General features: G+C 24.6%; 105 protein-coding genes, 1 pseudogene and 1 other annotated feature (1 of these 107 only partly in view). Of the genes and pseudogenes, 35 read left to right on the forward strand and 71 right to left on the reverse strand.

Going from position 1 to position 109,656, the window contains the following annotated elements; translation table 11 throughout:
- Positions 1-450: the 5' end (the start) of a ribosome small subunit-dependent GTPase A gene (gene rsgA / locus HMPREF1092_RS14905; protein ID WP_002599507.1), read on the reverse strand. It extends 633 nt beyond the left edge of the window; 450 of the gene's 1,083 nt are visible here — the first part of the coding sequence; it begins with the start codon at positions 448-450; its stop codon lies beyond the left edge, outside the window.
- A gap of 329 nt (positions 451-779) precedes the next feature.
- Between rsgA and HMPREF1092_RS14910 the strand changes: the two genes are divergently transcribed.
- Together HMPREF1092_RS14910 and HMPREF1092_RS14915 are read left to right on the forward strand one after the other, a co-directional pair.
- Positions 780-1,082 carry a hypothetical protein gene (locus HMPREF1092_RS14910; RefSeq protein WP_002599508.1) on the forward strand — a complete coding sequence of 101 codons (303 nt, stop codon included), beginning with the start codon at positions 780-782 and terminating at the stop codon, positions 1,080-1,082.
- A 601-nt stretch (positions 1,083-1,683) separates the two neighbouring features.
- On the forward strand, positions 1,684-2,265 hold the full coding sequence (locus HMPREF1092_RS14915) for a hypothetical protein (RefSeq protein WP_002599509.1): 582 nt from the start codon (positions 1,684-1,686) through the stop codon (positions 2,263-2,265).
- Positions 2,266-2,343: 78 nt separating this feature from the next.
- On the opposite strand, the gene HMPREF1092_RS14920 is transcribed toward HMPREF1092_RS14915, so the two are convergent.
- From HMPREF1092_RS14920 to HMPREF1092_RS14960, 9 genes are all read right to left on the reverse strand, one after another.
- Entirely contained in the window at positions 2,344-2,574 is a 231-nt protein-coding gene (locus HMPREF1092_RS14920) for a hypothetical protein (RefSeq protein WP_002599510.1), read from the reverse strand.
- Between the two features lie 118 nt (positions 2,575-2,692).
- Positions 2,693-3,685, reverse strand: a complete 993-nt coding sequence (locus HMPREF1092_RS14925) for an aldo/keto reductase (RefSeq protein WP_002599511.1) — start codon at positions 3,683-3,685, stop codon at positions 2,693-2,695.
- Between the two features lie 12 nt (positions 3,686-3,697).
- Entirely contained in the window at positions 3,698-4,264 is a 567-nt protein-coding gene (locus tag HMPREF1092_RS14930; RefSeq protein WP_002599512.1) for a TetR/AcrR family transcriptional regulator, read from the reverse strand.
- Positions 4,265-4,526: 262 nt separating this feature from the next.
- The gene (locus tag HMPREF1092_RS14935; protein WP_002599513.1) at positions 4,527-5,372 is read right to left on the reverse strand and encodes an ATP-binding cassette domain-containing protein; all 846 of its coding nucleotides are present in this window, start codon (positions 5,370-5,372) and stop codon (positions 4,527-4,529) included.
- The gene (locus tag HMPREF1092_RS14940; protein ID WP_002599514.1) at positions 5,365-6,216 is read right to left on the reverse strand and encodes an alpha-D-ribose 1-methylphosphonate 5-phosphate C-P-lyase PhnJ; all 852 of its coding nucleotides are present in this window, start codon (positions 6,214-6,216) and stop codon (positions 5,365-5,367) included. The genes HMPREF1092_RS14935 and HMPREF1092_RS14940 overlap by 8 nt, the downstream gene beginning before the upstream one ends.
- A complete protein-coding gene (locus HMPREF1092_RS14945; protein WP_002599515.1) occupies positions 6,209-7,306 on the reverse strand; it encodes a carbon-phosphorus lyase complex subunit PhnI in 1,098 nt (365 codons plus the stop codon). The genes HMPREF1092_RS14940 and HMPREF1092_RS14945 overlap by 8 nt, the downstream gene beginning before the upstream one ends.
- Complete coding sequence (phnH, locus tag HMPREF1092_RS14950) at positions 7,306-7,899, reverse strand: phosphonate C-P lyase system protein PhnH (RefSeq protein ID WP_002599516.1); 594 nt, start codon at positions 7,897-7,899, stop codon at positions 7,306-7,308. The genes HMPREF1092_RS14945 and phnH overlap by 1 nt, the downstream gene beginning before the upstream one ends.
- Positions 7,900-7,901: 2 nt before the next feature.
- On the reverse strand, positions 7,902-8,324 hold the full coding sequence (phnG, locus tag HMPREF1092_RS14955) for a phosphonate C-P lyase system protein PhnG (RefSeq protein WP_040414489.1): 423 nt from the start codon (positions 8,322-8,324) through the stop codon (positions 7,902-7,904).
- A 196-nt stretch (positions 8,325-8,520) separates the two neighbouring features.
- Positions 8,521-8,844 (reverse strand): DUF3784 domain-containing protein, encoded by a 324-nt coding sequence (locus HMPREF1092_RS14960; RefSeq protein ID WP_002599518.1) that lies wholly within the window; start codon positions 8,842-8,844, stop codon positions 8,521-8,523.
- A 256-nt stretch (positions 8,845-9,100) separates the two neighbouring features.
- Between HMPREF1092_RS14960 and HMPREF1092_RS14965 the strand changes: the two genes are divergently transcribed.
- Complete coding sequence (locus HMPREF1092_RS14965) at positions 9,101-10,297, forward strand: M20 metallopeptidase family protein (protein ID WP_002599519.1); 1,197 nt, start codon at positions 9,101-9,103, stop codon at positions 10,295-10,297.
- A gap of 69 nt (positions 10,298-10,366) precedes the next feature.
- Here the strand turns inward: HMPREF1092_RS14965 and HMPREF1092_RS14970 are convergent, their stop codons facing one another.
- From HMPREF1092_RS14970 to HMPREF1092_RS14995, 6 genes are all read right to left on the reverse strand, one after another.
- Complete coding sequence (locus HMPREF1092_RS14970; protein WP_002599520.1) at positions 10,367-11,077, reverse strand: GntR family transcriptional regulator; 711 nt, start codon at positions 11,075-11,077, stop codon at positions 10,367-10,369.
- Between the two features lie 603 nt (positions 11,078-11,680).
- Entirely contained in the window at positions 11,681-12,001 is a 321-nt protein-coding gene (locus HMPREF1092_RS14975; RefSeq protein WP_002599522.1) for a hypothetical protein, read from the reverse strand.
- Positions 12,002-12,181: 180 nt separating this feature from the next.
- Positions 12,182-13,042 carry a DMT family transporter gene (locus HMPREF1092_RS14980; protein WP_002599523.1) on the reverse strand — a complete coding sequence of 287 codons (861 nt, stop codon included), beginning with the start codon at positions 13,040-13,042 and terminating at the stop codon, positions 12,182-12,184.
- A 44-nt stretch (positions 13,043-13,086) separates the two neighbouring features.
- A complete protein-coding gene (locus tag HMPREF1092_RS14985; protein WP_002599524.1) occupies positions 13,087-16,227 on the reverse strand; it encodes an AAA family ATPase in 3,141 nt (1,046 codons plus the stop codon).
- A 3-nt stretch (positions 16,228-16,230) separates the two neighbouring features.
- Positions 16,231-17,385: an exonuclease SbcCD subunit D gene (locus HMPREF1092_RS14990; protein ID WP_002599525.1), complete on the reverse strand. Its 1,155-nt coding sequence runs from the start codon at positions 17,383-17,385 to the stop codon at positions 16,231-16,233.
- 143 nt (positions 17,386-17,528) lie between these two features.
- Positions 17,529-18,305, reverse strand: coding sequence for an N-acetyltransferase (locus HMPREF1092_RS14995; protein WP_002599526.1), 777 nt, complete (start codon positions 18,303-18,305; stop codon positions 17,529-17,531).
- Positions 18,306-18,705: 400 nt separating this feature from the next.
- Here HMPREF1092_RS14995 and HMPREF1092_RS15000 point away from each other — a divergent pair, with 400 nt between their 5' ends.
- Positions 18,706-19,317 carry a hypothetical protein gene (locus HMPREF1092_RS15000; RefSeq protein WP_002599527.1) on the forward strand — a complete coding sequence of 204 codons (612 nt, stop codon included), beginning with the start codon at positions 18,706-18,708 and terminating at the stop codon, positions 19,315-19,317.
- 132 nt (positions 19,318-19,449) lie between these two features.
- Here the strand turns inward: HMPREF1092_RS15000 and HMPREF1092_RS15005 are convergent, their stop codons facing one another.
- Positions 19,450-20,796: a sigma-54 interaction domain-containing protein gene (locus HMPREF1092_RS15005; protein WP_002599528.1), complete on the reverse strand. Its 1,347-nt coding sequence runs from the start codon at positions 20,794-20,796 to the stop codon at positions 19,450-19,452.
- A 346-nt stretch (positions 20,797-21,142) separates the two neighbouring features.
- Between HMPREF1092_RS15005 and bsh the strand changes: the two genes are divergently transcribed.
- The 3 genes from bsh (at position 21,143) to HMPREF1092_RS15020 (ending at position 24,982) form a co-directional block, all read left to right on the forward strand.
- Positions 21,143-22,132, forward strand: a complete 990-nt coding sequence (bsh, locus tag HMPREF1092_RS15010) for a choloylglycine hydrolase (protein ID WP_002599529.1) — start codon at positions 21,143-21,145, stop codon at positions 22,130-22,132.
- 147 nt (positions 22,133-22,279) lie between these two features.
- Positions 22,280-23,575, forward strand: coding sequence for a conjugated bile salt MFS transporter (locus HMPREF1092_RS15015; protein WP_002599530.1), 1,296 nt, complete (start codon positions 22,280-22,282; stop codon positions 23,573-23,575).
- A gap of 114 nt (positions 23,576-23,689) precedes the next feature.
- Positions 23,690-24,982 carry a conjugated bile salt MFS transporter gene (locus HMPREF1092_RS15020; protein WP_002599531.1) on the forward strand — a complete coding sequence of 431 codons (1,293 nt, stop codon included), beginning with the start codon at positions 23,690-23,692 and terminating at the stop codon, positions 24,980-24,982.
- Between the two features lie 133 nt (positions 24,983-25,115).
- On the opposite strand, the gene HMPREF1092_RS15025 is transcribed toward HMPREF1092_RS15020, so the two are convergent.
- The 4 genes from HMPREF1092_RS15025 to HMPREF1092_RS15040 form a co-directional block, all read right to left on the reverse strand.
- Positions 25,116-25,961, reverse strand: coding sequence for a MurR/RpiR family transcriptional regulator (locus tag HMPREF1092_RS15025; protein WP_002599532.1), 846 nt, complete (start codon positions 25,959-25,961; stop codon positions 25,116-25,118).
- A gap of 336 nt (positions 25,962-26,297) precedes the next feature.
- The gene (locus HMPREF1092_RS15030) at positions 26,298-27,269 is read right to left on the reverse strand and encodes a hypothetical protein (RefSeq protein WP_002599533.1); all 972 of its coding nucleotides are present in this window, start codon (positions 27,267-27,269) and stop codon (positions 26,298-26,300) included.
- The gene (locus tag HMPREF1092_RS15035) at positions 27,269-28,138 is read right to left on the reverse strand and encodes an N-acetylneuraminate lyase (RefSeq protein WP_002599534.1); all 870 of its coding nucleotides are present in this window, start codon (positions 28,136-28,138) and stop codon (positions 27,269-27,271) included. The genes HMPREF1092_RS15030 and HMPREF1092_RS15035 overlap by 1 nt, the downstream gene beginning before the upstream one ends.
- A gap of 35 nt (positions 28,139-28,173) precedes the next feature.
- The gene (locus HMPREF1092_RS15040) at positions 28,174-28,836 is read right to left on the reverse strand and encodes an N-acetylmannosamine-6-phosphate 2-epimerase (protein WP_040414495.1); all 663 of its coding nucleotides are present in this window, start codon (positions 28,834-28,836) and stop codon (positions 28,174-28,176) included.
- Positions 28,837-29,075: 239 nt separating this feature from the next.
- Between HMPREF1092_RS15040 and HMPREF1092_RS15045 the strand changes: the two genes are divergently transcribed.
- On the forward strand, positions 29,076-30,593 hold the full coding sequence (locus HMPREF1092_RS15045; protein WP_002599536.1) for a sodium:solute symporter family protein: 1,518 nt from the start codon (positions 29,076-29,078) through the stop codon (positions 30,591-30,593).
- A 556-nt stretch (positions 30,594-31,149) separates the two neighbouring features.
- On the opposite strand, the gene HMPREF1092_RS15055 is transcribed toward HMPREF1092_RS15045, so the two are convergent.
- The 8 genes from HMPREF1092_RS15055 to HMPREF1092_RS15090 form a co-directional block, all read right to left on the reverse strand.
- Positions 31,150-32,142 carry a GH25 family lysozyme gene (locus HMPREF1092_RS15055; protein WP_002599538.1) on the reverse strand — a complete coding sequence of 331 codons (993 nt, stop codon included), beginning with the start codon at positions 32,140-32,142 and terminating at the stop codon, positions 31,150-31,152.
- Between the two features lie 133 nt (positions 32,143-32,275).
- Entirely contained in the window at positions 32,276-33,295 is a 1,020-nt protein-coding gene (gene trpS / locus HMPREF1092_RS15060; RefSeq protein ID WP_002599539.1) for a tryptophan--tRNA ligase, read from the reverse strand.
- Between the two features lie 53 nt (positions 33,296-33,348).
- Positions 33,349-33,597 (reverse strand) — a binding site (T-box leader).
- 169 nt (positions 33,598-33,766) lie between these two features.
- Positions 33,767-34,642: an ROK family protein gene (locus HMPREF1092_RS15065; protein WP_002599540.1), complete on the reverse strand. Its 876-nt coding sequence runs from the start codon at positions 34,640-34,642 to the stop codon at positions 33,767-33,769.
- Positions 34,643-34,777: 135 nt separating this feature from the next.
- Positions 34,778-35,230 carry a NanQ anomerase/TabA/YiaL family protein gene (locus HMPREF1092_RS15070; protein ID WP_002599541.1) on the reverse strand — a complete coding sequence of 151 codons (453 nt, stop codon included), beginning with the start codon at positions 35,228-35,230 and terminating at the stop codon, positions 34,778-34,780.
- A gap of 89 nt (positions 35,231-35,319) precedes the next feature.
- A complete protein-coding gene (locus HMPREF1092_RS15075; protein ID WP_002599542.1) occupies positions 35,320-36,831 on the reverse strand; it encodes a sodium:solute symporter family protein in 1,512 nt (503 codons plus the stop codon).
- An 11-nt stretch (positions 36,832-36,842) separates the two neighbouring features.
- Positions 36,843-37,715: an N-acetylneuraminate lyase gene (locus HMPREF1092_RS15080; protein WP_002599543.1), complete on the reverse strand. Its 873-nt coding sequence runs from the start codon at positions 37,713-37,715 to the stop codon at positions 36,843-36,845.
- A 577-nt stretch (positions 37,716-38,292) separates the two neighbouring features.
- A complete protein-coding gene (locus tag HMPREF1092_RS15085; RefSeq protein ID WP_002599544.1) occupies positions 38,293-38,727 on the reverse strand; it encodes a DUF2871 domain-containing protein in 435 nt (144 codons plus the stop codon).
- A gap of 293 nt (positions 38,728-39,020) precedes the next feature.
- On the reverse strand, positions 39,021-39,968 hold the full coding sequence (locus HMPREF1092_RS15090) for a LysR family transcriptional regulator (RefSeq protein WP_002599545.1): 948 nt from the start codon (positions 39,966-39,968) through the stop codon (positions 39,021-39,023).
- A 163-nt stretch (positions 39,969-40,131) separates the two neighbouring features.
- Here HMPREF1092_RS15090 and HMPREF1092_RS15095 point away from each other — a divergent pair, with 163 nt between their 5' ends.
- Positions 40,132-42,513, forward strand: coding sequence for a YhgE/Pip domain-containing protein (locus HMPREF1092_RS15095; RefSeq protein WP_002599546.1), 2,382 nt, complete (start codon positions 40,132-40,134; stop codon positions 42,511-42,513).
- 53 nt (positions 42,514-42,566) lie between these two features.
- On the opposite strand, the gene cooS is transcribed toward HMPREF1092_RS15095, so the two are convergent.
- The 5 genes from cooS to HMPREF1092_RS15120 all read right to left on the reverse strand — a co-directional run bounded on the left by cooS (position 42,567) and on the right by HMPREF1092_RS15120 (position 48,760).
- A complete protein-coding gene (gene cooS / locus HMPREF1092_RS15100; protein ID WP_002599547.1) occupies positions 42,567-44,582 on the reverse strand; it encodes an anaerobic carbon-monoxide dehydrogenase catalytic subunit in 2,016 nt (671 codons plus the stop codon).
- Positions 44,583-45,086: 504 nt separating this feature from the next.
- The gene (locus HMPREF1092_RS15105; RefSeq protein WP_002599548.1) at positions 45,087-45,812 is read right to left on the reverse strand and encodes an energy-coupling factor ABC transporter ATP-binding protein; all 726 of its coding nucleotides are present in this window, start codon (positions 45,810-45,812) and stop codon (positions 45,087-45,089) included.
- Positions 45,813-45,841: 29 nt separating this feature from the next.
- A complete protein-coding gene (locus tag HMPREF1092_RS15110; RefSeq protein ID WP_002599549.1) occupies positions 45,842-46,639 on the reverse strand; it encodes an energy-coupling factor transporter transmembrane component T in 798 nt (265 codons plus the stop codon).
- Between the two features lie 4 nt (positions 46,640-46,643).
- On the reverse strand, positions 46,644-47,642 hold the full coding sequence (gene cbiM / locus HMPREF1092_RS15115) for a cobalt transporter CbiM (protein ID WP_002599550.1): 999 nt from the start codon (positions 47,640-47,642) through the stop codon (positions 46,644-46,646).
- Positions 47,643-48,394: 752 nt separating this feature from the next.
- Positions 48,395-48,760 (reverse strand): MerR family transcriptional regulator, encoded by a 366-nt coding sequence (locus HMPREF1092_RS15120; RefSeq protein WP_002599551.1) that lies wholly within the window; start codon positions 48,758-48,760, stop codon positions 48,395-48,397.
- A gap of 229 nt (positions 48,761-48,989) precedes the next feature.
- Between HMPREF1092_RS15120 and HMPREF1092_RS15125 the strand changes: the two genes are divergently transcribed.
- Positions 48,990-49,490 (forward strand): hypothetical protein, encoded by a 501-nt coding sequence (locus HMPREF1092_RS15125; protein ID WP_002599552.1) that lies wholly within the window; start codon positions 48,990-48,992, stop codon positions 49,488-49,490.
- A 40-nt stretch (positions 49,491-49,530) separates the two neighbouring features.
- On the opposite strand, the gene HMPREF1092_RS15130 is transcribed toward HMPREF1092_RS15125, so the two are convergent.
- Positions 49,531-49,845, reverse strand: a complete 315-nt coding sequence (locus HMPREF1092_RS15130; protein WP_002599553.1) for a hypothetical protein — start codon at positions 49,843-49,845, stop codon at positions 49,531-49,533.
- Between the two features lie 126 nt (positions 49,846-49,971).
- Positions 49,972-51,393, reverse strand: a complete 1,422-nt coding sequence (locus HMPREF1092_RS15135) for an MDR family MFS transporter (protein WP_002599554.1) — start codon at positions 51,391-51,393, stop codon at positions 49,972-49,974.
- Between the two features lie 393 nt (positions 51,394-51,786).
- On the opposite strand from HMPREF1092_RS15135, the gene HMPREF1092_RS15140 reads away from it, so the two are divergent.
- Positions 51,787-52,680 carry a TetR/AcrR family transcriptional regulator gene (locus HMPREF1092_RS15140; protein WP_002599555.1) on the forward strand — a complete coding sequence of 298 codons (894 nt, stop codon included), beginning with the start codon at positions 51,787-51,789 and terminating at the stop codon, positions 52,678-52,680.
- Between the two features lie 159 nt (positions 52,681-52,839).
- Here the strand turns inward: HMPREF1092_RS15140 and HMPREF1092_RS15145 are convergent, their stop codons facing one another.
- The 7 genes from HMPREF1092_RS15145 to HMPREF1092_RS17450 all read right to left on the reverse strand — a co-directional run bounded on the left by HMPREF1092_RS15145 (position 52,840) and on the right by HMPREF1092_RS17450 (position 57,165).
- On the reverse strand, positions 52,840-53,109 hold the full coding sequence (locus HMPREF1092_RS15145) for a hypothetical protein (protein WP_040414434.1): 270 nt from the start codon (positions 53,107-53,109) through the stop codon (positions 52,840-52,842).
- A gap of 368 nt (positions 53,110-53,477) precedes the next feature.
- Entirely contained in the window at positions 53,478-54,419 is a 942-nt protein-coding gene (locus tag HMPREF1092_RS16835) for a GrpB family protein (protein WP_242830431.1), read from the reverse strand.
- A 198-nt stretch (positions 54,420-54,617) separates the two neighbouring features.
- The gene (locus tag HMPREF1092_RS15160) at positions 54,618-55,109 is read right to left on the reverse strand and encodes a GNAT family N-acetyltransferase (RefSeq protein WP_040414503.1); all 492 of its coding nucleotides are present in this window, start codon (positions 55,107-55,109) and stop codon (positions 54,618-54,620) included.
- Positions 55,110-55,317: 208 nt separating this feature from the next.
- A complete protein-coding gene (locus HMPREF1092_RS15165; RefSeq protein WP_002599559.1) occupies positions 55,318-55,767 on the reverse strand; it encodes a hypothetical protein in 450 nt (149 codons plus the stop codon).
- Between the two features lie 2 nt (positions 55,768-55,769).
- Positions 55,770-56,174 carry a nucleotidyltransferase domain-containing protein gene (locus HMPREF1092_RS15170; protein WP_002599560.1) on the reverse strand — a complete coding sequence of 135 codons (405 nt, stop codon included), beginning with the start codon at positions 56,172-56,174 and terminating at the stop codon, positions 55,770-55,772.
- A gap of 136 nt (positions 56,175-56,310) precedes the next feature.
- A complete protein-coding gene (locus HMPREF1092_RS15175) occupies positions 56,311-56,925 on the reverse strand; it encodes a GNAT family N-acetyltransferase (protein ID WP_002599561.1) in 615 nt (204 codons plus the stop codon).
- Positions 56,926-57,027: 102 nt separating this feature from the next.
- Entirely contained in the window at positions 57,028-57,165 is a 138-nt protein-coding gene (locus tag HMPREF1092_RS17450) for a hypothetical protein (RefSeq protein ID WP_207637643.1), read from the reverse strand.
- Between the two features lie 460 nt (positions 57,166-57,625).
- Between HMPREF1092_RS17450 and HMPREF1092_RS15180 the strand changes: the two genes are divergently transcribed.
- From HMPREF1092_RS15180 to HMPREF1092_RS15215, 8 genes are all read left to right on the forward strand, one after another.
- Complete coding sequence (locus HMPREF1092_RS15180) at positions 57,626-58,012, forward strand: (2Fe-2S)-binding protein (protein ID WP_002599562.1); 387 nt, start codon at positions 57,626-57,628, stop codon at positions 58,010-58,012.
- A 334-nt stretch (positions 58,013-58,346) separates the two neighbouring features.
- Positions 58,347-58,817, forward strand: a complete 471-nt coding sequence (locus tag HMPREF1092_RS15185) for a 6-pyruvoyl trahydropterin synthase family protein (protein WP_002599563.1) — start codon at positions 58,347-58,349, stop codon at positions 58,815-58,817.
- Positions 58,817-59,473 carry a putative 7-carboxy-7-deazaguanine synthase QueE gene (gene queE / locus HMPREF1092_RS15190; RefSeq protein WP_002599564.1) on the forward strand — a complete coding sequence of 219 codons (657 nt, stop codon included), beginning with the start codon at positions 58,817-58,819 and terminating at the stop codon, positions 59,471-59,473. Before HMPREF1092_RS15185 ends, queE begins: the two co-directional genes overlap by 1 nt.
- 1 nt (position 59,474) lies before the next feature.
- Positions 59,475-60,071 carry a GTP cyclohydrolase I gene (folE, locus tag HMPREF1092_RS15195; protein ID WP_002599565.1) on the forward strand — a complete coding sequence of 199 codons (597 nt, stop codon included), beginning with the start codon at positions 59,475-59,477 and terminating at the stop codon, positions 60,069-60,071.
- 16 nt (positions 60,072-60,087) lie between these two features.
- Positions 60,088-60,747: a 7-cyano-7-deazaguanine synthase QueC gene (gene queC, locus HMPREF1092_RS15200; RefSeq protein WP_002599566.1), complete on the forward strand. Its 660-nt coding sequence runs from the start codon at positions 60,088-60,090 to the stop codon at positions 60,745-60,747.
- Positions 60,748-60,764: 17 nt separating this feature from the next.
- Entirely contained in the window at positions 60,765-61,265 is a 501-nt protein-coding gene (queF, locus tag HMPREF1092_RS15205; RefSeq protein ID WP_002599567.1) for a preQ(1) synthase, read from the forward strand.
- Positions 61,266-61,374: 109 nt separating this feature from the next.
- Complete coding sequence (locus HMPREF1092_RS15210) at positions 61,375-62,175, forward strand: lysozyme inhibitor LprI family protein (RefSeq protein WP_002599568.1); 801 nt, start codon at positions 61,375-61,377, stop codon at positions 62,173-62,175.
- Between the two features lie 212 nt (positions 62,176-62,387).
- Positions 62,388-62,960 (forward strand): lysozyme inhibitor LprI family protein, encoded by a 573-nt coding sequence (locus HMPREF1092_RS15215; RefSeq protein WP_002599569.1) that lies wholly within the window; start codon positions 62,388-62,390, stop codon positions 62,958-62,960.
- A 91-nt stretch (positions 62,961-63,051) separates the two neighbouring features.
- On the opposite strand, the gene HMPREF1092_RS15220 is transcribed toward HMPREF1092_RS15215, so the two are convergent.
- Entirely contained in the window at positions 63,052-63,585 is a 534-nt protein-coding gene (locus tag HMPREF1092_RS15220; RefSeq protein WP_002599570.1) for a hypothetical protein, read from the reverse strand.
- Between the two features lie 249 nt (positions 63,586-63,834).
- Between HMPREF1092_RS15220 and HMPREF1092_RS16645 the strand changes: the two genes are divergently transcribed.
- The 4 genes from HMPREF1092_RS16645 (at position 63,835) to HMPREF1092_RS15240 (ending at position 66,742) form a co-directional block, all read left to right on the forward strand.
- Positions 63,835-64,788, forward strand: coding sequence for an amidase domain-containing protein (locus HMPREF1092_RS16645; protein ID WP_002599571.1), 954 nt, complete (start codon positions 63,835-63,837; stop codon positions 64,786-64,788).
- A 21-nt stretch (positions 64,789-64,809) separates the two neighbouring features.
- Positions 64,810-65,280 (forward strand): DUF4829 domain-containing protein, encoded by a 471-nt coding sequence (locus HMPREF1092_RS15230; RefSeq protein ID WP_002599572.1) that lies wholly within the window; start codon positions 64,810-64,812, stop codon positions 65,278-65,280.
- A gap of 366 nt (positions 65,281-65,646) precedes the next feature.
- Positions 65,647-66,174 (forward strand): ECF transporter S component, encoded by a 528-nt coding sequence (locus tag HMPREF1092_RS15235; RefSeq protein ID WP_002599573.1) that lies wholly within the window; start codon positions 65,647-65,649, stop codon positions 66,172-66,174.
- Positions 66,167-66,742: a class I SAM-dependent methyltransferase gene (locus tag HMPREF1092_RS15240; protein ID WP_002599574.1), complete on the forward strand. Its 576-nt coding sequence runs from the start codon at positions 66,167-66,169 to the stop codon at positions 66,740-66,742. Before HMPREF1092_RS15235 ends, HMPREF1092_RS15240 begins: the two co-directional genes overlap by 8 nt.
- 84 nt (positions 66,743-66,826) lie before the next feature.
- Here HMPREF1092_RS15240 and HMPREF1092_RS15245 read toward each other — a convergent pair whose 3' ends face one another.
- The 5 genes from HMPREF1092_RS15245 to HMPREF1092_RS15265 form a co-directional block, all read right to left on the reverse strand.
- Complete coding sequence (locus tag HMPREF1092_RS15245; RefSeq protein ID WP_002599575.1) at positions 66,827-68,785, reverse strand: FUSC family protein; 1,959 nt, start codon at positions 68,783-68,785, stop codon at positions 66,827-66,829.
- Between the two features lie 451 nt (positions 68,786-69,236).
- Complete coding sequence (gene eno / locus HMPREF1092_RS15250) at positions 69,237-70,529, reverse strand: phosphopyruvate hydratase (RefSeq protein WP_002599576.1); 1,293 nt, start codon at positions 70,527-70,529, stop codon at positions 69,237-69,239.
- A 143-nt stretch (positions 70,530-70,672) separates the two neighbouring features.
- Entirely contained in the window at positions 70,673-71,428 is a 756-nt protein-coding gene (locus HMPREF1092_RS15255) for an FAD-binding oxidoreductase (RefSeq protein ID WP_002599577.1), read from the reverse strand.
- Positions 71,429-71,775: 347 nt separating this feature from the next.
- Entirely contained in the window at positions 71,776-72,366 is a 591-nt protein-coding gene (rbr, locus tag HMPREF1092_RS15260) for a rubrerythrin (protein ID WP_002599578.1), read from the reverse strand.
- A 220-nt stretch (positions 72,367-72,586) separates the two neighbouring features.
- Positions 72,587-73,306 (reverse strand): Crp/Fnr family transcriptional regulator, encoded by a 720-nt coding sequence (locus tag HMPREF1092_RS15265; protein WP_002599579.1) that lies wholly within the window; start codon positions 73,304-73,306, stop codon positions 72,587-72,589.
- A 428-nt stretch (positions 73,307-73,734) separates the two neighbouring features.
- Between HMPREF1092_RS15265 and HMPREF1092_RS15270 the strand changes: the two genes are divergently transcribed.
- Together HMPREF1092_RS15270 and HMPREF1092_RS15275 are read left to right on the forward strand one after the other, a co-directional pair.
- Positions 73,735-74,304 carry a sigma-70 family RNA polymerase sigma factor gene (locus HMPREF1092_RS15270; protein WP_002599580.1) on the forward strand — a complete coding sequence of 190 codons (570 nt, stop codon included), beginning with the start codon at positions 73,735-73,737 and terminating at the stop codon, positions 74,302-74,304.
- The gene (locus tag HMPREF1092_RS15275; RefSeq protein ID WP_002599581.1) at positions 74,297-75,562 is read left to right on the forward strand and encodes a DUF4179 domain-containing protein; all 1,266 of its coding nucleotides are present in this window, start codon (positions 74,297-74,299) and stop codon (positions 75,560-75,562) included. The genes HMPREF1092_RS15270 and HMPREF1092_RS15275 overlap by 8 nt, the downstream gene beginning before the upstream one ends.
- A gap of 232 nt (positions 75,563-75,794) precedes the next feature.
- Here the strand turns inward: HMPREF1092_RS15275 and potE are convergent, their stop codons facing one another.
- The 7 genes from potE to HMPREF1092_RS15310 form a co-directional block, all read right to left on the reverse strand.
- Positions 75,795-77,126: a putrescine-ornithine antiporter gene (gene potE / locus HMPREF1092_RS15280; protein ID WP_002599582.1), complete on the reverse strand. Its 1,332-nt coding sequence runs from the start codon at positions 77,124-77,126 to the stop codon at positions 75,795-75,797.
- Between the two features lie 270 nt (positions 77,127-77,396).
- Positions 77,397-78,341 carry a carbamate kinase gene (gene arcC / locus HMPREF1092_RS15285; RefSeq protein ID WP_002599583.1) on the reverse strand — a complete coding sequence of 315 codons (945 nt, stop codon included), beginning with the start codon at positions 78,339-78,341 and terminating at the stop codon, positions 77,397-77,399.
- Between the two features lie 33 nt (positions 78,342-78,374).
- A complete protein-coding gene (gene argF, locus HMPREF1092_RS15290; protein WP_002599584.1) occupies positions 78,375-79,364 on the reverse strand; it encodes an ornithine carbamoyltransferase in 990 nt (329 codons plus the stop codon).
- A gap of 108 nt (positions 79,365-79,472) precedes the next feature.
- A complete protein-coding gene (arcA, locus tag HMPREF1092_RS15295; RefSeq protein ID WP_002599585.1) occupies positions 79,473-80,711 on the reverse strand; it encodes an arginine deiminase in 1,239 nt (412 codons plus the stop codon).
- Positions 80,712-81,361: 650 nt separating this feature from the next.
- Positions 81,362-82,060, reverse strand: coding sequence for an MgtC/SapB family protein (locus HMPREF1092_RS15300; RefSeq protein ID WP_002599586.1), 699 nt, complete (start codon positions 82,058-82,060; stop codon positions 81,362-81,364).
- A 174-nt stretch (positions 82,061-82,234) separates the two neighbouring features.
- On the reverse strand, positions 82,235-82,492 hold the full coding sequence (locus HMPREF1092_RS15305; RefSeq protein WP_002599587.1) for a GNAT family N-acetyltransferase: 258 nt from the start codon (positions 82,490-82,492) through the stop codon (positions 82,235-82,237).
- Positions 82,493-82,636: 144 nt separating this feature from the next.
- Entirely contained in the window at positions 82,637-82,981 is a 345-nt protein-coding gene (locus HMPREF1092_RS15310) for a YmaF family protein (protein WP_002599588.1), read from the reverse strand.
- Positions 82,982-83,244: 263 nt separating this feature from the next.
- On the opposite strand from HMPREF1092_RS15310, the gene HMPREF1092_RS15315 reads away from it, so the two are divergent.
- Positions 83,245-84,069 (forward strand): hypothetical protein, encoded by an 825-nt coding sequence (locus HMPREF1092_RS15315; protein WP_002599589.1) that lies wholly within the window; start codon positions 83,245-83,247, stop codon positions 84,067-84,069.
- 317 nt (positions 84,070-84,386) lie between these two features.
- Positions 84,387-84,563, forward strand: coding sequence for a hypothetical protein (locus HMPREF1092_RS17310; RefSeq protein WP_158082650.1), 177 nt, complete (start codon positions 84,387-84,389; stop codon positions 84,561-84,563).
- Positions 84,564-85,018: 455 nt separating this feature from the next.
- On the opposite strand, the gene HMPREF1092_RS15325 is transcribed toward HMPREF1092_RS17310, so the two are convergent.
- From HMPREF1092_RS15325 to HMPREF1092_RS15355, 8 genes are all read right to left on the reverse strand, one after another.
- Positions 85,019-85,468, reverse strand: coding sequence for a hypothetical protein (locus HMPREF1092_RS15325; protein WP_002599591.1), 450 nt, complete (start codon positions 85,466-85,468; stop codon positions 85,019-85,021).
- Between the two features lie 242 nt (positions 85,469-85,710).
- Positions 85,711-86,550, reverse strand: a complete 840-nt coding sequence (locus HMPREF1092_RS15330; RefSeq protein WP_002599592.1) for a coiled-coil domain-containing protein — start codon at positions 86,548-86,550, stop codon at positions 85,711-85,713.
- Positions 86,551-86,595: 45 nt separating this feature from the next.
- Positions 86,596-87,282, reverse strand: a complete 687-nt coding sequence (locus HMPREF1092_RS15335) for a hypothetical protein (protein WP_002599593.1) — start codon at positions 87,280-87,282, stop codon at positions 86,596-86,598.
- Positions 87,283-87,681: 399 nt separating this feature from the next.
- A complete protein-coding gene (locus HMPREF1092_RS15340) occupies positions 87,682-88,110 on the reverse strand; it encodes a PPC domain-containing DNA-binding protein (RefSeq protein WP_002599594.1) in 429 nt (142 codons plus the stop codon).
- Between the two features lie 298 nt (positions 88,111-88,408).
- Positions 88,409-89,869 carry a tyrosine-tyramine antiporter gene (tyrP, locus tag HMPREF1092_RS15345; protein ID WP_002599595.1) on the reverse strand — a complete coding sequence of 487 codons (1,461 nt, stop codon included), beginning with the start codon at positions 89,867-89,869 and terminating at the stop codon, positions 88,409-88,411.
- Between the two features lie 352 nt (positions 89,870-90,221).
- Positions 90,222-90,902: a type 1 glutamine amidotransferase domain-containing protein gene (locus HMPREF1092_RS15350; protein WP_002599596.1), complete on the reverse strand. Its 681-nt coding sequence runs from the start codon at positions 90,900-90,902 to the stop codon at positions 90,222-90,224.
- 223 nt (positions 90,903-91,125) lie between these two features.
- On the reverse strand, positions 91,126-91,284 hold the full coding sequence (locus tag HMPREF1092_RS16840; protein ID WP_002599597.1) for a DUF1540 domain-containing protein: 159 nt from the start codon (positions 91,282-91,284) through the stop codon (positions 91,126-91,128).
- 157 nt (positions 91,285-91,441) lie between these two features.
- Entirely contained in the window at positions 91,442-92,239 is a 798-nt protein-coding gene (locus HMPREF1092_RS15355) for a TIGR00266 family protein (RefSeq protein ID WP_002599598.1), read from the reverse strand.
- Positions 92,240-92,836: 597 nt separating this feature from the next.
- Between HMPREF1092_RS15355 and nrdD the strand changes: the two genes are divergently transcribed.
- Together nrdD and nrdG are read left to right on the forward strand one after the other, a co-directional pair.
- On the forward strand, positions 92,837-94,960 hold the full coding sequence (nrdD, locus tag HMPREF1092_RS15360) for an anaerobic ribonucleoside-triphosphate reductase (protein WP_002599599.1): 2,124 nt from the start codon (positions 92,837-92,839) through the stop codon (positions 94,958-94,960).
- Positions 94,961-95,060: 100 nt separating this feature from the next.
- Positions 95,061-95,558 (forward strand): anaerobic ribonucleoside-triphosphate reductase activating protein, encoded by a 498-nt coding sequence (nrdG, locus tag HMPREF1092_RS15365; RefSeq protein WP_002599600.1) that lies wholly within the window; start codon positions 95,061-95,063, stop codon positions 95,556-95,558.
- A 3,027-nt stretch (positions 95,559-98,585) separates the two neighbouring features.
- On the opposite strand, the gene HMPREF1092_RS15370 is transcribed toward nrdG, so the two are convergent.
- Positions 98,586-98,786, reverse strand: a complete 201-nt coding sequence (locus tag HMPREF1092_RS15370; protein WP_002599601.1) for a hypothetical protein — start codon at positions 98,784-98,786, stop codon at positions 98,586-98,588.
- A gap of 59 nt (positions 98,787-98,845) precedes the next feature.
- Entirely contained in the window at positions 98,846-99,019 is a 174-nt protein-coding gene (locus HMPREF1092_RS17315) for a hypothetical protein (protein ID WP_002599602.1), read from the reverse strand.
- A gap of 170 nt (positions 99,020-99,189) precedes the next feature.
- Between HMPREF1092_RS17315 and HMPREF1092_RS17455 the strand changes: the two genes are divergently transcribed.
- The 4 genes from HMPREF1092_RS17455 to HMPREF1092_RS15380 all read left to right on the forward strand — a co-directional run bounded on the left by HMPREF1092_RS17455 (position 99,190) and on the right by HMPREF1092_RS15380 (position 101,330).
- A complete protein-coding gene (locus HMPREF1092_RS17455) occupies positions 99,190-99,417 on the forward strand; it encodes a hypothetical protein (protein WP_207637644.1) in 228 nt (75 codons plus the stop codon).
- Positions 99,418-99,927: 510 nt separating this feature from the next.
- Positions 99,928-100,143, forward strand: a complete 216-nt coding sequence (locus HMPREF1092_RS17460; RefSeq protein ID WP_341349175.1) for a radical SAM protein — start codon at positions 99,928-99,930, stop codon at positions 100,141-100,143.
- Positions 100,144-100,337: 194 nt separating this feature from the next.
- Positions 100,338-100,580 carry an SPASM domain-containing protein gene (locus tag HMPREF1092_RS15375; RefSeq protein ID WP_040414439.1) on the forward strand — a complete coding sequence of 81 codons (243 nt, stop codon included), beginning with the start codon at positions 100,338-100,340 and terminating at the stop codon, positions 100,578-100,580.
- A 288-nt stretch (positions 100,581-100,868) separates the two neighbouring features.
- Entirely contained in the window at positions 100,869-101,330 is a 462-nt protein-coding gene (locus HMPREF1092_RS15380) for a hypothetical protein (RefSeq protein WP_002599603.1), read from the forward strand.
- 646 nt (positions 101,331-101,976) lie between these two features.
- On the opposite strand, the pseudogene HMPREF1092_RS15385 reads toward HMPREF1092_RS15380, so the two are convergent.
- A pseudogene (locus tag HMPREF1092_RS15385) lies at positions 101,977-102,341 on the reverse strand (Rpn family recombination-promoting nuclease/putative transposase); the annotation flags it as partial.
- 1,018 nt (positions 102,342-103,359) lie between these two features.
- Between HMPREF1092_RS15385 and HMPREF1092_RS17320 the strand changes: the two are divergent.
- Both HMPREF1092_RS17320 and HMPREF1092_RS15390 read left to right on the forward strand, forming a co-directional pair.
- Positions 103,360-103,530 carry a hypothetical protein gene (locus HMPREF1092_RS17320; RefSeq protein WP_002599605.1) on the forward strand — a complete coding sequence of 57 codons (171 nt, stop codon included), beginning with the start codon at positions 103,360-103,362 and terminating at the stop codon, positions 103,528-103,530.
- A gap of 20 nt (positions 103,531-103,550) precedes the next feature.
- Positions 103,551-104,090, forward strand: coding sequence for an ATPase (locus HMPREF1092_RS15390; RefSeq protein WP_040414441.1), 540 nt, complete (start codon positions 103,551-103,553; stop codon positions 104,088-104,090).
- A gap of 145 nt (positions 104,091-104,235) precedes the next feature.
- Here the strand turns inward: HMPREF1092_RS15390 and HMPREF1092_RS15395 are convergent, their stop codons facing one another.
- The 4 genes from HMPREF1092_RS15395 to HMPREF1092_RS17330 all read right to left on the reverse strand — a co-directional run.
- A complete protein-coding gene (locus tag HMPREF1092_RS15395) occupies positions 104,236-104,481 on the reverse strand; it encodes an NINE protein (RefSeq protein WP_081606349.1) in 246 nt (81 codons plus the stop codon).
- Between the two features lie 2,217 nt (positions 104,482-106,698).
- Complete coding sequence (locus HMPREF1092_RS17325) at positions 106,699-106,863, reverse strand: hypothetical protein (protein WP_186003725.1); 165 nt, start codon at positions 106,861-106,863, stop codon at positions 106,699-106,701.
- 1,303 nt (positions 106,864-108,166) lie between these two features.
- The gene (gene srtB, locus HMPREF1092_RS15405) at positions 108,167-108,964 is read right to left on the reverse strand and encodes a class B sortase (protein WP_002599607.1); all 798 of its coding nucleotides are present in this window, start codon (positions 108,962-108,964) and stop codon (positions 108,167-108,169) included.
- Positions 108,965-109,347: 383 nt separating this feature from the next.
- Positions 109,348-109,656: FIVAR domain-containing protein (locus tag HMPREF1092_RS17330; protein WP_002599608.1), on the reverse strand; the 309-nt coding region annotated here is incomplete at its 5' end.

Genomic DNA, 109,656 nt, shown 5'->3' on the forward strand with positions numbered 1-109,656 from the left:
AACAATTACTGGAGTTGCCATACTATCAAAAGCTACAGCTATATATCTTTCTAATCTTCTTAAATTAAAATCATTATTTAAAGACATACAAATAAATATAGTATCTATATTAGCTCCAACTACTTGACTATCTGTTCTATCTCCTGAAACTTTTCTTTTAAAAAAGCTTTTTCTCTTTAGTAAATGATGTATTATAGCATTTCCATTTATATCATTATCTCTATCAACTAAAACCCAATCTCCTACTGCTGGAAAGCCTTCTAAATCAGTAACTTCATATTTAAATTTACCTGATACTTCAGCCTTTATTTCTCCATTTTCAGTTATTATATTATACATATTCCTATGCTGAACACTTACTCTTCCTAAAAATAAACCTTCATCATAGTTTTTACTTTCTTCAATATAACTCTCATTTAATCCTAAATCTTTTAAATCTACTTTTTTCAATTTTTATTCCTCCCAAATTTAAATACAAAACCCTGTAGGAGGCATACTTTTAAGCTAAAGATACCTCCCTAACTACTACAATATCCTTTCTCATCATAAAACATCATTCCTTTCATAATCATTACTTCTACATTATATCAGCATTTACAATAAATTTCATATTTATTAAAAAAATAAAAAGTTCTACTTTGTCATAATTATAGTAATCTATATTTCTGTACTTTTATTTGTTTAATTTCTGGAATTATAATCCATAAATATATATAATAATAGTATAAAATATTATATTGATAATTCTAAATAAAACTATGTATATTAAGGGGATAAATATGACGCAAATAAATAACTCTAAAAAGTGGGGAATAGGAAGTTTTTCATTAATACTTTCTATATTCGCAAGTATGTTTTCATTTACTTTCTTTAATGGAAAATATTTAGGACAACATATTCTAAATTCAATTGGATTATCACTACCAATTGCAATAATTTCTTTATTACTACTATTTATATCATTATTTATAGGATATAAATATAAAAATGATTACTTGGCAAAGTCAGGTATTATAATATCTGTAATATTTATTTTTATAATTATTGCTTTAACAATAACAAGTAAGATTTTTTATGTCTAATTATCAAAACTTTTTAAAAACAGATCTATAATTAAAATACCTTTATGTAAAAAAATTCAGCATAAAGGTATTTTTAATTTATATGTTTAAATTCCATTTACAGTTATTTTTCAAATAAGTTGCAGCTCCATAAGAACCTGTTGGTGGAGCTAAAATTTGTACCTATCTCATATTGCTAGAAAACCTTCTAAATCATTAACTTCATATTTAAATTTATCTGATACTTCAGCCTTTATTTCTCCATTTTTCAGTTATTATATTATACATATTCCTATGCTGAACACTTACTCTTCCTAAAAATAAACCTTCATCATAGTTTTTACTTTCTTCAATATAACTCTCATTTAATCCTAAATCTTTTAAACCTACTTTTTAAATTTTTATTCCCCCTGAATTTAAATATAAAACCATATATGAGGCATTTGTTTAAGCTAAAGATACCTGCCTAACTACTACAATATCCTTTCTCATCATAAAACATCATTCTTTTCATAACCGTTAACTCTATATTATACTACTATTTACAATAAATTTCATAATTGCAAAAAAAGAAAAAATTTGATTTGTTATAATTAAAAGTAACTAATAGGAGGTAAATTATATGGAACTTTTACAATATGCAAAAGATGTTCAACAATATCTTTTAAAAATTTATGAAATAAAAGCTTGTAATTTATATGGAAGTCTTATTAAGGGAACTTATGATGATTACTCTGATATTGATATAGAAATTGATGTATCAGGAATTGATAATAGCTTATTTATTACTAAAATTAAAGATATTCTATCTTTAAATTACAATATAATCTTTTCTGATTATGCTCCTAGCCTTGCTCCTGAAACTTATATAATTTCTTTAGCTATTTCAAATGAAAATCCTTTTGCTATTATAGATATAAAATGTATAGCAACTCCGCATTTTAAAACTTTAACTAAAGAAGATTTAATTTTAAAACAAAATAACTATGATCATATATTAAAACTATTTGTAGCTAATTTAAAACATTATCTTAGGGGGTTAGATTGCCTAAAAGATATTCAAAAAATGTATAAAAAAGTTTATATAAATAGCCCTATATCTAAAGATAAACACTTCATGTTAGATAAAATTTTTCTATGGCTTAAAAAAAATTCAACAGATAAATATAATCTTTATCTAAAAAATTTAGAAAAATATTTGTAATTAAAAATGAGGCTGTATTTTAATACAACCTCACCTATAATTTATACTCATTCATAAATAACACTCTATTTTTATTAATTATAAATTTTGTTTCTTAGTCTTTAAAAATTTATATAAATTAAAGATAATTAATACACAAAGCCCAATTAAAACTACATATATATATGGTAATGAATTCATATGATAATCTGTATTTATGTTTATTGGTAATCTAGATTCATTATCTATTTTTATAATCATAAAAAAGCTTATAAGTGTAACTAATGATATGACTATATTTATTAAATATTCTTTTTTAAATTTTCCCATAATTCTCTCCCTTTTCTTAAACACCTTTATAATTTACTATTAAATCCAACTCAATTATATGCAAAATTATCCAAACAAACTATATTATTTTATATGAAATTTTTCTTTAAAAATTTTTTTATTTTAACCCAACTACTTTTCCATTTTTAAATTTCATATTTGGAAAACTTGTACCTGCTATTTCATTTTGTGGTATTGCTTCTTCTATTCTTTTAACATCATTTTCACTTAAAACTATATCTAAAGATTTTATTGAGTTTTGAAGATTTTTTACTTTTCTTGAACCAATTAAAGGTATAATATCTTCTCCTTTAGCTAATAACCAAGCAATTGATAATTGTGGTAATGTAATATTTTTTTCCATAGCAATCTTATTTAAATTGTTTACTAAAGAAAGATTTTTATCTATGTTTTCTTCTGCAAATAATGAAATCATAGAATTATATCCAGATTTTTTATCTTTTGTCCAATTTCCACTAAGCATTCCATGAGTTAATGCTCCAAATGTTACAACATCTATTCCTAATTCTCTTGCTGTAGGTAAAATTTCTTTTTCTATACTACGGTTAAAAAGAGAATATTCATATTCAACTAAACTTATCTTATGAACATCATTTGCTTTTCTTAAAGTTTCAGCATCAACTTGAGTAAGTCCAATATGTTTTACATATCCTTCTTTAACAAGCTCTGACATTACTCCTATAACCTCTTCAACAGGAATTCCTAAATCAATTCTTGAAGGTTGATAAAGATCTACATAATCTAAATTTAATCTTTTAAGTGAATATGTTAAATAATTTTTTATGTTTAAAGGATTAACATCTAATCCATACATTCTACCATCTGGTGACATTAAAGAACCAAATTTTAAAGATACAAATGCTTTATCTCTATTTCTTCCTTTAATAGCTTCTCCAAGAATCATTTCGCTTTGTCCTGAGCCATAAAAATCTGCTGTATTAAATAAAGTAATACCTGAATCCATAGCTGAATGAATAACCTCTATACTTTTATTTTTTTCAGTAATATCCATAGCATTTGTCATGCTGCCACAACCAAGTCCAAGTTTAGATAGCTCAAGTCCATTTTTATTATTTTTCCTGTATTCCATAATAAATCTCTCCTATCTTTTTATTGAATCCCATATAGCATTTATTCCTGAATTAATAATATCTTCATCAACTTCAATATTTCCTTTTAAATAAAGCCTAACTATAGAAAATATTGCTCCATCAATAAGTGCAATAAGCATTTCTATTGGAAGATCTTTAATAACTTTTTCTTCATATGCTTCTTTAAATAAATTATTAGCCTTTTTAAACACATCAACTACTTCTTCTTTTATATGAGAAGGAATCATAGAAGAATTTACGCATTGTTCCACAAAACTAAATTCTTTTGGATGCTTTATAAAATAATTAATTATATTTTTAAATAAAATAAAAAATCTTTCTTCTATAGACTTATCTTCTGAATAATTTTTAAAAACATAATCAGCTAAATCAGTTTTAATATTAAAATAAAGTGAATTTATTAAATCTTCTTTATTGGGAAAATAAAGGTATATTGTTCCTACTGCAATGTTTGCATGTTTAGCAATTTGTGACATTGAAGTAGAATAAATTCCTTGTTCTGAAACTAATTCAAGTGTTGATTCTAATACTATATTTTTTTTATCTTTTTTTATCATAATAACCTCTAATATAAATTTTATAAAACTGAATGAACATTCATTCAGTTTAAATTAAAATTATCACTTAAAAATTTTATTGTCAATTAATCTAAACAAAATATAATAATTATTTTTTATTTAGATATTTTATTTTTAATTATTTAATATATTTTTTTAGTTTTAAATATAAAAAATAAAATTTTATTATATAAAAAAAACTGCTTAATTTAGGCAGCCTTTTTTTGTTTATATATAAAATTTTAAAGGGTTAATTTATGACTTATAATAATGAATATACAAGTTGTTGTGTATATTCATGTTGAGGGTCTTCTAATATTTGGTCTGTTAATCCTTCCTCTACTACTTCTCCATTTAACATAACAAGAGTTCTATCTGCAAGCATTCTTATAACACCTAAATCATGAGATACTACAACCATACTTATTTTAAATTCTCTTTGTAATTTTTTTATTAGGTCTAAAACATTAGCTTGTACAGAAAGATCTAATCCTGTTGTTACTTCATCTAAAAGTAATACTGGAGGATTATTTGAAAGAGCTTTTGCTATTTGAACTCTTTGTTTCATTCCTCCTGAAAAATTCTTTGGTTCTTCTTCCATTCTAAAGGTTGGAATATTTACACATTCTAATAATTCTTTTGCTCTCTCTTCCATTTTAGAAACATTTCTTTCCCCTGCTCCTATAAGCTTTTCTGCAATATTTCCTATACATGAAAAGTCCATCTTTAATCCTAGCATTGGATTTTGATATACTTTTCCAAATATATTATTTTTTATATATCTTTTTCTTTGAGTAGATTCTAAAAATATATTTTTTTCTCCATTTTCATAAGCCTTCATAAATGCTTTTCCACTTGAAACTTCCTTATCAAAATAAAGGCATTGCATCATTGTTGATTTTCCACTTCCACTCTCCCCAACAATACCTAATATTTCTCCTTCATATAAATCAAATGAAATATCTCTACATGCATAAACAGTACCACAATGAGGGCAGTAATTTTTTGAAAGCTTTGCTTCACTTAGATTTCTACATTTACTACATCCATCACCAAACTGCTTTCTTAAATTTTTCACACTTAATACTGGATTTTCAAAATTACTCATCACCATTTCCCCCTAAAGTATTTACTCTCTCTAAACAATAAGAGCTATCATTACATTGATAATACTTTTCTCCCGTTTTATTATCTATAACTTCATCAAGATAAACATTTTCTGCACCACATAATTTACATTTCTTTTCTTTAAAGCTTTCTACTTCAAATTTATAATCTTCAAAATCTAAAGATTTTACTTTTGTATATGGTGGAATTGCATAAATCTTTTTTTCTCTACCAGCACCTAATAAAATTAAAGCTTCACTATTATTAAGCTTTGGATTATCGAATTTAGGAATTGGACTTGGAGCAGTTACGTATCTATTATTTACAAGCACAGGATGGTCAGCTCCTGTAGTCATTTTTCTATATTTTATTATTTGTTCAAAAAGCATTAACCATGCACCACTATATTCTTTATCAGCATGAAGTCTTTTTGTTTTAAATTCACTTTTTTCTACCATTCTAAGTGGTTCTGGAGTAGGTACTTGAAGTACTAATATTTGTCCCTCTTTTAATTTTTTTTCAGGTATTCTATGTCTTGATTGAATAAGAGTTGATTCTTCTGTCTTTGTTGTAACTCTAACTCCTGTTGTTTTTTTAATTAATTTTTTTATATTAACTGCATTTACTGATTCATCTGAACCTTGGTCTATTACTTTTAAAATGTCTTTGAGACCTATTAATGAAAGAGTTAATTGAAGTCCTCCTGTTCCCCATCCTCTCCCAATTGGCATTTCTCTTGATGCAAAAGGAACTTGATATCCTGGAATACAAACAGCTTTTAAACTTGCTCTTCTTATTTCTCTTTTTGAGCCTTCATCAAAAAATGCAAAATTATAATTATTCATTTTTATTTTCCTCCCTAGTCTTTCTTACGCTATCTAATTCTGATTGGAAGGTTACATAGTGTGGAAGCTTCAAGTGAGACATAAATCCTGATGATTCAATTACATCTATACTATAAAGAACAAATTCTTCATCTCCTGTTGGAAAATCTTTATTTTTTTCTTCTAAACATCTATCAAGAATACTCATAGAAATTGCTTTTGTTTCATTTTGTCCAAAGCAAACTCCATATCCTACTTCAAATCCCCTTGTTTTTTTCCCATCTTCTTCTAAAGATACTGGAATAAGAGTTTCAACTTCTGTTATATTGACTTCTCCTATATAATAATTATCAAGTGGATTTCCATTAGATAAACTTGTTTTTATTGTAATTGGTACTTCTCCAACTCTCAGCTCTCCAACTGTTGGATGTTCTATTCCACAACTTCTAAAAGCAGAATAAGCAAGTGCATTAACTGCTCCTGTTGAACCTCTAGTTAAGCTTTGTAATCTTTCACTTCTCTTAGTTGGAAATTCTAAAGATTTTTTTGTTATGTCTTCTGGTTCAGAATCGTTAAACTCTATTTCTTTTATTAATCCTTCTTTTCGTAATCCATCTATTACTTTAGGAATATTTCTAAGAGAACCTTCTCTTTCTTCTATTCCCATATTAAAATCTTCTAAAAACTTCTTAATATCCTCATTTTTTTCATCAAGTAAAGAAAAATCTAAAAGTCTATGAGTATAGTCATGAGAAGCTCCTAAAATTTGTCCACCTTCTATATCCTTAAAACTAGCTGATATTCTTCTTTTAACAAACATATCTTCTGTATCTACTATTTCTGTGTAATATTTTCTTTCAAGAGTAGACCTATATGCTCTAAGTAAAAAAACTGCTTCTTCTATATTTCCCTCTGCTTGTTTTATTGCTATAGAAGCTAATCTTTTTGAATATATGCTTCCTTCTGACATAACTGTATCTATAAGCCCTCTCATTCCACTTTCTATTTCATTAACATCTAAAATTCTTCCACCTTTAATTCTTTCATAAAAAAGTCTTTTTATAGATCCTTCAATGGCAATACTACCACCTTTAACTGCAACATATCCCATTAAATACATACCTCCAAAATTTTAGTTGTTCTTGGAATAGATAAAATGTTTCCTTCTTTATCTATAAAAACTAAATCAATTCCAGTAGGATATTCTGAAACTTTTTCATTTCTCATATGAATTAATGAGCTTTCAAGTGGTAAAAATATATTTTTTTCTCCTAATATGCCTGGACCTTTTAATTTAACTTTTATTCCTTTATTAATATCTTTAACCTCAATAAATATTGTTGCACCTTTTTCTGGATTAATTAAATCTCCAATATTAGCATTTTTAATAGCCTCTTTTATATTCTCTCTCTTATCTAAAGATACAAAAATAAAATCACTTTCGTTTGTATCTTTTATTTTTGCTCCAGTTAATCCATTTATAATATTTTCATTTTTATTTTCTTCTAGTGAAAAAATATTAAAACTTGTTTCTGTATCAAGAAGCATTTTCATTATGCTATATGTTCCAAATAAAAAATCAATCCAATTACATTCCTTTGAAAAATTATCTTCTAACTTTTCAATAACTCCTGGTCTAGCCATTGTATTTAAAAGCTTTCTATAACTTTCTTGAATAAAATGTATAGTTTCTAAACTATTCATATTTAAACCTCCATAGTTGTAAAATCAACTTTAGTTTTTAAAATTTGATTTTTTTTATTATTTTCTAAATTTTTTATTCTTTCCTCTTCTCTTAGAAGAATTTCATAAAAAAGCTTACATTCTTCTGAATTTAAATTATATGCTCCATCTACAATAGCTAAATCCAGTGCTTTATCACTATCTTCTCCAAATAAAATTCCAATTCCCATAGCTCCATCAACATAAACCTTAGCTTCAGTTATTAAAGCTTCTCCTATGTAAAAAAGCTCTCCTTTTCCTCTTTCTCTCATCTTTATCATAGAAAGTCCTAAACTTGGCTCATTTATAACCTCTACTTTGTGTATTGACCTAATATGACTTACAATATGACTTAAAACTTTTCTTCTCCCCTTTATAAGAATCTCTGTCCTTCTTCTTCTCTCCATTTTCTCTTCACCTTCCTTTGCCATCATTATATCTTGGCGCTATGTTAGGTGTACTTTAAGTTTTGTTAAATCTTTATGTTATATTTTTAATCATAAAAAAAAGAGATATCTTACTTAAATATCTCTTTTTCAAATATTTATTTTAAAATTTTTATAAAATTCTAATTACAATTTTTCATTATAAAATATATCATAGTTATCTTTTAAATTTTTTTGCTGTATTCATATAAATAACCCCACCAATTGTCACAAAAATAAATAATATATTTACACAAACTAATAAAAATTTAAAATCTCCTAAACTTAATAATCTACAAATTAGTAAAATAAATTGAATACCTCCTAATATTAATAATAAGTTTCCAGTAGATTTAGCAAGTTCTTTTTCATTTATTTTTTCTTTTTCTTCTTTTGAAGCTGTATTATATCCTGCAATTAAAAAGTTTGCTTTTCCTGTCCTAATAACAATACCTAAAATAATCAAAAATATAGGTGTAATTGATAATATAATAATCTCCATAACTTCCTCCAAAATATTATTTATTAATATATCGTATTTTAATTTGATTACTTTATTACCTATTTATATCTTCTAAATTAATATACTTATTTTATTTAAACTTCATCTTCTACTAACTTAAAATTTGAATAAAATTACCAATTTAAAAATATAATATAATTTTTTAATTAATTATGTTTTAAATAAAATAATTTATATTGTCTAAAATTTTTAAAGTGATAAAATTTATATAATATTATTACAGAAGGTGATTAAAATGGAATTTAAAGAAAATATTTTAAATGACTCTAAAGAATTAAAGTCTAGTTTAATAGAAATTAGACGTGAATTACATAAACATCCTGAAGTAGGTGTTTATTTACCTAATACTATGAAATTTATATCATCTAAATTGAAAGAATTCGGATATACTCCTGAAATTATTGATGAAGTAGGAGTTCTTGCTACTATAAAAGGTCCTAAAGATGGCAAAACATTTCTTTTAAGAGCTGATATGGATGCACTACCAATAGAAGAAGAATCTGATTTTGATTTCAAATCTACAAATGGAAATATGCACGCATGTGGACATGATATGCACTCTACTATGCTTTTAGGAGCTGCGAAACTTCTAAAAAAATATCAATCTGAAATAAATGGAACTATAAAACTGTTATTTCAACCTGATGAGGAAGGATTTACCGGTGGAAAACGTATGATAAAAGCTGGAGTTTTAGAAAATCCAAAAGTAAATGCTGCAATGGCACTTCACGTATTTTCTAATGCTCCTAGTAACACAATTGTATACTCTGTGGGAACTTGTATATCAAGCTGTATAAAATTTAAAATCACTATAACTGGCATTGGATGTCATGGAGCTATGCCTGAAACTGGAATAGATCCTTTAAATATTGCTTCACATGTATATCTAGCATTACAAGAAATACCTTCTAGAGAAATATCTGCTACAGATCCTGTAGTTTTAACTATTGGAAAATTTGTTGGAGGAACAGCTTCTAATATTATTCCAGAAAAAGTTGTTATGGAAGGAACTATAAGAACATTATCTGAGGATGTTGGAAGATTCACTTTTGATAGAGTTAAAGATATTTCTATGAATGTATCTAAAGCTTTTAGAGGTTCTGCATTAGTTGAAGAAGTTGTTTCAGTTCCACCATTAATAAATGATTCTAATTTATCAGAAAAACTTTTTAGCTACACTAAAGATTTATTTGGTACTAGTAAAAATGTTATTAAAGAAAATAATAGTGGAATGGCTTCAGAAGATTTTGCTGCTATAGCAAAATTAGTTCCAAGTACCTATTTTATTATAGGTGCCGGTACGAAAGAAGAAAATCCTTCTTTTGGATATCCAATGCATCATAGCTGTGTAGGATTTAATGAAGATATTTTAACTAGTGGCTCTGCAATGCTTGCATATAATTCAATTATGTGGTTAAAAGAAAATTTATAATTATAAAAATTTATAACATATAAAATAAAAGTAGTGATTTTTTTCACTACTTTTACTTTTTTTATAAATTCATATAGAAAATTTAAATATATCTCCTCTATAAAATATATTTGTAAACTCTATAACATCGCCACTCCTATTATCAATAACATTATGCTCTGATTTTAATATAGGGATAAGCTCCTTACAATTTAGAGTTTTTCTTATATCTCTACTTGCATATTCAACTGTAAGTTCTATATTTTTATTTTCTACATCTTCTATTTCATTTTTCTTATAATAACTATTTATTTCTTTAATCTTTTTCCAATCAAAGTTAATATTCTTAAATACAGATTCTTTTAAATATGATATATGGTAAGCTACTGGTAAATCATTTATTAATCTCAATCTTAAAAGCTTATAAATTTTATCTTCTTTTTTTGCCTGTAATTTTGAATATATATATTCTTCATAATTTATTAAGTCACAACTTAAATTCTTAGTTTCTACTTGATAGCAATCTTTTTTTAATTTTTCATTAAATCCTCTTTTATCTAAAAACTCTAATTTAATTCTCCTAAAGTTCTTCATTACAAACCTACCTCTTCCTTGTAATGAATAAACATATCCCATTCCCTCTAAAACTTCAAATGCTTTTCTTACATCCAATCTAGAAATATTAAATGTTTCACTAAATTCTCTATCAGAAGGTAACTTATCATCTTTTTTATAAATTCCATTTTCAATATCTCTTATTATTTGGTCTATTACCATTCTCCTTCTTTCATAATTATCCAAACCTCTCACCTCATAGAATTACTATTCTATTTTTATATTCATTAACCTTCAAAATCAATGTTATGTTTAAGTTAAAATTTGGTATATTTTTTTTAATATTCAATTTCCGTTCATTTATATAACCTATAATATAATTGTCTGTTTCAATAATTTATAAAATTCATTTCTAAAAGGTGTAGCCGAAAATTTTTTGACTACACCTTTTTCTTAAAATTTATTTAAATATAAAAGTAGTGAATTTTTAATTCACTACTTCTTGCTACCTCTTATAGCATCACAAATTAATGATACAAATGCTGCACAAGGGATAAATACCATTAATACTACTGGTAACCATAATAACATTTCAACTATGTTCATTTAAATCACCTCAATATTAATATACCTCATAATAGTAGCATTTCTTCCTAATTTTTGTATATTTAATTATTAATTTACACAATTAACCATATATTTTCAAAAGAAACATTCTAATCCTCTAATTTAAATTTAGTTTTATTATTTTTATTTTAAAAATCTAAAAAGTTAATTTAAGACATAATTATAAGGTAGCCAAACTTATTAGACTACCTTAACAATTATAATTTTTAGATATTTTATAAATTATTTTTTCTTAATTAATGTTCCTACCATCATTCCACCTAACATTCCAAAGCATACACCATAAATTAGAATTTTTGTTCCAAATGCTTTCATAAATAATAAACTTATTCCCACCCCAATACACATTCCTATACTCATACCAATTGACATATAATCGTCTTCTTCGGTACTTTCTTTTTTCTTTAAAGTGTTTACATATTCTATATTTTCTCTATTTTCAATATTTCTAATTTTATTTTTCTTTTGAAAGTCAACTAATACTACTACATTAACTACTCCAAAAATTATCCAGGGCAAAGCTGCTATAATAAAATCAGCCATAACCTCATCTCCTAAAAATTCCTGTATATATATTTATAATACTCATTACCCTTAAATTAATGAATTCTCATTAGAATATATTATAAATATATTTTTCATTCTATTTAAGGAACATTTCTATATGAGGTTTATTTTCTAAAAAATTTTCAATTTTTATATCATGTATGTACTCTAATTTAATTATTCTTTTGCTACTAATACAACTGAAATTACAACTGCTATTATTCCAATTATAGTAAATAAATCAATGTGTTCACCTAAAATTATGGCACTAGCAATTATCCCTACAATTGGTTCAAAGGTTCCAAGTATAGATGATTTTGAAGGCCCAATTTTTCTTATTGCTACTTGTAGTAAAACTAATGCAAGAACTGTTGAAATTAAAGCTATTCCTAAATAAGAAAATATTATTCCACCATCTACTTTAAATACTAATTTATTTGTAACTAACCCAATTATTATAGTTATTAATCCTGCAAAGGCTGAACAATAGAATGTTACTACTAAACTATTTAAATTTTTAACTTCTTCTTTTCCCATAGCAAATACTGTAGCTCCATAAACAACTCCTGAAGCTAAAGCTAGTCCTATCCCTCTTATATCTAAACCACTTTTTTCAGAAGCAGATAATAAAAATACTCCTATTATTGATATTATCAATGCTATTGTCTTTTTCTTTGTAAATTTTTCTCCTGCAAATATAAAAGCAAATATACATACACATAATGGATATATGAAGTGAATTCCTGTTGCTAGTCCAACTCCAATATATTTATATGATAAGAAAAGCATTTGTGTAGTTAATGTATATCCTACACTTCCTATTAGAAAAAGGTAAATTAATTGCTTCTTAGTAACTCTTAAACTTTTCTTTCCTATAATTATAATTATTAATATTAAAATTGTAGCTATAGTAAATCTAGCTCCTAGTACAGTTGTTGGATTTGAACCATTTTCATAACCAAACTCAGCAAAAATTCCTAAAAAACCAAAACAAACTGAAGCTAAAATTGCAAATATTATTCCCGCTGTATTTTTCATCTTATAATCTCCTCTTTAGTGCTATTTAGGAAGAACAAAATTCCTTAAAGGAATTTTGCTGTACTTCCATCTTTATCTCCATTTACTATTATCTTTTTTTGAATTCTTTCTTTTAGTTCATTAACATGTGATATAACTCCCACAATTCTTCCCCCACCTTGAAGTTCTGAAAGAACATCAATTGCAGATTCTAATGATTCATCATCAAGAGTTCCAAATCCTTCATCAATAAACATTGTATCTAATTGAATTCCTCCAGCTGTCTCTTGAACTACATCTGAAAGTCCAAGTGCCATTGAAAGAGATGCTTTAAATCCTTCTCCCCCAGAAAGTGATGTAATATCTCTTTCTTTGTTACTATATCCATCAAATACTTGAAGGTCTAGTCCTTGACCTACTCTCTTATCTCCAAGTTCTGTTTTTCTTAAAAGCCTATACCTATCATTAGTCATCTTTAAGAATCTTTTATTTGCAGCATGAAGAATATCATCAAGATATGCTGCTAAGATATATCTCTCTAAAGTTATTTTCTTTTCATTTTCACCATTTACAAGTTTTGATACAGTTCCAACAACTCTATATTGTTTATCATCTTTTTCCATCTTTTTATTTATATCTTTTATATACTCTATAACTCTAGAATTATTTTCTATATTAGATTGCATTTTTCTAAGTTCTTCTTCCTTTTCATCAATCTCTTTACGTATTGATTTTCCTTTTTCTAAAATGCTTTCTAAATCCACTCTTTCTTTATTTTTTAATTTTTTCTTATACTCTTCTAAAACTTTTTTATTTCCTTTTAATTCTTCATTAAAACTAATTATCTCCTTATCTAAAGCTTCCAATATGTTTTTATCTTTTTTAGATTTTTTATAATCTTCTATATCTTTAAAATTAAAGCTCTCTATAGCATCGTTAAACTCTTTAAATGATTTTTCTTCTTCTTTTTTAAGCTCTAGTATTCTTTCTTTTTCACCTTCTAAATTTCCTTTTAAACTATTAACTTTAGAATTTATAATATCTAAATCATTTTTAGCAATATTAAAAGCTTTTTCTATATTTTCTTTTTCTTTTAATAATTCTATTTCTCTTAAATTTAGTTCTTCTAGAGATTTTATTTCTCCATTAAATCTATTTTTTATTTCTTCTACTTCACTTGTAGTCTTTGCTATTTTAACTTTAAAGCTATTTATACCATTTGTTAAAGATTCTAGTTTTTTCTCCTTTTCTTCCTTTTCTTTTAAGAGACTCTTTTCTTTACCTATACAAGCTTTTTCTTTCTTTAATATTTCATCAATTCCCCTTATATCTAAGGTAACTTTTCTTAGATTCTCACCTTCTTTTATAAGCTCTTCTTCTCCTAAAGATTTAACTTTTTCAATTTCTAAATCTTCTAATTTTAAAATTTCCTTAGCTAAAGCTAAAACTTCACTTATATTTTCATCAAAAGTTTCTTTTAAACTTTGAATTTGACTTTTTAATTCCAAGAAAATTTTATTCTCATCATCAAAGGATTTCTTTAGCTCATCAACTATTTCTTTTGTAATATCTATACTTTCTAAAACAGCCTTTTTAGGGTGATTTGTAGAACCACATACAGGACATTCCATTCCTTCTTCTAAATTTTTTGCAAGTATTCCTGCTTGGCTTCTAAAAAGTTTATCCTCTGCTTCTTTATACTCTTTTTCTTTCTCATTTACAATACCTAATTGTATATTGTATTTATTTCCTTTTTCTAAATGTCTACTTTTAAGATCTAAAGTTGAATTTACCTTAGATATAAGTTCTCTTAAAACTCTATCTTTATTTATAATTTCATTTTTTTCTCTCTCTAAAAGAATCTTTTTATCACTTTCTAGTCTACACTTATCTAAATAATCTTTTAATTTTTCAAGTAATATTTTATTTTTTTCTTTTTCTTCTTCAACTATTTTTTGCTCATAAGTAGCTTTCTTTAATTCTTCTTCTAGTTCTTTTAAAAGTTTTTCTTTGCTTTCATATCCTAAAGTCTTTTCTTTTAAGCCTTTTAAATTTTCCAATTCAAAGTCTATACTTTTTACTCTTTCGAAAGCTTTTTCTTCTTCTTTAAAAACTATTTCCTTACTTTCTTTTTCTTTTAAGCTTGCCTCTAAATCTTTATTTATATTTTCTAGCTTTTTTTCTCTATTTTTAAGGTCTAAGTCTATCTTTCTCCACTCATTTTCTTTTATTGAAACTTCATAAGCTTTTTCTCCTAAAAGCTTTTCCTCTTCTTTTTTCTTTATATTCTCTAAATTTTCTATGAGTGATTCTATTTTTTCCTCTACACTTTTTAAGCTATCAAAATCTTCGTTTATCTTTTTACCTTCATTATATTCTTTTAGAAGCTGTTGTCTTTTTTCATCTAAATTAGCTTTTAATTTTTCTTTTTCACTAAATATTGTTTTATCTATTTCTACGTCTTCAGAAAATTTTTCTAATATAAGTTGTACATTTAAATTTTCAGACTGAACTAATTCTTTTAATTCTGAATTATCTTTTAAAATAAAATCATTTATTCTGTTTTTTCTATCTCTAATAAGACATTCACTATTTTTAACTATTTTATTTGCTTTTTCTCTAAGATTTTCTTGAAAAGATTTTATAATATCTGTTTTAAATATTTTTCTAAAAATCTCTTCTTTATCTTGGCTTTTTGCTTCTAAAAGCTTTTTAAACTCCCCTTGTGGAATCATAACAAGCTGTTTAAATTGAATACTATTTATACCTAATATCCTTTCTACTTCGCGAGTTACATTTCCATATCCAGTTATAGTTTTTCCATTTTCAAATCCTCTACCACCATTTATATCAAGACTTGCGCTTGGTTTTGCAGTTGCAAAGCCTTCTCCAACTTTCTTTTTTCTTCTATACTCTGGATTTCTTTTAATCTTATATTCATTTCCTTTAAGAGTAAATATAAGTTCTACAAATGTTTCATCTTCTGCACTAGAAAAATTACTTCTAAAGCTTTTAGTATCACGACTAGCTCCACTTGCTTCTCCATAAAGTGCAAAATTTATTGCATCAAAAATAGTTGTTTTTCCTGCTCCAGTATTTCCTGTTACTACAAACATACTATCTTTATCTAAATTTTTAGCAAAATCTAACTCTTGTTTTTTTCCATATGGTCCAAAAGCACTTATTATAAGCTTTCTTATTTTCATAACTTACTTATCCTCCCTTTCCACTTCTTCTAAAACAGATTTAACTAAAGCTAACTCTTCATCTGTTATTTCTTCTTCTCTTATAGATGAAAAGAAATCACAAGTAAGCTCTAAAATTGATTTTTCTTTAAGCTGTGCTATGCTTTCCTCTTCCATATTAAGCTCTTTTAATCTACTTTCATTTCTAAGCTCCATTATATTAGGATATACTTCTCTAAGCTTTTGCATAGGCTCTATAACTTCACCTTTATCAGTTAAAGTAACCTTTATATAATCATCTATTTTTTGAGTTTGGATAAATTCTTTTGAAATAAGCTCACTAAGCTCTCCTCTAATTTCTCTGTAATCTCTCATAAGCTTAAAAGGGGTACGAGTAACTGTTACATCTCCATCTCCATTAAGTTCTATTTTAGTTATACCAACTTTATTATTCATTTCTGAAAAAGAATACTTCATAAGAGAACCAGAATATCTAATATTTTCTCCATCTACTCTTTGTGGACTATGTATATGCCCAAGAGCTGTATAATTAAAATCCTTAAAATGAGATGACTTTATAACTTCTGTTCCTCCAATAGAAAGCCTTTTCTCTGAATCACTTTCTATTATTTTTTCACTATCTTTAGCTACATAACCGTGGAATATGGCTACATTTCTCTCATTTTTATTTAAATCTATATTTTCTAATATCTTTTTCAAAGCATCATCATGAGTTTTTATAGATTCCTCATTATATAATTTTCTTACATAATAAGGGTCTGCGTAAGGAATAAGATAAAAATTAACTATTCCATCTTTATCTTTTAAATTTATTTTTTTAACTTCACTTTTAAGCTCTCCACTAACATAAAAATTACAAGCTTCATAAAATGAACTTCCAAATTCAATTCTTTCGTTACTATCATGATTACCTGCTATAAGAATAACAGGTGTTTTTAAATCTATAATAATTTTCTTTAAAGTATCATTTAAAAGTTCTATAGCTTCAACAGGTGGAATAGATCTATCATAAACATCACCAGCTATAAGAAGTACATCTGGGTTTTCTTTTTCTATTTCATTACACAATTGAGAAAGAATATATCTTTGGTCTTCAGTCATATAAAACCCATTCACAAGTTTACCTATATGCCAATCTCCCGTATGGAATATCTTCATATAAACTCCTCCTAATCAATCTAATTTACATAACAAAATTATTATAACATTTATAAATAGAAGTATGTTCCTATTAATAAAATTATTAAGTAGATTTCCTTTTTTAATTATTTAAAAAAAATAAATCCAACTGTATAGAAAAACTATACAGCTGGATCTTTTTTTAATAAACCGTACAACGCAATTATTCTTTCAAATTTTTTTACTGATAAAATTTCGTTTGTTATAAATCTACCATTAAAAAATAAACTATATGTAGTAAATGGTGATGGTGCGTTTTGTGCTTCTTCTCTCGTTTTTATTTGAATTGCCTTAAATGGAATATTTTTAGATTTTGCAAGATTCTCAATCAGTGGAACATATTTCACTGTAAAAGGACATTGATGAGTATAATATAAAATAAATCCGCGTTCTTTTATTGAAGATTTTTTTGCATTTTCCTTAAATCTTGGTTTCTTTTCCCTCTTTTTAAAAGGTAAATATAAAAGTTCATAATAAGGATATGCAGTATCTACTACTTTAAACCCTTTATATTTTAAAAATTTAGGGTCAGAAAGATAAGGTGCCTTCTTTTTAGAAGATAAAATAACAAGTCCTTTCTTTCCTTTTTCTTTACTATCTTTAATACATTCCTCTAGAAGTAAATTTGAATTACCTCGCCCTTTATATTGACCAGCTACCAAAAAGCAATTAATAAACATATATCCTTCTGCAATTATTGGTGCCCAAGCCATTTCAGCTGGAATATATTCAATAAAACATTTACCTCTAACATTTCCTTTTTTAAATACAAGTCCTTCATCTAATCTTTCAAAAATCCATTTTTTTTTTGATAATACCTGAAAATCTTCATTACTAGCTATTGCACAACAAATGTGCTCGCTCTCCAAATTTTCTTTTGTAATATCAATAATTTCCATACTATTTCCTCACTTTCAAAACAAAAACTAACTTCTTTAATTAGCCTAATTATTACATTAACCTTCCTTTCTATTATTAATAAATATATATCCTATAAAATATTTTGCTTTGTAAAATTCAACGTATGAAATAAAATTAATGCTAAGACTTATGCTGTTATTTTAAAGTATTAATACCATTTATATGGATTTTTTCTACTTTTTATTTTATTCTAATAAAATATATAGAATAATTATAACATTTGTTTAATTCTTAAAAAACTGTGTAATTTCAATTTCAAAAAAAATTATTAAGTTGTATAATATATACATAATATTAGTATATATTTTTATATATATTTCAATACTCTTATATTAAAAATTTTAAATTATTTAATACATAAAGAAAGAAGATGACAATATGAGCAACAATATTAAATCTCATTGGGGTGTAGAGTTATCTCCAAATTTTGTAGAACAAGGAAGTGATACTTTAGCAATAATACTTCCTGGAATTGCTTATACACTAGATAGAGTTACTTTAGAATATGCTAGTGAATTAGCTTTAAAATTAGGATATGATGTAGCTAGAATAGAATATGGATTTCAAAAAGCTAGAAAAGGATTTGATGTTCCTACAGAATTTGATATAGCTGCTAATGAAACTTTAGCTCAAATAAAAAGCATTTTAAAGCCAAGCTATAAAAAAATAATTATAATAGCTAAAAGCATTGGTACTTGTGTTCAAAATGTTATAAATAAAAACTTAAAAGAATTTGATGTAACTAATGTTTGTATAAGTCCAATAAATAAAACTGTTGATATGGGAATAGATAAAAACGCTCTAATTATAACAGGAAGTTCAGATCCTCTTTTATCAAAAGAAAATATAGAAAGCTTAACTGCTTCTTATGGACATAATCTAATAAACTTTAAAAGAGCAAATCACTCTTTAAATATAGAAAAAGAACCTGTTAAAAGTTTAGAAATTCAAATTGATGTAATCAATATTATAGAAAAATTTATAAAATAATATAAAATCTAAATTTATTAATTTTAAAATTATTTTATAAATGTATTAAATCATTAATGAAATGTAATTTTATTTTTTAATAAAAGAAGTGCTGACTAAATCAGCACTTTTTTCTAATTAAATTTATAATTTTTACTTTGAAATATATTTTCTTATTTTTCTTATAGCTTGACTTTGTGATATATCTAATGCTTCAGCAACTTTATATGAACTACCATACTTATGATATGCTGCAATTATTAATTCTCTCTCTGAATTTTCAATATGTTCTTTTAAAGTTGGAAATTTTATATTCTTATCTAAATATCCATCTTTAGTATAATCAATTTTTTTCTCTAAATTCTTTATTGTAATAAAATCATCTTCTGTTGATAATAATATCTGCTCTAAAACATGCTCTAGTTGACGTAAATTTCCTGGCCAACTATATTTTTTTAATTGTACTAATACACTATCACTAATTATCTTATTTAAGCTATATTTTTTATTTATTCTATCTACAAATACCTGAGCTAAAATTGGTATAGCTTCTTTTCTTTCTCTTAAAGGTGGAATCTTAAATTCTATTACATTTATTCTATAATATAAATCTTCACGAAACTTACCTTTCCTAACCATTTCAGCTATATCTTTATTTGTTGCAGCAATTATTCTAATATTAGTTGTCCTTTTTTCACTTCCTCCCACTGGAATGTAAGTCCTATTTTCTATTAATTCTAAAAGTTTACTTTGAGATGATAATGGTAACTCTCCAATTTCATCTAAAAATAATGTTCCATTATTAGCAAGTTCTACCAGCCCTTTCTTTCCCTCTTTTACAGCTCCTGTAAAAGCTCCTTTAACATATCCAAATAATTCTGATTCTATAAGATTTTCTGGAATAGTTGTACAATTCACAGTAAAAAATGGTCCATCTTTTCTTTTGCTAATATTATGTATAAACTTAGCACATGTTGATTTTCCAGTACCTGACTCTCCTAAAAGCAAAACTGTTACATCAAAACCAGCTATTTTATTTAAATTTTTAAATTCTTCAATATTAGAAAAGTTTGTAATTTGTTCTCCGTATTTATCTATTTGATATTTTAAATTTTCAGTATCTGTGTTTACTAAGCATTCTTTTTTTGAAGATAAATTTAGTACTTCTCTAGCATTTTCCACTACCATTTTTAATTTATTTTCATCATTAAATACAGGTTTTGCAGTCAAGAAAAGTTTTTTTCCGTACACTGTTTCTTGAAATAATGATATTTCTTTTTTCTCTTCTAAAACTATTGGGATTATTTGACTCCCCTTTTTTATTATTGGAGCTATAACTGAAAATTTCTTTCCAATTATATCTGATACATTGTAACAATAATTTTTTGAGAATGCTTCATTACAATATATAATTTCTCCCTCACTATCAGTTACAAAAACCTCATAAGTTAAATTATCTAAAATTTCTTTATATATATTATTTTCTAAGTTTAAATCCATCAAGTATTCTCCTAGTAATGTTAAAATTAGTATTTTTTATAAATTATACCACTTAAAGATTATAGATTCATCATTTTTAAGTATTTTTCGACTTATTTTTTCTGCTCCTGTTTTAACATAAGTCTATTAAGACTTATTTTTTAATTCAATTCTAAAATTCAATTCAAATAAGACTTAAATAACCGCTTTTCTTATTTGTATTTTAATACAAATAATTATTTTCAAATAACAAAACCATTGATTTTAAGCCATTCATTTATTTTTTATTTAATTTTATATTTTGGCATAACATTTGCTTTTATATAAGGCATAAAGATTTTTAAATTAAGAAAAGGAAGTGGTTTAAATGTGTACAGCATTAACATTAAAAACAAGTGAAGGAAATCATTTATTTGGAAGAAATATGGACATTGAATTTTCATTTAATCAATCTGTCGGTATTATTCCAAGAAGTTTTGAATATAAAAATATGTCAACAAATGAACTTGAAAAAACTAAATATGCAATCATAGGTATGATTACAGTAATCGACAATCATCCTATGCTTGCAGATGGATTAAATGAAAAAGGACTTGCCTGTGCAGGACTTAATTTTCCAGGATACGCTCATTGGGAATCAGAACTTTCAGAAGAAAAAATTAATGTTCCAGCATATGATTTTATGCTTTGGGTTTTATCTAACTTTGAAACATTAGAAGAATTAAAACCTGAATTAGAAAAATTAAATTTACTTGACTCTAGAATAAATAATCTTACACCTCCTCCAACTTTACATTGGATTATCACTGATAAAACTGGTCAATCTATTGTAATTGAAAAAACTAAATCAGGACTAAGACTTTTCAATAATGAAGTTGGAGTTTTAACAAATTCACCTACTTTTGACTGGCATCTAACTAACTTAAGACAATATATTGGATTATCATCTAACCAAGTGACTAATGCTAAATGGAGCACTCAAGAGTTAAAAGCTTTAGGACAAGGTGTTGGATGTGTTGGAATTCCTGGTGATTTTACTCCAGCATCTAGATTTGTAAGAACTGCATTCTTAAGACATTTTGCTCTTGCTAATGACAAAGATTCTATGAATATAAGTGAATTCTTCCATATATTAAATAATGTTGCAATGGTAAGAGGCTCTGTAAGAACTCCTGATAATAGAAGTGATATAACTCAATATACTTCTTGTATGAATCAAGAAAAAGGAATTTACTATTATAACACATATAATAATAACAATATAAATTCAATAGATATGCATAAAGAAGATTTAAATGCCAAAGAAATTAAATTATTTAATTATGAAGATACTTTAAAAATTAATAACCAAAATTAATATAGGTAATAAACTTTAGTTTATTAAGAAAGCTAAATCTTATACTCATTTAGCTTTCTTAATACTAAATCATATTACTACTTGTTATATTGATTAAATATAGTTTAAATTCAATAAATAATTCGAATAGGAAAGGATATGATTTATATGAATTCATTAAAAGTTGATAAAAACAGTAGCAATAAGAGAAAATATTTTATGATATTTGTTTGTATGTTAATACAAGCTATCCCATTTGGAGTAGCACAAAATATTCAGCCATTATTTATACCTTATGTAGTTAAGCATTTTAATTTCTCATTAGCTGCTTTTTCTCTAATATTTACTTTTGGTGCTTTAGCTGCATCTGTATGTTCACCTTTTTTAGGAAAACTTTTTGGTAAAATAAATGTTAAAATTATATTTTTAATAGGTACTATTTTATCCAGTCTTTCTTTCTTAGGATTTGGTTTGGCAACTAATTTAGCTGAATTTTATGTTTTATCTGCTATTTCTCAAGTTGGTTGTGTTTTATTTTCTGGATTAGGAATTGCATTTTTAATTGGTTCTTGGTTCCCTAAACAAGGTAGAGGTAAAGCTTTAGGAATTGCTTTCTCTGGTGGTTCTATTGGAAATGTATTTTTGCAACCAATCGTATCTAGTTTATTAGGTTCAAAAGGTGAAGCTGAAACATATATAATTTTTGGTATCCTATCTCTTATAGTTAGTTTAATAGTAATATTATTATTCGTAAGAGTTCCTAAACCAGGAGAACTTGATAGTGAATTAAATCAATCAAATATTGAAAAAACTGAAAATAAACAAGAAGATTCTGGATTTGAAGGCTTAGGAGCAGCAGCTACAAGAAAAAATAAATTTTTCTGGTTATTTGCTCTTGGATATGCCTTTATAGGAATTGCTATCGCAGCATGTAGTACTCAATATGCATCTTATTTTAAAATGAGATTACATTTAGATCCTGCATTAATAGGAATTTTAGGTTCTGTGTTTGCTTTATTCTGCTTAATCGGAAATGTTGGTGGTGGAGCTCTATTTGATAAATTAGGTAGTTTTAAAGCTATGACTATTGCTTGTATATTACAAGCTGTAGCAATTATAGGTATGTTACTTGCTGGAATTTCTCCAAACTTCTCATTCCTATTCTCTATTTGTTATGGTTTATGTGTATTCTCTTATATGTCAGGTCCTGCCTTCATTACAACAGACATATTTGGAAGAAAAGAATCAAGTGTAAACTTAGGGACAGTAAGTTTATTATTTGCTATAGGATTTGCTGTAGGTTCAACAATCTTTGGAGGATTTGCGCAAATATTAGGATTTAAAGTAGCTTGGATAGCAATGATTGTATTCCTTATTATTGGATATGGATTACTATTAACTTCTATAAAGAGAATAAAAAGTAACAATAAAAAATTAGCTGAAAGCCAAGCAAAAGCTGTATAATATAATTAGTTACTTTAATAAAATAACTAGTTTACTTAATTTTATTTTAGTAAACTAGTTTTTTTCATAAAGTACTTTAACTTTTATAATTTATCAAAGAAAGGAAGTATTATTATGAAAAATATAACTACTTTCCAAAAATCAATTAATAAAAAAAGCTTTTCTAGAGGTTGGATAATAGTAATTGCGTGTATGCTTATTCAGGCAATTCCTTTTAGTGTAGCCTCTAACATACAGCCTCAATTTATTAGTTATGTAATTAAAGGAGATGGATTTACTCTTACAGCATTTTCCTTAATATTTACAATAGGAACTTTAGCCTCAGCAATAGCATCACCTTTAATAGGCTATATATACTCTAAAGTAAATGTGAAACTCTTTTTTCTAATAGGCTGTATTATTTCTGGAGCAGGTTTCGCTTCTTTCGCTTTAGCAAAAAACTTATGGCAATTTTACTTAATAGCAGCAATTGTTCAAATTGGTACAACAATATTCTCTTCAATTGGAATTCCTTTAATCATAAATTCCTGGTTTAATAAAGAGGTTCGAGGAAAAGCTCTTAGTTTAGCTTTTGCTGGTGGTTCTATAGGTAATATAGTTCTTCAAATACTTGTTGTTAATTCCTTAATGAGTTCTGGATTTAGAGAAACTTATTTTAAATATGGTGTTATATCTCTTATAGTCGGAGTCCCTATTACTTTATTTCTTTTAAAATTACCTGATAAAGATACTATATCAATTAAAGAAAAGCCCTCTTCTAAAACTAATAAATTAGATAAATCTAATGGCTTTTCATTTAAAGAATTGAGAAAAATGAAGATATTTTGGATTTTTTCTATAGGATATGTATTTATTGGACTAGCAATAGCTGCCTTATCAATTCAATATCCTAATTATTTAAAAATTTTAATAAAAAATTCCTCTGCTTTTATAGGAATAACTCCTCACTTTATTGGAACAATTGGTTCATTATTTGCAATATTCTCATTAATAGGTAATTTACTCGGTGGAATATTATTCGATAAAATAGGTGTAACTAACTCTCTTATCATAGCATTTATTTTATCAGTAATTTCTTGTATATCTCTAATATTTACTAAGAATTCTCCAACACTCTCTTATGTGTTTTCTATAACTAAAGGATTATCTGTATATTCATATATGATGGGCCCAGCTTATTTAACAAGTCATTTTTTTGGAAAGAAAAACTTTACTACAATTCTAGGTATAACAAATTTAATGTTTGCGATAGGTTTTTCAGTTGGCTCAACGTTCTTTGCTATTATTGTTAATAAATTAGGCTATACTGCAGCATGGAGTTTTATACTTTTATTTATAATAATAGCTTTTTCAGCATTAATTTTTGCCGATATATCAGTTACTAAAACAAAAAAATCTTTTAATTAAATATTATAGATATGCATGAAAAAATTTATATTGTTTAATATATACAATAATTTATTTTAAATAAAAGAGACTTTAATGTAATTTTAAATACATAAAGTCTCTTTTTATATTCATTTTAAATTTTTATTTTCAATTACTCCCTTATATATTTAAGAGCCTTTGTTGTTTTTTCTTTATTTTGAATAAATTCATCATAATTTTCTTTAATAACTTCAGCATATATTAATTCAACTAAAAATAGTTGAGTAAATTTTGAAAGTACAGTGCTTGTTTCAAATACTGTTTCTTTTGACACATAAGCTATATTTACATCTGATATTTTTTCTAATGTATTATTTGTATTTTCTGTTATAGATATTACCTTTGCTTTATTGTTTTGAGCTATATTACAGACCTTTACAACTTCTGAAGTTTCTCCACTATGAGAAAATATAAATACCAAATCTCCTCTTTTCATTAAAGAAGCTAGCATAACCATTGTATGTGCATCAGTGGAAGATGCTATATCAAAACCTATTCTCATAAATTTATATCCTGTTTGAGTTGCTACTATACCAGAATCGCCAACTCCAAAAAAGAATATTTTATTTGCATTTAATATCATTTCTCTTATTTTTAAAATTTTTTCTTCATCAAGGATTTTTATACTTTCTTCAATTGCCTTCATATTATCAGAAAATATTTTTTCAGCCGTTTCATGAACAGATTCTCTTAAGTCTACTTTTGAATTTATTCTGTTAACCTCATTTTCTTTAAACATATATTTTGCTATATTTCTTTTTAACTCTTGGTAGCCACTAAACCCAAGTTTTCTTGAAAATCTTGTTATAGTTGCCTCACCTATAGAAACTATACTTGCAAGCTCAGATATAGATTTATCTACACATTCGCTTGGATTTTCATTTATATAATTCATAAGTATCAAATCACTTTTACTTACTCTAAACTCTTGTAGCTTTATCCTATCAATAATATTCATTTTTGCTCCTAACCTTACTATAAAATAAAAAAATGTTATATCTATATAATATACTAACCTAAAGCAAATATAAAGATACAACACTTTTCATGTTTCATTTAATTTTTAATTTTCCTTGTAATATTCTTTAAAATTATATACGGCACCTCTTAAATTACATTTTGATTTTATATATGATTTAAATCCAGTCCCTATATAATTTGGAATAGTAGATATAGCATAAATTATCTTTCTTTAAACTGGCCAAATCACTATTTTTTTATAAGTTTAAGAATAGATGCATTTTTACTATCAACACCTGTTGGATTATTTATATTTCAAATATAATACTTTTAACTACTCTAGAGCTTCTAATATTCTTTCAAACAATAATCTATGCCCTTCTTCTGTAGGATGAGATTTATCACTTAAAAACAATTCATATTCTTTAAAACTTCTACAATCTATATATTTTGAATTACAGCTATTAGCAAAATTTTTTAATTTAATAGATGTATTTTCATTTTCTTCATTCCAACAAAAATCTAAAACTATTAATTTAGGTTTATATTTATTAAATGCTCTCTCACATTTTTTTAAATATATACTATCATCTTCACATTTATTGTGTCCTAATGAAAATATCAAAATATTAGTGTTAAAAGCTTTTTCTATAATATCCCCTTCTAAATCATGTATTCTAGCACCACTTCTTGAATAATTATTTAAAACAGGTTTATCTTTATCAAACATAATAAATATTCCACTTACAGTATTTTCACCAGATATATTTATAATGTTTATCATCTTTATATTCCTATTTGTATCTATATTAATAGAAATTAATTTTTCTTTTACTTTCTCTTTAAGATTAATAATCTCCTCTTTAATAATATTATTATTTTCATCTAATATATCTATTTTTATCTTTCCTGAATTTTCTGTATTATTAACTTTAAGATATATTTCTTTTAACTGAACTGTTTTTTGAAAAGTTCCTTTATAATAAGCTTTAGATAACCAACTTTTTATCTGAAAAAAACCTATTGTCTCTTTTGATTCTATTTCTTTCCACCCATTATTTTCAAAAGTTAAAATATCTTTATATATTCCTTTTTCATTAGATAAAGGAGAAAGTAAATTTACAAAACCATAATTTAATGTATCTAAATCCTCATTAAACTTTTTTCTTAATAAACTAGACCACGAATCTAAATATATATCTATTGCGTTAGCTCCATGCGAAATGCTGTCACCTAAAATATTCATACTTAAAAATCCATAATCATCTCTTTTATTAAAATCTTTTAAATTAAATATTTTATTCATTATGCAAAATACTTTCTATATATCTTTTCTGTTCCTTTTTTCATTTCTTCTGTTTGGCTCTTCATTGGGCGTTTACAGTATCCTGCATCTACTCCTTGTAAAGATAATAAACCTTTTAATGTTTGGTATAATCCATTATCTAATACATCAGTTATGAAGTCGTTTACCTCATGTTGTAAATTTAAAGCTTCAGCTATCTTTCCTTCTTTAGCTAAATAAAATAGTTCTTTTGATTTTTTACCATTAACATTAAATGTTGAACCTATTGCTCCATCAACACCTAAAACTACTGCTGGTAACATCATTTCATCAAATCCTGAGAATATAAGTTTATCTGGATATGCTTTTCTTAATCTTTCTAATAAATAAAAATCTCCTGCTGTAAACTTAACTCCTATAATTTTTTCATTTTCAAATAACTCTCCAAATTGATCAACTGACATATTTACTCCTGTAAGAAATGGTATTGAGTAAATTATCATTTTATTGTCTACTGAATTTATAATTGTATTATAGTAATGTTTTATTTCATCAAAAGTAAACTTATAGTAAAAAGGAGTTACTGCTGATAATGCATTATATCCTAAATCTGTTGCATATTTTGCAAGTTCTACTGATTCTTCAATATTTAATGAACCAACTTGTGCTATTAGATTAACTTGTCCTTTATTTTCATCTGCAACAATTGAAAAAATTCTTTTTTTCATTTCTGTAGGAAGCATAAAGTTTTCTCCTGTACTTCCTCCTACATATAATCCATCAATTCCACAAACATCAATATTATGTCTTACAATTTGTCTAAGTCCATTTTCATTTAAACTTCCATCTTCATTAAATGATACTAATAATGCTGAATAAATTCCTTTCATAATTAAACACCTTCCTAATTTTATTTTTAATATTTCTATAATGCTGAAATAAATCTTTCTGTAATTTCTTTTGGTCTAGTAATAGCTCCACCTACTACTGCAGCATATGCTCCACAATCTAAAGCTTTCTTTAATTCCTCTGGATAATGTATTCTTCCTTCAGCTATTACAGGAATTTTTAAAACTTTATTTAAATCCTCTATAAGTTTTAAATCTGGTCCTTCCATAGATTGTGTATAGCTTGTATATCCTGATAATGTAGTTGAAACACAATCTACTCCTAATTTTTCTGCCATAACTCCCTCTTCAAAATTAGATATATCTGCCATAACTAATATATTATTTTCTTTTATTAGTTTAATTAACTCTGATATATCTTCATTATAAGGTCTTTTTCTATTTGTAACATCAATAGCTATTATTTCACACCCTGTTTTTATTAAATCTAAAACTTCTTTCTTAGTTGGAGTTATAAACACATCTGAATCTTCATATTTCTTTTTTATTATTCCTATTATAGGTAAATCTACAGTTTTCTTTATTTCACATATATCTTTTACTCCTTGCGCTCTTATACCAGAAGCCCCACCTTCTTTTGCAGCCAATGCCATTTTTGACATTATAAAAGAACTATGTAATGGTTCATCTTCTAATGCTTGACATGAAACAATTAATTTTCCTTTTAAATTCTCTAACACCGTCATATCTTTTCCTCCTATTTAATTATAATTTTACTTTATGATTTAATTATAAAACTTATTTTTTCACTTTTCAATTATAATTTTCTTTTTTTGAAATTAATTTTTATTTTTTGATTGTTAATAAAAAATTTTTTTATTTTAACGGAAATTTGTATTGTTTTTTGAAAAATTAAGAATATAATAAAGGTGAACAAAGGAAAACGTTATCAAAATAAATTTATAATGGAGGTTTTTTTATGAAATCATATTCACCAATCAACTATTTAGTTATTATTATCTATTTAATAGCTGTTTTTTTAATAGGTTTAGGTTTCTCTAGAAAAAAACAAGGTGGTAAAGTATTCTTTAAAGGAAATGATGGTTCAATACCTTGGTGGGTTGCAGCTGTTAGTTTATTTGCTACCTTAATGAGTCCAATTTCGTTTTTAACCTTAGCTGGTAGATCTTTTATGACAAACTGGGAAGACTGGTTAGGTCAACTTGGTGTATTTATAGCTGTACCACTTACAATAATGTGGTTTTTACCAGTTTATAAAAGAATGAAGTTAGATACTGCTTACGAATATTTAGAAAGAAGATTTAATAAAAAATTACGTTTTTTAGGAAGTTCAATGTTTATTATCTTCCAAATAGGAAGAAATGCTATAATAATGTATTTACCTGCAATCGCGTTAGCTTACATAACTCATATGAATATAAATATTCTTATATTAATCTTTGGAGTTATAGCTGTTATTTATTCAACTTTAGGTGGGCTTAAAGCTGTTTTATGGACAGACTTTATCCAAGGTTTAGTACTTTCTGTTGGTGCTATTTTTGTAGTTTGTTACCTAATATTCTCTGTAAAAGGAGGATTCTCACATATAGTTTCTTATGGATTATCACATCATAAATTTTTAAGTACATCTCAAATGATGTCTTTAAGTATATTTAAACAAGGTCTTCCTGTTGTAATAGTTGGCGCTGGTTTATCAACTCTTTCTTCATATGTTTCAAGCCAAGATATGGTTCAACGTTATATTACAACTGATGACTTAGGAAAAATGAAAAAAATGACTTACTTAAATGGATTTATGTCCATTGCTATAGCAACATTATTCTTCTTCGTTGGTACTGGTATGTTTGTATTTTATAAACAAAATCCTAATCTTTTAATACATGCCCATGCAACTGAAGATAAAATATTCGCAAGTTTTATTGTAAATCAATTACCTGTTGGGATATCTGGATTACTTATTGCTGCATTATTTGCAATAGGACAATCTAGTCTTTCATCTGGAATAAATGGAATAGCTTCTACTTGGACACTAGATTTAACTAAATCTTTTAAAAAGAACTTTTCAGATGAACAAGCTACTAGATACGGTAAAATTCTATCTTTATTAGTAGGTTTATTTTCAATAGTACTTGCAATAATATTTGCTAATTCTCATATAGAATCAATTTTTGCTTTCTTTAATGGATTTGTAGGAATAATACTAGGATTAGTTGGTGGATTATTTGTACTTGGAATATTAACTAAAAAAGCTAATACTAAAGGAGCTATAATTGGATTCATAGTAGGATTAATTATATCTATCTTTGTAAACTATTTCACTTCTGTAACATTCTGGGCATATTCAATAATTAGCATTCTTTCTGTCCTAATTATTGGATATATAGCAAGTTTCTTTTTTAAAGATGAAAAAGGATCTGAAAGAGAAGATTTGGACCATTTAACTATTTATGGTTCATTAAAAAAAGATAATAAATAAATTGAATAATAAAAAAAAGAACAAAACAGATAATTAATTTCTGTTTTGTTCTTTTTCATTATTAATTTCTATTATAAAGCTAATTATTAATCAATATCCATTATATCACATATTGGTGTTTAATTTACTTTATGTAAAATTATGGTTATAATGTTTGTATATACTTTATTGTATTATATAAATTGAATTATTAATAATATTATTTAGTTATATAGTAATGTGTATACCTTTTAATATTGTATAAAAAATAAAGGAGAATTTATGTGATTAATGAAACTTTAAAAATTATAAAAAATATTTTTCTTAAAAGCTTTATATTTGGAATTATAATTAAAATTTTGTTTCCCAACATACCTAATCATCAAATAACAATAATTATTGCTGTACTGATCGTATTATATGATTGGAAAACAAGTTCTATTTTAAAACTAAATAAACAAAAACTAGGTATAAAAAAGAGTAAGTAAGTTATTATAATAACTTACTTACTCTTTTTATATTTTAAACACAATTTATTAAAAATTATATTCTCAGTTTTAATTTTTAATTATTATTCTTAAAATCTTCCTTTATCTAATCCATATAAAGCTTTCCAAGTATTTTTACCTACTATTCCATCTTGAATAAGGTTAAAAACATTTTGTAGATTTTTAATAGTTTTTTCAGTATCTAGTCCAAAGGTGCCATCTGCACCATATTTACCTAAATTATATCCTCTATTAATTAATCTTTTTTGAATTAATTTAGTTAAATTGTCTTTAGCTCCTATACGAACTGTTACACAAGCCTCTAAAGTTTCACTTCCAAAATAACCATCAACTTTTAATCCAGCATTAAATTGAGAGTTTAATTCTCTTTGAAGAGCCTTTACTTCTTCTCCTTGTATAGAAATCTCCCATAATTGTTTAGGCTTTACACTTGGTCTGTGTGAAGGCTTTTGTACTGGTTTTTGATTTGGAGATTCTTCTAATTTCTTTATGAATATTTCGTTTGTGAAATTATTTAAATCTATATTTGAATTAATTCCTTGTATTTTTCCACTATCTGAATATTGATGTCCAACAATTTTAAATCCAGTTTCCATAGGCTTTGATACTCCATAATGAGCTATCCAACCACTATATTTTTTAACTCTATCATCTAAATTATCTCTTCCAAAGTATCCACTAGTATATATCATACAATCATATCCACTTAAGCTTTTAAATTTTTCTAAAAATTCTATACATCTATCAGATATTTGCTTCCTGTTTCTTCCTAAAGTATTTGTTTCTATATCTAAACAAGGTAATATATCAAATTTTCTATTTTTTATAGAATTCCAAAAATCTTGAGCTTGTTTACTTGGATCTGTTTTTTCACTCATAAAATGATAAAAGCCTATTGATATTCCAACTCTATATGCTCCTTTATAATGTTGTTCAAATAACGGATCAATATAATCTACTCCTTCAGTAGCTTTTATTATTACTATATCAACTCCACTTTTTTTAACTTCTGTAAAATTTACATTTCCATTGTGCTTTGATATATCTATTCCTTTTAACATTATATCCTCCTATTTTTCTTTTGAAATTTTTATAAAAATATCTATATATCTAAAATTTTATATTTATAAATATTATAATTTAATATATTCTCTTTCTTTAGATTTAGTTACATATTATTTTTATAAAAGTTTATTAACGATTAAAGTATTCAATTCCAATAGCTTCCCTAACTTCTGAAAGAGTTTGTGCCGCAATTTTTCTTGCTTTTAAACTTCCTTCCTCTAAAACTTTATATACATAATCAATATTTTTTTCAAATTCTTTTCTTCTCTCTCTAATTGGTTGTAACTCATCTTGGATTACTTCATTTAAATATTTTTTAACTTTCATATCTCCAAGGCCACCTCTTATGTAATGAGCTTTCATCTCCTCTAACTTTTCCTTATCTTTGCAAAATACATCTAAATATGTAAATACTGTATTATTTTCCACTTGTCCTGGGTCTTCTACTCTTATATGATTTGGGTCAGTATACATTGACATTATTTTTCTTTTAATTTCTTCTGGTTCATCTGATAAATAAATTGCATTATTTAATGATTTACTCATTTTTAATTTTCCATCAATTCCTGGCAATCTACCTGAACCTTCTTTCGCAAGATATATTTCAGGTTCTACTAAAATTTCTTTATTATAAATTTGATTAAAGATTCTTACTATTTCTCTTGTTTGCTCTAACATAGGAAGTTGATCTGATCCTACTGGGACTAAATCAGCTTTAAAAGCAGTTATATCAGCAGCTTGGCTTACTGGATATATTAAAAAACCTGCTGGTATACTTAAATTAAAATTTTTTTCTTTTATTTCTGATTTTACAGTTGGATTTCTTTCAAGTCTTGAGACTGTAACTAAATTTAAATAGTGCATAGTTAATTCATTTAATTCTGGTATTTGAGATTGAACAAAAATTGTAGATTTTTCTGGATCTAATCCTACTGCTAAATAATCTAATGTTACCTCAACTAAACTTTTTCTTATCTTTTCTGGATTTCTTGCATTATCTGTTAATGCTTGTTGGTCTGCTATCATTATATAACTATCATATAAGCCTGTATTTTGAAGTTCTACTCTATTTTTTAAAGAACCTACATAATGTCCTATATGAAGTTTTCCTGTTGGTCTATCACCTGTTAAAATTATTTTTTTTGTCATATAAATCACTCCTAAAACTATTTTTTTATATAAAAAAAACTCCGTCCTATAAAAAATAGGACGGAGATAATATTCCGCGTTGCCACCTAAATTGTGTAAAAAAATCACACCTCTCATTTTCAAGTACTAACATACTCTATCCACTGTAAGGTGTGGCTCACCACTTAGATACTCTCTATTAAAAGATTTCGCCTCGTTCTTCAAAGACCCATTCATAAAACTTTTTCTTGCTAAGATTCCACCATCCTCAGCTCTCTTTATTGAACCTAAGTTAAATTACTTTTTCTTATCAAAAGATTTACTTTATTTTTTTCATTATAGCTCTACATAAATTTCAAGTCAACTAACTATATTACTAATTTAATTTTTTAATAATATTATTTTAAACTTAAATAGGCAAAAATTTTTAGATCATATTATTTTTATTTATTATACTTAATATTTTAAATACATAATTCTTCAAAATAAAAATTATAAATTAAAATTATAAAATGCGCCTTTCATTCCAGCAGTATTTTTAAGCTTTGCAAATTCTATTCTAGTATTAATATAAACTGATTCTATCAAATATTTTTTTAAACTCTTTTCTATTAAAGGTCTAAAAATTTCTTCTCTAGCCATTATTCCTCCACCCAGAACAACTACCTCTGGATTTACTGAATAAACAATATTAGAAATTCCTAAAGCTAAATTATCAACTAACCTTTCAACTTCTTCTCTACATATTAAATCTCCTTTTTCATAATTATCTAAAACATATCTTCCATCTATAGACTTATTATCAATACCTTTTCTCAAAGCTACATTTCTAACCAAAGAAGTAGTAGATGCAATATTTTGAATATGTTCTCCATTAACTATCATATATCCTATTTCTCCAGCTGAATTGCTAAATCCATGAAGTATTTTTCCATCTAATATTATTGCTCCTCCAATTCCTGTCCCTATTGTTAAACAGACCATTGAATTAGTACCCATTCCAGCTCCATCAAAAAACTCTCCTAATGCTGCACAATTTACATCATTCTCTACAGAACAAGGTATTTTAAATTCTTTCTCTAATATCTTCTTAACTTCAACTCCAGTATAATTAGGTATTGTTGGACCAGCATAAGTAATCTTTCCTTCTTTAGGACACACCATTCCAGCAGTTGATATACATATTCCACTTATATCATTATCAATCATAATTTCTCTAATTATCTCTTTAACTTTATCTATTATACTTAATCCACCTTTATATGCCTCAGTATCTCTATCATTATTCTCTATTAATACTCCTTCTTTATTTATAACTCCATATTTTATACTAGTTCCCCCAATATCTATAACTGCAAATAGCTCCATCTATATCACCTCTATTAAAATTAATGTTCTATAAAAATTATCAAAGATAAAAAGGCTGTATCAAAATAACTTAAAATAAGAATTATAAAACCAATTATTCTTAACTTAATTATTTGTAATACAACCTCTAAAATATTATAAAATTACTTTATAAATAGCCTTTTTAATATCCGAAGATTCATTATCTGCCTTTAGACAAGTCATGTGTATATCTTCTGGATAACAAATAAGGAAATCACCTGCTTCTAATATAACTGTAGAATTTTCATTTCCGTCAAAAGATAAAAAATCATCTTTTTCAATAAACTCTTTAAATTTTAAATTTTCTTTAAAATTAAGATCTATTCTTTCTTTTCCACTAAAAACAACGTGAACATCTATATATTTTTTATGACCTTCCCAAAAACGTTCTTCTTTATTTTTTGTAGTATAATCAACTCTATTAAAGAACAGCTCCTCACCTTTTATTTCATGAGTACCTAACTCAAACTCTATTACCTTGTTATTTTTTGCATGTAATAAAGCTTCTTTAACAAGCTTTGGTAAATAGTCATAACTTTCTAAATTCATTAAATTTCCAAATATCATTTAATTCACCTCCAAAACTTTCAATATTAAACTAATACTTCTATTTAAATAGATAATAGAAAATATTGAAAAATCAATGCTTTCTCTAATTAAACATTAACTTTTTTATTTAAATTTATTGTTGCTTCGTTTAAAGTTTTCTCATCAGGTAACTGAGATTGAGTCATTAATGAAACTATCATTCCCACTATGATTGAAACACCTATTGATATAATTGAGTATGACCATATACTTACATCAAATCCACCATATTTACATACTATAACAGCTATTGCTGATGCTATAAATCCAGCATATGCTCCTGCTTTTGTAGCTTTTTTGAAAAATACTCCTAATACGAAAATTCCTGCTAAAACTCCAAGAACAAGTCCCATAAATCCATTAAACCATTCATAAGCTGAGTTTACTCCTCCACCTGCAAGAATAGATGCCATAATTATTGAAGCTATACCAACACCTAAAGATATATATTGAGCAATTTTTGTTTGCTTTTCCATTGACATATCTTTTGTTATAAAGTTTTGGATATCTAAAGTCCAACTTGTTGCAACTGAATTTAATCCAGTTGAAAGTGTTGATTGCGCTGCTGCATATATAGCTGCAAGGACTATACCTGTTATACCAACTGGTAATTGGAAAGCTATATATGAAGCAAAAATTTGGTCTTGTTGAACAGTTTGTATTAATTCTGGATTTTGCTTATAGAAAACAAATAAAGCTGTTCCTATTAAATAAAATACAGTTGCTACAAATAATGATAATACTAAGTTACCATAAGTCATTTTCTTTAATTGCTTTATATCTGTAGTTGTAGTAAATCTTTGTACTATATCTTGACTTGATATATATGATGAGAAAGTATTTAATCCTCCTCCAACTATTAATAAGAATACACTTGTTTTAAATATATTTACATCAAATATTGGTTCTTGTGGAGATAAGAATTTTCCTCCTGAAGTTAATTCACTCATAATAGCTCCAAAACCACCATTTATTGTTACAACTAAGAATATTAATGAAAAAACAATACCTGCTATAAGAACACAACCTTGAATAAAGTCTGTCCATAATACTGATTTTAATCCACCTGTATATGAGTAAATTATTGCTATTACACCCATTACTGCTATAAGTAAATAAACATTTATTCCTGTAAGATTTGATAATACCATTGATGGTAAATACATTATAATTGCCATACGTCCTATTTGATAAATTATAAACATTATAGCTCCAAGAATTCTAAGACCTTTATCTTTATATCTTATCTCTAAATACTCATAAGCTGTATCTATATCTAATTTACTATATACTGGTAAGAAAAATTTTATTGTAAGAGGAACTGCTACAAACATTCCAAGTTGAGCAAACCACATAATCCAAGTTCCTTTATAAGAATTACCGGCTAATGATAAAAATGATATGGGACTTAATAAAGTTGCAAATATTGAAACTGAAGTAACCCACCAAGGAATAGTCCCATCCCCCTTGAAGAATTCTTTTCCTTTCATCTCTTTCTTAGAGAACTTTAATCCTGCATAAAGTACAGCACCTAAATAAGCAACTAGTACAACTAAATCAATCTTTGTAAACCCTTGCATAACAATTCTCCTTACCCTTTAAAATACTTTTTATTAATTTTCTTAGCATTCTCAATCATTTCTTCAGTAGCTTCTTTCATAGGTTGTCTACAATATCCTGCATCAACACCTTGCTCTTGAAGAATTAACTTAATTGTTTGATACAAACCATTGTTTAAAATATCAGTTATTAAATCATTAGTTACATGTTGAATTTCTAAAGCTGTTTTTATATCTCCTTTTTTAGCAGCTTCAAAGATTTGTCTTGCTCTAACACCATTTACATTAAATGTTGAACCTATAGCTCCATCAACCCCAAGTACTGTAGCTGGTAACATCATTTCATCAAATCCAGCATATATTAATTTATTTGGGAATGTTTTTCTCATACGTTCTAATAAATAGAAATCTGCTGCTGTAAATTTAACTCCTATAATCTTATCATTTTCAAACAGTTCAGCAAATTGATCAATTGAGATATTTACTCCTGTTAAAAAAGGAATTGAGTAAATTATAAGTTTATTATCAACAGAATTTATTATTGTTTCATAATAGTGTTTTATTTCATTAAAATCAAATTTATAATAAAATGGTGTAACTGCTGATATTGCATCATATCCTAAATCTGTAGTAAACTTAGCTAACTCTACAGCCTCATTTAAATTAACTGAACCTACTTGCGCTATTAATTTAACTTGTCCCTTTACTTCGTCTATAGCAATTTCAAATATTTTTTTCTTTTCATCAGTTGAAAGCATGAAGTTTTCTCCAGTACTTCCTCCTACATAAAGCCCATCTACTTTGCATACATCAATATTATGTCTGATTATCTCTCTTAACCCTTTTTCATTAATATTTCCATCCTTATCAAATGAAACTAATAAAGCTGAATAAATACCTCTCATTATTATTCTCCTCCCTAAATCTTATAATTAATTTATTTTAAATATCAGTAAATTTCTTAGTTATTTGATATTTACTTATTACAGTTATATCAAAAACTTTTGAATATTTACCTAAATAAAATACTTTATTTAACCATATCAAAATTTAAATCCTTTACATTTTCATCATTAGGAATCTTTCTTTTCATAATATCTAATGTTATCATTTTTATGTTTTCATAAGCTCGTCTACTTTTTATTCTCTAAATTTTTAAAAACTCTGAATTTCTATTAATTTACCTTTTATACACTCTAAATTTTAATATATTTTATAAAATTTCTTCTTTGTAATTTCATTATAGTGTCTTGCAAAAACATTTTCAATATATTTTTTGAAAATATATTTCATTTTTTGAAAATTTTTTATAGCTAATACCTTTAATAATTTATCTTTATAAATTGATACCTATGACCCTTCTAAGTAGTAACTTTAATAATATAAAAGTACTCCTTCCATACAAAATATCTTATACAACTAATTTTTAATATAATATTCTTATTAAAAACTAATTTTCATAATAATATTTTTATATCTATTTTATAAACTATTTATCAATTCTTTATTTTTATTTTCTAAAAATAATTGACCCTTTAAAACCATAAATAAAAATACAAAACCTACTGTTAGTATTACATGTCCTAAACCAGAAATTCCACTCATAGCTGGTCCTATATTTGTCCCTTTAACTTGAGCTATTCCAATTATAAAAATCATAACCGTAGTTAATATTAAGCCACTATTATAAACTACAAAAAATTTATTAAACCACTTATTTTTACTTACATTAAATACTTTTTCAAATAAAGTAAGTATTAAAAATATTAAAAATCCTAAAATTAAAATATGGGTATGCGCTGCCTTTAATTGAGTATTTCCGGTAAAATTATTTAACACTGTAAATTTCCTATAAAACACACCTGAAGCAAGTCCTAATAACAAATAAGAAATCGCTGCATAAAAAATCTTCTTCACTAACTCTCACCTCCTTTTTATTTGATAAATTTAATTTTATAATATTAATTTTCTATTATCTATAATTATTCTTTATTTCTATATTAAATAGAAATTTTATATAAATTAATCACAAATATATTTACTTACATATATGTAAACATTATTGTAATTAAAAATAAAAACAATTTTATCACTAAAAAAGTATACAATTATAAATTATTATTTAAATCATAAATTTTAGCTCCTATACAAAATATATCTCATCTTTAAAAACAAAAATAAAAAAAGCCAGAAATAAGCTTTCTGACTTTTTATTCTTTATTTAACACATCACTAAATATGTATCTTATATGTTCATTATCACTATTTTCAACTGTGTACCAAGAATTTTTATAATAATCTATTGTATGCTCTAAGAATTTTTTAGATAACTCTGATAAATGTATTCCTTTTTTATAAGATATAGATATTTTTCTTGTTTTATTCTTATCTTTAAGTCTTAATATAGAATAAAAATCACTTTTTGATTTTAAGCAAATTGATACTGGAGCAAGAGATATAACCCTTTTTGTTTCTAGTAATTCTGATATTATGTATGAATCGCCTTCAAATATTACATTAGGACTAAATCCCGCTTGTTCAAAAAGTTTATTTGTTATATTTTTAAATGAATTATTTTCTGCAACTTCAATAAAATCTTCATCTTTAACTTCGTTTAAATAAATAAATTTTTTATGTGCTAAAGGATGAGTTTTAGGAATAACAACTACAATTTCCTCTTCTATTAAATCTATAGTTTCAACATCAGGATCATCTAAACTTGGAGATGTTATAGCAAAGTCTATACTTCTATCTTGTAATTTTCCTTTTATTTCATCATATTCATTTATTATACTTTGTGTCAATGTTATATCTGAATTAACCATTAGAAATTCTTTTAATACTCCACTTAAAAAGAAACTTGTATTTGTTGTTATTGATAAGTGAGTATTTTTTTGCCCATACATTTCTAAAATTTCTGATTTTGAATTTTCTATTTGGCTCATTATTGAATCTACATGCTTTAAAAAATTCTTTCCAAATACGCTAAGTTCAATTTTCTTTCCCTTTCTATTAAATAATGGGACATTAAGTTCATCTTCTAATCTTTTTATAGTTATACTCAGAGAAGGTTGTGATATATGAAGTTCCTTTGCTGCTTTTGTTATATTCTCATATTTAGCAACACTTTGAAAATATTTTAATTGTAATAATTCCAATCCTATTACCTCCTATATATATTTAAATATATATCTATATAGTATTTATATATTTCAAATTATACATAATAACTATTATAATTAATATAGTTTAGAAAATTGTTTTTTAATAGTTCAAAAAATATTTTTCTAAATATTTTAAAATTTTTAGAAGGGGAGATTAATGGAAAAACAAAAGAAAAAACTAAATAGTAAAAAGATATGGCTTTTAGTAATATTGCTTAGTATAGTGTTTATTCCTTCTTTTTATGGATATACATATTTAAAGTCTTATTGGAATAATGGCACTGCAATTAACAAAGTTCCTATAGCAGTAGTTAATCTTGACCAACCTTACAGTAAAGATGGTCAAACATATGATATAGGAAAAACTATAATTGATAATTTAAAGAATAATAATACGCTTGATTGGAAATTTGTTAATTACAATGAAGGTAATGCAGGACTTTATGGTACAAAATATTATGCAATGATAGTAATTCCAAAAGATTTTTCTAAAGAAGTTGCTAATGCAACTACTGATGGATTTAAGAAGCCTCAAATTGATTTTTATCAAAACCAAGGTAAAAACTTTATTTTCTCTGAGATATCTACTTCAGCAGCACAAAATATACAGGAAGATGTTGCTCAATCAATATCAAAGAGTGTTTCAAGTGTTTTAGTACAAACTATCTATAAAACAAAAGATGGGTTTAAAACAGCTGCGGATGGATCAAATCAATTAAACTCTGGACTAGAAAAATTAAAAGATGGTTCTATAAGTTTAAATAGTGGAATCCAAAAGCTTCAAAATGGTTCTGAAAAACTTGATAATGGAGTTGATAAACTTCAAGATGGTTCCTCTAAGCTTGTATCTGGAGTTAATAAACTTCAAGATGGTTCTTCTAAACTTGTATCTGGAGTTGATAAACTTCAAGATGGTTCTTCTAAACTTGTATCTGGAGTTAATAAGCTTCAGGATGGTTCTTCTAAGCTTGTAGGTGGAGTTCAACAATTACAGGATGGCTCTTCTAAGCTTGAAAATGGAGTTCAAAGATTACAAGATGGTTCTTCTAAACTTGTATCTGGAATGCAAAAACTTGAAGGTGGATCTCAAAAATTACAAGATGGAGTTCAACAATTACAGGATGGTTCTTCTAAACTTGTGTCCGGAATGCAAAAATTACAAGCTGGAGCTAATGGAATAGAAAAAGGACAAGAAGGTATAACTGAAGAGTTAAAATATCTTAATGTTCTAATGGCTAAAGGTGACATAGAAGCAGCTAAAAAACTTTCAGCAGAAATTGCTCAACAAAGTGCTCAACTTAATGCTGGTATGAATTCTTTAAATGCAGGAATAAATAATGCTTCAGAAGGTGCTAATAGAATAAATAGTGGATTATCTTCACTTGGAAATGGAGTTTCTTCTTTAAGTAATGGTATTAATAATGCTTCAAATGGAGCATCTCAATTAAATAGTGGATTAAATTCAGTTAGTAATGGAGCCTCCCAATTAAATAGTGGATTAAACTCAGTTAGTAATGGAGCATCTCAATTAAACAATGGATTAAATTCAGTTGGAAATGGAGTTAATGCATTAAATAATGGACTTGGTTCTGTTAAAAATGGAGCAAATGCTATAGATAATGGTCTTGGTGCAGCATCAACAGGAGCTGTTGCATTAAATAATGGTCTTGGAACAGTATCTAATGGTATGAATTCACTAAATAATGGTCTTGTTTCAGCTAGTGCTGGAGGTAATCAACTTACTGATGGATTAAATTCTGCTAGTTCTGGTGCTTCTAAATTAAGTACTGGACTTAATAGTGGATATGATAGTCTTAATAAGAATGTTACTTTCTCAGCAGAAAATATGAGCGAATTTATCTCTAATCCAATAAGCTTAAATACTATAGTTATAAATCCAGTTTCTTCATATGGAGAAGGATTTGCACCATACTTTATGTGTATAGGTTCATGGGTTGGAGCAATGTATGTATATTATATGATAAGTGCATTATCTAGAAAGTTCAAAGGAAGCTTCAAGAAAAGATTTATCAAAATGTATGGATATGGAACTCTTATTTGTTCCGCTCAATCATTATTAATGAGCACATTTGTATATTTTGGATTAGGAATTCATTCAAAAACACCTGGATGGTTCTACTTAATAAATCTAATTTCAATGATAGCAATATTTAGCTTGATGAATGGTCTACATTATATAATAACTCCAATAATGAAAGGAGCAATTACTGTTCTTATGGTTTTACAATTCACATCTTGTGGAGGATCATATCCGGTTGTTATGCTACCATCATTCTTTAGAGCTATAAGTCCTTTCATGATATTAACTCATAGTGTAAATGATATGAGAATGGCCATAAGTGGAATAAATTATACTACTTTCTATAATAACTTAATAATATTAATTCTATTTATAGTTATTTCAACAATAGTAGGATTCTTAGTTGGCTATACTAGAAACCATATCACTCATAGAAGAGTTATGAGAGAAAAAAATGAAATGATAGGAGAAGACGAATTATTTAATCAATATGTTTAATTCTCAATAAAAAAAGAACTAGGATATAAATTCCTAGTTCTTTTTTATTTTAATTATTTATCCCAACCAAGGGCAGCTCTTTTCTCTTTAAAATCTGATATTATTTTATCTGCTAATTTTATAGGATCAACATCTATATTCATTTTTGATCCTAAAGTTTCACTTGAATCTAATATGAAGTTCATAACATTTTCTGAGCCATGAGCTGGTGGATAAACACAGTGATAAGAGTTAATACCCATAAGTCTAAAACTATATGAAGCTCCTATACCTTTTTCATTTGCCCATTCTGGACTAGCTAATCCATAAGGCATATCTTTAAGTTGTACTCCAAGCTCTTGTGCTACTCCTCCAAATATTTCACTACTTCTTGTATTATCAACACATTCTCCTACATGCCAAACTGGAGGTAAATTTTCTCCTAAAAAACTCTTTAATCCGTCTCCTGCTTTTCTTAATGCATTTTTATTACAGAAACCTAATTTTAATAATGGGAATGATGCACATCCATTTGTTAATATAAGTATATTATTTTCAAGTAATTTATCTGCAATATCAACTATTGCTCTTTCATAAACTACTCTTGGATTACAACATCCTACTAAGTTTATTATACCTAATATTTTTCCACTCTTTATAGCATCTGCAATTGGTTTCATGCTACCAAACTCTTTTTCAAGATATTCATAAGAAAAACCAACTTCTGCATCTACTTCATATGGAGGAATAAATACAGGAATATCTCTTCTTTCTGTAAAGCTTTCTATTGCTCTAGTAACTATTTTTCTAGCTAAATTTTCTGTTTCTGAAATATTTGAGTGATGATGATCATAAGCATAATGTTCTGCTCCAGGTAATCTAGCTGAATCACTTGTTGTAACAACAGTAGTTTTAAAACATCTAGCTACATCCATTATTCCAGGAAATACATCTTGAACATCTGCAACCCAAAGGTCTAATGCTCCAGTTCCTAAAACTAATTCTGCTCCCACAGAATTTGATAAAGGAATTACTCCATTGTATCTATACATTGATGATAGGCCTGTACAACAAATACCATAGAATTTTATTCCTTTTGCTCCTTTTTCTTTAGCTAATTTAATAAATTCTTCACTTTGCCCTTGTTTTACAATTTCGCTAACAAGTATTGGTAAATGCCCGTGAACTGCTATATTTACATATCCTTCTTCTAATGCCCCAACATTAACTTTTGAAGTTTTCCTAATTGGTGGACCAAATAAACTATCTGTTGCAATTGCTGGTGCAACAACTCCTGAATATAAGAAAGTAAGCCCACATCTTCCAAACTCTTTCATTATATTTTTCCAATCACCATCTGTTGCCTCATTTGTTCTGTGTAGAGATTCAAAAACTTCATGATATGCACTTATAGGTAATATGTCCATATCCCTCCAAACTTTTTGTCTCTCTTCTGGAGCAAATGCTTTTATTGTTTTATATTCATCTGGAAGTGATCTTGACATATCATCTAAAAGAACATCTGAAAGTTCTATAGCAATTTGATTTATTGTTTTTCCTTCTGTTTCTAGTCCAAATTTTTTAGCACTATTTATTAAGATATCTTTTCCGAGTATAGGTAAATTTAATTTTCCTTCAGCAGCATATCTTAACGCTAAAATAACTTCTCTACCATGAGCTCCATGTGCAGCTGTTCCACCTGCTAAACTTCTTAGCATATTTCTTGCAACTATAAGATCTGCATCTGCTCCACATACTCCTCTAGGACTTTTAGGCGTTATTTTACAAGGTCCCATATTACAAATACGGCAACATACTCCTGCTAGACCAAAACTACATTGTGGTTTTTGAGTATCAAATCTATCAAATGCTGTACTACATCCTATTTGCTCCATTCTTAATATCATATCTCTTACTGCTGGATCAGGAGTTTTATCTATTACATCCTGCTTAGAAGCAAAAGTTTTTCTATATTCAGCAACTGCTGTCATATAATCTTTTACTCCTCCATGCTGATGATGATGTTCATGATTATGATCATGCTGATGTTCATTTATATGTTCATGATTATTTTTGTTTAAATTATCCATAATTTTATGCCCCCAATAAAAATTTTCTTTTAGAAAACTTCTAAATTTAATTTTAAATTCTACTTACTATTAACATTTTTCTATAAAATCTTAAGATTATAAATTTTTAATTTTAAATAACATAAATTTATGTTTCTTGTTTTTAGAATAATTCTCTTTTTTTAACATTTCAAGACATTGTTATTGTTTTAACATTTCCGTCTTAATTTGTTAATTTATTCTAAAATTCACATAAGCTTTATATACGCAAAGCTTTTAACAGTATTCCATTTTTTTCATTAAAAAAAAAATCATATTTTTCTATTTAATAAATTATAAAACTTTATATATTTAAAATAATAAAATTAATCATTTATTTTATTATTTTTATCATTATAATTTATCTCATAAAATTTAGGATAACTATAAATCAATTGTAAAAAAGTATAAATAAAATTATCTTTTAAATAAATAAAAAGGAGTATAAAAAACTATACTCCTTTTTAAGTAATTAAAACAAATTTATTATATTATATTATTTTCTCTTAAGAAATCTCTGTCTGAAATTACCTCTTCATAATTTCCATCTCTTATTATTTTATTTTCACTCGAAAATACTATAGCTCTATTAAAAATTCCTTCTATATACTCAAAATCATGAGTAGCACAAATTATTGTCTTTCCATTTTCATTAAGCTTTAGAATTAAATCTCTCAAGAATCTTTTACTTTTTGGATCAATTTCATTAAAAGGTTCATCAAATGCTATAACTTCTGGATTTAATGCTAAAACACTTGCTATTGCTACTTTTTTCTTTTCTCCTCCACTTAGATTGTAAGGTTCTCTATCTCTAAGCTTATCTATATTAAGCATTTCTAAGCAATCATTAACTCTCTCTTCAACTTCTTCTTCACTCATTCCTAATTGTATAGGTCCAAAGGCTATTTCTTCAAAAACTGTAGCACAAAATAATTGAGTTACACTGTTTTGAAAAACAAAACCTATTTTTTTATGAAATTTTTTTGAGAATTTACTATCAGATAATCTTTTTTCTGTTATAACTTCATTATCTACAATATATTCACCACTAACTGGACTTACAATTCCATTTATAAGTTTTAATAAAGTAGATTTACCACTTCCGTTTTCTCCAATTAAGGCTACACTTTCTCCATCTTTGATATTTAAACTAATATCATCTAAAGCTAAAGTGTTTTTATATTTAAAAGAAACATTTTTAAGCTCTATCATCTCTTATTTACTCCTATATTCTTATTATCTTATATTACAAAAAACATCAATAAAATAATAATTAAAATTATTATATATACTATATCAATTCCTTTTATAGTAAATTTAGTTGTTGATTTATACTCTCCTGTAAATCCTCTACATTCCATAGCAGAATACATCTCTTCTGCCATAATTTTAGATTTTAAAAATAAATTTCCGATTATTCTTAAAATAGAATTTCCTTTTTCTTTATTTTTACCTACAGATCTTAACTTTAGAGCATACAACATATTTAATGCTATTTCCCCTAATATGTAAATATAATTTATCGTTATACTAAAAATCAATATAAATAAATCTGGTACAAAAAGCACTTTTAAAGCTTTTACTATATCATTCCATTTGGTTGTATAAGACAATATGTTAACTAAAACTATAGTAATAAATACTTTTAATATTAAGTATAACGAATTATTAACATTTCCCATAAATATAATAGATGGAAGTAAAACTATAAAAGTGAAAATTGGAATTATAATACTTACCCCTAAAATCTTTTTTAGTAATTCCCCACTTAATGAACACAAACATAATAAACTAAAAAGCAATATTATTGATATATAAAATTTTTCTCTAGAAAGCGAAAGAAGTATCACTATTAATATAGTTCCTATTAATTTTATTAAAGGATTTAACTTACCTAATATTCCAACATCATCAACTTTATTTCTTTTTATTTTTGATAATATCTTCATAAAGTCTATTATGCTTTTATCTATAAATTTTTGCTTGTCATTTTCCGGTTCATAAGTATCCTTTTTTTTCATCCAATCTTTTATTTCCATGACATTATTCCTTTTTTAAACTTGATATAACTCTGAATATTATTACTAAGATTAAAACTCCTATTACAGCAGAAAGTAAATATCCACTAACTGCACCTAATCCACTAAAGCCATAATCTTTTCCTATAGGTGAGTAATTTATTCCATGTGCCATACCTTTAGGAATAAATCCTACTAAATCTTTTAATTCACTAGGATCCCATTCTCCCCAAGCAGAACCTGAAGCTATAAGTCCTAATGGAGTTAAAATTATCATTATAATTAAAGGAACTATAATATACCATTTAGATTTTTTATTTTTAGTTTCATATTCATAAGAAATATTTTGGGTATTATCATCTGTTACAATTGCATCTGGAGCTACTTTCTTTATATAAGCAAATACTCCAACTGTAACTATACCTTCAACTAAGCCTACAATCAGGTGAACTGAAGCCATTGCAGGTAAAGAAATATTTATTGGATATGGACAATATAATGGATGTCCTAAAGGCCCTTTAAATAATAATGGTTGTATTCCTAATTCTATTCCTGCACAAGATGCTGCAGCTACTAATCCTAAATACGCTCCTATAAAAGCAGCTACATATTCACCATTTTTAAATTTAAATCTATTTTTCAAAAATTTATATAAATAATAACCTACAAAAGGCATTACAAAAGCCATATTAAATGTATTAGCTCCAAAAGCTAAAATACCACCGTCTCCAAATAATAAAGCTTGTATTAATAATGCAATTGTTACTGCAATCGTAGCTGAATACGGTCCTAAAATTAAAGCTATTAATACTGAACCAACAGCATGAGCAGTTGTTCCACCTGGAACTGGCATGTTAAACATCATTATTAAAAATGAAAATGCTGCACAAATTCCTAGTGTTGGTAATTTCTTTTTACTTATTTTTTGTTTTACTTTTGTTATTGAGTATTTCCATACTGGAAGCATAGTTGCTCCCATTACAGCACAAGTGCTTGGACTCAAGTAATTATCTGGTATATGCATACAATCTATCCCCTCTATGTATAAAGTATTTATGTAAGCATTTAACTTTTATAATTTAAGAAAAGTTAAATCCTTAAATAAATTTTCACCAATTTAGGTTATATAATTTTTGACCTTTATATTGATGATAACTTAAAAATTTTGTTCATGAATTTTCATGATTATTCATTATTATTATTATTTAAAATATTAAAATCCCTCCCCCTACATATAAGTTTTTATTAGTCATTTATTTATCATAATAATAATTATTAAATTTTAATAGTTATTATTATAAATATGACTTAAAAACTTAATATTTTGATTTTAATTTTTCAATTTTACAAATTTGTATTTGTCAATTACAAGAATACTTCTATTCTTTAGGCATTTCAATATAATATAAATCTTTTAATAATTCTGTTTCATTTTGTTAATTTTAATAACCTCATCAAATTACCTATATATCTTATATTTCATTTATTCTTTTACTTTACAGTTCATAAAAATATATTATTTTTCCTAATTTAATAATTAAAAAGATTTTAAACTAAAAGTTATCTAATCCATTGTAATATCTATGATTATCACCAATTTATTCTTATTGTATATTTTTTTAAATATATAGATATATTTTTAAAATTGTTTCATAAAAAAATAAAAAGCTATAGATCTGATCTATAGCTTTTTATTTTTATTAATATTTTATTCACCACTTTAAAATATCATTAATAACTCCACTTATTTTTCAATCCTTTATTTGGAATTTTACATTAAATTTTATGTTTAACTGATAAATTATTATATCTTTCTATTTTAAAATCTAAACGCTCTATTGTAGTTTTTATTTCATTTAACTTTTCAATTAATTGTTTACGTTGCTCAATTAATATTTCTTTTCTCAATTCTAAAGTATCCTCTCCTTGTTGAAATAAAGTAACATATTCTATCAAGGTTTCAATAGGAAGTCCTGCTGCTCTCATACATTTAATAAACTCTACCCAACCACAATCCTCTTCTGTATAGTCTCTAATACCACTTTTGTTACGATTTACTCTAGGAATTAGTCCTACACGCTCATAATATCTAAGAGTATCTGCTGAAATATCATATTTTTTGCTAACTTCTGAAATTGTCATATAAATCACCTCTTTTTAATATTTTAACACTTAGAGTTTACTTCAAGTCAATTTTTAATTATAAAATACAATCGTATTTCTTTATATAATCTCTTTTGATATTCTTATATCCTACATATAAAATCTTTCTTTAAGACATTTTTCATTAATTTTATTTAAAATTTATTAACATTATTTTCTTTTTTATGTTAAAATTTAATTATATTGAATTACAAAGGATGGTTTTAAGATGAACAAGAATTATTATTTTTATGTTGGAAATTTTTTAATTTCATGTGTTGGAATTGCTCTTATATTAGGTAGAGTTATATTTGCAAAAATTAAAAGCTCTGGAAAAGTTGTTTTAGGATTTAAATTGATAACTATTAGTATTGCTTTATTTATAGATTTAATAATACAAACTACTTGTATTATTACTCCTTCTATTACAATGTCTATTTTCTCTATAGGATTTCTTTATTCTTTATTTGTTATATTGACAGATATGACCTTTGTATACATATCAGATAATTCAATAATTGGATTTATTCATTATTATGAGCCTTCTGATATAGAACTAGTAAGAATAAATGAAGATAAATCAATTAAAAATATGAATTTAGAAATTGTCTTAAAAAATGGGAATTCTCACACATTTAAGTGTAGAAGAAACAGACAACTAGTTTCTGATTTAGATAAATTACCTATAGTTATGGAATTTAATCTATTTAATGGACTAGATGCTAACTAAAATAAAAACCACTACAAATTTATTTGTAGTGGTTTATTTTTTATAATCCGCAATCTATTTCATCTTCTTCAACATATAATAAATCAATATCAAATACTAAATTTAAAAAGTCTGGAATAAAAAATTTCTTGCTTATTTCTTTTAATTCAAATTCATTTTTTATTTTATTTTTGATTAATATACTTTTACATTCTTTTATATAGCTATCCATAGCTAATTTTAGCTCTTTAGATTGATCTGAATGTATTGAATCATTAGTGCTAGTTAAATGCTCTCTTAAGTCTATTAACTTATCTCTAAAAAGATCATGTAATTCTTCAATTCTTTCTATATCAGCTTTATTTAATTTTTCCATATATCTTCTCCTTCGTATATAAAAAAATATACTATTTAAAAATTATTTTATTTAAAGTATACCATCAATAATATACTATTTAAACAAAATAAAGAGAACAGTTTTAAAACTGTTCTCTTAAATTTATTATGCTTTTATAGTTTTTGTTCTATCTTCTTTCTTTACAACAAATATTGCAATAACAAGTCCTATTACTCCAAGAACTCCAGCCCAGAAGAATGAAGAATTCATTCCATGAATAGTTGCTTTTAATGGATTAGCTATTCCAGAATTCTCAGCTGATTTTGACATTACTGTTACTAATATTGATGTTCCAACAGCTCCTGCTACTTGTCTCATAGTATTATTAACAGCATTACCATGTGCATAAAGACTTCTATCTAATGTATTTAATCCTGATGTTGTAAGTGGCATTAAGAACATTGACATTCCAAGTAATCTAATTGCATACATTACTACTATATAAGTAACTGAAGTAGTTTCTGTTAAGAATGAGAAAGCAAATGTTCCTCCAGTAAATAAAATAAGTCCTATTAATGCAAGTGCTCTTGGTCCTATCTTATCAAATAATTTACCTGTAATTGGGTTCATTATTCCCATTATTATAGCTCCTGGCATTAATGCAAGTCCTGCATCAAAAGCAGAATATGCTCTTCCATTTTGTAAATACATTGGTATTATAAGTTCTGAAGATATAAGTCCTGCATATACAATCATTATTATTATAGTTGAAAAAGTAAATACTTTGCTTTTAAACACTCTTAAATCAAGCATTGGCTTTTCCATTGTAAGCTGTCTCCAAGTAAAGATTATAAGTGTAACAACCCCTACTATAAGTGGTGCATATACATTAACATTAGTCCATGCATCATTTCCAGCATTACTAAATCCTAATAATAGTCCTCCAAAACCTAATATACATGTTATTACTGATAATATATCTAATTTTACTTCTTTATTATCTGTAACATTTTTTATTAAGAATATTGATAATACTAAATCCAAAATAGCAATTGGTAAAGTTACATAGAATAAATCTCTCCATGGATGACTATTTATTATCCATCCTGAAAGTGTTGGTCCTATAGCTGGTGCGAATGCAATAACTAAACCTACAACACCCATTGCAAATCCTCTTTTTTCAATTGGGAAAATTATAAGGAATACTGTTTGCATAAGTGGCATTAAAAGTCCTGCCCCTGCTGCTTGTAATAATCTTGCTGTAATAAGTGTATCAAAACCTGTTGCTGTAGCACCTATAATTGTTCCAATTGTAAAAATCCCCATAGCTGCAAAATATAAAGTTCTTGTTTTAAACCTATCAATTAAAAATGCTGTAAATGGAATCATTATTCCAAGAACTAGCATGTATCCAGTACTTAGCCATTGAGCTGTAGATACTGTTATATGTAGATCTTTCATTATGTCTGGTATTGCAACATTCATAAAAGTACTATTTAAGAAAGCTATGAATGCTCCAAGTAGCATTACTGCTGATATAAGTACGCTATTATACTCTTTTTTTTCTACTCTCTTTCCGTTTTCCATAAAATCACCTCATCTTGTTGTGTATCAATAAACTTATCTATAGTTTTATACTTTTTATTAATCCTTATTTATAAATTTCAATATTTATAAATAAAATTTTTACCATATAAAATTTACCAATGTCTATAATAGCTATGTTGAAAACTTATTAGTTTTCTATAAAACTCTTAAGTTTTGTAAGAAAAATTATATTACAATTGATTATTTAAGTCAATGTAATTAAAATGAACTTTAAATTAACATTTTTAATTTAATTTTACCTATTCTATTATAAAAATTTTAGTCTAGCATAGTTTGACTTTAATATTTTCAAATAATATAATAATAAAAAAATAATTAAGAGCTCAAATTTAATTAAGTTTTATTAATAATTGCTCTAAGAAGGATAGTTTTATGGAACAAATATATGATAAAAAAATTGATATAATAGATGCTTCTATTTATCTATTTTCTAATAAAGGTTTTGCTTCAACTTCTGTACAAGATATAGCTACTAAATGTAATATATCTAAAGCAACCATATATAAGTTTTTTAAGTCTAAAGAAGAAATTTTAATTCATATAATAGATTATGTTAATAAACAAATGATTGTTAATGTTGAAAATATAGATTTGAAAGCAAAAGATAATAAAATTGATATTTTAAAAGCAAAATTAAATGCATTTTTTGAACATCTTTATGATAAAAAAAATTTTTCAATAATGATCTATGAAAATCAAAGTCTAATGAAAAATCCTAAATTTAAAAATATAATTTTACAAAATAGACAATTCCTTTTAAATTGGTATAGTTCAATTTTATTAGATGCTTTTGGTGAAAAAATTGAACCTATTCTTTGGGATATAGTTCTCGTTATGACTGGAATAATAAAAGAGTTTAATTACATTTTTATAATTAAGGAAACAATTTCTCATAATTTTAATGAAATGGCGAGTTTTATAGTCAAATCAATAATTTCTATTATAGATTTCCATCATAAAGACACTCCATTAGTTAAACCAGATTTATTTAAATTTTTTAAAGATAAATCTAGTATAAATAAAGATGTATTATTGACTGAATGGAAAAATAATATCTCTAAGATAAAAAATAAATTAAACGAATGCAATAGTATTTGTAATAAAGATGACTTATTAGATGCTACTTCTGAACTTGAAAAGGAAATGAAAAAAGAGCAACCAAGAAGATTTGTAATAGATTCTCTTTTATTATACCTTTCAAATTATAAAATAATAGAACCAGAAATTTTATTTTTAAAGAGTTTATATATAAAATCTGGAATATAAAAATATATTTATCTTTATAAATCTAAAATATAAAAAAGCATTAATGTATAACATTAATGCTTTTATTTATCTAAACTTGTAAAATATATTTCTTAAATATCCTAGTGCTTTAATATAAATAAATTTATAATTATAGAAATTTAGAAGTATATATAAATTCTATTTAATCCAAATATTATTTGCTGGAATAACTATTTCTATTTTAGATTTATCTATTTCAGTTTCAATAGATATAAGTTCTAAAAGGTCTTCTTTACCTATTTTACAAACTAATCTATATCCCTTATCTCCATAGTTGTTCCAATTCCCTAACTTAAGTAAATTTGGATACTTACTCATTTCTGGCCTTTCATCTTTAAAATGAATAATATAATCTATTTCATCCCCAACAAGAGATGTAAAAAAACCTAAATAATCTTTTATTTTCATATTTGCCAATAACTTCCATAATTAATTTATACATTTATTATATAATACAAAATATATATTTACAATTTTTTCTAAATTTATTATCCAGTTATTGTTTGAAATTTTATTATATAAATTATTTCAATTGCATTTTTAAAATTGATTTAGCAGACAGACCTATTCTATTACTTTTTATTCCTTACTATATATTTTAGTTTTTTGAGTTATAGTAGATATGTTCCTTATAGGATTTAGCAAATTAAAACCAATCAATGGATATTATGTTTAAAATAAAAAAGCATCTTAAACGATGCCTTTATTTTTTATTATTTAACAAGAGCTTTTTATATAAATATTCAGTATAATGACTATTACATATATTTAATTTTTTAAATCATTAATACTTTCTTTATAAAACTATCTTTTTCTTCTGTATATTTTACTCTATCATTATAATATTTTTTACTAAGCTCTATTTTTAAAGATTCATATTCTAACTTCATATTTTCATTTTTGATTAAAGTATCTCTAAATTTTATACAATTATTCCATCTCTTATCACCATATATACAAATCTGAATATGATGTGTTCTAATATCATTTTCAAAGTCTCCACAAGAAAAAAATATATGCTCTTCATTATCATTTTCTTCCTTATGTATATATCCGTTAAATTCTAACAAAGGAATTAATTCTTGTAATATATTAAAGTTTTGCACTCCAACTATAATATCTATTATTGGTTTTGCTTTTAATCCTTTTATAGATGTGCTTCCTATATGCTGTATATCAATCGCTTTATCTTTAAATATTTCCTTTAATTCTTGTATACATAATTTTGCATTTTCTTCCCATACTAAAGAATGTTCTTCTAATCTAACTGTTCCTCTTCTTAACCCAATTTTATTATAATCATGTTCTAAATACTCTCTATATTTTCTTAATAAACTTTTACATATAAAAGGATAAGTCAATTTTTTGGGAAACTCATCAAATAATCTTATTTGCCCTATTTCATAAGGAGGTAATTCCCCAAGTTCTATTACTTCACAATAAAATAAAGCACCTAAATCCTCACCTTCTCCGTTATCAACTCCGTATATACAAACTGGTTCTATTTCAAACTTTTTAGCACCAGTTTCCTCCATCAACTCTCTTTTTGCTGCATTAATTGCTATTTCACCTTTTTCTATGTGCCCACCAGATAATTCCCAAGTATCTCTTTCTTTATGTTTTCCAAATATAAATTTTCCTTTATATTTAGCTATTATAACTACAAATTTAAGCATATCATTATTAAATTCATTTAAATTATAAAAATTCACATTCATCATTAAATCACCTTATTTTAGCTGTTTATTTAAATATAAAATAAACTTTTATGTTTTTCAAAGAAGTATTTTTATTTAAAGCTTAAAAATATAAGCATATATTGTCTATTCCAAATTCTTAAAATAATAAACAACAATTTATTATACCTACAATTGTATATTTATAATAAATAATTATCAAAAATATAGATATTCCTATTAATATAGTTTTGCCATACAATATTCATCAACATATTCCCCATTTATACACATTGATTTCTTCTTTAAGCCTTCTACTTCAAAGCCCATTTTCTTATATAATTTTTTTCCTATATAGTTGTTAGCCAATACTGTTAATTCTAATCTTGTAATCCCTTCTTCTTTTGCCCATAAATCAACTTTTTTAAATAGCTCTGTACCTATCCCTTTTCCCCTATATGCTTTTCTTAAACCAACAACTATATAAGCTGAATGCCTTATCCTATTTAATCTTCCTCTTTGAGCTGATATAAAACCAACTATATCTTTATTATCTTTAACTACTAAAACTAAATCTTCTTCCATACTATTTCTTATAATCTCTTTTACTCTACTCTCATCTCTAGGTCTTTCTCCAGCTTCATAAAGCATATATTCTGTTTCATTATCTAATTTAAGTAACATATCTAAAAATTTCTTTGAATCTCCTATTTTAGCTCTTCTAATTCTCAATATTTCTCCCCCCAAAGATAAAATTCTCCTTTTAAGTTAATTAATAAAATCATATTTATTTTTGAAAAATAATATAATAATTAAAGTTTTATATATGCTTATTCTGAATATATACTTTTAATATTTAAGTATATAAAAAACTATATATTTATTAGAATATATTAATAAAAGCCGATTTCTATTTTAAAAATAAAAATCAGCTTTTTAATTACAATTCATAATCCATTTTAATTTTTTCATTAGTTATTTGTAAAAATAACTTTAATGTATCCATTTTCTTAAAGCAAAATGAAAATATATCTTCCTCTACTCTTTCTCTTTTATAATAATCATGAGTATATCTATTTCTAAGTTTAACTATAACTAATAAATATTTTTCTAATTCAAAGTCTATAAATCCATAAATATTTGCTTTTTTTATTATTTGTAATCCAGATAATCCATCTTCATAATTATCAGTCATTGCTAAATATGTCTCACACATATCTATTATATATTCAGTAAAATCTTGATAATATCCTATGATTCCTCTCTTTATATATATTGAATTTGTTTTTTCATATTCTTTCATAGCTCCTTGCATTAAAGCTAGAGTATCTTTTGCAGTATTAAATTTTTTATTTAAGCTTTCTTTTTTATATTTATAATAAGGTGACATATCTATTCTCCTTTTAAACCTCTACTTAAATTTTTATTATTTCTTATATATTTATTTACATAAATTCTAAAATCCATTTCTTTTAATTCATTTAATATCAATTTATCTTTTGAATCTATGTATTGTCTTGCAAACACGGTATCAAATTCTTTCATTTCTAAAAATGTTAAGTGAATTTTATTATATTCAAAATGTTTTTCTAATATAGGTATTATTTCATCTTCAATATCAAATTCTTCCATAACATCATTTCTATGTTCAATTAGAACTAATATATCTATATCACTAAATCCGTTTCGCCAATACTTGGTATTAAAACTTCCAAAAGTAGCTAGTGAAATTATGTTTTTATTTTTTATCCCCTTTAAATCGGCAAGTTTTATCTCTTCAATAGGTTCTTTTCTCATAAAATTTCAGCTCCTTTCTTAACTATATATTAAATGATACTATATTCACTTAACTTTTTAAATATAATACTTTAGTTTTATAAATTTCTCTAATAATTTTAAGGAGTGTAAAAATATCTACACTCCTTAATTTTAATTATAATTTTTTCAATTGTGTATCAGTTAATAATTTTTCTTTATAAGGAAACCTCTTTTCAAATTCCTTTATCTCTTCTTCAGTTATCTCAAAAGCTTGACTAAAATGCAATTTCCCTGAAATATCTTTAAGAGAATCTTCATAAAGCTCTAACGCCATGAATTCTTCAAAATTTTCTCCCCAAGAAGTTTGAATATTATAATTCTTTGCATTTTTAAATCCAAAACGATGATAATATTTAGGATTTCCAAAAATAATAATTCCTTTATACTTTAAATTCTTTGCAATCTTAACGGAATGATTCATAAGTAAAGTTCCTATTCCTTTACTTTGATAAGATGGCAATACTCCAAGTCGAGCCATACATAAGACTTCAAACTCTTCTTTATCTTCATTTATAACTTTTGCTTTTGAATAAATTATATTACCAATAATTTTTTCTTCATCACATATTACAAAATCTAATTCTTTAACAAATTCAGAAGATTTTCTAAGTTTATGAACAATTAAGTGCTCATCACATCCTGATTTATATACATTCCAAAATGCCTCTCTAATCACATTTTCGACCTCTTTAAAATCCTCTTTATTTTCTAATCTAATCCCTATATCCATATTTAATATCTCCAAGCATTATAATTTTTAGTAATTATGCAAAATTCATATTTAATAAAAAAATTTTTAATTTTATTTTATATAGCAATTGTATTATTAATTCTATGATTTATCAATAAAATAAGCTTTACTTTCCACTCTCCAATTTAATTCTTTCTTAACTATAATACTTACGCTTTTCTTTTTAATAAAATATACTGCCCTTAATAATAGTATTGAAGTAAAACTAACTAAAATCATAATTAGACAATCTGCGGTTGCTATTTTTACACATGATAAAACTGAATATACTGTTTTTGATAAAAATAGTTGAGCAACTACTTCAAGATTATTTATTTGCTATCTTCCCTCTTTTACTAAATTTTTCTTTTGCTTTGGTTTAACATATCGATTTACCTTTCGTAACTCTTACATTATTTAAAGATTAATATATTATTTAGAAATGTTCTTATAACTATATGTTAAATCAATGAACTTTATATAAATTAAAATATAAAATAATATTTTATCACTTGTACATATCACTAATTAGTGCTATATTATTTTTATCACTAATTAGTGATAAAATATTTAAATAATAAATTATTGCGAAAGAGTTTTTTAAAAGCTATAAATTTTTATTATAAATTCTAATCTTTTTAGAAATATAGGAATCTAAAATTTTTTCATTTTGCAATAATCCAAACTAAGGAGAATAAACATGGAAGATAAAATTATTTGTGGTTGTTACAAAGTTACTAAAAATACTATAGTTGATGCTATTAAGAATGGTGCTGAAACTGTAGAAAAAGTTGGAGAAGTTACTAAAGCTGGTACTGGATGTGGTAACTGTAAAAATTCTATACAAGCTATTATTGATGAAGTTAAAGGTAATGAAATAGTTTGTGGTTGCTATAAAGTTACTAAAGCTCAAATTATTGATGCTATTAAAAATGGAGCTAATACTGTAGAAAAAGTTGGAGAAGTTACTAAAGCTGGTACTGGATGCGGTAACTGTAAAAATTCTATACAAGCTATTATCGATGAAGTAAATGGTTCTTCTCCTAAAAAGGAAAAAGGATTTTTCAAAAGATTTTTCTGTAAATAAAACTATTTAAAAATTTAATTATTCTACAATTTTTAAGGAAAGATATGAAAATATATAATTATGTTCTCATATCTTTCCTTTTATATAAAATAATTAACAAAATTTTATTTGGATTTTTATTTTTTTATATGATATTATTTTTATAACTTAATAAGACAGTTCGCAACTATCCTGTCTATAAACAAAACTATAGGAATTTGTATAAAATTTTTTATTTTATACTTATATTTGTTATGCAATTGTTTATAAGGACGGTATTCGTCCTTTTTTTATTGCTTTTTTTAGTATAGCAGCGTCTTATTTAGTTCAGATTTTTTTATGTAAGGAGATAAATATGAGCTATTTATTAGAATGTGAAGAAAGTTTTGATTCAAGTCATTTTCTTAAAGGTCATAAAGGAAAATGCAGAAATCTCCATGGTCACAGATGGAGAATCAAATATGGATTAAAAGCAAATGAATTAATCCAATCTGGAAGTTCTGAAGGTATGATAATTGACTTTTCAGATATTAAATCTTTAATTAAAGAATATTTTAAAGTTTATGATCATGCCTTAATTCTAACTGATTATAAGGAAGAAACTCTTACAAAAGAAGAAAAGAATTTTATTCAAGCTTGTGAAGATATGAAATTTAGAATTGTACATGTTCCTTTTAGAAGTACTGCTGAAAATATGTCTAAATTTTTCTTTAATGAACTTGAAAGAGTTTTATCTGAAAAAATCCCATCAAAAAATTTTAATGTTCACTATGTTACTGTTTATGAAACTCCAAATAATGCAGCAACTTATGGAGGTATAAATTAATGAATGTAGTAGAAATTTTTCAAAGTATTGATGGCGAAGCTAATAGAGCTGGTAATCTGACTAACTTTATAAGGCTTGCTGGTTGTAATTTAAGATGTAATTACTGTGATACTGATTATGCTTTAAATAAAACTGATGGAAAAGAAATGTCTATAAATGAAATTATAAGCAAATTAGATAAAGATATTAAAAATATTACTTTAACTGGTGGTGAACCTTTATGGAATGAAGATAATGCTAAACCACTTTTAAAAGAATTAGTTTCTAATGGCTTTAATGTAAGTGTTGAAACTAATGGTTCTATAAACTTAAAAAATTATATTAAGGAGTTCCCTTCTGTATCATTTATAGTTGATTATAAATCTCCTTCTAGTAATATGGAAAAGTTTATGGATATGGAAAATTTTAATATTTTAAGAGATATAGATTGTGTAAAATTTGTTGTTGGTTCTTTAGAAGATTTAAAAAAAATGGAAGAAGTAATTAAAAATACAAACTTGCACAAAGCAGAAGCTGAAATTTTTGTAAGTCCTGTTTTTGGGGAAATTGAACCAAAAGAAATTGTTGAATTCTTATTAAAAAGAAAATTAGTAAAAGTTAGAGTCCAAATTCAAATGCATAAAGTTATTTGGGACCCTATGATGAAAGGAGTTTAAAATGAATATCTGGACATCAAAAGAAAAAGAAAAAAGAGCTGAAGAATTAATTAAAGAATTATTAACTCTTATAGGAGAAGACACAAACCGTGAAGGCTTAAAAGAAACTCCTAAAAGAGCTGTAAGTATGATTAAAGAAGTTTTAGAAGGAACTACTTTAACTAATAAAGAAATTGCAGAAAAGTATGGAAAATGTTTTTCTGCTGATTATGAAGCTTCAGGTAACTCTGGAATGGTTATTATGAAGGATATTCCTATCTTTAGTTTTTGTGAGCATCATTTAGCTCTTATGTATAACATGAAAGTTACTATTGCTTATGTTCCTAAAGAAAAGGTCATTGGACTTAGTAAGCTTGCTCGTATAGCTGATATGGTAGGAAAAAGGCTTCAACTTCAAGAAAAAATAGGAACTGATATTGCTGAAATTATAGAAATGGCAACTGGAAGCTCTGATGTAGCTGTCCTTATTAGTGGAGAACATTCTTGTATGACTGCAAGAGGAATTAAAAAAACTGGTTCTCTTACTAAAACTAGTTGCTTTAAAGGAAGATTTAAAGAAGATATTTTATTAAGACAAGAACTTTTATTAAATAATTAGAGAAGAGGTATTTTTTATGGTTAATGATAAAGCTGTAGTTGTATTTAGTGGTGGTCAAGATAGTACTACTTGTTTATTTTGGGCAAAGAAAAGATTTAAAGAGGTTATTGCTGTTTCTTTTGATTATGGTCAAAAGCATAAGGCTGAATTAGATTGTGCAAGAGAAATATGTAAAAAATATTCTGTTGAACATTATATTTTAGATTTAGGATTATTAAATCAATTAGCTCCAAACTCTCTTACTAGAGTTGATATAGAAGTTGATAAAGATAAGCCAAAGGATTCTCTTCCAAATAGTTTTGTAGATGGAAGAAATCTTTTATTCTTAAGCTTTGTTGCAGTTTTAGCAAAACAAAAAGGAACTGGAAACATAATAACAGGTGTTTCTCAAAGTGATTTTAGTGGTTATCCTGATTGTAGAGATGTATTTATAAAATCATTAAATGTAACATTAAACCTTTCTATGGATTATGAATTTAATATAATCACTCCTTTAATGTGGATAGATAAAGCAGATACATGGAAAATGGCAGATGATTTAGGTGTATTAGACCTTGTAAAAAATGAAACTTTAACTTGCTATAACGGAATTAAAGGTGAAGGATGTGGAGATTGTCCTTCTTGCAAGTTAAGAAGTCATGGTTTTGAAGAATTTAAAAGAAGATATAATAAATAAAAAGGTGGAATATTAAAATGTCAAATGGTAGAAGTAAAGAAGAATTAAAAGATATAACTTTATTAGGGAATAAAGGAACTAAGTATGAATATTCATATGACCCAGATGTTTTAGAAGCTTTTGATAATAAACATCCTGACAACGATTATTTTGTTAAGTTTAACTTTCCTGAATTTACAAGTCTTTGTCCTATAACTGGACAACCTGACTTTGCAACTATTCATATTTCATATGTTCCAAATATAAAAATGGTTGAAAGTAAATCATTAAAACTATACTTATTTAGCTTTAGAAATCATGGAGATTTCCACGAAGATTGCATGAACATAATAATGAAAGACTTAATAAAGCTTATGGACCCTAAGTATATCGAAGTTTGGGGTAAATTTACTCCAAGAGGTGGAATTTCTATAGACCCATACTGTAATTACGGTAAAAAAGGTACTATGTGGGAAAAAGTTGCTTTTGATAGATTAGTTAATCATGACCTTTATCCTGAAAAAATAGATAATAGATAAAATATGGAAAATTTATCTTTTTTGTAATTCTATTTTAGTTTAATTGAAATCAATAGTTTCTTCTTTATTAATAATTATCAATTATTATTATCTATAAGGAAGTGATTGAATGGCAAAAATAATTAAATTAATTATTGCAATAATTGTAGTGTTATTATTGTGCGTTGGAGGTTTTGTTTATTATAATTCAAACTATAAAACTTCAACTCAAACAAAGCCTGATTTAAATCAAGCTAGTAATAATATAAATAAATCAAAAGATTCTACAAATGATAATAAAAAGGACAAAAAAGATGAACAAAAGAAAACTGAAAAAGCTAGTACACAAACTAATTCAAAACCATTAACTGATAATAATATATCTAATAATAATGCTTCAAATAAAGTTCAAACAGCTCCAGTAAGTGCGAATAAGGCTTCTAATACTACTAGCAATAGTACTAATAGTAATAATTCAGTTAATACTAATACTGTAAATACTACTAATAGCAATAATAATACTCCTAACAGTAGTAATACTAGTACTTCTAATGTTAATAATTCAGCTGAATTAGCAAGCTTAAAAACTCAATGTGAAAGTGCTTTTTCAAGTATTGAAAATCAAGTTAATCAAATAAATAATGAGCCTAATACTGATAGCTATCAAGTAACTGAACAACAAAACCATATTTATAATTTATGGAACAATCAATTAAATTATATGTATGAAAAATTAGAAACTATTTTACCACATTCAACTTTTGAAAATCTTAATAATAGTGAAGTAAATTGGATAAATTATAAAACAAATGAATCTAGTAAATATTCTGATGTTGCTGGAAGTGGTGGTGCTGCAATGAGATACTATTATAAAGATGCTCAATTAACTAAAGAAAGATGTTATTACTTATATAATAATTACATTAAATAAAATTAAAAGGATGTATTTTAATACATCCTTTTTTATTTAAAAAAAAATTTCCATTATTATTTTATTTAATAATTAATTAAAAGTTTATTATTATATTCTTAAATAATATGATTTACTATTTATATATTAATATTTTTATTTTATTAGAAACACTTATTTCCTAGTTTATTCATAATAATGCACTATCATATATCTTATAAGGATGTGATTCAATGAAAAAAAATAAATCATTAAAGTTACTTATTCCGGCTGCAATAATTGCCTTAGTATGTGTCACACCTGTAATTGTTTATACTTCATGTGCTTCAGAAGCTAATACAAAAGAAACATCTAATAAGGCAGCTAATACTGAAGATAACCTATCCAAAAACTATAATAGTACTTATTTAAATGCTAATAAAAATAATATTGATGATATTAATAAATTAAGAAGTGAGTGTTATAATAATTTTAATTTAATTTATCGAAAAACAGCTGAAATAAATAATGAATATGATGGAAATCCTAATAATAATCAATTAAATAATGAATGCTTACAAGTTTATGATTTATGGAATCAACAACTTAATTATATATATGAAAGATTAGAAACTATTCTTCCTAATGAAGATTTTCTAAAATTAAAAGATGACGAAACAAATTGGAATAATAATAAAAAGAGTAAGGCAAAAGAATATGCCCAATCATGTGGCGCAACTACTAATTATAAAATGATTTATTATACAAAATTAACGGAATTAACCCGTGATAGATGCTATTATTTATTAAATAATTATACCTCATAAAAAAATTTTTTCTTACTCAAAAGAGATAGTAGATAAAATTATATTTTCTATAAATTTATCTACTATCTCTTTATTTTATTACTAATTCATTTTATAAATCTTTCTTGTTAAATGCAATAACACTTAAAATTCCCATAAAAATTATAAAAACAATTTGATATGCTATTATATTTTTTATAAAATATGGCTCTGGTATTTGTGAAATTATTTGATATCCCATATCTACTACAGATTCTACAGGAATATCATATATAGGAACTATATTCATAAGAATTCTTCTTCCACTTAAATTTAAATTTGCACTTAAATTCACAAATGGAATAACTAAATATGTGTGAATATTAAAAATTATAAGTGATACAAATCCACTAATAACTCCAATAACTCCTTTAAAAACAATCGTAAAAAATGTACTTATACTTAAAATTACTAGCATATTTAAAAGTGAATTTATATTTAAACTTAAAATTTCTCCCCAAATCAACTTTAAATCAAGTGCTAAAATAATTGCAAGTAAATTTAATAACATCACAAATTGTATTAATATTAAAACAACTATATTTCCTAAAATAGTGAATATTATATATTCTTTTCTATCTTTTACGCTAACTAAAATAATGTCCATATGCCTTGATTCTATATCTTTACCAATTACAATATAACCTAAATATATTTGTATTTTAATTATTATACATCAGTTTATAATAAAATTCTAATTATTATATAACTATCTAAAATAATTTACAATAATATATAATAATTTAATTATAGTTGCATTTTTTATATATTTTTATTCATTTTTTACTTTTTTTGTATATATTTTCGTTTATAACTTATGATATGCTTGTATATTTATTTTAAGGGGGAAAATATAATGAAAAAATTTTTATCAGTTTTTGCAACTATTGCAATTTTATCAACGAACGTATTAGTTGCTAATGCTAAACCATTAACTACTTCTACAAAAGATATTTCTAATTATACTGTATATGAATTAGAAAACATTTTTGAAAAATACTGTTTCGATAATAATCTAAATTTAGAGAAGAACACATCAGAATATGAATCTTTTCTTAGAAATTTCTTACTTAATGAAAACTATTCAATAAAAGATACTGAAACAATAAAACAAATTAGAGCATATGCTGCTATATATTTAAATCGTGATTATTTAGATTCTGAAAATAATAATAACAATAATATAGTAAAAAAATCATTATTAGATTCTAAATCTTTAGATTCTCTTACTGTTGGTGATGTAAAAGATATAACTGAAGAAGATGATAGAATTAGTGAAGTTGAAAAACTATACCAATCTAAATCTTATTCTGGTTATTCTGCTAGCTCTGCAATATCATATGCTAAAAAACATGCAAAATCTCCTAATGGAAACTATGCTGACTTCACTAGCTTAGGTGGTGACTGCACTAATTTTGTTTCTCAAGCTATATATGCTGGAAAAGTTAAGCAAGTTGTTGGTTCAAATTATGGAACTAATGGTTGGTTTTATAAAACTTCAACTCAAAGATCAGCTACTTGGACTGGTGCTAATCAATTTGGTAACTACTGGCGTGGTAAAGTTGGTTCTTATAGTGGAAGATATAAAACAGATATAATTCCTAAAGCAAAAGCTGGAGATATAATTCAATATAAAGAAGGCGCAACTGGTTTAAGATATCATAGTCTAATAGTTACTCAAAAATTATCTAATGATCTTAATATAGCTCAAAGAACTGACAACTATGTTGGAAGTTGGGTTAATCGTGGAGGAATTCCTCCTCATGGTGGATATGAAACTTATTTTGACTTAATTAAATTTGCTAGTTAAATAATAAATGGAGGCATATACATGAAATCAAAAAAAATAATTGTTATAGGTTCTATTTTCATTTGTATAATTGTAATTTCCTTTATTTTCTTAAATAATAAACCAAATACTAACAATTTTGATAAAGAAACTGTATTAAAAAATTTCTATACTTCTTATGAAAATAAAGATATTAAATTATACAACGAATCCGTTATTAATGAACTTAAAACTAAGAATTCTGAAGAAGAAAAATTGAGACAAGATGTATATGATGATATTATTGAGTTTAAACTTATAAAAATAAAAGAACTTCCTAATAGTTCAACAGAATTTAATGGGAAAACTTTTGATAAATCTAACATTGCAAAGTTTGAAGTTTTTTATAATGTAGATTTTAATAAGAATTTAACTAGTTCTAATGAAGGAAATATATCAACTATAAAAATTTTAACTAGAGAAAATGAAAATTCTCCTTGGCTTGTTTCTGGTCAGGAAGGTCAAGGATTATAATTAACTTACTAAATATATTTTTACTATTCAAAAGGGTGATTTTGTTAAAAATCTCCCTTTTTATTTTATATATATCCCTTAAATATTTATTTTTTTAAATTAAAGTAAAAAATTATAACATTATAATATTTATAAAAATATTTTTTTAAGTTTTAGTTAGTTTAATTAATTATGTTCATATCCTATGAATTTTGTCCAAAGATTCAATTAATTTTGGTCTTATTTTATTGAACCAAATTTTATTAGTAATATACTATTAATTGAAGATAATTATCATTAAAATTTTAACAATACATATAAGAAATACATAAATAGATTAACAACAGATAGTTATCATTAAAAATTTAAAGTACATAGGAGAAACACATGAATAATTCAACAACACAAAAAAATAGCTTAGCAAGAAATCTTACATCAGCTGGATTGCTATTAGCTATCGGATTAATTTTACCACATTTTTTTACGGCTTTTGGTAGAGAAATGGGAACTATATTTTCCCCAATGGATTTAACAGTATTACTTGCTGGACTTATATTAGGATGGAGATATGGTCTAGTGTTAGGTATAATTACACCTATAATTTCTAGTTTCTTAACAGGAATGCCTCCATTACCAATAGCAGTAACTATGATGTTCCAATTAGGAGTAATGGGACTTATAACTGGACTACTTAGAAATAAAGTAAATAGATTACTTAATTTAATTATTGCAGAAATTATAGGAAACTTCCTTTATGCAATATTATTCGTAATATTTATGGGATTACCTACTCATAAATTCTACCACTTACTTTTTGTAGTTTTCGTTATTGGTTTACCTGGAATAATACTACAATGGATTATAGTTCCTTATTTATCTAGAGTTTTAAAGAAAGCAGGAATTTACAATGGATAAAATGAAAGATTTTTTTAACAATTTAGCAGAAGATTGGGATAATCACTCAAAAGGTGATCCTGAAAAAATGGAAAGAATTTTTAAGACAGCAGAACTTAAAGATAATTCAAAAATATTAGATATTGCTTGTGGTACTGGTGTATTAGAAGAGTTTTTATTAAAACATAATCCCCATTCAATTTTAGCTGTAGATTTATCAGAAAAAATGATAGAAAAAGCTAAAAGCAAATATAAGGATCCAAAAATAACTTTTTTATGTGAAAATGTATTTAACTTAAAAAATGAAAAATTTGATTTTATAATTGTATATAATGCATTTCCACATTTCTTAGAACCTGAAAAATTTATTGAACATATTTCAACATTATTAAATGAAAATGGTCAATTTGTAATATGTCACGGTATGGGAAGAAAACATCTAAACGACCATCATAAAAGAACTGCTAATGAAATTTCATTAGGTCTTAAACCAGCTTCTGAAGTAGCTGAATTAATAAGTTCTCATTTTAATATTAAAAGTGTAATAGAAGAAGAACATATTTATATAGTATATGGTACAAAAAAATAATAATTTATATTAATCTATAAAAAAACTATTTCAAAATAGAAATTTTTCCCAATTGAAATAGTTTTTTATATAATATCTACAACTTTATAAGTTTCTCTTTATAGACTTATTTAACCTTTTTAAAGCATTTAATGAATCCTCTGACTTTATAAGACAATTAGACATTTGAATATTTACATATGTATTTTTTAATAATACTGTCTCAAGCCTTCCTTCTGAATAGTAGTCTTTATATTTAGCTCCACTTTTAAATACTTCTTCCATTTGATTTAATATCTTTTCTATTTTAGAAATATTTTTTAAAATAAATCTCCTATCTATTTTCTCTTCATTAGTTATTGATAATAAAACTGATTCATGTCCTAAAAGAGTAGTTAGCTTATTATTATTGAATATAAATGCTTTTAATATCCTTAGCTCTTCTTCATTACAAGTTGGGTCATTATGAATTTGCATTTTACCACTTATTAAATAAGATAAATATACAAGTTCTCTTACTTTTATAGGATTATATTCTCCATCTAATATATTTTTAAGTTCTTTTACCATTTGCCTATTAATATCTATAAGCCTAAAAATCATATTTTCCATCTCATAATAATTTTTATTTCTTAAAATAAATCTGTTGGCAAATAAAACTATAAGTATTGATATAGTTGTATATAAAAGTCTTAAAAATATAACTTTATAGTCACCAGATGTTTCTCCAAGTGTTGAAATACCAATAGCATAACAAGTTATATAAGTTGTTAAAAGAGTAAAATCTGCATATGAATACATAAGGAAGGTACTTACCCCTATAATTATTATATGAGATACTGTTGACTTAAATATAAAGAATAGCACAGAGCATAATATAATTCCCATTATAGTTCCTTTAAACCTTTGAGCTGCCTTTTTCTTGCTTTCCTCATAGAAAGGCATTAAAAGAAGAAATATAGTCATAGGAATCCAATAGCTCTTTTCAAGATGAACAGCTCTTATAAATGTAAATGATAAAGATAATAAAATTCCCATTCTTATTGCAAATCTCAATTTAAAACTATTTAAACTTACTCTATAATGATTAATTTTCTTAAAATCTATAAAGAAATCTTTAGAAGTTTCCTTTAATGACTTCTTACTTTTATCTTTGAAATATTGGAATATTTCAATAGCGTATTCTAATAAAAATACAAAATAATTATTTAAATCTTCATATGAAAATTTTTCTTCAATCAAAAATTTATTTATTGAGAATATTATTTCATCATATTCATTTTTTGAAAAGTTCTCATTAATATCTATAAATAAATCAGATAAATTCTTAAAATATTCTTTATTATCATTTAGAAGATATTTTCTTTGAAGAACATCATTCGTAATATTATTTAAATGTTGGAAAAGTATAACAAAAGCATAAAACTTTGATTTCTCACTTAAATAAATTACTCTATTCATATCTCTACATATTTCAAATAACTCATATTTACTTTTATTAAAGTCTATTTCTTCACCTTTTGATAAAGTTTTAAATTGGTCAGACACATTTAAGAAACCATCTTTTATCAATACTACTATTTTTGAAGTAACAAACTTTGGCATAGTTATCTTAAGCACTATATATAAAACTAAATATGAAAAAGTTATTGCAAGTAATCTTAAAGGAATTTTATCAAAAGTAGTTGGGAACAGTTGTAAAAATACAAATGCCATTAAGTATGGAAAATAACTACTTGGATTATACTCATCAGTTAAAAGATAAGTTAAAACAATCCCTCCTATTAAATTTATAATTAAAGCGTTTAAAACTGTAAGCCCTGCAATAGATGCTATAATTCCTATAAATAAATGCAGAAAGAAAGGTTTTATGTGGCTCTTATCTACATCAACATATCCTTTCATTCTTATATACATTAAAGCCATATAAGGTGCAATAAGCACATTATCAATACCAAAATATATGTATAAAACAGGCAATAAAATAATTGATATAATTGTAGGAGCTAAACTTGCTCTACACATATCCTTTATGTAATCTAAACTGAAAAATGGTATTTTCATAAATTATATTCTCCCTTCTTTAATTTTTATATGAAATAAATAAAATATATTCATTGTTAAATTTTTATTCAATTATCTTCTATATTTTTATTTATTTTGTAATTACTACTCATACATTATAAGTGAAAAAAATATAAAAGCTAGTCCTAATTTATTACTTCTAAAATTAATTTATTATATTTCATATTCTTTTTAAAATTAAAGACTTTGAGCGACTATTTTATATAAAAATTTTTGAATTTTAAATAAAATATAAAGTTAATTTTTTAACTAATTAGCTATATAATTTTATAATTTTATTTTTAATTATAAAAGGCATCTAGAACTACTAATCTAGATGCCTCTTTAATTTATATTGTTTAGTTAGATTAGAATTTCAGTAAACTCTACCTAATTCTAGTTATTATAAAAATCCTTAATTTATCACTTATAATATTACTTATCCTAATAATTATTTAATATTATTAAAAGATTTAATTCCTCTGTATTCAGCTAAATCACATAAATCATCTTCAATTCTTAATAATTGATTATATTTAGCAACTCTTTCACTTCTTGCAGGTGCTCCTGTTTTTATTTGACCTGCATTAACAGCTACTGATAAATCAGCAATAGTTGTATCTTCTGTTTCTCCTGATCTATGAGAAACAACAGCTGTATATCCTGCTCTATTAGCCATTTCTATTGCATTTAAAGTTTCTGTTAAAGTACCAATTTGGTTTAATTTTATAAGAATAGAGTTAGCAACTCCTAATTTAATTCCTTTTTCTAATCTTTCTGTATTAGTTACGAAAAGGTCATCTCCTACAAGTTGAACTTTATCTCCTAATCTTTCAGTTAACAGCTTCCAACCTTCCCAGTCTTCTTCTGCCATACCATCTTCTATAGAGATGATTGGATATTTATTTACCCAGTCTTCGTAGAATGAAACCATTTCTTCTGGAGTTAATTCTTTTCCTTCATGTTTTAGTACATATTTACCATTTTCAAAATATTCAGATGAAGCAGCATCTATAGCTATAAACATTTCTTCTCCAGCTTTATAACCAGCTTTTTCTATAGCTTCAAGAATCACTTCTATTGCTTCTTCATTTGATTTTAAGTTTGGAGCAAATCCACCTTCATCTCCTACACCAGTTGAATATCCTTTTTCTATTAATATTCCTTTTAATTTGTGATATACTTCAGAACAGCTTTGTAATGCTTCTGAAAAACTTCCAAGCCCTACAGGCATAATCATGAATTCTTGTAAATCTACTGAGTTATCAGCATGTTCTCCACCATTTAAAATATTCATCATTGGAACTGGTAATACTTTTGAGTTTAAACCACCTATGTATCTATATAATGGCATATCTAAAGCATTTGCTGCTGCTCTAGCTACGGCTAAAGAAACTCCAAGTATTGCATTAGCTCCAAATTTACTCTTATTTTTTGTTCCATCTAACTCAATTAACTTTTTATCAATAGCTAATTGGTTTAATACATTCATTCCTATAAGTTCTTTTGAAATTTCGTTGTTAACATAACCTACAGCTTTTTTTACACCTTTTCCTAAGTATTCTTTTTCATTCTTATCTCTTAATTCTAGAGCTTCAAAAATACCTGTAGATGCTCCAGATGGCACAATTGCTCTTCCAAAACTTCCATCACTTAAATGAACTTCAACTTCTACTGTTGGAAAACTTCTTGAATCTAACACTTGTCTTCCTATAATATTTGTAATTTCAATAAATTGTTTCATAATAAACTCCTCCTTTTATTTTGAAATATGTACTTTATTATTTATAAAACTATTTAAATCTTCTAAAATTAAATTAATTTATAAATTATTATTTAAATAGTATAATAATCATTTTTATTATTACTATGTAAGATAAATTTTATTTAAAAGAATTCATAATGTATTCTATCTTTATCTACTTTTAAATTTTCTAAAGCCTCTTTTACTGTATCTATAAATCCTTTATTTCCACAGAAGAAAAATTCACCATCTAACGGAAGATTATTTTTAATCCACTCTTCTGATATTCTTCCTTGAAAATCATAATCTATACCTAATTTTTCATTATTTAAAGGTCTTGTAAAGAAAATATTTACTTTTGTATTGTTTGAATTTTTATATGATCTTACATCTTCTAAAAAACATTCTGAATCTTTATTTCTTAAAGAATATATAAAATATGTATCTTTACTATCATCAATATCTTTTAACATTGAATAAACTGGTGTAACTCCAATTCCTCCACCTAAAAGAACTATAGGTCTATTAATTTTTTCTTTTTCTAATTTAAAATTTCCTTTAGGCATCATTACTTCTAGTAAATCACCCTCTTTTAAATTTTTATCTAAATATGTAGTTAACTTTCCACCTTCAACTATTTTTATAGTTACTCTATAAAAATCATCTTTTGGTGTTGATGATAAACTATACATTCTTACTACTTTTTTAAGCTCAGCATCTTCTGTTTTTACTTTTATTCCAATAAATTGTCCTGGTTTCATTTCTGCAAGACCTAAATCATCATTCCCCTTTAAATATAATGATATTATGCCTTTGCTTTCATAAACCTTTTTATATACAACAAAATCTCTAAATCCATTCCAAGTGTAATTTTCTACTCTATCTAAAACTTCGTTCATTATTTATTTCTCCTTATCTTAAATTTAGTAATTTTATAAAATTTAATTCATAAATCTTTATCAAAATAGTCTGATTTTAAAATATAAGTTGATAAAGAATTTATATTTTGAATAATTGTTATTCATTAATCTTATTTTAAACCATTTTTATTTCTTAGCAAATCGCTCTGAATTAATATTAGATTAATTTAAACATTTATCCTTTCTTATATTATTATATTATCAACACTCTTTTATTTTTTATGTGATTCTAATCATTTATTCAAAAACACTTTATTACAATTCATATAAAAGGACTTTAGCTAAAAGTTAAAGTCCTTTTTATCTATTAAATATAATTTATTTTATTAATATGTTTGATTCCATAAAGAGAAATATGCCTGAGGATGTAAACAAGCTGGACATTTAAGAGGAGCTTTTTTTCCTTCAAATATATATCCGCAGTTTTCACATTTCCATAAAGTATTTGGATCTTCTCTTTCAAATACAATTCCTTTTTCAATATTTTTTGCTAAAGTATTAAATCTATTCTCATGTCTAACTTCTGCTTCTGCTACTTTTTTAAAACATGCTGCAACAGATAAAAATCCTTCCTCTTCTGCTTCCTTAGCAAACTTAGGATATAAAACTGATTGTTCCTCATGTTCTCCTGCAGCTGCAAATAATAAATTTGTTTTTGTATCTTCTGGAACTTCAACTGGATATGAAGCTGTTATTTCAATTTGTTCTCCATTTAAATCATCCTTTAAAAATTTATAAAATCTTTTTGCATGTTCCTTTTCATTTTCAGCAGTTTCTAAAAATATATTTGCCATTTGAACATATCCTTCTTTTCTAGCTACACTAGCAAAATAAGTATATCTAGTTCTTGCTTGGCTTTCACCTGCGAATGCTTTCATTAAATTTTCTGCTGTTTTTGTTCCTTTTAAACTTTTCATATTTTACTCTCCTTAAACCCCTTTAATATTAACCTTTATATTTTATATATAATAAAAACTCTCCTATTGTTACTTTATTTGTCTAAAAATTTAATCCTATAAATAAAATTCCTATCATATTGCATTTCTACAATATGATAGGAACTTTAGTTTTCAATTACTAAGATTCAAAATTAATTTCTAACTCTTATATCTATAATATTTTATTGTATAATTCCATTTATTTATTTTTAAATATAAATCCTTCTAATGATTCCTTATTTAAAATAATTAATTTTTTTCCTTTTAATTTAATAATCTTCTCTTTTTCATAGCTAGATAATTTTCTACTAATCGTTTCTCTAGTAACTCCACAATAATTGGCCATTTCACCACGATTTATAGGAAGATTTATTGATATTTTTTCACCTTCTTGTGATTTATATTTATCTAAAAACTCTAGAAGCATACATGCAATCCTAGAATTTATATTATTTTCAGATAAATTTGCTGTTAAGTTCTGTAAATGGATTACTTTATTACTTAGTCCATTTAATAATTTAATTAAAATAGATGGATTATTATTAATAAGCTTGTCTAAATCAGATTTATTTATCTCAAATACTTCACTGTCATTAATTGCTATAGCAGATACTTTACTATTTTTCTCTTTTCCAAATACATTTACTTCTCCTGCTAAATCTCCAGAATTAAGTATATTAATTATTTGCTCTTTTCCATTTGAAGTGCTTTTTATTAATTTTAATGCCCCTTTACTCACAATAAATATACTTTCAATAGTTTCACCTTCTAAAAATAACTTTTCTCCTTTTTTTAAATTAATATGTTTCCTCAATTCTATTACTCCATTTAATTCTTCAAGGGTAAGTGATTCAAAAATGTGATTTTCATTTTCTCGTGAGCCAAAAATAACTTTTTTATTGTTATTTTTTATTTGCATATTGACCATCTCCTTAATTAACTTTTAAAACATTATCCTACCCCATAGATATAAGAATTTTAATTTTTAAATTTGGTCCTTTCATTACATATATTATAATATTAAAATCATAATGAAACTATCTAAATGGTTTTTTATTTAAATCAATTTCATATAAATTTAATTTAAAAAATACTTTTTCATTTTAATAATTTTTAAATTGCTATTCTTAATACTAAAATAGCTAATAACATTTAAATTATCATAGATGTAAGAACTATAAAAATAACAACAATTATAACTATAATAGTATTTCTTTTTAATTTAATCCTCAAAAAATCACCTCATTAATATTTTTTCCAAAAATGTATATTTATATGAATCTTTTTGTATTTATTCTCAGTCTAATTGATGTAAAATGAAGATGTACACTTAGAAAGAGAGGAAATATGGGAACTTTAATAGGTATTTTAGGGAATATAAAAAAATCATATGATGAAAAAGAGATTATTATTCTTAAAGCAATTAGAGGAGATGATGAATCTTTTTTAAAGATTATGAAAGAAAATAAAGAATATCTTTATAAAACTGCTTTCATTTATATGAAAAATGAAACTGATTCACTAGAAGTTATAGATGAGGCTGTTTATAAAGCATATAAACAAATAAGAAAACTTAAAAATCCAGAATATTTTAAAACTTGGATAACTCGTATAGTCATTAATATTTCATTAGACAAAATTAAAGCTAAAAATAAACTTATCCTTACTGATGAATTTATATCTCTTGCTGTTGAAAACAAGAATTTAACTATTGAGGAAAAATTAGATTTAAAAGATGCGTTAAATAAATTAAATCCTAAATACAAAAGAGCGTTAATTCTTCAATATTACAATAACTTAACTTTAGAAGAAATAAGTATTGTTATGAATTGTACAGTAAGTGCAGTAAAAAATTATATTCATAGAGGTAAAAAAAGTTTAGGTGAAATATTAAAGGAGGACTATTTAAATGAATAATAATGATTTTAATAATATAGAAATACCTAAATCTTTAGATTCAGTTATAGAAAAAAGCTTTAGGAGAGCAAAAAATGATAGAAGTAGATTTATAAAAAAAACTTTAGCTGCAACAATCTGTTTTGGAATATTTACTGGTGCTGGTATGTTAAGCTATCCAACTTTAGCAGAAGATTTTCCTTTTATAGAATCAACTTTAAATAAACTTGGAATTAGCAAAAATTATAAAGATTATACTCAATATATAGGACAAGAAAAAGATCTTAATGGTGTAAATTTTAAAATAGAAGAACTAGTTTTTACAGAACATAGAATACTCGTTGGAGTCTTAGCAACTAGTGAAAATAAAATAGCTGCTAAAGATTATAATATAAAAATAAGATTAGATGGTTTAGGTAAAATACCTTCTGCTAGTAGCTCTAATTCATCTTATAATTTAAATGATAATACAGTAATGTATTATTATGAATTTATAACTTCATATAGTATAAATCCTGTCTCTGATGTAAATTTAGATATAGTTGAAAGTATAAAAGATGTAACTTCAAAAGAAAAATCTTTAGACCATATAAGTTTTAATATAAAAGTTGATGAAACAGATAGATTTTCTAAAACAAAAAATTTAACTATAAATAATAATGATATAGACTTTAACTTTAAATTTTCAGAAGTTGAATCTTATTTAAATTATAAGGATCCAAATTATGATGCTGAAAAATCTAATGGAATAAAAGTTATTAAAGTAAATAATCAATTTAAACCTTGGCTTAATGGTATTGAAAACGAAGAAAATGGCATTATATTTAATAACATAGGATATACAAAAGAAGAAATTGAAAACTCAAAGAGTATTGAAATTATATCTATAGGTGCTAAGAATAGTAAAGACCAATGGATAGAATCAAATGAACCTTTATCTGAAAAAGATAATATATTTTATTCAAAAGCTCATAAGTTTTCTAATGGAACAAAAGGAGAAGTTATTGATATAAAAAGAGAAAACAAAACTATTATTTTAAAATATAAAACTCATAATAAAAATAAGTATAATTTAATGTGGGGATATTCTCTTTTTAACTATAACGAAAAAACTAAAGAATCCTACGGAATTGGAAATTATCCAACTATAATTGATGAAGGAAATGATATTTTCACTATTAAATTTGAAAATGTACCTGAAAATACAAAAGTTATATTAGGAAATATTCCTCTTGTAGATATAGTTGAATTTAAAGATGAATGTTTAAAAATAAAGTAAACATAAAAGGACATGTAATCTTATTATCTAAAGATTACATGTCCTTTGTGAAATATCTTTATTTATATAACTTGTATTATATAAACCTTATGAATATTTATTATAAAATTTATAAATGTTTATAAATTAAATAATCTCTATTATAAAACTTCTAATATTGTATTGATTTCATAAATAATATTTAAGCTTTTATAGTTTTATAATTTAATAAAACAATTATTAAATAAATTTTCTATTTAAAATCTTTATTTAATAAATCGTTTTCTTTTTCAAAGCGATTTGCTAATGCTCCATATAATGTCCAACCAAATAATGCAACTACTCCACCATACAACATAGCTTGTGCCCCTGATGTATACATTGCATAAAGACTATATACTCCAGCTAAAAATGTTATTATGCTTGGAATTAAAGCACTCTTTCCTTTTATTCCTGCACATTTTTGTATTACTGGCACTGCTGCCATTGATAATACATATGGTATCATATTCGTTACTATTGATAAGTTTACTATTGTTTCAAATTCTTTATTCAATGTTGGACTTATTGTAAGTAACGCAAATAAACTTTGAAGAATACATAATATTACTAACCCTACAACTGGAACATCTTTTTTTGATACTTTTTTAAATATTTTAGGAAAATAATTTTGACCAGCTGAACTTTTGAAAACTTGACCTAATGTAAATTGCCAAGCTAATAAAGAACCAAAACATGCTAGTACCATTATTCCTGTAACTATTTTACCTACAAGTGGAGTAAACATTGTAGCAAATACTAATCCAAATGGTGCATTAGAATTAGCTAATAAATGTCCTGGAACAATTCCTTGTATTATACTTGTAGATACTATATATATAATTCCAGCCCCAATAGTTCCACCTAAACATGCTATAGGAACATCTCTTTGAGGATTTTCAACAGCTTCCATATTAGCTGAAGCTGATTCTAAGCCTAAAAATGCCCATAATGTTATGGAAATTGATTGACTTATACCATGAAATAATCCTAAATGATGTGGATTCCAAGAAGCTGCAAATAATGATGGACTAAACCAAAACCATCCTATTATACAAAATATAATTACTGGACCTATTATTCCCCAAATTGTAAAAGAACCAATTATTCCTGTTATTTTGGCACTGAAAAAATTAGGAATAGTAGTTAACCAAACAACTAATATTACACATGCAGTATTCATTGCTGGTGAAAGTTTAATTCCTAAAAAAGTTAAAGCATATCCAACTATTGTTACTGCAATTGCAACATTAGCTATGGTACAGGCTATTGCATATCCATAGTTAGCCATAAAATTTCCTGATTTTCCAAATGTATATTCTGAATAGCCACCCATACCTCCATCTCTTTTACTAAACATTCCACATCTTGCAAATCCATATGCAAGTGCTGTTGCTCCTATTGTTGTTATAATCCATGATAAAATTGACATTGTTCCAACTTGTGCTAGATCTGCTGGTAACATTATAAGACCTGAACCAATCATATTTATAGCAGTTATCATTGTTAACTGCCAAACATTCATTTTCGTTTTCGTGCTTCCCATAATATTTGGTTGATAAAACCTATAAATATATTAAATTTCACTCCAAACTTATTAAATTATTTCTTGCACCTTATAAATTATATATATTTTATAATATTTTTTAATCTATTTAAATTTTACTAATTATATTTAAATTACACTTATATTTAAGATCTATCAACCTCTTCACCTCCAATTTAAATAAATTAATTTTAATTTAAGTTTAGCTATATTTTAAATATAAATTACTGTAAAATCATATTTAAAATATAGCTTTTAAAAAAATATATATTAATAAATTATTGTTGTTCCTTTTTCTCCTTTAAGGACTTCCATCGCTTCATCTAAAAATCCAATTATAGCTTTGCTTTTTTTATTAGAAGTAACAAACTTTTTACATGCTTCTATTTTAGGTAGCATACTTCCTTCTGCAAATTGATTTTCTTCAATGTATTTATCAATTTCAGCTACTGTGACTTTCTCTAATTTTTTTTCATTTTCTTTATTATAGTTTATACATACATTGCTAACAGCAGTAAGTATCATAAGTACATCAGCTTCTAGAATTTCTGCTAATTTTTCAGCTGCAAAATCTTTATCTATTACAGCTGATATTCCTTCAAATTTAGAATCCTTCTTAATTACAGGGATTCCTCCTCCACCACAAGCAATAACAATATCTCCAGCATCAACTATTCTTTTAATGGACTTTTTCTCTACAATATCTATTGGCTTGGGAGATGGAACTACTCTTCTATATCCTCTACCAGAATCTTCTTTTAAAATATAACCATTTTTCTTTTCAAGAATTTCTGCTTCTTCTTTAGTATAAAATGAGCCTATAGGTTTAGTTGGATTATTAAAAGCTGGATCATTTTCAGAAACAACTACTTGAGTTATTATAGTTTCAACATTCTTATCTATATTACGGTTAGAAAGTTCTTCTAAAATTGCATTTTGTAAATGATATCCAATATATCCTTGTGAAAAAGCATCACATACATCGAATGGGAATAATACATTCCCTTCATCAGTTTTATGAGCTGTTTCTATACTTGATACTATTTGTCCTACTTGAGGTCCATTTCCATGTACTAATGAAATTTGATGTCCTTTTTCAATTAAATTAACAACTGCTTTTGCTGTCTTTCTACAACTTTCTAGTTGTGCCATTGAGTCTTTTGAATTTTTATCCATTTGCAAAGCATTTCCGCCAAGTGCTATTACAATTTTCATAATTATTCCTCCTTTCTAACTTAAAAATATAATTTATCTTAATGTTGCAACCATTATAGCTTTAATTGAATGAAGTCTATTTTCTGCTTCATCAAATACTACTGAATTATGGCTTCTAAATACTTCATCTTCAACTTCTCTTATATCTAATCCCATATTTTCTTTTGCTTCTTTAGCTACTTTTGTTTCAAAATTATGGAATGATGGTAAGCAATGCATAAATAAAGTTTCTGGATTATTAGTTTTACTAAACATTTCTCTAGTTACTTTATAATCAGTTAATAAATCAACTCTTTCTTTCCACTTATCTTCTTCTCCCATTGAAGCCCAAATATCTGTGTAAATAACATCAGCTCCATTTACACCTTCAGCTATATTATCAGTTATTTCAATAACAGCTCCTGTTTCCTTTGCCATTTCTCTAATTTCATTTAATTTTTCTTGTGATGGGAATAATGCTTTTGGTCCTAACCCTACAAAATGCATACCTGTTTTTGCAGCTCCATACATTAATGCATAACTCATATTATTTCTTATGTCCCCTACAAAAACTAATTTAATTTTATTTAATGGCTTATCCACATGTTCTTCTATTGTCATAAAATCAGCTAAAATTTGAGTTGGATGATCATCATCAGTAAGACCATTCCATACAGGAACTCCTGAATATTTAGCTAAATCTTCAACTGTTTTTTGAGCAAATCCTCTAAATTCTATACCATCATAAAATCTTCCTAATACTTTTGCAGTATCTTCTATTGATTCTTTTTTGCCCATTTGAGAATTAGTCAAGAAAGTAACATGTGCTCCTTCATCTTCTGCTCCACATTCAAATGCACATCTAGTTCTAGTTGATGTTTTTTCAAATAATAAACAAATATTTTTACCTTCTAATATATTTCCTTTTATTCCTGCTAATTTTTTTTCTTTTAAACTATGAGCTAAATCTAATAAATATCTAACTTCATTTGGTGTAAAATCCTTTAATGTTAAGAAACTTCTTCCTTTTAAATTTACTGGCATAATAATCTCCTCCTAAGTTTATAAAAATTTTTTTATTTAAATTCAATTTTTCTTTTATTTTCAATTTTTAACTTGTAGTAATTTATATATAATAATTAATAAACCTTATTAATCTAAATCTTCTCTTACTAAAGGCATACTCATACATCTTGGGCCTCCTCTGCCTCTTGAAAGCTCTGAGGATGGTATTACATGAATTTTTATACCATTCTTTTCTAGTAATTCATTTGTTACATAATTTCTTGAGTAAACTATAACTTCTCCTGGAGCAATTGCTAATGTATTAGAACCATCATTCCATTGCTCTCTTGCAGAAGCAATTTTATCTCCATCTCCACATCTTATTAATGTTATTTTTCTATTTAAATATTTGCTTAAAATATTTTCTAATGTATCTACTTCTTGTGTGGTTTTTAATCTTGTTTTATCATTTTCATCAACAGTTAATGCATAAACATTCAACGGACCAACTATTTCAGGATGTACAGTAAATTTATTGTAATCAACTTGAGTAAATACTGTATCTAAGTGCATAAATGCTCTGCTTACAGGTATTTTAAAAGCTAAAACAGTTTTAAAATTTGTTTTTCCACTTAATAAAAGTCTTTTAGCTACCTTTTCTACTGATATTGCATCAGTTCTTTGAGAAATACCTATAGCAACTATATCTTTTGATAAAATTAATTCATCTCCACCTTCAATACAAAAATCCTCATCTCTATTAAACCAATAAGGTATTTCTTGATCTTTAAATCTAGGATGATATTTAAATATATATTTAGCAAATATAGTTTCTCTTGATCTTATGTTTGTTCTCATATGATTTAAAGTTATTCCATTTCCAATAGTTGCAAAAGGATCTCTTGTAAAATATAAGTTTGGTAATGGATCACAAACAAATGGATAATCATTGTGAACTTGATTACAAAGTGAATCTTTATGATAGTGACTTATTTCTTTTTTTCTTACTCCTGCCATCATTTTAGAAATTACGGACTTATTATCTTTAAAAGATAAAAAATATTCTTTAAGTGATTCTTTTAATGATTCACTTTGAATATTAGCTTCTTTGATAAATTCATCAATAAAAGCATCCTTAACTTCTTGACTAGTTCCCATAGCTTCAGCTGCTAAATCAACTAAATAAAGTACTTCTACTCCAGCATCACGAAGAACTTGTGCAAAAGCATCATGCTCTTCTTGTGCAAGTTTTAAGTAAGGAATATCATCAAATAGAAATCTTTCTAATAGACTAGGTGTTAAATTTTCAATTTCTTCACCAGGTCTATGTAGTAAAACCGTTTTTAACCTACCAATTTCTGATGTAACATTTAAACAGTTTTTCATAACAATCACCTCATTTTTAAATTTTTTTATGAAATAGCTTTAAAAGTAAAACAATTTAAATTATTATGTAAACAACTTTTATCTTAAAAATCATCTATCGTTTACATTAGCTTTATTACTTGCTTTTCTGAAAGCTTGTCCATACCCACATTGTATTCCCATAAGTAATTTTCCGAAAATTCAAATAAATTTTATCTAATTGGAATTAAACTTAATTTTTATAATTTAAATCCAAATATCTCTATTTTTCTTTAATTATCTACCATATTTCTCAAATTTAATATTTATACAAAGGAGATATTATTTAATTCAAAATTTTGTATATTATTTATCATTTTCAAAAATATACCATTTATTTTTCAATTTTTATTAATACTTTTATTTATTTATTTTTTAAATGTAACCATATACATCATATTTTTAATTTTTTGACTATTTTTTCATAAATTTTCAATTTATGAAAATGTATAATTTTATAAGTTATTGAATTAGAAATTTATAAATTATATACATTTATTTACCATTTTTTCGAAAAAGAATTTTTTTTGTATAAATATTCAATTTATAACTTTTTATTAATCACATATTTTAATGATATTTTCTAAAATAACCAAAAAAAATTAGCTATCTTAAAAATAAGATAGCTAATTTTATACATTTTCTATGTTAACATAATTAACACCTGGAATTTCATTTATTTGATTTAACAAATTCAATGTATTGACATTTTTCTTACATCTAAACCTACAGTTTATATGATAACGCTTGCTTTCTTCTAATCTTTCAGTTTCTGTGTTGAAACTTAATATATGTAATGAGTTTCTTCCTAATAACTCTATTAAATCATCTTTAGGCTTAGAATTAAAAATTATTTTTAATTCTATAACTTTATGAGAATTAAGTTTAAAAACTCTCTGCAATATTTCAAGTCCCCCTAATACTGCAACAGTAGTAATAATTGCTATCCAATATAATCCTGCTCCTGATGCAAGACCAATTGCTGCTGCAACCCATATCCCAGCTGCAGTTGTTAATCCTCTAACCACTTTTTTATTTATTATTATAGTTCCTGCACCTAAAAATCCTATACCACTTACAACTTGAGCAGCTATTCTGCTTGGGTCAACTGCTATATTATTATATATAACAACATCAGTAAATCCATATTTAGATACTATCATTATTAATGCACTACCAATACCAACTAAAAAGTGAGTTCTAAGTCCTGCATCTTTTGATTTTAATTCTCTTTCAATTCCTATAATTCCAGCTAATATTCCAGCAAGAACAAGTCTAATTATTATATCATGTATGCTGTATATTGGACCTGTTATTGGTTTTCCATTCATTTTATTACCTCCTTAAAATTATATTTTAAAATTATAGATATAACTTAATTTATATTAAATTATTAATCTATTATTTTAAAGTATATATCATATTGTATTTATATTGTAAAACTTATATATTTATTTACTATTTATTTTCAATTTAATATAAAAAGATGCTATCTTTTCTAAAAACTAGCATCTTTTATAAAAACTATATTTTTCATTATATAACTTACTTCTCCTTTCAAGAGTACATGGTTTACAATCATAACTTACTGTTGTTTTTAATATAGCATAATTATAAATATCTAAAATATCTTTTATATCACTTTCAGTTACTTTTCTTATCTTAACCTCTCCTAAATTCTTTCTTATTTCATTAGAAATTATTTTTGTTCTTTCTATTCTCCGTGAATTGTCCCATTGCCTAGATAAATCATTAAAATCCATTTTTATTACTCCCTAAACTTAAATCTTTATATTAAATTATTATTTAAATTATGTATACCCTACTATCTAATTTAAACCAATTTAAATTTATTTATCAATAATAATAAATTTTAAAAGAGCAGTATTAAATACTACTCTTTTATATTAACATCTTTCTTCTTCAAATATTGGTGAATTTATTAAAGTTGCAACTATAAATTCATGTCTATGTCCATCTGCCATTCTTGTAACAGCATAAACAAAGTGTATATGCCTACCTTCTCCTACAGGAATTGCAGGTCCAGTACAAACATCTATAATATGATAATGATCAAAGAAGTCTGTTTTAATTTTTATTTTATGAACATGACTATTTCCTTTTCTTATAGCTTCTCCAGTAACTCCAGCAAATCTATGATTATGAACATCATCTGAACCTCTTTCAGCTAGTCTTGTGCTTCCTAAGAATTCATGAACATGAAATTGTCTTTCTTTTTCGCATCTTGACATAAAATCAACTCCTATATTTCTTTATAATACATAATATACAAATTGTAGATATTTGTTACTAAATTTATAAATATAAAAAAATTAATATTTAAATTCTATCTTATATAAACTTAATAGACTCTTAATTGAAAAAATATAGCTATTTATATTGATTCAACTAAATTTTTCATTTTAGTTAAATAAAAGTATTATTACTTGAAAGTATTCTTTTATGAGTTATAATTATAGAAATTAATAATACATAAAAGTGAAAGGAATTTAATATGATTATTGAAATACTCAAGCTAAGTATAGTATTTACTATAGGAATAACTTTAATTTTAATAATTTTTGGACTTATAATAGGACAAATAGAAAGAAAAAGTAATAATTTAATATACAGAACCTTTGGAAGATATGGAATAATTATTACTGGAATTATTGGAACTACAGTACACGAATTTAGCCATTATATAATGTGTAAAATATTTTTACATAGAGTAGTGGAAGTTAAATGGTTTTCTTTAAAATTAAATATTGGAGGAGAATTAGGACATGTAAAACATACATTCAATCCTAAAAATATATATCAAAGAATAGGTAATTTCTTTATAGGAGTAGCTCCAATCCTTATAGGCACTCTTATTATAATAGTAATTTTAAGACTGTTATTACCAAATACATATTTCAATATAACAAATAATATAGCTATAAAAGAAATTTCATATTCTATAAGTAATTTAAACTTTATTGGATTTTTTAAGGAATTAGGACATGAGTTCTTTACAATAATTAACTTTTTATTTTCTATAGAAAATTTATCATCATTTAAATTTTGGATTTTTATAATTATATCTTTTTCAATTAGTAACCATATGTCACTTAGCAAAGCTGATATTAATAATTCATTAGATGGTATAGGATTTCTATTTTTATTAAGTTTATTTATTAGCATAATACTCGTTTTACTTAAAATAAACTTTTATAGTATTTTAATATATGTAATTACTTTTAATTGCTTACTTATATCATTTTTATCAGTAGGATTACTTTTTTCTATAATATCTTTAATACTTTCAAGTATTATTGGTTTTAAAAGTTATTTATAAAAAAATACCACTATTTTAAATAGTGGTATTTCTTATATTCTATAAATATTACTGTTCTGTTTATACTATCAAAATAAATATAAAAACTAATTATTTCTATATTTATTTTATCTAATTAAGCTCATATATTTATCTACATAAGTTTATAAATCTATATGTAATTTTCATAAATTTTATTTTATATTTCCATTTAATTATTTTCATTATTATGGTATAATTTCTATATATTTCAAATAGTAGTGGATGGCTACGGAGGTTTTGGACATTTTAATCTCCTTGGACTATTGATGATATATCATCATAGCAAGGAGGTGGTATTGGATATGCAAGATTTATTATTTTTACTTATATTAAGTTTTGTCACAATCTATATTGTTAGATTAATTTTAAATAATAATCTTTTTATTCATTATTTAAAGATTACAATTAAATTTGTTGGTCTTGATATTGAAATTAAAAGCAAAGAAAAAAGTGCCCCATCCGACAAAGAATAGCACTTTTTCTTCAAATTAATTTTCGATTAATTTAATTCAGTAGCCCTAAAACAAAAATAAATGTTCTGAGACTAAGCTTAGTGTTACCAGCACTAAGCTTTTCTTATTTATATTATATCAAACTATTCCCAAAAATAAACCTATTATATTAAATTTTAGATATTTATATAATAAAATTACTATATTTTTAATTTATAATTTTTATAATAACTAAAATTTCTTCTTCTTTAGATTTTTAAACTTCATTTACTATCAACTTGTTCCAATATTTTTTCTCTATAAATAATTTTTTAAATGCTAAAATTAAAAAACTAACCATATTAAAAAATATGGTTAGTTGAATATTTAAAATATTATAGTTTTTATTCTATATTATATATTTTTCTACTGCTAATTTATATCAAGTGCTATATCAAAATTAAAATTTCTATATTTACTGGTATACTCTCTATCTACTAGCACCATCTTCTACATTTACATCTACATTTACATACATAAATGCGACAATGTTTTCTACATCTATCTTCTTTGCAGCAATGTCTTCTTCTGCATTTATCTTCTCTGTCAAAACAATCTTCTTTGTCTTCCCATTTATCTTCACAGAAATGTCTTCTGTTTTGCCATTTATCTTCTTTACAATGATGTCTTCTATCTCTGCATTCATCTTCTCTGTCAAAACAATCTTCATTGTCTTCCCATTTATTTTCTTCCCAACAATTTCCGTTGTTTTCCCATTTATCTTCTTTGCAGTGATTTTTTCTATCTCTACATTTATCTTTTCTATCAAACCAATTTTCATTGTCTTCCCATTCATCATCTTCCCAGTAATTTCTTTCGTTTTCCCATCTATAGTCTTTGCAGAGATTTCTTCTGCTCATACATTTATCATCTTCTGAATAATACATAAAAACACCTCTATACATAATTTTTATTAATTAATCTAACAAAACATTAGATTAATTAACTTATATTATATTATATAAATTTTTAACTAAAATGTTACTTATTTCCTAGTAATTTCTACATAATTATTCTTTTAAAATATACTCTTAATTTAAATTATATGATACTATTAATCTAATTAAATATAAAATAAAAAACAAAAAAGTTCTAAATATAATACTTAGAACTTTTTATTTTAATTGATTTATTTAGTTGTACTATTATTAGTAGTTGAACTATTACTAGTTGATTTATTGTTATTTAAAAATTTATTAAATTGATTTAATTCTTTATTTCCAGCATTTATTGTATTATCTATACTTGTAGTATATTTTTTTACATCGCTATTAGCTTGGGCAATTTGTTCGTTAGCTATTTTTACTTGATTATATTCTGTCTCATAAGCTTTTTTATAATTATCTAGTTGTGTATTTTTATCATTTAATGATTTATTTGCTTGAGCTAAATCATTTTGAGCTTTTTCTAGACTATTTTTATCAGTTTCTAATTCTTTTTGATCATCTGTTAACTCTTTTTCTAATTTAGCTATTGTTGCATTTGCAGTATTTAATTTATTTTGTAAATCTGAATTACTTGATTGTAAATTTTTTATTTTATTATTTAAATCTGATATTTGTTTATTTAATGATTCTATTTCTGAAGCTTGTGTTGCCTCTGATCCTTTTGCATTTTTTAATTGATTAGTTAAACTTTCAATTGTATTTTGATCTTCTTTTATTTCACTATTTTGCTTATTTATTTGATTTTGTAAAGCTATTTTTGATTTATTAATAGTATCTATTTGATTTTTTAAGGAAGAAATTTTCTCATTTAAAGTGCTTATACTTCCTTTTAATGTAGTTATTGTATTTTCTGCACTTTTCATAGCATTTACAGAATTAACTTCATAAACTTGTACATCAGACTGAGCTTTTTTCAAAGCCTGATCTCCATTATATTTATTTGCATATAATAGTGCTATTGATATTCCCCCCACTGCTAATATGGTAGCTGCACTCAGTGCAATTGCTTTTGCTCTTATCATCTTATCTTTCTCCTTTGTTTATATATTTAATCTTATTATTAAATTTTAAGTTGTAATAGTATTTTTACTATCACTTGTATTTTCGTGTTTATTGTTTATATTACTTTTATTTTCTTTCAAATCCCAATCCCAAGGTTTAGTTGGATTTTGTAATATACTTGCAATTGCTTTAGATGTCTTTGTCTTATATCCCCAATAATGTAATAAGGTTGCTATTATTTGTGATTGCTGTTTAGAACTCATATCTTTATAATCAGAATTTCCTTTAATTATAGATAATGCATCTAATAGATTTTTAATCTTTTTATTTAATTTTCCTAATTCATTAGTTAGTAAATTTTTTTCATTTGTTAATTTATCATTTTCATTAACTAATTCCTTATTTTTATTTTGTAGTTGTCCATTTTCTTTTTGTAGTAATATAAGCTTTTTCTCTAAAATTTCATTTTTAGATTCTTCACTTTTTAATTTATCTATATTTTCTGAATTTGATTTTTCAAGAACATTATTTTTTTTAGTTAATTTATCATTTTCATTTTTAATATTATTTATTATGTTTTCATTTAGTCTTATAGTGCTGTTTACTTTATCAACATAGTTTGATACATTTTGATTTGTGATAGCAAGTTGATTTTCACTATTTAATTTTGAAGCATTTATTATAGCTATACCTGATCCAGAAATAGCTAATGAAGTTGCTAAAAATCCAGTAATTATTTTATGCTTAATCACTTTAATCCCCCTTCATCTTATGTAAATATTTTCACGCATTATTTAATATATACTTTTTTATTTAAATAGTCAATTTTTATTTAGTCATTATAAAAACACTATTAATTTTATGATTTTCATTTTTTTAATAATATTATAAATATTTAAAATACTATTTTATAGACCAAATATATTACTACAAAACTTAGTTATTATTTAAAATTATTAATTTTACAATTCAAAATTTAAAAATATGTTGTCTATTTGAATTACTTTTTGATTATTTATTAAAATTATATATAAACTAAAAGCTTTGAAAGTTCTATTATTACTCTCAAAGCTTTTAGTTTATTTTTATTATATGTTCTATAATTATCCTTAATATATCATTTTTTTCTTTTTTTAAAAATATTGTAAATTTTATAATAAGTTTAAACTCATTACATTCAATCCTGAATCCTCATTAAAGTATCTAGTTACTTCACCTTCTATTTCTGTCAAAATAATTTCACATACTGCTGTTACTGTTCCTTCAACAAAATGTCCTCCATAAGTTATACAGTCCTCACCACTAAAATTTATATGCATATGAAGGTATGGATCGTTATCTTTAGTTGTTAAGTTTCCAATTAAACTAGTTATTTCATATTTTTTATTAAATACAGTTTCATTATAAACTTTTGTTTCTAAATTAAAATATCCTATTCTTATATTTGTTGCTGCTCCTATCGCAGAAATAGATGCAAGCTTAATTTTATTTATTTTAGAGAACTTTTTGATAGAATCTATTATTTTTTCACCTTTATCTATTCTTAAAATCCATGTATTATTTATTTTTTTAAATTCCATTTTTAACACCTCAAACTTTAACGTATTTTATTATATTTTTATAAATCAGTAAAACAGTATAAAAAATTTTTTAAACAATTTCTTTATAAAATCTTTTTTGTACAATCATTATATAATTATAACTCTTCTTTACTAAATTGTTTAAATCTATAAAAAGAACCCTTTAAAAAATTTTAAAGAGTTCTTCTTATTAGTGAAAATTTTTATTTATTGAGTAAGTCTGTCGTTTAAATATATTAAATAAATTTCATTTTGGGCTAAAAATTTATTTTATATATCAAGATTCGTCTATTAATAATTAAGCATCCTTCTTCCAGCTTGGTTTTTTGCAAGCATAAATTATTAATGGAATTATGAACATAGCTGCTGAAGCTATTACTTGGAATGCAATATATCCTAATGGATTTATTCCTTTTAGTGGTATTAAACTTGCTATTATTGTTAAGAAAACACCAATTAATGCAAGAATTGCTACAAACCACATTGTTCCTTTTCCACCTAATTTAAATGGTCTTTCTAAGTCTGGTTTAGAATATCTTAATTTGATAATTGCAAATATCATTAAGATGTATGCTAAACAGTAAATTATTGTAGTAGTAATTGTAATCATTACGAATGCAGTGTTTACGTTTGGTACTATTACATAAATAAAACCTAGTAAAGAAATAACAATAGCTTGAATTAAAACGAAAGTTACTGGTATACCTTTTTTAGTTCTTTTTTGGAATACTTTTGGTAATAATCCTTCTTCTGCAACCTTAATCATTGCTTTTGATGGTCCAAGAACCCAAGCAGATAATTGTGCTAATATACCAATAGCAATCATCCATCCTATGATATTTGTGAATATCATTGGAATTCCTAATGCTTTAAAGTATATTGAGAATGGTTGTAAAATGTTTGAGAACTCCATAGTTCCATTTGGAACAGCATTTGCCATAGTTAAACCAGTAATTAAGTTTAAAATTATGATAACTATTAATGTGAATATTACAGCTACTGGATAATTTTTCTTTGGATTATCAATATTATTTGCGTGAACTGAAGAAATTTCAATACCAGCAAATATAAATACAATAGCTGAGAATAAAGTTAATGTTCCACTATTATGGAAATTAGGTACTACCTTACTAGCTGAGAATCCGCCAGCTAAGTATCCATGAGGGTTTATTCCAAATTTAGCTAAATAAATTAATCCTAAGATTATTAATAAAGCAAATGGAATATAAACTCCAATGATTGCTCCCCAGTTACCAACTACTTTAACCATATCAAATTTCATGTTAAGTAAAGTTACTAACCAGTATCCAACTATTATACATATGAATATGAATATGTTGCTTTGAGCAAGTTTTGGACTACCAACTCCGTATCCAATCATAACTCCAACTGTTGAAGCTATCATAACCATTCCGAAAAACATTTGAACCCATAAAAGCCATGATGTTACGAAACCAAATCTTTCTCCGAATGCTTCTTTAACCCAAACTTGAGGACCTCCTTCCTTAGGATATGCAGTTGCAAGTTCAGCTGCAATTAATGCTATTGGAATAGCGAATAATACTACTGCTGCGATAAGGTAAGAAATTTGTGTCCAACCAGTTGCTGCTAGTGTAGGAACACTTCTTACAGTACCAAAGAAAGCCATAGTAATACCAATTAATTGTACTAGACTAAGTTTTTTACTCTTCTCCATAGTAACGACATCCTTCCCACTCATATATAATTTTTTATCTGAAGATTCCTCGAAAACCTTCATATGCTAATTATAGATACATAACTATATATTATCTAACCCCAAAATATATATTTTTTTTATAAAATTATACTCTGATCTGATTTATTGTTTAGTTAAAATCTGTTTATTCACTAGTTTTATATATAGAAAGACATTTTTAACTATTAATTCATTAATGACCCCATAATTATGTAAATATTTCATTCATTTTCTCCATTTTTATTAAAACTTTATCTATTTTCAATATAATTTATTTAAATTTTCAACAATTTATAAGCTTTTAATAAACTTTCAACTATAAAAAATATAATAAAAAAGGACAGATTAAAATATAATTTATTCTGTCCTTTTTAATATTTAATTTATCTATTAATTATTTTAATAATTCTAATACTTGCTTAGCTACATCAGCACCAGAAGCAGGATTTTGTCCTGTAACTAAACGTCCATCTGTAATAGCAAATGGAGCCCAATCTTCAGCTCTTTCATATTTTGCACCTCTTTTAACAAGCTCATCTTCTGTTAAAAAAGGAACAAGTTTATCTAATTGAACTGCTATCTCTTCGCTATTTGAAAATCCAGTTACTTTTTTATTAGCTATTAAATAACTTCCATCTTCATTTTTTATATTTAATAGTCCAGCAGCTCCATGACAAACTGATGCTACTATACCATTATTATTATAAATATCTATAGCTATCTTAGCTAACTTTTCATCATTTGGAAAATCCCAAACAACACCATGTCCACCTGTATAATATATTGCTGAATAATCTTCTACTTTTATTTCATCAACTGATAGTGTATTTCCTAATTTATTCATAAAGTTTTTATCTGTATAGTATTTCCAATCAACTTCAGTCATAAAATCATTTTCTAAACTATGAGGATCAATTGGAGTATATCCTCCTTTAGGGCTTACATAATCAATATCATATCCAGCTTTCTCTATTTCATTTACGAAATGAACAGCTTCTCCTAACCATAATCCTGTTGGTCTTGGATAATTATCATATTTAGATACATTTGTTACAACTACTAAAATCTTTTTCATCTTATTTTCTCCTTTGTTTAAATTAATATTTTAAATATATATTTTTCAAGTTAAAAGTTTTCTTCTTAATGATATTAATTATTATAATTATCTAATAAGCTATCTACAAGTACGCAATTTTTGTTTACTAACTTACAAAAAGTAAAGTATAAAATTTATTATATTAAATCTAATAATAAATAAAAGGAATTAGATTTCTCTAATTCCTTTTTATTATGTTAGATTATTTTACTTCAAATGATAAACAATCTGTACATTCAGTCATTTTTGGATCTGATTCATGAGTTCCAACTTCAATTGCATTTAATGTACAATATTTTTCTGAATTGTTATTAAATTTACATTGTTGAACTGAACATTTTATTGAAGGATTCTTTTCCATTTAAATCCCCTCCTTTAATTAAATTACGATTTTATTTTGTCTCTAAGAATGGTTTTTTATTCTTAAAAATTAAATTTAATATTTTCCAATACTTCTAAATAAAAAGAAGCCCTCTAAAGAAGGCTTCTATATTTATATATATAATAAGTAGTTTTTATTAAAATCTATTGTCTTGAAATAAATTTCCAAGCCCACCTAAAACACTTCCTTCTCCAACATCTTTTCCTCCACCTTGAGGAGCTGCTGCAAAGACTTTAGAAGCAAGCCTACTAAAAGGTAAGCTTTGTATCCAAACATCTCCAGGTCCTGTTACTGTGGCAAAGAAAATACCTTCTCCACCAAATAAACTATTCTTTATTCCACCAACATATTGTATATCATAATTTATGTCTTTAGTCATAGCAACTAAACATCCAGTATCAATCTTTAAAACCTGTCCTGGAAATAAACTTTTCTTAACTATAGTTCCACAAGCATGTATAAAAGCCATACCATCACCTTCTAATTTTTGAAGAATAAATCCTTCTCCTCCAAAAAATCCAGCTCCAAGCTTTCTTTTAAAATCAATTCCTACGCTTACACCTCTAGCTGCACATAAAAACGCATCTTTTTGGCAAATAATTTTTCCACCATATGCTCTTAAATCTACAGGAATAATTTTCCCGGGGTATGGAGATGCAAAAGCAACTTTTTCTCTAAGAGGCCCACCATTAGTAAATAAAGTCATAAAAAGACCTTCTCCACTTATAGCTCTTTTAGCAGCTCCACCAAGAATACCAAAAAGTCCACCAGATTTTTTGCTTCCATCACCAAATATAGTTTCCATTTGAATATTTTGATCCATCATCATCATGGCTCCAGCCTCAGCAATTACAGATTCACCTCTATCAAGTTCTATTTCTACAAACTGCATATCATCGCCATAAATTTTAAAGTCTATTTCATCATTATACATAAAAAACCTCCTATTTTTTATTATATTTTACACTAATCTATTTCAATATAAACTTAATTTTTATTTAAATTTTTACTTTTATTATTATATACCTTAATATTTATTAAATTTATATATAATAGATTCAAAAAATATTATTTTTTAATATATCTCAAATATTTTTTTAATTCTATATTTATTTACTTTATATTTCTCTATTATTATTTCCTATAAAAATTTTAATTACTTCTATTAAAATATTTTTTTTAATTTATCAAATAATATAATAATAAATTGTTTTCAATTTTTATATTAATATTTTTATATTTATAAAACAATTTAACTTATAAAAAACTAAAAGATTATCTTTATAATTTAATATGAAAAATATTTTTTGAAAATTTCAAGAAGCATATTATTTTAAAAAATTAAGAATTTATGTCGAAAAATTAAGTTGTTTAAAGAATAAGCCGATAATTCCTTTAAAATAACAAAATTCAATATGTTGTATGAAAATAAATTTAGTAGTACAATATTCTGTGTCTTTCAGGACATAATAAACAAACTGTAGTGAAAAGACTTACATTTTATTAAAGATAATTTTAGGAGTGGTTTTAAGTGGACGTAATAAAAAGAGATGGAAGTAACGTAGAATTTAACAAAGATAAAATAAATGAAGCTATAACAAAAGCAATGAAAAATGGTAGTGGAATTTACTTACCAGACATAGCTAAATTAATAGCTGATGATGCTGAAAAATACTTTATTGAGCAAAATGATATTGCTACAATTTATAAAATCGAAAGATATGTATATGATAGATTAGTTCATTACGGTCAAATAGAAACCGCTAGAGCTTATGAAGGTTATAGAGCTGTACAAGAATTTAAAAGAAATACTAATACTACAGATGAAAGTATCTTAAATTTATTAAGTAGACAAAATGAAGATGTAATGAATGAAAATTCTAATAAAAACCCAGTAGTAGCTGCAACACAAAGAGATTTAATTGCTGGTGAAGTATCTAAAGATATTTCTAGAAGAAAATTAATTCCAGCTTACATAGTTCAAGCACATGATGAAGGAGCTATTCATTGGCATGATATGGATTATAGTTTATCACCAATGTTTAACTGCTGTTTAGTTAACTTAGAAGATATGTTTTCTAACTCTACTGTTATTAATGAAAAATTAGTAGAAGAGCCTAAATCATTTAGTACTGCATGTACTGTAGCAACTCAAATTATTGCTCAAGTTTCTTCTAACCAATACGGGGGACAAAGTATTACTATAAAACATTTAGCTAAATATCTTAAAGTAACTGAAAATAAAGCATATAATCATTATTTAGAACTTTTACATGATGAAGAATTAGCTAAGAAATTAGCTTTAGATGCTAAAATGAAAGAACTTAAAGATGGTATACAAACTATAAGATATCAATTATCAACTTTACAAACTACTAACGGTCAAGCACCATTCTCTACAATTTATTTAGAAATAGAAGTTGGTCATCCTTATGAAGAAGAAATGGCTTTAATTTGTGAAGAAATGATTAGACAAAGATTAGAAGGAATGAAAAACTATAAAGGACAAGAAATTGGTGAAGCATTCCCTAAATTAGTATACTTATTAGATGAACATAACTGCCTTGAAGGTGGTAAATATGATTATATAACTAAACTTGCAGCTAAATGTACAGTTAAAAGATTAGTTCCTGATTACCAATCAGCTAAAATTATGAGACAAAATTATGAAGGAAATGCATTCCCTCCAATGGGTTGTCGTTCACACTTATCTCCTTATAAAGATGAAAATGGAAATTATAAATGGTATGGAAGATTTAATCAAGGTGTTATAAGTCTTAACCTTCCTCAAATAGGAATATTAGCTAAAGGTAATATGGATTTATTCTGGAAAATATTTAATGAAAGATTAGAGTTATGTAAAGAAGCATTACTTACTAGACATAAAATGTTACTTGGAATAACTTCTGATTCTAGTCCTATTCACTGGCAATATGGAGCAATAGCTAGACTTAAAAAAGGTGAAAAAATAGATAAATTACTTAAAAATGGATATTCTACACTTTCATTAGGATATGTTGGATTATGTGAATTAACTTATGCAATGCTTGGAGTTAGCCACACAACTCCAGAAGGAGAAAAATTTGCTTTAGAAGTAATGAATCACATGAATAACAAATGTAATGAATGGAAAAATGAAACTGGATTAGGATTCAGTTTATATGGAACTCCAGCTGAAAGTTTAATATATAGATTCTGTAAAATTGATACTGCTAGATTTGGAAAAATAGAAAATGTAACTGATAGATTATATTATACAAATTCATATCATGTTCACGTATGTGAGGAAATTGATGCATTCTCTAAATTAAAATTTGAATCACAATTCCATAATATATCTCTTGGTGGATGTATTTCATATATAGAAGTGCCAGATATGAGCAAAAACGTTGAAGCTATTGAAGATGTAATAAACTTTATTTATCACAATATTCAATATGCTGAAATAAATACAAAACCAGATGTATGTTACAAATGTGGATTTACAGGTGAAATCCAATTAAATAAAGAAGACTTAACTTGGCATTGTCCTTCTTGTGGAAATAGTGACCAAGATGAAATGCAAGTTATGAGAAGAACTTGTGGTTATATTGGAACTAACTTCTGGAATAAAGGTAGAACTCAAGAAATTGGAGAAAGAGTTTTACATCTTTAATAAACATTTTGAGTGTTTGAGTATTTCAAACACTCTTTACATATCAACAAAAGTTAAATATTTAAATGAATTTTTAGAAAAGTACAAGGGGTGAAAATTTATGAATTATGCACAAATAAGAAAGTTTGATGTTACAAATGGCCCTGGTGTTAGAACAACTCTATTTGTAAGTGGTTGCACTCATAAATGTGATGGATGCTTTAATGATGAGCAACAAAACTTTAATTATGGTAATGAATTTAATAAAGAAACTGAAGATGAGTTTATAAAATATACTTTAAATCCACAAATTAAAGGTGTTAATATACTTGGTGGAGAGCCAATGCAACAAACAAAAGATAATACTTTATTGAACTTATTAAAAAGAATAAAAAAAGAAACAGCTAAACCTATATGGTTATGGTCTGGATATACTTACGAACAAATTATAAGTGATCCTAAAAAGTTAGAATTATTAAATCAAGTTGATGTTTTAATAGATGGAAAGTTTCAAATAGCTAATAGAAATATAAGCTTAAAATATAGAGGCTCTTCTAATCAAAGAGTAATAGATGTTAAAAAATCTCTTAAAGAAAATAAAGTAATTACAATAATATAAATAAAAAAGACTCTAAATAGATTTATATATTATTTCTATTTAGAGTCTTTCATTTATATTAAGCTTCTCCATATCCTGATGCAAAATATAATATTCCAATTTTTTTGACCTTAAAATTAAAAAGTGTACTTTCTTTACTTATATTAGTTAAATTATAAATTACAGCATTTCCAGCTTTAAGTTCTTCTTTATCTAATTTATTTTGAAGTTCATTATATTCTATATAAGAAGTAATAAATTCACTTATATTACATGATAAAATTAACTTTCTTTTTCTATTGCCATCAGTTACTTTTGCAATTAGTTTTATATCTGAAAAGAAAAAACTTAGAAAACATTAGTTATCTAGGCTTTTTGTATTTTAAAATAAATATGTTTTAAATTATATTAAAATAGTTTTAATGCTTTTTACATTTTATTATATTTTACGCCTTTCTTCTTTTTTTCTTTCGTACAGTTTTCTCATATCCTATCTATTATTTAGTAAAAGAATTATTTCTATACTTTATTAGGTTTATTTCTTGCATCTTATTTCTCTTCTTCTGTGTACATATTTTTACTATAAATAATATAATAAATATTTTAAAAATATTAATAATCATAAATATAAACATTATTATTAGCAAAACTATATTTATTATAACTTTAAATTTTATGCTTGTATTCATTAAACTATTAACAAATAAAACAAGTATAATTATTAATACTATAGTTATTAAATCTAAAATCTTATTTTTCTCACCATTTTTTGAAATTTTTAATTTAATATTTTACTATCTTTGAAACTATAATTTTTAATAAAACTAATACTTTATCATATATCATAAATTTCTTCTATCTGCTACTAATATATAATAGCTCTATCTTAACATAACTATAAACATTAAATATTGAAATTCCATAAATATCTTTATCGTTATTGTCTATCACTTTATTCTTGAGTTCTAATAAAGCGATAATATTTCTATAAAAACATATTTGAAAAATATCTTTCTGATCGTCCCTAGAGCTGATAATAAAATTGTAAATATTGCAGAATTATTATTTATATATAAAAGGCCTTTTATTAATGGTTCTTACTTCTTGATTGATGATGGAGCAACTTCATCTTACTTTTACTGAAAGTTAAATCCTCAAATTAAATATATTCTTTTTAGCTCATACAGACACACAGTTTGTCCTAGATTTTTTAGTCATCTTAGAAATATATAAATAGTGTTTCCATTTTTACGAATGAAATATTTAATTTTATATATTTAGGCTTTCAACATAAAGTGGGTTGGATTATGAGAACATCTTCTTTCTAGTACATCGTAAGATTATATTTAACGCTTAGATTCTGATTGTCATTAAAGGTAAATTAAGCAATCGGAAAAGACAGCTTTCAAGATGCTCTAAGAGTAAAATGTTGTTTTGTGAAATATCAAAAACAAACCAAATTGAACATATAATTGTTAATAAATATTCTTATGAGTATATATCATTTGAACTTTTACATTTTATATTCTATGTATTTAATATAAAAAATCTGTATATCCTTATATAAATTGTATGAGAATAACATAGTGATATTTTATTACTCTATTTTCAAGGTATGAATGACAAATAAATTTCATGACTATACTATATATCACGTTCAGCAAGAATTAGGAAAAGACTAAAGAAATTAGAATGCTTTTGAATAAAAAGAAGTACCTAATAATTAAAGAGTATTGATATTCCTATTTTTAGTTTATTTTCAAAATATCAAGTATAGATGAAAGTTCATTCAAATAAATTTTTAAGTTTTACAATGCTTACATCTCTAAATTATGCTTACGTCAATTTTACTACTCTGGAAGTTATAAAATAAGTATTTAGTTTGATAGATAACTAAAAATAATTTATATATAATGAAAGCAATTTTGAAGTTTAAAATCAGAGAGAAATAGTTAGACTGTACAAATGAAAAATGTAATATACACAGTATATTATACTATCTCCCTTGTCAGTTTTGTCATCTATCGAGGCTCATTCAATAGTGCTAAATTTAGTATTTTTTATACTTCAAATTACTTTAAAGTATAGTGTTTGTGCTGATAATTGAAAATCAAATATAGAAATTAAAATTAAATTTATAATAAGAAAAATACATATTAAATATTAGAAATTATAATAATATGGATTTAGCGAAATATTCAAGTAGAAGTATGTTTACATTTTGGAATTTTACTCGATATATTATTCTTACAACTAATCTGGATTTTAAAATCAAAAAATACGTTAAGCATAACGATAACTTATAATCAATATTTCCTAATTTATAGTTTAACTATACAATAAATTTAAATGAATTACTCTCTAATTAGGTTAACTCAATATTGTATATAATTAGGATATTTAGATCATATTTAAAATATTTATTTAACTTTTTAGCTATATCATCAATAACTTTTTTTTGATACTTTATAACTAAGAAAGATATAATATATACACGACAGATTTAAATATATATATTTAAATCTGTCGTTTATAAAATTTAATTTATTTATTAGCCATTGCCAAAATTAGATGCTTCTGATTGTAAATTATTCTCTGCACTATTTAATTTTGCTTTTGCATTATTTATTTGTGTTGTTTGATTTTTAACTGCATTATCAATGTTTTGTAAATTGCTTGTGTTTTCATTTTTTTGATTTACTAATTTTTCATTAGTAGCATTTAAATCTTTTTGTGTATTTGTTAATTCACTTGTTAATTTTTTTATTTGATTATCTTGATTATTAATAGCAACTTTATTTTGATTTATTATATTTTCATTTGCTTGTATTACTTTATTTTTTTGATCTATTATATTCTCATTGTCTTGTATTTATTGTTTTAATTTTTCAATGCTTCCATTTAAAATTTTTATTTGAGAATTTAAATTTTCATTATTGGCGTTTGATTTAGTTAATTCGCCTTGCAATTTTTTAACCTGTGTATTTAATCCATTTATTTGTTTTGTTAAATTTTCATTATTTTCTGTTAAGCCTTGAATCTGTTCTTTTAATTTCTCGTTTCAGTATTTAAAGTTTGATTTTCAGCATTTGCATTTTCGAACTTTTGTTGTAGATTTGTATTACTTTGTTTTAAATCCTGTATTTGATTGTTTAAACTATCTACTTCTTTATTTAATTCACCTATTTTATAATCTGCTCTTTGTACGACAACTCCAGTTTGTTGCATTGCATTTGCTGAACCATTCATAGCATCTACAGAAGTTTTTGTATTGTTTTTATAACCATATATCTGGATAATTTAATAAATTAATCTTTTCTTTTTTTATACTTTTTAGTTTTACCAGAAATTTTAACTGTATTAGTTTTCTTCTTTATCTTAGTATATTTTTCTAAAACATCTAAATCTAAACCTGTTAAAAGTGAATCTTCTCTATTTGATTCTTCTCTTTCTTCTTTGATTATTTCCTTTAAGCTTTTCATTGTATGGTTGTATTACTTCAAATGGAATTCTACAACCACCTAATATCATAGTATTATAATCTTCACTTTCTCCGAACTTCTTAAATACACTTGCTGAATATTATTATTTAGTATAAAAGAACTATATGACCAATACAAAACTATTTCAGAAATAACTAAAATCTTCGAAGGTGAAAAATAATTTAATAAAAGAACTCAAAGGAGAAATTATAAAAGATTTAGACAATAAATTATCATCCTTCAAACAAGACTTAATTAAAGAAATCAGTTTAAGCATGGAAAAAGAAAATATCAAGTATATAAATTCTATCAATGAGAACATAGATAAATTTGTAAAGTATACTATGAGAGAAGATATGTTAATTAAGTCAAAATTTAATAAAAACCAAGAACAGTAAAAATAGGAATTGAAGATACCAAAAAAACTTTCGTTGATAGAATAAAAAATAATAATGCGTTCCTCTATTTTCATTTAATATTTATAATTTTACCAGTTACTAATATCCAAAATTTGAATAATAAATATTTTTTTGAAAATATACTTTTCTTTAGAATAAAATATTATTTAAACTTCAAACTAATTATTTTAATTTAACACATTCATTTTATTGTATACATTTTAAATAAATTAATTTTTTTAAAATTATTAAATTTTTAGAAATGTTATGTTTTTATGTCTTTTTTATAATAAAATGTTATAAAATTAAATTATTGCTAATTAAAAATCTTAGAGGTATTTTATGTAATATAAAACTGATTACTCTAGTAAAATAAGTTTTCCTTTAACTATGAGTATTGATATCACTAATAATTGTAATTTACGTTGTCTTCACTGCTTTAATAGAAGTGGAAATGATTTAATTCGTAATGAACTAAGTTATTGTAAATTCATTATTCTTGCCAAATAAATATCCGAAAACAATCTTCACACATTTTGCTTTTGTGGAGGAGAACCCTTATTAAGATATGATTTATTATTAAAAATGTGTGATATTTTAAGTCCTCATATTCATAAAATCAATATGGTTAGTAATGGATATTTAATGACTAAGGAAAAAGTCTTAGCATTGAAAAAACATGGAATGAAACACATTCAATTAGAGCTTAGCCATTTATGTCTTTAGGTAGAACTTCTTTAAACTCTATACTACATACAGAAAATCAGTATAGAGAGCTTGTGAATTTTATAGATAAATATAACTCTCAAAATTTAAGTTTTCCTAAAAAAATTGAATGAGGAGATCCTATTGATCATTTAATTCGCTATACAGAATTATTAGATGCTACACTTCATGGCTATATTAACTCTGATGGAATCTTGACTGCTTCAGTATATTTACCAATTATATTAGGTAATATACGAAATCACTCTTTTAAAGAATATTGGAATTCTGGATTAAATAAAGCATTTAAAATTCCTTTTATTCACGATTTATCACAAAGTATAACTTCAATTTCAGAGTTAGGTACTTCTAGTGAAAATTTTCCTAAATTATTTTTTTCAGAAAATATAACTGTTGATTTAATTGATGACAATATTTTTAATAATTTAAATAAGTAGGATCTAATTCAGACTTATTGGATATATCTGTTGGAGAAAGTCCTTATGTTTATACCAACTCTATTGATGCAGTTCATGGTGTTGCAAATGTATATATTTATGCTAATTTTTGTATGGCTACAGATGCCTCGAAGTTGCTGGTGCAGTAACTACAGTTTGTATTGTTATTGAAGGTGACTAATTTACAACTTCATATAACCTGTTTAAAGTTGAAGCATATATTATTTAATATTATGCTTCACTAATCCATTAATTATGTTAAAATATTCCAAATAAAAAGGAGTTTTTATGACTACAAAAGAAAATAAACCTATTGTTATGATTATAAAAGAAAATAAACCTATTGTTATATTATTATCGTGTGCTTTTGTTTTCTTTTTATCTTTTCTAGTATTTATAAATATTATGGTAGTTCCAAACAAAAAATTTGATATTACATTAACTAAAAACACACTTGATATCACCGGGAAAAACGGTGTTAATTTAAATTTAGATAATATCATAGAATTGAATCTTTTAAATAGCGCTCCATCTATAATATTAAATGGTGGTGGTCAAAACGGAAATATAATTTATGGTCATAATTATATGAAAAATTTAGGTTTTACAGAATGTTATATAAATAATGCAAAAGGCAAAGTTATTTATATAAAAACAACTACTAATCAATTTTTAATTGGATTAGATAATAACACTCTAACACAAAATTTATATAATAAATTATTATCGGATGTTCCATCTAAATCTTAAATACAATAAAATTAAATTTATTCTAATAAAATTTGATTTTATTATATTTAATAAGTTATATTTAACATATAGGAAGTAGAGAAATAAAGCTTTCTCTACTTCTCAGTTTATTGAAACATGAAATTACAATATGGTTGCCAATAATTGAAACAGCAAGATTAACTTAAAATTTTTACTTGTATTCTATTTTATTGTATTATTCTACTATTTTAGGATATTTGAAAATATTTAGGTTATTCTATATACTTGACTCATAAACAATTTTTTAATTTTCTAAAATATATAAATCTATTAAGATAAGGAGAAGTATATGAAATATTAAAAAATAGTAATGATTTCTATTAGAAATATTATACTACCATATGTAGTATCAGATTCAATAAGGCCCTTTAATAGTGATGTCTTGAAAATACATGGATTATTGAATGAAAAATAAATCATTTATCTTTTAAATTTTTATTATATCTAAAACTTACTTTATTATTTTTTCACTATTAACAACAAATTTAGTTATAACAATTAATGAAATCATTATAATTTCTATTAGTAGAAAATATGTAAAATCACACTATTTAGTTTTAATATAGTGTGATTTTTATTATTTGCCAATTATTTTCATATTAAGTGAATTATATAATAATTATTTTTATAAATTTTCTTTTATTTTTATTATTTCCTCTTTAAGTAAGCCCTGTATATTTAGATATTACTTCTATTTCAATATTTGCTAATAATAAACTTTTAGCTACTTCCGTTTTACCTTGTTCTATTACTTTTTCAAGTCCCTTTTTTTCTGCATTTTCTAAAGCTGAAATTTCATCATATATAGCTTTTTCCCTTATATAATAACATTTCTCTTTCTTTACTATTCATACTTAATCTATATAATTCCGTTTTTGTCTGTTCTATAGCTTCATCACTTAATTCTAATTGTCTTACAGTATTGCTTTCAGGTTCTATTAAAAACTCTAACCATCTTTCTAATGAATCCATTTTTCTTTTTTGGTTAACAAGTAAATAGTAACAATTGGTTATCAATATTTATAGTTATTATATTTATTTTAATTAAATTACATATTTGATTACTTGGTTGTTTTGCTGTTATTCCACCAACAATAGCTCCAGTTGCTCCAAATAATGCTCCTCCCGTTACTGCTCTACCTAATCCACCTTTTTTATTTACTTCTCTTCTTTTTTATATTATCTAAAAAACCCGTTATTTATTCATCACTTTTATTTTAATCCTGCTTGAAATCCATCATGAAATCCTTTAATGAATGAATCAGGATTTAATATAAAGACAATAAAATTAGACCACTCTCTTTATTATCTACTTAATGTAGGAATTAATCCAACAATCGGTGAATTAACTTTATCTTTATTAATATTAATTCTAATAATATTAAAATTTCTAATCATTTTTCTATTGGATTAAAATTATTTGTATTTTAGTTATTTTTAGTTTTAAATTATCATTTAATAGTATTTTAAATAAAATTATAATTGTCATATTATTATATAAAATCATTTTCTGAAATTTATTTAATATTTTAAAAGAAAAAAAATAAATTTCTCTTTCGTTATTTACTCTATACCCCTATACTCCTCTAGTTTTTTATTATCTCTTTTGAATTCTCTAAGTTATCTATTTTTATATCCGAATCTAAGGCTACCATATAAGTCTTTATTTTTAGATTTGAAGTGTTTTTCTTTGTTTTTAAGTAACTAATTTAATTTATCATGTATTCAAATATATCTATTAATTCTCATATAATAACTATCGTAAAATAATTTATTTTTAAAGCAGAAAACTGCTCTAATTCAAGTAATTTAAAGCTCTTTTAGTGAATTTCTTACTATCATTAATACCTGTAATTGGATAATATTCTTGATAATTTTCTATTCCTTTTTCAGATACTATCTGTACATCACTATCAAAACTTTTTAAATAGTTATTATAGAATACTTTTTTAAATTGATTTTTGATATAATTATTTTATATTAATAAAATATAGGAGGACAAAACTATATGAAAAATACATTAGTTAATGAATTAAATAATTTAAGTAAATTAACTTGTGCTGAATTATTGAATCTTGCTAAAAATGCAAAAACTGAAGAAGAAATATCATTTTATATACATCTATTTAACGAAAATTTAGCTAAAAAAGCTAGAAAGGTTATAGATGGTGATATGTAATGAATTAAAAAACTTATACTATTTTTGCAGGTGTCAATGGAGCTGGAAAAACTACTTTATATACAAGCGAATATCATTCTCTTAATAAATTAGAAAAAAGAATAAATACAGATGAAATGGTTGCCAGATTAGGAGATTGGAAAGATAATAATCTTCAAATGAAATGTGCTAGAGAGGCTGTTAAGTTAATTAAGTTTTATTTTGAAAATGGAATATCATTTAATCAAGAAACAACATTATCTGGCAAAAGTATTTTATCGAATATAAAGAAAGCTAAAGAAAAAGGCTATAAAGTTATAATGCTATATGTATATGTAAGCAATAGTAATATCGGTATAGAACGTGTTCTAAAGAGAGTTACTAAAGGTGGTCATGGCATTGCACCTGAATTAATTAAGAAGAGGTTTGAAGATTCTTTTAAAAACTTAAAAAAAGTAATATCTCTTTGCGATGAAGTTCAAGTATACAACAATGATGATGTGGTAATCTTAGTTGCAATAATTCAAAATGGAATTATATTTTTTGAGAATCCATGTATGAATAAAGATTTTATTCATTAAATAAAAAAGGAGTTTTAAATATATATTTTAAATCTTAAACTCCTTTTTCATTAATTTTTAATAGATATAATTTCTAAAAAAATATGTTATATGTACCATTTTTAAATGTGTAGGTTTAGGCTATATAATTATAGCCTTTACCATTTTAATCTTTTATATATTCCCCATTTACTGGTCCTAAACTATTAGTACATATTCTTATAAAATCTATAAGAACCATGATAGGTGTTACTACAATAAAAATTAAGCAAATTATAATAGCTATAGCAGAACCTATTCTACCTAAATAGAATCTATGAGCTCCAAACCCATCTAAAAAGAAACAAAGTAATAAAGCTTTTGTCTTACTCTTTTTCCATTTCCTGATAGTGATATACCGCAATTTGGACATATTCTTGACTTATCGCTTAATTCTTTTCCACATTCTTTACAAAATATATTTGATCCTTATCTCTTTTAATTTTCTTTAGTTTGCCTTGAAAACTTTTTCTACAAATTCAGTTATATTATAAAAAATTCTTTTGTATTAACTCAACATCAAGAATTATTTTTATATTTGTTTTAGTGCATTATTATTCCTCCTTGGTAAATTAACAAATTAATGTTCATCTGAGCCTATTAAATAAATTATCAAATAAGCTTAATCAATCCTAAATTTCTTTTATTTAATAAAACTCTTCTTATTAACCTATTTTTTTATAAATCTTTAACTTCTAATAATCTTAAAGATTTTGTATCAGCAATATTTTAAGTAACTAAATATTATCAAGGCTAATATCTTCTATATAAAAATATTTTATCTAAAAATTTCAATAAATTTATAATAACAAAATAGAAAATTAATTAATTAATTATTAGAATTATAAAGTATTTAAATTATTATACATAATAATATGAATACTTGTAATTATATTTAGAAAAATATTACTAATGAGTTGTTTCTATCATAACATAAAAAATAATTATTAAATTTCATATATATATATATATATATATTGTATATATATTTATTGCTTAACAATTATTTATTTCACAAAAAAGTAATTTATATTATAAAAATTACTTTTTGATTTTATTATCTATAAATTTCCAAATATACAAGTTAATCAATCACCTACCAATTGTTATAATAATATTATTAAATTAATATATTTCATTATATAAACAATCAATTTCCTTTCTAAAGTTATTATTTAACCTAATTAAATCTATTATATTTTCAATATTATTATTTATATACCTATATGTTTTATTGCTAAATATATCACTATTAATTCCAGTATTTAATTCTTTATTTATTATATCTAAATTATGTTTACATATATTTAAATACTTAATAGCATTACTATTTGTTCCCAATAAATCACTATAAAATTTATTTGTGAAATCTAATTTAATTTTAGCTAAGTAAATATTGGATATATAATTATATTTTTTTGAAAATTTTATCTTTAATTTTCTGTTCTTTTAACTTAGATTTTTTCTCTATATTCCTTTGAATAAACTCTACCATAACTAAAATTATATAAAATTTAATATAGATATAATATTGTATATAACCCAATTTCTATTGGAGATTTATTTTTAGATATCCAATGAAAGACAATATTGAAAATATAATAATATATAATATAAATGCTAAAAATTAGGTATATATTTGTTTAAAATATCGATAAAAATATTTCTTATAAAAACTAAATTAAAAATCCAATATATTAATATGATAAAAAATACATAACCATTGGAAATGATATATTAATTAAATTATATCAATTTATAGTAGTTAAATGTATATAAAACATACCAGATAATATTCTAGTTAATATAATAATTTTGTATTTAATATTTTTATCATACATAAGAAATTTTTTACTAATTACAATTTTCATTTATAAAAAATTGTCTTGATATTTTATACTCTTTTGTTATTTTTAATAATTTATAAGTAAATGCTATTAATTACTAATATAAACAAACATTAGAATCAACTATAAAAATTACTTATCCTGAATAACATATATTTAAGCTTCTTTAAGTTTTTAAACCCTTTCCTTTCAACCAAAGCCTCTTATATTAACTTTTTTAAAATATTTTTATATTTTTATTTCTAATTTAATATATTATTTATCCAATATTTTAATCTTCCAATCATAAGAAATTAAATTTGATAAATCTTAATTTTAAATAAAATAAAGCACTGATTTGATACTCAAGGCTTAAGAACTTCATATTTTATGCTAATATTATATAAATATTAAAAGAATCAACTGAAAAATATATAAACTATATAAATTTAATTTTTAGTAGTATTATCATTTAATTTTTCTGTTTTTAAATTATTAGATACTACATCAGATTTTATATCAAATATTAAATGAATATTATCATTTTTAAATAGTATATTTATCTAATATATTTAATTCCATAATATAATAATTTAATCATATCTCCTTTATATTAATTCACATTAAAAACCTCCTTATTTTTTATATAAAAAAGACATATTGTAAAAACATGTCTTTTAAAAAATTAAATTCTCTATATTAATTTTATTAAATCTTCAAGCTTATATGTTATTCTGTATTTATAGTCAACCATATCCCATAGTTTATCTAATTGTAGCTATTTCCCTTATTAATATTTTATGAGTTGTAAAGAATGTCCTACAACTTCCTTTTATAATAAAATCTATAGCTACATTATCAACTTTTCTAGTTGTTCTATAAAAAATTTCTAATCCTACCCAAATTATAATAGTCAATATTTTATTCAATTAATATATTCATTATAATATCCAAATAATAATTTTTAAAATTTATTTAGTAATTCAGGTTTAGTTATATTTTCTTTTTACTTAACTTCTAGTAAATGTGCTTAATACTTAATTTAAATTTTCTAAAAGTTTAAAATTTATATAGTTATCATTATTTATAGTCATTTTTAATTAATTATCTTTATTTATCAAGTCGTTGATCATATTATTAATAACATTATTTTCATTTACTGAATTATATATTATTACATTTAATATTCTATTTATCTGTAGATATAATTGTATTGTTATTTAAATCATTATCTAAAGAATTAACAGTTTTCATACATTTTCGAATTGAATGTACATATTCTTATTAAACTCAATATTATTTTATAATATTTTATTAACATTAAATATGACACCCATAATTTACAATTTTTAATACTTTCTTGACCTTTTTTCTCAAACTTATTCTGATATTTCAATTATATTCCCTTTATCATTAATAGTTATAAAAACTCTATTGGCACTTAACACTTCCAATACGATAGAATAATAATCAGCAAATACTATTGTAAAATTCTACTCATATCTAAAGAAATTCCTACATTTTACCGTAAATAATAACTTTTTGCATATATTTACTCTTTTAATAATTTGTCCTGTTATACATCCTTAACTTAGGATATTATTGTTCATATCTGGTATCCAATCTAATATAACTGTTTCATTAATTACTCGAGCTTGATATTTCTTTATAATATGAATGTACTATTGATTTCTATTACAATCTCTATATAATATTGATAGACAAGTTGTTTATATTTATTTATTAAAATATTTTAACGCCCTGTTCCTATTTACTTATTCAAAAATAAATCTCCAACCAATTTCTAAAAATTCATCTTTTAATTACTTCATAAAATAGTTTACTATATTTTTTATACTATCTTTATCACTAAATAACTTATTCTTTAATGTTATAGAATAAACTTTATTCCTTATATTTTCAGTATCCAATTTTCTATTATATAGTAACATCAAATCATATTTATCAAAAAATAACAGTCCTCTTTAAATTATATCTATAATTTATTGAAGTGATAATATATATTTTGTTAAGATAAATTTAATATTTAGAACTAAATAAATTTATTCAGCTAAAGTTAAACAATTTACTTAATTATTTATATATTATCACTTATACTTACTTAATTAATGTATTAGTTATAAATCAAATATCAATTAATAAGCTACTTTACTATATTTATATAATTTATTCATAAACTTTTTATCAACAAAATATTAATAAAAATTTAAGTTATTCACCTATTACTTTTATTAACTTAGCTAATACAATAAATCTAGCATTATTAAATTCATAACTACAAGTAGATAGAGTTAAAATATTATCTCCATATTTAACCGGTATATCCCTCCAAAAATATGCTTGTTGTTTTATTCCTGCTATGTAACCATAGAAACTATCATCACTATTAAATGTAGACACTATATAAGGATAATTTGCATGGACTACTGCATCTCCAAATATTTCATAAACATAAACTTTACCATTTCTAATAAACTCTATATACTTGTGATCATCGAAGAATTTAGTATCTTTAAAATTAGATATACTTTCAAACATGGTTCCATTTCTCATATTGTGTCCAAATATTATCATATTATTTGAATCTGTAGAACTTAAATTTAAACATTCATTTACATTAGTTTTATCATAAATAAATGGATTACCTTCAATACTCTTTTCTTTATAAAAACTATTATGTAAATAATAATTATCATTATTTGTTTGAACAACTGGATAATTTACATTAGTTCCATTTACTATTAACCACCCTTGATAATCACTATTTATATCTTTTAACTTATTAGCATTAATTATAATCTTACTTATCTCTAACTTATTAAAAAAGCTAGGTTCCTTTATATTTTCTGAATTTAAATTCATTACATGTTGTATTTTTTGAGTTTGCTCATTTGCAATATGATATTCATATTGTTTATATATTATCTTATACAAGCAAAATATAATTATAATAACTAATATGCAACTTATAATATGTTTTATTTTATTAATTCCTTTATCATATTTCATACATTTAACCTCCTTATAGTTGAAATGAATATAGTATTTAACACAACTTATTATTTTCTTTTAGTACTTTAAATTTGCTTTAATTTAACTACAAATAAATTTTTATAATTCAATACAAGCATTTGTAATAGAGGAATATTTATTTTTAAATTTATTCTAACTAAACTACAAATTTAACTAAATTACCCAAGTTTAATATTATCATAATTTCTAATTTATGTTCTGTATTCATTATATTAAATAAATACTAACAATTAATATTATTTTCTTTTTTCACATTAATTTCATTGTTTATAATTAGAATATATATATGTTTAATTTCAATGTAAAATCCCACTATTTAACTTTAATATAGTAGGATTTTATTGTTTTAAATTTATAAATTATTTACTTTTTTTATTAAATATTTTTTTAAACCTTAATCTAACTAATGCTATTAATGCAACTCCAATACCTAGTACTTCTGGTAGCTCAGAAGTATCTCCAGTTTTAGGGTTATTTCTATATTTATTTGATGATATAGCATTACTTAAATCTTTGATTGCATTATTAACCTGCTCTGGTGTTGCATTACTATTTTCCATAACATTATTTGCTTTTTTAATTGCATTTGTAAGATTTTCTGCACTTGCTTTTGTATATTCTGATTTATTCTTTAAAGTATTATTTGCTTTACCTAATTCATTTGAAAG

This window comes from Clostridium thermobutyricum (assembly GCF_000371465.1).
In the GTDB taxonomy this organism is placed as follows: Bacteria; Bacillota; Clostridia; order Clostridiales; family Clostridiaceae; genus Clostridium; species Clostridium thermobutyricum.

Excerpts from the sequence above, each read along its gene's own strand:
- HMPREF1092_RS15030 (WP_002599533.1), bottom strand. The coding sequence starts at position 27,269 with ATGAATAAAATATTTAATTTAAAAGATTTTAATAAAAGAGATGATTAT.
- HMPREF1092_RS14935 (WP_002599513.1), bottom strand. The coding sequence starts at position 5,372 with ATGAGTAATTTTGAAAATCCAGTATTAAGTGTGAAAAATTTAAGAAAG.
- HMPREF1092_RS17320 (WP_002599605.1), top strand. The coding sequence starts at position 103,360 with ATGAAAAATACATTAGTTAATGAATTAAATAATTTAAGTAAATTAACT.
- HMPREF1092_RS14990 (WP_002599525.1), bottom strand. The coding sequence starts at position 17,385 with ATGAAGATATTCCATACGGGAGATTGGCATATAGGTAAACTTGTGAAT.
- HMPREF1092_RS15350 (WP_002599596.1), bottom strand. The coding sequence starts at position 90,902 with ATGAAAAAGATTTTAGTAGTTGTAACAAATGTATCTAAATATGATAAT.
- HMPREF1092_RS15105 (WP_002599548.1), bottom strand. The coding sequence starts at position 45,812 with ATGATAGAGCTTAAAAATGTTTCTTTTAAATATAAAAACACTTTAGCT.
- HMPREF1092_RS14940 (WP_002599514.1), bottom strand. The coding sequence starts at position 6,216 with ATGAATAATTATAATTTTGCATTTTTTGATGAAGGCTCAAAAAGAGAA.
- HMPREF1092_RS14930 (WP_002599512.1), bottom strand. The coding sequence starts at position 4,264 with ATGATAAAAAAAGATAAAAAAAATATAGTATTAGAATCAACACTTGAA.
- tyrP (WP_002599595.1), bottom strand. The coding sequence starts at position 89,869 with ATGAAGGTTTTCGAGGAATCTTCAGATAAAAAATTATATATGAGTGGG.
- HMPREF1092_RS15315 (WP_002599589.1), top strand. The coding sequence starts at position 83,245 with ATGATTATTGAAATACTCAAGCTAAGTATAGTATTTACTATAGGAATA.
- phnG (WP_040414489.1), bottom strand. The coding sequence starts at position 8,324 with ATGGAGAGAAGAAGAAGGACAGAGATTCTTATAAAGGGGAGAAGAAAA.
- HMPREF1092_RS16840 (WP_002599597.1), bottom strand. The coding sequence starts at position 91,284 with ATGGAAAAGAATCCTTCAATAAAATGTTCAGTTCAACAATGTAAATTT.
- HMPREF1092_RS15015 (WP_002599530.1), top strand. The coding sequence starts at position 22,280 with ATGAATTCATTAAAAGTTGATAAAAACAGTAGCAATAAGAGAAAATAT.
- arcA (WP_002599585.1), bottom strand. The coding sequence starts at position 80,711 with ATGAAAAACTGTTTAAATGTTACATCAGAAATTGGTAGGTTAAAAACG.
- HMPREF1092_RS15170 (WP_002599560.1), bottom strand. The coding sequence starts at position 56,174 with ATGAGAAAAGAACCTATTGAAGAGATAAAACTTGCCGATTTAAAGGGG.
- HMPREF1092_RS16645 (WP_002599571.1), top strand. The coding sequence starts at position 63,835 with ATGAAAAAATTTTTATCAGTTTTTGCAACTATTGCAATTTTATCAACG.
- HMPREF1092_RS15240 (WP_002599574.1), top strand. The coding sequence starts at position 66,167 with ATGGATAAAATGAAAGATTTTTTTAACAATTTAGCAGAAGATTGGGAT.
- argF (WP_002599584.1), bottom strand. The coding sequence starts at position 79,364 with ATGCCAGTAAATTTAAAAGGAAGAAGTTTCTTAACATTAAAGGATTTT.
- HMPREF1092_RS15370 (WP_002599601.1), bottom strand. The coding sequence starts at position 98,786 with ATGAATGGTTCAGCAAATGCAATGCAACAAACTGGAGTTGTCGTACAA.
- queF (WP_002599567.1), top strand. The coding sequence starts at position 60,765 with ATGTCAAATGGTAGAAGTAAAGAAGAATTAAAAGATATAACTTTATTA.
- HMPREF1092_RS14980 (WP_002599523.1), bottom strand. The coding sequence starts at position 13,042 with ATGAAAAATACAGCGGGAATAATATTTGCAATTTTAGCTTCAGTTTGT.
- HMPREF1092_RS15000 (WP_002599527.1), top strand. The coding sequence starts at position 18,706 with ATGAGCAACAATATTAAATCTCATTGGGGTGTAGAGTTATCTCCAAAT.
- srtB (WP_002599607.1), bottom strand. The coding sequence starts at position 108,964 with ATGAAATATGATAAAGGAATTAATAAAATAAAACATATTATAAGTTGC.
- arcC (WP_002599583.1), bottom strand. The coding sequence starts at position 78,341 with ATGAAAATTGTAATAGCACTTGGCGGAAATGCTTTGCAAATGGATAAA.
- potE (WP_002599582.1), bottom strand. The coding sequence starts at position 77,126 with ATGGGAAGCACGAAAACGAAAATGAATGTTTGGCAGTTAACAATGATA.
- HMPREF1092_RS15395 (WP_081606349.1), bottom strand. The coding sequence starts at position 104,481 with ATGTCCAAATTGCGGTATATCACTATCAGGAAATGGAAAAAGAGTAAG.
- HMPREF1092_RS14995 (WP_002599526.1), bottom strand. The coding sequence starts at position 18,305 with ATGGAAATTATTGATATTACAAAAGAAAATTTGGAGAGCGAGCACATT.
- queC (WP_002599566.1), top strand. The coding sequence starts at position 60,088 with ATGGTTAATGATAAAGCTGTAGTTGTATTTAGTGGTGGTCAAGATAGT.
- HMPREF1092_RS15025 (WP_002599532.1), bottom strand. The coding sequence starts at position 25,961 with ATGAATATTATTGATAGGATAAAGCTACAAGAGTTTAGAGTAAGTAAA.
- eno (WP_002599576.1), bottom strand. The coding sequence starts at position 70,529 with ATGAAACAATTTATTGAAATTACAAATATTATAGGAAGACAAGTGTTA.
- HMPREF1092_RS15305 (WP_002599587.1), bottom strand. The coding sequence starts at position 82,492 with ATGGATTTTAATGATTTATCTAGGCAATGGGACAATTCACGGAGAATA.
- HMPREF1092_RS14945 (WP_002599515.1), bottom strand. The coding sequence starts at position 7,306 with ATGGGATATGTTGCAGTTAAAGGTGGTAGTATTGCCATTGAAGGATCT.
- HMPREF1092_RS15380 (WP_002599603.1), top strand. The coding sequence starts at position 100,869 with ATGACTACAAAAGAAAATAAACCTATTGTTATGATTATAAAAGAAAAT.
- HMPREF1092_RS15175 (WP_002599561.1), bottom strand. The coding sequence starts at position 56,925 with ATGGATATAGGGATTAGATTAGAAAATAAAGAGGATTTTAAAGAGGTC.
- HMPREF1092_RS15355 (WP_002599598.1), bottom strand. The coding sequence starts at position 92,239 with ATGTATAATGATGAAATAGACTTTAAAATTTATGGCGATGATATGCAG.
- HMPREF1092_RS17450 (WP_207637643.1), bottom strand. The coding sequence starts at position 57,165 with ATGATTTTAGTTAGTTTTACTTCAATACTATTATTAAGGGCAGTATAT.
- HMPREF1092_RS15065 (WP_002599540.1), bottom strand. The coding sequence starts at position 34,642 with ATGGAGCTATTTGCAGTTATAGATATTGGGGGAACTAGTATAAAATAT.
- HMPREF1092_RS14985 (WP_002599524.1), bottom strand. The coding sequence starts at position 16,227 with ATGAAAATAAGAAAGCTTATAATAAGTGCTTTTGGACCATATGGAAAA.
- HMPREF1092_RS14965 (WP_002599519.1), top strand. The coding sequence starts at position 9,101 with ATGGAATTTAAAGAAAATATTTTAAATGACTCTAAAGAATTAAAGTCT.
- HMPREF1092_RS15145 (WP_040414434.1), bottom strand. The coding sequence starts at position 53,109 with ATGAAAATAAAAGATTATTTAGGTTTTTTTACATCTCTTGTTGGGGAT.
- HMPREF1092_RS15215 (WP_002599569.1), top strand. The coding sequence starts at position 62,388 with ATGAAAAAAAATAAATCATTAAAGTTACTTATTCCGGCTGCAATAATT.
- phnH (WP_002599516.1), bottom strand. The coding sequence starts at position 7,899 with ATGAATAGTTTAGAAACTATACATTTTATTCAAGAAAGTTATAGAAAG.
- cooS (WP_002599547.1), bottom strand. The coding sequence starts at position 44,582 with ATGGATAATTTAAACAAAAATAATCATGAACATATAAATGAACATCAG.
- HMPREF1092_RS14960 (WP_002599518.1), bottom strand. The coding sequence starts at position 8,844 with ATGGAGATTATTATATTATCAATTACACCTATATTTTTGATTATTTTA.
- HMPREF1092_RS15255 (WP_002599577.1), bottom strand. The coding sequence starts at position 71,428 with ATGAACGAAGTTTTAGATAGAGTAGAAAATTACACTTGGAATGGATTT.
- HMPREF1092_RS16835 (WP_242830431.1), bottom strand. The coding sequence starts at position 54,419 with ATGAATGTGAATTTTTATAATTTAAATGAATTTAATAATGATATGCTT.
- HMPREF1092_RS14915 (WP_002599509.1), top strand. The coding sequence starts at position 1,684 with ATGGAACTTTTACAATATGCAAAAGATGTTCAACAATATCTTTTAAAA.
- HMPREF1092_RS14910 (WP_002599508.1), top strand. The coding sequence starts at position 780 with ATGACGCAAATAAATAACTCTAAAAAGTGGGGAATAGGAAGTTTTTCA.
- HMPREF1092_RS15125 (WP_002599552.1), top strand. The coding sequence starts at position 48,990 with ATGAACAAGAATTATTATTTTTATGTTGGAAATTTTTTAATTTCATGT.
- HMPREF1092_RS15095 (WP_002599546.1), top strand. The coding sequence starts at position 40,132 with ATGGAAAAACAAAAGAAAAAACTAAATAGTAAAAAGATATGGCTTTTA.
- HMPREF1092_RS15130 (WP_002599553.1), bottom strand. The coding sequence starts at position 49,845 with ATGGAAAAATTAAATAAAGCTGATATAGAAAGAATTGAAGAATTACAT.
- HMPREF1092_RS15080 (WP_002599543.1), bottom strand. The coding sequence starts at position 37,715 with ATGAGAGGTATTTATTCAGCTTTATTAGTTTCATTTGATAAGGATGGA.
- HMPREF1092_RS15165 (WP_002599559.1), bottom strand. The coding sequence starts at position 55,767 with ATGTCACCTTATTATAAATATAAAAAAGAAAGCTTAAATAAAAAATTT.
- HMPREF1092_RS15045 (WP_002599536.1), top strand. The coding sequence starts at position 29,076 with ATGAAATCATATTCACCAATCAACTATTTAGTTATTATTATCTATTTA.
- HMPREF1092_RS15070 (WP_002599541.1), bottom strand. The coding sequence starts at position 35,230 with ATGATATTTGGAAATTTAATGAATTTAGAAAGTTATGACTATTTACCA.
- HMPREF1092_RS15180 (WP_002599562.1), top strand. The coding sequence starts at position 57,626 with ATGGAAGATAAAATTATTTGTGGTTGTTACAAAGTTACTAAAAATACT.
- HMPREF1092_RS15135 (WP_002599554.1), bottom strand. The coding sequence starts at position 51,393 with ATGGAAAACGGAAAGAGAGTAGAAAAAAAAGAGTATAATAGCGTACTT.
- cbiM (WP_002599550.1), bottom strand. The coding sequence starts at position 47,642 with ATGCATATACCAGATAATTACTTGAGTCCAAGCACTTGTGCTGTAATG.
- HMPREF1092_RS15235 (WP_002599573.1), top strand. The coding sequence starts at position 65,647 with ATGAATAATTCAACAACACAAAAAAATAGCTTAGCAAGAAATCTTACA.
- HMPREF1092_RS15230 (WP_002599572.1), top strand. The coding sequence starts at position 64,810 with ATGAAATCAAAAAAAATAATTGTTATAGGTTCTATTTTCATTTGTATA.
- HMPREF1092_RS15035 (WP_002599534.1), bottom strand. The coding sequence starts at position 28,138 with ATGAAAGGAATTTATTCAGCATTATTAGTATCATTTAATGAAGATGGA.
- HMPREF1092_RS15340 (WP_002599594.1), bottom strand. The coding sequence starts at position 88,110 with ATGGAATTTAAAAAAATAAATAATACATGGATTTTAAGAATAGATAAA.
- HMPREF1092_RS15220 (WP_002599570.1), bottom strand. The coding sequence starts at position 63,585 with ATGGACATTATTTTAGTTAGCGTAAAAGATAGAAAAGAATATATAATA.
- bsh (WP_002599529.1), top strand. The coding sequence starts at position 21,143 with ATGTGTACAGCATTAACATTAAAAACAAGTGAAGGAAATCATTTATTT.
- HMPREF1092_RS14975 (WP_002599522.1), bottom strand. The coding sequence starts at position 12,001 with ATGGCTGATTTTATTATAGCAGCTTTGCCCTGGATAATTTTTGGAGTA.
- queE (WP_002599564.1), top strand. The coding sequence starts at position 58,817 with ATGAATGTAGTAGAAATTTTTCAAAGTATTGATGGCGAAGCTAATAGA.
- HMPREF1092_RS14925 (WP_002599511.1), bottom strand. The coding sequence starts at position 3,685 with ATGGAATACAGGAAAAATAATAAAAATGGACTTGAGCTATCTAAACTT.
- HMPREF1092_RS15075 (WP_002599542.1), bottom strand. The coding sequence starts at position 36,831 with ATGCAAGGGTTTACAAAGATTGATTTAGTTGTACTAGTTGCTTATTTA.
- HMPREF1092_RS14920 (WP_002599510.1), bottom strand. The coding sequence starts at position 2,574 with ATGGGAAAATTTAAAAAAGAATATTTAATAAATATAGTCATATCATTA.
- HMPREF1092_RS15270 (WP_002599580.1), top strand. The coding sequence starts at position 73,735 with ATGGGAACTTTAATAGGTATTTTAGGGAATATAAAAAAATCATATGAT.
- HMPREF1092_RS15300 (WP_002599586.1), bottom strand. The coding sequence starts at position 82,060 with ATGAATGGAAAACCAATAACAGGTCCAATATACAGCATACATGATATA.
- HMPREF1092_RS15325 (WP_002599591.1), bottom strand. The coding sequence starts at position 85,468 with ATGTATTATTCAGAAGATGATAAATGTATGAGCAGAAGAAATCTCTGC.
- HMPREF1092_RS15185 (WP_002599563.1), top strand. The coding sequence starts at position 58,347 with ATGAGCTATTTATTAGAATGTGAAGAAAGTTTTGATTCAAGTCATTTT.
- HMPREF1092_RS15210 (WP_002599568.1), top strand. The coding sequence starts at position 61,375 with ATGGCAAAAATAATTAAATTAATTATTGCAATAATTGTAGTGTTATTA.
- rbr (WP_002599578.1), bottom strand. The coding sequence starts at position 72,366 with ATGAAAAGTTTAAAAGGAACAAAAACAGCAGAAAATTTAATGAAAGCA.
- HMPREF1092_RS15120 (WP_002599551.1), bottom strand. The coding sequence starts at position 48,760 with ATGACAATTTCAGAAGTTAGCAAAAAATATGATATTTCAGCAGATACT.
- HMPREF1092_RS15245 (WP_002599575.1), bottom strand. The coding sequence starts at position 68,785 with ATGAAAATACCATTTTTCAGTTTAGATTACATAAAGGATATGTGTAGA.
- HMPREF1092_RS15275 (WP_002599581.1), top strand. The coding sequence starts at position 74,297 with ATGAATAATAATGATTTTAATAATATAGAAATACCTAAATCTTTAGAT.
- HMPREF1092_RS15055 (WP_002599538.1), bottom strand. The coding sequence starts at position 32,142 with ATGTTAAAAGGAATAGATATATCAAAGCACAATGGAAATGTAAATTTT.
- HMPREF1092_RS15110 (WP_002599549.1), bottom strand. The coding sequence starts at position 46,639 with ATGGAAATAAAAGATTGGATGAAAAAAAAGGATACTTATGAACCGGAA.
- nrdG (WP_002599600.1), top strand. The coding sequence starts at position 95,061 with ATGAATTATGCACAAATAAGAAAGTTTGATGTTACAAATGGCCCTGGT.
- HMPREF1092_RS15020 (WP_002599531.1), top strand. The coding sequence starts at position 23,690 with ATGAAAAATATAACTACTTTCCAAAAATCAATTAATAAAAAAAGCTTT.
- trpS (WP_002599539.1), bottom strand. The coding sequence starts at position 33,295 with ATGACAAAAAAAATAATTTTAACAGGTGATAGACCAACAGGAAAACTT.
- HMPREF1092_RS15330 (WP_002599592.1), bottom strand. The coding sequence starts at position 86,550 with ATGATAAGAGCAAAAGCAATTGCACTGAGTGCAGCTACCATATTAGCA.
- folE (WP_002599565.1), top strand. The coding sequence starts at position 59,475 with ATGAATATCTGGACATCAAAAGAAAAAGAAAAAAGAGCTGAAGAATTA.
- HMPREF1092_RS15140 (WP_002599555.1), top strand. The coding sequence starts at position 51,787 with ATGGAACAAATATATGATAAAAAAATTGATATAATAGATGCTTCTATT.
- HMPREF1092_RS15265 (WP_002599579.1), bottom strand. The coding sequence starts at position 73,306 with ATGCAAATAAAAAATAACAATAAAAAAGTTATTTTTGGCTCACGAGAA.
- HMPREF1092_RS15005 (WP_002599528.1), bottom strand. The coding sequence starts at position 20,796 with ATGGATTTAAACTTAGAAAATAATATATATAAAGAAATTTTAGATAAT.
- HMPREF1092_RS15310 (WP_002599588.1), bottom strand. The coding sequence starts at position 82,981 with ATGTCAAGATGCGAAAAAGAAAGACAATTTCATGTTCATGAATTCTTA.
- HMPREF1092_RS17315 (WP_002599602.1), bottom strand. The coding sequence starts at position 99,019 with ATGAAAAGCTTAAAGGAAATAATCAAAGAAGAAAGAGAAGAATCAAAT.